General features: G+C 72.4%; 96 protein-coding genes, 1 other RNA gene, 1 pseudogene and 1 riboswitch. Of the genes and pseudogenes, 35 read left to right on the top strand and 63 right to left on the bottom strand.

From position 1 onward, the window contains the following. Together ACERUJ_RS01755 and ACERUJ_RS01750 are read left to right on the top strand one after the other, a co-directional pair. Nucleotides 1-465: alpha-E domain-containing protein (locus ACERUJ_RS01755; RefSeq protein ID WP_370246711.1), on the top strand; the 465-nt coding region annotated here is incomplete at its 5' end. After that, the gene (locus tag ACERUJ_RS01750; RefSeq protein WP_370246710.1) at nt 465-1,304 is read left to right on the top strand and encodes a transglutaminase N-terminal domain-containing protein; all 840 of its coding nucleotides are present in this window, start codon (nt 465-467) and stop codon (nt 1,302-1,304) included. The genes ACERUJ_RS01755 and ACERUJ_RS01750, both read left to right, overlap by 1 nt. Here ACERUJ_RS01750 and ACERUJ_RS01745 read toward each other — a convergent pair. Continuing rightward, nucleotides 1,288-1,737, bottom strand: coding sequence for a M48 family metallopeptidase (locus tag ACERUJ_RS01745; protein WP_300388680.1), 450 nt, complete (start codon nt 1,735-1,737; stop codon nt 1,288-1,290). The genes ACERUJ_RS01750 and ACERUJ_RS01745 overlap by 17 nt on opposite strands. 71 nt (nt 1,738-1,808) lie before the next feature. On the opposite strand from ACERUJ_RS01745, the gene rnpB reads away from it, so the two are divergent. After that, an RNA gene (gene rnpB / locus ACERUJ_RS01740) (RNase P RNA component class A) lies at nt 1,809-2,208 on the top strand. A gap of 105 nt (nt 2,209-2,313) precedes the next feature. Here rnpB and ACERUJ_RS01735 read toward each other — a convergent pair. Beyond that, the gene (locus ACERUJ_RS01735) at nt 2,314-3,741 is read right to left on the bottom strand and encodes an RNB domain-containing ribonuclease (protein ID WP_370246709.1); all 1,428 of its coding nucleotides are present in this window, start codon (nt 3,739-3,741) and stop codon (nt 2,314-2,316) included. 21 nt (nt 3,742-3,762) lie between these two features. On the opposite strand from ACERUJ_RS01735, the gene yaaA reads away from it, so the two are divergent. Further along, nucleotides 3,763-4,542: a peroxide stress protein YaaA gene (yaaA, locus tag ACERUJ_RS01730; RefSeq protein WP_370037813.1), complete on the top strand. Its 780-nt coding sequence runs from the start codon at nt 3,763-3,765 to the stop codon at nt 4,540-4,542. 33 nt (nt 4,543-4,575) lie between these two features. Here yaaA and ACERUJ_RS01725 read toward each other — a convergent pair whose 3' ends face one another. From ACERUJ_RS01725 to ACERUJ_RS01715, 3 genes are all read right to left on the bottom strand, one after another. Then, nucleotides 4,576-5,334 (bottom strand): histidine phosphatase family protein, encoded by a 759-nt coding sequence (locus ACERUJ_RS01725; protein ID WP_370246708.1) that lies wholly within the window; start codon nt 5,332-5,334, stop codon nt 4,576-4,578. A gap of 58 nt (nt 5,335-5,392) precedes the next feature. Then, on the bottom strand, nt 5,393-6,571 hold the full coding sequence (locus ACERUJ_RS01720) for an acyl-CoA dehydrogenase family protein (RefSeq protein ID WP_370246707.1): 1,179 nt from the start codon (nt 6,569-6,571) through the stop codon (nt 5,393-5,395). A gap of 144 nt (nt 6,572-6,715) precedes the next feature. Continuing rightward, nucleotides 6,716-7,303 carry a TetR/AcrR family transcriptional regulator gene (locus ACERUJ_RS01715; protein WP_370246706.1) on the bottom strand — a complete coding sequence of 196 codons (588 nt, stop codon included), beginning with the start codon at nt 7,301-7,303 and terminating at the stop codon, nt 6,716-6,718. Between the two features lie 147 nt (nt 7,304-7,450). Here ACERUJ_RS01715 and ACERUJ_RS01710 point away from each other — a divergent pair, with 147 nt between their 5' ends. Continuing rightward, nucleotides 7,451-8,017 carry a TetR/AcrR family transcriptional regulator gene (locus tag ACERUJ_RS01710; protein ID WP_370246705.1) on the top strand — a complete coding sequence of 189 codons (567 nt, stop codon included), beginning with the start codon at nt 7,451-7,453 and terminating at the stop codon, nt 8,015-8,017. 40 nt (nt 8,018-8,057) lie between these two features. Here ACERUJ_RS01710 and ACERUJ_RS01705 read toward each other — a convergent pair whose 3' ends face one another. Further along, nucleotides 8,058-8,741, bottom strand: a complete 684-nt coding sequence (locus tag ACERUJ_RS01705) for a heme oxygenase (biliverdin-producing) (protein WP_370246704.1) — start codon at nt 8,739-8,741, stop codon at nt 8,058-8,060. Between the two features lie 80 nt (nt 8,742-8,821). Here ACERUJ_RS01705 and ACERUJ_RS01700 point away from each other — a divergent pair, with 80 nt between their 5' ends. Together ACERUJ_RS01700 and ACERUJ_RS01695 are read left to right on the top strand one after the other, a co-directional pair. Then, on the top strand, nt 8,822-9,454 hold the full coding sequence (locus ACERUJ_RS01700) for a hypothetical protein (protein ID WP_370246703.1): 633 nt from the start codon (nt 8,822-8,824) through the stop codon (nt 9,452-9,454). A gap of 97 nt (nt 9,455-9,551) precedes the next feature. After that, nucleotides 9,552-10,547, top strand: a complete 996-nt coding sequence (locus ACERUJ_RS01695) for an esterase/lipase family protein (protein WP_370246702.1) — start codon at nt 9,552-9,554, stop codon at nt 10,545-10,547. 207 nt (nt 10,548-10,754) lie between these two features. Here ACERUJ_RS01695 and ACERUJ_RS01690 read toward each other — a convergent pair whose 3' ends face one another. The 6 genes from ACERUJ_RS01690 to ACERUJ_RS01665 form a co-directional block, all read right to left on the bottom strand. Further along, nucleotides 10,755-12,227, bottom strand: coding sequence for a PepSY-associated TM helix domain-containing protein (locus ACERUJ_RS01690; protein WP_370246701.1), 1,473 nt, complete (start codon nt 12,225-12,227; stop codon nt 10,755-10,757). Nucleotides 12,228-12,238: 11 nt separating this feature from the next. Beyond that, complete coding sequence (locus ACERUJ_RS01685; RefSeq protein WP_370246700.1) at nt 12,239-13,021, bottom strand: plastocyanin/azurin family copper-binding protein; 783 nt, start codon at nt 13,019-13,021, stop codon at nt 12,239-12,241. A gap of 125 nt (nt 13,022-13,146) precedes the next feature. Next, nucleotides 13,147-14,100: a plastocyanin/azurin family copper-binding protein gene (locus ACERUJ_RS01680; protein ID WP_370246699.1), complete on the bottom strand. Its 954-nt coding sequence runs from the start codon at nt 14,098-14,100 to the stop codon at nt 13,147-13,149. A 115-nt stretch (nt 14,101-14,215) separates the two neighbouring features. Next, nucleotides 14,216-15,613: a copper resistance CopC/CopD family protein gene (locus ACERUJ_RS01675; protein WP_370246698.1), complete on the bottom strand. Its 1,398-nt coding sequence runs from the start codon at nt 15,611-15,613 to the stop codon at nt 14,216-14,218. Nucleotide 15,614: 1 nt separating this feature from the next. After that, nucleotides 15,615-16,283 (bottom strand): hypothetical protein, encoded by a 669-nt coding sequence (locus ACERUJ_RS01670; RefSeq protein WP_370246697.1) that lies wholly within the window; start codon nt 16,281-16,283, stop codon nt 15,615-15,617. Between the two features lie 283 nt (nt 16,284-16,566). After that, nucleotides 16,567-18,126 (bottom strand): MFS transporter, encoded by a 1,560-nt coding sequence (locus ACERUJ_RS01665; protein WP_370246696.1) that lies wholly within the window; start codon nt 18,124-18,126, stop codon nt 16,567-16,569. Between the two features lie 314 nt (nt 18,127-18,440). Here ACERUJ_RS01665 and ACERUJ_RS01660 point away from each other — a divergent pair, with 314 nt between their 5' ends. Both ACERUJ_RS01660 and ACERUJ_RS01655 read left to right on the top strand, forming a co-directional pair. Next, nucleotides 18,441-18,788, top strand: coding sequence for a YciI family protein (locus ACERUJ_RS01660; RefSeq protein ID WP_370246695.1), 348 nt, complete (start codon nt 18,441-18,443; stop codon nt 18,786-18,788). Between the two features lie 26 nt (nt 18,789-18,814). Then, nucleotides 18,815-20,131: an RNA polymerase sigma factor gene (locus ACERUJ_RS01655; RefSeq protein ID WP_370246694.1), complete on the top strand. Its 1,317-nt coding sequence runs from the start codon at nt 18,815-18,817 to the stop codon at nt 20,129-20,131. 148 nt (nt 20,132-20,279) lie between these two features. Here ACERUJ_RS01655 and ACERUJ_RS01650 read toward each other — a convergent pair whose 3' ends face one another. Further along, entirely contained in the window at nt 20,280-21,284 is a 1,005-nt protein-coding gene (locus tag ACERUJ_RS01650) for a TauD/TfdA dioxygenase family protein (RefSeq protein ID WP_370246693.1), read from the bottom strand. A 117-nt stretch (nt 21,285-21,401) separates the two neighbouring features. Here ACERUJ_RS01650 and ACERUJ_RS01645 point away from each other — a divergent pair, with 117 nt between their 5' ends. From ACERUJ_RS01645 to ACERUJ_RS01635, 3 genes are all read left to right on the top strand, one after another. Then, the gene (locus ACERUJ_RS01645; protein ID WP_370246692.1) at nt 21,402-23,189 is read left to right on the top strand and encodes a CapA family protein; all 1,788 of its coding nucleotides are present in this window, start codon (nt 21,402-21,404) and stop codon (nt 23,187-23,189) included. 145 nt (nt 23,190-23,334) lie between these two features. Beyond that, nucleotides 23,335-23,757 carry a DoxX family protein gene (locus ACERUJ_RS01640; protein ID WP_370246691.1) on the top strand — a complete coding sequence of 141 codons (423 nt, stop codon included), beginning with the start codon at nt 23,335-23,337 and terminating at the stop codon, nt 23,755-23,757. A gap of 124 nt (nt 23,758-23,881) precedes the next feature. Continuing rightward, nucleotides 23,882-25,468, top strand: a complete 1,587-nt coding sequence (locus tag ACERUJ_RS01635; RefSeq protein WP_370246690.1) for a hypothetical protein — start codon at nt 23,882-23,884, stop codon at nt 25,466-25,468. A 40-nt stretch (nt 25,469-25,508) separates the two neighbouring features. Here ACERUJ_RS01635 and atzF read toward each other — a convergent pair whose 3' ends face one another. The 8 genes from atzF to ACERUJ_RS01595 all read right to left on the bottom strand — a co-directional run bounded on the left by atzF (nt 25,509) and on the right by ACERUJ_RS01595 (nt 34,443). Next, nucleotides 25,509-27,389 carry an allophanate hydrolase gene (atzF, locus tag ACERUJ_RS01630; protein WP_370246689.1) on the bottom strand — a complete coding sequence of 627 codons (1,881 nt, stop codon included), beginning with the start codon at nt 27,387-27,389 and terminating at the stop codon, nt 25,509-25,511. Then, nucleotides 27,386-28,105, bottom strand: a complete 720-nt coding sequence (locus ACERUJ_RS01625; protein ID WP_370246688.1) for a cysteine hydrolase family protein — start codon at nt 28,103-28,105, stop codon at nt 27,386-27,388. The genes atzF and ACERUJ_RS01625 overlap by 4 nt, the downstream gene beginning before the upstream one ends. A 44-nt stretch (nt 28,106-28,149) precedes the next feature. Further along, nucleotides 28,150-28,710, bottom strand: a complete 561-nt coding sequence (locus ACERUJ_RS01620; protein ID WP_370246687.1) for a cysteine hydrolase family protein — start codon at nt 28,708-28,710, stop codon at nt 28,150-28,152. Between the two features lie 46 nt (nt 28,711-28,756). Continuing rightward, complete coding sequence (locus ACERUJ_RS01615) at nt 28,757-29,923, bottom strand: BMP family ABC transporter substrate-binding protein (protein ID WP_370246686.1); 1,167 nt, start codon at nt 29,921-29,923, stop codon at nt 28,757-28,759. A 149-nt stretch (nt 29,924-30,072) separates the two neighbouring features. Beyond that, entirely contained in the window at nt 30,073-30,993 is a 921-nt protein-coding gene (locus ACERUJ_RS01610; protein ID WP_370246685.1) for an ABC transporter permease, read from the bottom strand. Continuing rightward, the gene (locus ACERUJ_RS01605) at nt 30,990-32,084 is read right to left on the bottom strand and encodes an ABC transporter permease (RefSeq protein ID WP_370246684.1); all 1,095 of its coding nucleotides are present in this window, start codon (nt 32,082-32,084) and stop codon (nt 30,990-30,992) included. The genes ACERUJ_RS01610 and ACERUJ_RS01605 overlap by 4 nt, the downstream gene beginning before the upstream one ends. Beyond that, nucleotides 32,081-33,697: an ABC transporter ATP-binding protein gene (locus ACERUJ_RS01600; protein ID WP_370246683.1), complete on the bottom strand. Its 1,617-nt coding sequence runs from the start codon at nt 33,695-33,697 to the stop codon at nt 32,081-32,083. The genes ACERUJ_RS01605 and ACERUJ_RS01600 overlap by 4 nt, the downstream gene beginning before the upstream one ends. Continuing rightward, nucleotides 33,694-34,443, bottom strand: a complete 750-nt coding sequence (locus ACERUJ_RS01595; protein ID WP_370246682.1) for a GntR family transcriptional regulator — start codon at nt 34,441-34,443, stop codon at nt 33,694-33,696. The genes ACERUJ_RS01600 and ACERUJ_RS01595 overlap by 4 nt, the downstream gene beginning before the upstream one ends. Before the next feature lie 170 nt (nt 34,444-34,613). On the opposite strand from ACERUJ_RS01595, the gene ACERUJ_RS01590 reads away from it, so the two are divergent. Then, a complete protein-coding gene (locus tag ACERUJ_RS01590; protein ID WP_370246681.1) occupies nt 34,614-35,300 on the top strand; it encodes an alpha/beta fold hydrolase in 687 nt (228 codons plus the stop codon). Here ACERUJ_RS01590 and ACERUJ_RS01585 read toward each other — a convergent pair. From ACERUJ_RS01585 to ACERUJ_RS01550, 8 genes are all read right to left on the bottom strand, one after another. Further along, a complete protein-coding gene (locus tag ACERUJ_RS01585) occupies nt 35,278-35,931 on the bottom strand; it encodes a hypothetical protein (RefSeq protein ID WP_370246680.1) in 654 nt (217 codons plus the stop codon). The two genes, ACERUJ_RS01590 and ACERUJ_RS01585, sit on opposite strands and share 23 nt — an antisense overlap. Before the next feature lie 74 nt (nt 35,932-36,005). Further along, a complete protein-coding gene (locus tag ACERUJ_RS01580; RefSeq protein ID WP_370246679.1) occupies nt 36,006-37,184 on the bottom strand; it encodes a DUF222 domain-containing protein in 1,179 nt (392 codons plus the stop codon). Nucleotides 37,185-37,285: 101 nt separating this feature from the next. Then, nucleotides 37,286-39,028: a DNA/RNA helicase domain-containing protein gene (locus tag ACERUJ_RS01575; protein ID WP_370246678.1), complete on the bottom strand. Its 1,743-nt coding sequence runs from the start codon at nt 39,026-39,028 to the stop codon at nt 37,286-37,288. Next, a complete protein-coding gene (locus tag ACERUJ_RS01570; protein WP_370246677.1) occupies nt 39,009-39,341 on the bottom strand; it encodes a nucleotide pyrophosphohydrolase in 333 nt (110 codons plus the stop codon). Before ACERUJ_RS01570 ends, ACERUJ_RS01575 begins: the two co-directional genes overlap by 20 nt. A 40-nt stretch (nt 39,342-39,381) precedes the next feature. After that, nucleotides 39,382-39,732 (bottom strand): ArsC/Spx/MgsR family protein, encoded by a 351-nt coding sequence (locus tag ACERUJ_RS01565; RefSeq protein WP_370246676.1) that lies wholly within the window; start codon nt 39,730-39,732, stop codon nt 39,382-39,384. Nucleotides 39,733-39,738: 6 nt separating this feature from the next. Beyond that, nucleotides 39,739-40,386: a response regulator gene (locus ACERUJ_RS01560; protein WP_370246675.1), complete on the bottom strand. Its 648-nt coding sequence runs from the start codon at nt 40,384-40,386 to the stop codon at nt 39,739-39,741. Beyond that, entirely contained in the window at nt 40,383-41,705 is a 1,323-nt protein-coding gene (locus ACERUJ_RS01555; protein WP_370246674.1) for a sensor histidine kinase, read from the bottom strand. Before ACERUJ_RS01555 ends, ACERUJ_RS01560 begins: the two co-directional genes overlap by 4 nt. Before the next feature lie 35 nt (nt 41,706-41,740). Continuing rightward, nucleotides 41,741-42,142, bottom strand: a complete 402-nt coding sequence (locus tag ACERUJ_RS01550; RefSeq protein WP_370246673.1) for a hypothetical protein — start codon at nt 42,140-42,142, stop codon at nt 41,741-41,743. 176 nt (nt 42,143-42,318) lie between these two features. Here ACERUJ_RS01550 and ACERUJ_RS01545 point away from each other — a divergent pair, with 176 nt between their 5' ends. Further along, nucleotides 42,319-43,521: a phospholipase D-like domain-containing protein gene (locus ACERUJ_RS01545; RefSeq protein ID WP_370246672.1), complete on the top strand. Its 1,203-nt coding sequence runs from the start codon at nt 42,319-42,321 to the stop codon at nt 43,519-43,521. Here the strand turns inward: ACERUJ_RS01545 and ACERUJ_RS01540 are convergent. The 6 genes from ACERUJ_RS01540 to ACERUJ_RS01515 form a co-directional block, all read right to left on the bottom strand. Next, the gene (locus ACERUJ_RS01540; RefSeq protein WP_370246671.1) at nt 43,482-43,721 is read right to left on the bottom strand and encodes a hypothetical protein; all 240 of its coding nucleotides are present in this window, start codon (nt 43,719-43,721) and stop codon (nt 43,482-43,484) included. The two genes, ACERUJ_RS01545 and ACERUJ_RS01540, sit on opposite strands and share 40 nt — an antisense overlap. 107 nt (nt 43,722-43,828) lie before the next feature. Beyond that, the gene (locus ACERUJ_RS01535) at nt 43,829-44,275 is read right to left on the bottom strand and encodes a hypothetical protein (protein WP_370246670.1); all 447 of its coding nucleotides are present in this window, start codon (nt 44,273-44,275) and stop codon (nt 43,829-43,831) included. A gap of 72 nt (nt 44,276-44,347) precedes the next feature. Continuing rightward, nucleotides 44,348-46,330: a serine/threonine-protein kinase gene (locus ACERUJ_RS01530; RefSeq protein WP_370246669.1), complete on the bottom strand. Its 1,983-nt coding sequence runs from the start codon at nt 46,328-46,330 to the stop codon at nt 44,348-44,350. Next, a complete protein-coding gene (locus tag ACERUJ_RS01525; protein WP_370246668.1) occupies nt 46,327-47,661 on the bottom strand; it encodes an ABC transporter substrate-binding protein in 1,335 nt (444 codons plus the stop codon). The genes ACERUJ_RS01530 and ACERUJ_RS01525 overlap by 4 nt, the downstream gene beginning before the upstream one ends. Then, nucleotides 47,661-50,591 carry a hypothetical protein gene (locus ACERUJ_RS01520; protein ID WP_370246667.1) on the bottom strand — a complete coding sequence of 977 codons (2,931 nt, stop codon included), beginning with the start codon at nt 50,589-50,591 and terminating at the stop codon, nt 47,661-47,663. Before ACERUJ_RS01520 ends, ACERUJ_RS01525 begins: the two co-directional genes overlap by 1 nt. Before the next feature lie 171 nt (nt 50,592-50,762). Then, on the bottom strand, nt 50,763-51,455 hold the full coding sequence (locus ACERUJ_RS01515) for a hypothetical protein (RefSeq protein WP_370246666.1): 693 nt from the start codon (nt 51,453-51,455) through the stop codon (nt 50,763-50,765). A gap of 180 nt (nt 51,456-51,635) precedes the next feature. On the opposite strand from ACERUJ_RS01515, the gene ACERUJ_RS01510 reads away from it, so the two are divergent. The 4 genes from ACERUJ_RS01510 to ACERUJ_RS01495 all read left to right on the top strand — a co-directional run bounded on the left by ACERUJ_RS01510 (nt 51,636) and on the right by ACERUJ_RS01495 (nt 56,087). Then, nucleotides 51,636-53,048 carry an amidohydrolase family protein gene (locus ACERUJ_RS01510; RefSeq protein ID WP_370246665.1) on the top strand — a complete coding sequence of 471 codons (1,413 nt, stop codon included), beginning with the start codon at nt 51,636-51,638 and terminating at the stop codon, nt 53,046-53,048. 41 nt (nt 53,049-53,089) lie between these two features. Further along, complete coding sequence (locus ACERUJ_RS01505) at nt 53,090-53,530, top strand: hypothetical protein (RefSeq protein ID WP_370246664.1); 441 nt, start codon at nt 53,090-53,092, stop codon at nt 53,528-53,530. Between the two features lie 85 nt (nt 53,531-53,615). Further along, nucleotides 53,616-55,235: an AMP-binding protein gene (locus ACERUJ_RS01500; RefSeq protein WP_370246663.1), complete on the top strand. Its 1,620-nt coding sequence runs from the start codon at nt 53,616-53,618 to the stop codon at nt 55,233-55,235. A 51-nt stretch (nt 55,236-55,286) separates the two neighbouring features. Further along, nucleotides 55,287-56,087, top strand: a complete 801-nt coding sequence (locus tag ACERUJ_RS01495; protein WP_370246662.1) for a hypothetical protein — start codon at nt 55,287-55,289, stop codon at nt 56,085-56,087. A 37-nt stretch (nt 56,088-56,124) separates the two neighbouring features. On the opposite strand, the gene ACERUJ_RS01490 is transcribed toward ACERUJ_RS01495, so the two are convergent. Beyond that, nucleotides 56,125-57,852, bottom strand: a complete 1,728-nt coding sequence (locus ACERUJ_RS01490; RefSeq protein WP_370246661.1) for a DUF3556 domain-containing protein — start codon at nt 57,850-57,852, stop codon at nt 56,125-56,127. Between the two features lie 42 nt (nt 57,853-57,894). Between ACERUJ_RS01490 and ACERUJ_RS01485 the strand changes: the two genes are divergently transcribed. Then, on the top strand, nt 57,895-58,749 hold the full coding sequence (locus ACERUJ_RS01485) for an alpha/beta fold hydrolase (protein ID WP_370246660.1): 855 nt from the start codon (nt 57,895-57,897) through the stop codon (nt 58,747-58,749). Nucleotides 58,750-58,785: 36 nt separating this feature from the next. On the opposite strand, the gene ACERUJ_RS01480 is transcribed toward ACERUJ_RS01485, so the two are convergent. The 4 genes from ACERUJ_RS01480 to ACERUJ_RS01465 form a co-directional block, all read right to left on the bottom strand. Beyond that, on the bottom strand, nt 58,786-61,263 hold the full coding sequence (locus ACERUJ_RS01480; RefSeq protein WP_370246659.1) for a methyl-accepting chemotaxis protein: 2,478 nt from the start codon (nt 61,261-61,263) through the stop codon (nt 58,786-58,788). A gap of 114 nt (nt 61,264-61,377) precedes the next feature. Then, nucleotides 61,378-62,943, bottom strand: coding sequence for a peptide chain release factor 3 (locus tag ACERUJ_RS01475; RefSeq protein ID WP_370246658.1), 1,566 nt, complete (start codon nt 62,941-62,943; stop codon nt 61,378-61,380). A gap of 65 nt (nt 62,944-63,008) precedes the next feature. Beyond that, complete coding sequence (locus tag ACERUJ_RS01470; protein ID WP_370246657.1) at nt 63,009-63,401, bottom strand: DUF2237 family protein; 393 nt, start codon at nt 63,399-63,401, stop codon at nt 63,009-63,011. Nucleotides 63,402-63,457: 56 nt separating this feature from the next. Further along, nucleotides 63,458-63,613 (bottom strand): hypothetical protein, encoded by a 156-nt coding sequence (locus ACERUJ_RS01465; RefSeq protein ID WP_370246656.1) that lies wholly within the window; start codon nt 63,611-63,613, stop codon nt 63,458-63,460. A 212-nt stretch (nt 63,614-63,825) separates the two neighbouring features. Continuing rightward, a riboswitch (cobalamin riboswitch) is annotated at nt 63,826-64,040 on the top strand. Between the two features lie 130 nt (nt 64,041-64,170). Here ACERUJ_RS01465 and ACERUJ_RS01460 point away from each other — a divergent pair. Then, nucleotides 64,171-66,657: a ribonucleoside-diphosphate reductase subunit alpha gene (locus ACERUJ_RS01460; RefSeq protein WP_370246655.1), complete on the top strand. Its 2,487-nt coding sequence runs from the start codon at nt 64,171-64,173 to the stop codon at nt 66,655-66,657. Nucleotides 66,658-66,713: 56 nt separating this feature from the next. Beyond that, nucleotides 66,714-67,745, top strand: coding sequence for a ribonucleotide-diphosphate reductase subunit beta (locus ACERUJ_RS01455; protein ID WP_370246654.1), 1,032 nt, complete (start codon nt 66,714-66,716; stop codon nt 67,743-67,745). Here the strand turns inward: ACERUJ_RS01455 and ACERUJ_RS01450 are convergent. The 3 genes from ACERUJ_RS01450 to ACERUJ_RS01440 are packed head-to-tail and all read right to left on the bottom strand — an operon-like array spanning nt 67,697 to nt 71,387. Then, nucleotides 67,697-69,292: a bifunctional 3-(3-hydroxy-phenyl)propionate/3-hydroxycinnamic acid hydroxylase gene (locus ACERUJ_RS01450; protein WP_370246653.1), complete on the bottom strand. Its 1,596-nt coding sequence runs from the start codon at nt 69,290-69,292 to the stop codon at nt 67,697-67,699. The two genes, ACERUJ_RS01455 and ACERUJ_RS01450, sit on opposite strands and share 49 nt — an antisense overlap. Continuing rightward, complete coding sequence (locus ACERUJ_RS01445; RefSeq protein ID WP_370246652.1) at nt 69,289-70,242, bottom strand: fumarylacetoacetate hydrolase family protein; 954 nt, start codon at nt 70,240-70,242, stop codon at nt 69,289-69,291. Before ACERUJ_RS01445 ends, ACERUJ_RS01450 begins: the two co-directional genes overlap by 4 nt. After that, complete coding sequence (locus tag ACERUJ_RS01440; RefSeq protein WP_370246651.1) at nt 70,239-71,387, bottom strand: VOC family protein; 1,149 nt, start codon at nt 71,385-71,387, stop codon at nt 70,239-70,241. The genes ACERUJ_RS01445 and ACERUJ_RS01440 overlap by 4 nt, the downstream gene beginning before the upstream one ends. Nucleotides 71,388-71,527: 140 nt before the next feature. Between ACERUJ_RS01440 and ACERUJ_RS01435 the strand changes: the two genes are divergently transcribed. Further along, entirely contained in the window at nt 71,528-72,232 is a 705-nt protein-coding gene (locus ACERUJ_RS01435) for a TetR/AcrR family transcriptional regulator (RefSeq protein WP_370246650.1), read from the top strand. A gap of 145 nt (nt 72,233-72,377) precedes the next feature. Here ACERUJ_RS01435 and ACERUJ_RS01430 read toward each other — a convergent pair whose 3' ends face one another. From ACERUJ_RS01430 to ACERUJ_RS01420, 3 genes are read right to left on the bottom strand one after another with little or no spacing between them, the layout of a single operon-like run. Further along, the gene (locus tag ACERUJ_RS01430) at nt 72,378-72,740 is read right to left on the bottom strand and encodes a DoxX family protein (RefSeq protein WP_370246648.1); all 363 of its coding nucleotides are present in this window, start codon (nt 72,738-72,740) and stop codon (nt 72,378-72,380) included. 45 nt (nt 72,741-72,785) lie between these two features. Beyond that, the gene (locus tag ACERUJ_RS01425) at nt 72,786-73,385 is read right to left on the bottom strand and encodes an NADPH-dependent FMN reductase (protein WP_370246647.1); all 600 of its coding nucleotides are present in this window, start codon (nt 73,383-73,385) and stop codon (nt 72,786-72,788) included. Then, nucleotides 73,382-74,179 carry a pirin family protein gene (locus ACERUJ_RS01420; protein ID WP_370246646.1) on the bottom strand — a complete coding sequence of 266 codons (798 nt, stop codon included), beginning with the start codon at nt 74,177-74,179 and terminating at the stop codon, nt 73,382-73,384. The genes ACERUJ_RS01425 and ACERUJ_RS01420 overlap by 4 nt, the downstream gene beginning before the upstream one ends. Nucleotides 74,180-74,231: 52 nt before the next feature. On the opposite strand from ACERUJ_RS01420, the gene ACERUJ_RS01415 reads away from it, so the two are divergent. Further along, complete coding sequence (locus tag ACERUJ_RS01415; RefSeq protein WP_370246645.1) at nt 74,232-74,714, top strand: MarR family winged helix-turn-helix transcriptional regulator; 483 nt, start codon at nt 74,232-74,234, stop codon at nt 74,712-74,714. 24 nt (nt 74,715-74,738) lie between these two features. Here the strand turns inward: ACERUJ_RS01415 and ACERUJ_RS01410 are convergent, their stop codons facing one another. Continuing rightward, complete coding sequence (locus ACERUJ_RS01410) at nt 74,739-75,329, bottom strand: TetR family transcriptional regulator (RefSeq protein ID WP_370246644.1); 591 nt, start codon at nt 75,327-75,329, stop codon at nt 74,739-74,741. 81 nt (nt 75,330-75,410) lie between these two features. Between ACERUJ_RS01410 and ACERUJ_RS01405 the strand changes: the two genes are divergently transcribed. Continuing rightward, the gene (locus ACERUJ_RS01405; protein ID WP_370246643.1) at nt 75,411-76,535 is read left to right on the top strand and encodes a phosphotransferase; all 1,125 of its coding nucleotides are present in this window, start codon (nt 75,411-75,413) and stop codon (nt 76,533-76,535) included. Further along, the gene (locus ACERUJ_RS01400) at nt 76,532-77,092 is read left to right on the top strand and encodes a nuclear transport factor 2 family protein (RefSeq protein ID WP_370246642.1); all 561 of its coding nucleotides are present in this window, start codon (nt 76,532-76,534) and stop codon (nt 77,090-77,092) included. The genes ACERUJ_RS01405 and ACERUJ_RS01400 overlap by 4 nt, the downstream gene beginning before the upstream one ends. 104 nt (nt 77,093-77,196) lie before the next feature. Here the strand turns inward: ACERUJ_RS01400 and ACERUJ_RS01395 are convergent, their stop codons facing one another. Further along, the gene (locus ACERUJ_RS01395; protein WP_370246641.1) at nt 77,197-77,658 is read right to left on the bottom strand and encodes a winged helix-turn-helix transcriptional regulator; all 462 of its coding nucleotides are present in this window, start codon (nt 77,656-77,658) and stop codon (nt 77,197-77,199) included. Between the two features lie 58 nt (nt 77,659-77,716). On the opposite strand from ACERUJ_RS01395, the gene ACERUJ_RS01390 reads away from it, so the two are divergent. After that, on the top strand, nt 77,717-79,186 hold the full coding sequence (locus ACERUJ_RS01390; protein ID WP_370246640.1) for an MFS transporter: 1,470 nt from the start codon (nt 77,717-77,719) through the stop codon (nt 79,184-79,186). A gap of 618 nt (nt 79,187-79,804) precedes the next feature. Here the strand turns inward: ACERUJ_RS01390 and ACERUJ_RS01385 are convergent. Beyond that, complete coding sequence (locus tag ACERUJ_RS01385) at nt 79,805-80,746, bottom strand: GlxA family transcriptional regulator (RefSeq protein WP_370246639.1); 942 nt, start codon at nt 80,744-80,746, stop codon at nt 79,805-79,807. 108 nt (nt 80,747-80,854) lie between these two features. Here ACERUJ_RS01385 and ACERUJ_RS01380 point away from each other — a divergent pair, with 108 nt between their 5' ends. Continuing rightward, entirely contained in the window at nt 80,855-81,163 is a 309-nt protein-coding gene (locus ACERUJ_RS01380; RefSeq protein ID WP_370246638.1) for a putative quinol monooxygenase, read from the top strand. A 551-nt stretch (nt 81,164-81,714) separates the two neighbouring features. Here the strand turns inward: ACERUJ_RS01380 and ACERUJ_RS01375 are convergent. Then, on the bottom strand, nt 81,715-82,890 hold the full coding sequence (locus ACERUJ_RS01375) for a serine hydrolase domain-containing protein (protein WP_370246637.1): 1,176 nt from the start codon (nt 82,888-82,890) through the stop codon (nt 81,715-81,717). A 212-nt stretch (nt 82,891-83,102) separates the two neighbouring features. Between ACERUJ_RS01375 and ACERUJ_RS01370 the strand changes: the two genes are divergently transcribed. The 3 genes from ACERUJ_RS01370 to ACERUJ_RS01360 all read left to right on the top strand — a co-directional run bounded on the left by ACERUJ_RS01370 (nt 83,103) and on the right by ACERUJ_RS01360 (nt 86,530). Then, entirely contained in the window at nt 83,103-84,074 is a 972-nt protein-coding gene (locus ACERUJ_RS01370; protein ID WP_370246636.1) for an alpha/beta hydrolase, read from the top strand. Nucleotides 84,075-84,101: 27 nt separating this feature from the next. Further along, complete coding sequence (locus tag ACERUJ_RS01365; protein ID WP_370246635.1) at nt 84,102-85,148, top strand: helix-turn-helix domain-containing protein; 1,047 nt, start codon at nt 84,102-84,104, stop codon at nt 85,146-85,148. A gap of 192 nt (nt 85,149-85,340) precedes the next feature. Continuing rightward, nucleotides 85,341-86,530, top strand: a protein-coding gene (locus ACERUJ_RS01360; RefSeq protein WP_370246634.1) for an IS3 family transposase whose coding sequence is annotated in 2 segments (ribosomal slippage) — nt 85,341-85,622 and nt 85,625-86,530 — 1,188 coding nt in all. Because the reading frame shifts where the segments join, the coding sequence is not laid out codon by codon here. Between the two features lie 67 nt (nt 86,531-86,597). Here the strand turns inward: ACERUJ_RS01360 and ACERUJ_RS01355 are convergent. The 12 genes and pseudogenes from ACERUJ_RS01355 to ACERUJ_RS01300 all read right to left on the bottom strand — a co-directional run bounded on the left by ACERUJ_RS01355 (nt 86,598) and on the right by ACERUJ_RS01300 (nt 97,865). Then, nucleotides 86,598-87,681 (bottom strand): annotated as a pseudogene (locus tag ACERUJ_RS01355) (IS110 family transposase). Continuing rightward, nucleotides 87,644-90,340, bottom strand: coding sequence for an AAA family ATPase (locus ACERUJ_RS01350; protein ID WP_370246633.1), 2,697 nt, complete (start codon nt 90,338-90,340; stop codon nt 87,644-87,646). Before ACERUJ_RS01350 ends, ACERUJ_RS01355 begins: the two are co-directional and overlap by 38 nt. 254 nt (nt 90,341-90,594) lie before the next feature. Beyond that, a complete protein-coding gene (locus ACERUJ_RS01345; RefSeq protein ID WP_370246713.1) occupies nt 90,595-90,858 on the bottom strand; it encodes an NPCBM/NEW2 domain-containing protein in 264 nt (87 codons plus the stop codon). A gap of 253 nt (nt 90,859-91,111) precedes the next feature. Next, entirely contained in the window at nt 91,112-91,264 is a 153-nt protein-coding gene (locus tag ACERUJ_RS01340; protein WP_370246632.1) for a hypothetical protein, read from the bottom strand. A gap of 1,005 nt (nt 91,265-92,269) precedes the next feature. Next, nucleotides 92,270-92,422 carry a hypothetical protein gene (locus ACERUJ_RS01335; RefSeq protein ID WP_370246631.1) on the bottom strand — a complete coding sequence of 51 codons (153 nt, stop codon included), beginning with the start codon at nt 92,420-92,422 and terminating at the stop codon, nt 92,270-92,272. A 12-nt stretch (nt 92,423-92,434) separates the two neighbouring features. After that, nucleotides 92,435-92,776, bottom strand: coding sequence for a hypothetical protein (locus ACERUJ_RS01330; RefSeq protein WP_370246630.1), 342 nt, complete (start codon nt 92,774-92,776; stop codon nt 92,435-92,437). A gap of 31 nt (nt 92,777-92,807) precedes the next feature. Continuing rightward, a complete protein-coding gene (locus tag ACERUJ_RS01325) occupies nt 92,808-93,368 on the bottom strand; it encodes a hypothetical protein (protein WP_370246629.1) in 561 nt (186 codons plus the stop codon). Nucleotides 93,369-93,540: 172 nt separating this feature from the next. Beyond that, nucleotides 93,541-94,335 (bottom strand): hypothetical protein, encoded by a 795-nt coding sequence (locus ACERUJ_RS01320; RefSeq protein WP_370246628.1) that lies wholly within the window; start codon nt 94,333-94,335, stop codon nt 93,541-93,543. Beyond that, nucleotides 94,332-94,835, bottom strand: coding sequence for a hypothetical protein (locus ACERUJ_RS01315; RefSeq protein ID WP_370246627.1), 504 nt, complete (start codon nt 94,833-94,835; stop codon nt 94,332-94,334). Before ACERUJ_RS01315 ends, ACERUJ_RS01320 begins: the two co-directional genes overlap by 4 nt. 8 nt (nt 94,836-94,843) lie before the next feature. Next, nucleotides 94,844-95,950 carry a hypothetical protein gene (locus tag ACERUJ_RS01310; protein ID WP_370246626.1) on the bottom strand — a complete coding sequence of 369 codons (1,107 nt, stop codon included), beginning with the start codon at nt 95,948-95,950 and terminating at the stop codon, nt 94,844-94,846. Nucleotides 95,951-96,360: 410 nt separating this feature from the next. Beyond that, on the bottom strand, nt 96,361-97,521 hold the full coding sequence (locus tag ACERUJ_RS01305) for a hypothetical protein (protein WP_370246625.1): 1,161 nt from the start codon (nt 97,519-97,521) through the stop codon (nt 96,361-96,363). Continuing rightward, nucleotides 97,518-97,865, bottom strand: coding sequence for a hypothetical protein (locus ACERUJ_RS01300; RefSeq protein ID WP_370246624.1), 348 nt, complete (start codon nt 97,863-97,865; stop codon nt 97,518-97,520). Before ACERUJ_RS01300 ends, ACERUJ_RS01305 begins: the two co-directional genes overlap by 4 nt. Nucleotides 97,866-98,266: 401 nt before the next feature. Between ACERUJ_RS01300 and ACERUJ_RS01295 the strand changes: the two genes are divergently transcribed. Continuing rightward, on the top strand, nt 98,267-98,788 hold the full coding sequence (locus tag ACERUJ_RS01295; protein ID WP_370246712.1) for a helix-turn-helix domain-containing protein: 522 nt from the start codon (nt 98,267-98,269) through the stop codon (nt 98,786-98,788). Between the two features lie 173 nt (nt 98,789-98,961). Here ACERUJ_RS01295 and ACERUJ_RS01290 read toward each other — a convergent pair whose 3' ends face one another. Further along, on the bottom strand, nt 98,962-100,845 hold the full coding sequence (locus ACERUJ_RS01290) for a hypothetical protein (protein ID WP_370246623.1): 1,884 nt from the start codon (nt 100,843-100,845) through the stop codon (nt 98,962-98,964). Nucleotides 100,846-102,067: 1,222 nt separating this feature from the next. Here ACERUJ_RS01290 and ACERUJ_RS01285 point away from each other — a divergent pair. The 4 genes from ACERUJ_RS01285 (at nt 102,068) to ACERUJ_RS01270 (ending at nt 105,174) form a co-directional block, all read left to right on the top strand. Beyond that, nucleotides 102,068-102,589: a hypothetical protein gene (locus tag ACERUJ_RS01285; RefSeq protein ID WP_370246622.1), complete on the top strand. Its 522-nt coding sequence runs from the start codon at nt 102,068-102,070 to the stop codon at nt 102,587-102,589. Nucleotides 102,590-102,769: 180 nt separating this feature from the next. Then, nucleotides 102,770-103,717, top strand: a complete 948-nt coding sequence (locus ACERUJ_RS01280) for a helix-turn-helix domain-containing protein (RefSeq protein ID WP_372715292.1) — start codon at nt 102,770-102,772, stop codon at nt 103,715-103,717. Then, on the top strand, nt 103,714-104,910 hold the full coding sequence (locus tag ACERUJ_RS01275) for a tyrosine-type recombinase/integrase (protein ID WP_370246621.1): 1,197 nt from the start codon (nt 103,714-103,716) through the stop codon (nt 104,908-104,910). The genes ACERUJ_RS01280 and ACERUJ_RS01275 overlap by 4 nt, the downstream gene beginning before the upstream one ends. Nucleotides 104,911-104,982: 72 nt before the next feature. Further along, a complete protein-coding gene (locus ACERUJ_RS01270; protein WP_370246620.1) occupies nt 104,983-105,174 on the top strand; it encodes a hypothetical protein in 192 nt (63 codons plus the stop codon). Nucleotides 105,175-105,434: the final 260 nt, after the last annotated feature.

Genomic DNA, 105,434 nt, shown 5'->3' with positions numbered 1-105,434 from the left:
CTGGGCCGCTGCGTCGAGCGGGCCGACATGACCTCGCGACTGGTCGCGACCGCGTCGCTCAGCGCCGGCAGCGACGCCCCGTGGACGACCACGCTGCGCGCCTGCGGTGCCCACGAGGCGTTCCTCCGCACCTACCGCGGCCTGGAGACCGAGCGGGGCGCCGCGGAGTTCCTCATGCTCGACCGGCTCTTCCCGCGCTCGGTGGTCTTCTCCCTCAACCGGGCCGAGCAGTGCCTGGTCAACCTGGAGTCCTCCGACCCGCGTGCCGGCTTCCAGAACGAGGCCCAGCGGCTGCTGGGCCGGATGCGCGCGGAGCTGGAGTACCGCTCGCTGTCGGAGCTGATGACCGACCTGCCCACCGAGATGGAGCGCCTGCAGCGCACCTGCGCGCTGGCGACCGAGGCCGTGACCCGTCGCTACTTCGCCGGGGCCGAGGCCATGAGCTGGACCGGGGTGACCCACTGATGCAGCTGCGGATCAACCACACCACCACCTTCACCTACGACGGGAAGGCCACCGCCTCCTACAACCAGGCGCGGCTGACCCCGGTCACCACGAGCGAGCAGATCGTCGTGCACAGCCGGGTCGAGGTCTCCCCCAAGCCGTGGTTCTACGAGTACCGCGACTACTTCGGCGCCGTCGTCACCGCCTTCGAGGTCGTCGACCCCCACGACGCCCTCGTCGTCGCGGCCACCTCGACGGTCCAGACGCACCGGGCTCCGCTGGCCGAGCCCACGCTCACCTGGGCCGACATGGGCACCCGCGAGGTCGCCGACCGGTGGACCGAGGACCTCGTGCTCCCCGTCCTGGTGACCCCGCCGCACGACTTCGCCACCCGGGTCAAGCAGCTGGCCGCCGACGCCGACCTGCCCGGCCAGGCCGCGCGGGCGGTCTGCGCGTTGGTCCACGACCAGGTCGAGCACCTGCCCCGCTCCGAGCACGCGCAGTCCCACGCCGCCGAGGCCTGGCAGCAGCGCGCCGGGGTCTGCCAGGACGTCGTGCACCTGGTCATCGGCGGGCTGCGCTCGATCGGCATCCCCGCGCGGTTCGTCGCGGGCTACCGCCACCCCGACGCCGACCCGGCCATCGGCACCCCCGTCCCGAGCGAGGCGCACGCCTGGGTCGAGTGGTGGGACGACGGCTGGACGGCGTACGACCCGACCTGCGACGCCGCCCCCGACGACCGCTACGTCTCGATCGGCGCCGGGCGCGACCACGACGACGTACCGCCGCTGCGCGGGATCTACTCCGGTGCCTCGACAGCAGACATGAGGGTCGAGGTCGACGTCACGCGTCTGGCGTGAGGCTGTCGTCGGGGCGCTGACCGGTCTCCACCAGCCGGCGCTCGACGCGCAGCACCGCGACCTCGTGGTCGACCTCGCCGCTCATCGCGGCGGCCAGCCGCAGGTGCGGCAGCGCCTCCTCGAGGCGGTGCTGGCGCTCCAGGCTCCGGCCGAGGGCGTGCCGCGCCCAGACGTCGTCCGGGGCGTCCTCGACGAGCACCCGCAGGTCCTCCTCGGCGCGCTGCAGCTGCGCGCGCTGGAGGAACGCCCAGGCCCGCAGCGAGCGCAGCCCGGTGTTGCCCGGGTCCTCGGTGAGCGCGGGCTCGAGCACCTCCAGCGCCTCCCGAGGGGCGCTGGAGCTCAGCAGCTGGTGGGCCGTGCGGTACGCCGACGCCGGCTGGTGCAGCGCCGGGACCGACACGGGCGGGACCCGGACGGAGTGGTGCTCGCTCATGCCCCGTCAACGTCCGGGGCACCGCCCGGATTCCCTGACGGCCGCCTCCTCGCTACCCTGCATCCTGCGGATGGGCCGGCCGGGCGACCGCGTCGCACTCCTCGTGGGTGCGCCGAGGAAGGTCCGGGCTCCACAGGGCGAGGTGGTGGGTAACACCCACCCGGGGCAACCTGCGGGACAGTGCCACAGAGAACAGACAGCCGCCCCTCTCGAGCGATCGGGAGGGACGGTGATGGTGAAACGGTGGTGTAAGAGACCACCAGCGGCCGGGGTGACCCGGTCGGCTCGGCAAACCCCACCTGGAGCAAGGTCAAGAAGTCACTTCGGTGGCGCGTGTGCGTCCGAGGGCTGCCCGCCCGAGCACACGGGTAGATCGCTGGAGGTCGTCGGCAACGGCGACCGTAGATGGATGGTCGCCCCCGGACCCGTGAGGGCGAGGGACAGAACCCGGCCTACAGGTCGGCCCATCCGCACTGCTCCCCCGGGCACCCCGCCTCGCGAGGTGTCCGGGCCGAGCGCCCACCAGGGGGGGTGAGAGGGCGCCCGACCCGGACAGGGTGAATCATGCCCGGTCGGTCACGCCGGTGTGAAACGAACGCGCCTGTCGTCGACGTCGGCCTCGACGAGCTCCACCTGGATCTCCTCGCCCAGCGGCAGCGGGGCCTCTCCCTCGATGCGCGCCTCGACCGCCGGTCCGGCCACCACGACCTGCCCGCGGTGCGGCTTCTTCTCGTCGACCTCGACGACCACGCCGGTCATCACCTCGCCGACCCGGTCGCGCAGCACGCCGGCCTCGACGAGGTCCAGGATCCCGCGCTCGTACGCCGACGCGACCCGTCCGGAGCGGCGCATCGTCGCCGGGAGCTCCGGGAGGGCCGCGCGGACCCAGTCGGGCACCGGGTCGCCGGCGCACAGGGCGACGCACACCTCGGAGGCGTAGCGGTCCACCAGGCGCCGCAGCGGCGCGGTGACGTGGGCGTACTCCGCGGCGAGCGCGGCGTGCAGGGGCTGCTCGGGCAGCTCGCCGTCGAAGGCGGTGTAGCCGCTGCCGCGCAGCAGCCGGGTGCAGGCGACGACCATCGCGGCGTGCTCGGGTCGGGTGGGGTCGAGGCTGCGCACGAAGTCGGGGTAGAGCAGCTCGGCGGGCCACTCGATGCCCAGCGCCCGGGCCGTGCGGTGCAGGCGCTGCACGTCGCGGGGGTCGGCGGGCGGCAGCGTGCGCAGCACGCCGACCCGGCCGTAGACCATCATCGCGGCCGCGGCGTAGCCGGTGAGCAGCGAGACCTGGGCGTTCCAGTCCTCCACGGGTAGCCGGGCGCGGTGCTCGAGGTGCCAGCGGCCGCCGTCCACCACGACCTCCTGCTCGGGGATCGGCAGCGAGACACCCCCGCGAGCGGCCTCGCGGGCCAGCCGGAGCGGGCCGACCTCCGCGAGGCGGGCCAGCGTCTCGGGCCCCTCGCCGGCGTCGACGCGGCGCTGGGCCTCCTCGTAGGTCAGCTGCTCGCGGCTGCGCACCAGCGCCCGCCGCACGTCGGCGTCCACCCGCTCCCCGTCGGGACCGAGCCGGATCGTCCACAGCAGCGCCGGGCGCACCCGGTCCGGCAGCAGCGACGCGGCGTCCTCGCTGATCACGGGCGGGTGCAGCGGCACCTTCCCCTCAGCACCGTAGAGCGTCTCGCCACGGCGGTTGGCCTCGACGTCGACCGGGTCCCCCGGGCTGACGAAGGCCGCGACGTCGGCGATGGCGTAGTGCACGACCCAGCCGTCGCCGTCACGGGCGACGTGCAGGGCCTGGTCGAGGTCCTGCGCCCCCTCGGGGTCGATGGTCACGAAGGGCAGGTCGGTGCGGTCCAGCTCCGGCAGCCGGGGGGCCTGCGCCGCGCGCGCCGCCGCCTCCTCGGCCTCGGCCGGGAAGGCCGGGGTCACCTCGAGCTCGGTCTGCAACCGGCGTACCTCCTCGCGCAGGAGGCTGGCCGGGACCCGCAGGACGGGGTGGGAGGTCATGCAGGCACCATAGCCAGCACCATGCTGATCCTCCTGCCGCCCAGCGAGGGCAAGACCGCACCCCGCCGGGGCAAGCCGCTCGACCTGGCCGCCCTCACCTGCCCCGAGCTCACCGACGCCAGGCGCGCGGTGATCGACGCGCTCGTCGACCTGTGCTCCGGCGACGTCGCGAAGGCCGCGGAGCTCCTCGAGGTCGGCGCCACCCAGCACGACCTGGTGGCGCTGAACGCCGCTCTCGCCGACGCCCCCACGGCGCGCGCGGACGCGGTCTACAGCGGCGTGGTCTACGACGCGCTCGACGCGCCCACGCTCTCCACCGCCGCCCGCCGCCGCGCCTCGTCCCGGCTCGCGGTGACCTCCAGCGTCTTCGGCGTGGTGCGTCCCGGCGACCGGATCCCCGCCTACCGCCTCTCGGGAGGTACGACGCTGCCGGGCCTCGGGTCGGTGGCCGGCCACTGGCGCGCCCACCTCGACCCGGCCATGACCGACCTGCTCGGCGGCGGGCTGCTGGTCGACCTGCGCTCAGCCGCCTACGCCGCCTTCTGGCGCCCGGGGCCGGAGCTGGCGTCGCGGGTGGCGACGGTCCGCGTGCTGCACGAGGTGGGCGGGAAGCGGAAGGTCGTCTCCCACTTCAACAAGGCCACCAAGGGCCGCATCACCCGCGCCCTGCTCGAGGACGGCGCCAACCCCGGCTCCCCCACCCGTCTCGCGGAGGCGCTGCGCGACCTGGGCTGGATGGTCGAGGTCGGCGAGCCGACCACCAAGGGCACGCAGCTCGACGTGGTGGTCGAGGAGCTCTGAGGCTCCTGCCTGTCGCGGGTCCTGTCGCGGGTCCTACCAGCGACCGGGGTCCAGCGTCGCGCCATTTCCGGGCGGCAGGGTGTTGTAGAGCCGCATCGAGCCACGCACCCCGCCGGGCACCTTGTCGTCGGGGTAGAACGACACGACGCTGACCGAGGCCGGCGAGAGCTCCATCCGGAAGACCGCGTCCAGCGGGGCGCCCATGGTGTGGGCCACCAGCGTCTTGATGGGCGTGACGTGGGAGACGACGACGACGGTGCGTCCGGGGTGCTGCTCGAGCACCCGGTCCAGCCCGCCGAGCACGCGCCTCTCGACCTCCCGGAAGGACTCACCGCCCGGCGGTGGCACGTCCAGCGAGCCCAGCCAGGCGTCGAGGCCCTCGGGGTCCTGCTCGGCGACCTCGGCGAACGTCAGGCCGTCCCAGTCGCCGAACTCCATCTCTGCGAACCCCGGCTCCACCTCGACCGGCAGCCCGAGCGCGTCCGCGACGACCTCCGCGGTCTCGCGGGTGCGGCGCACGGGCGAGGCGACCACGGTGTCGACGCGGTCACCGAGGCCGGCCAGCCAGTCGGCGGCCGCGCGGGCCTGTGCCAGGCCCTCCTCGCTCAGCGGCGGGTTGTCGCCGCCCAGACCGCCGGAGAACTTCTTCGCCGCTGTGTGCTTCGTGACACCGTGGCGGACCAGCACCAGCGTCGTCGGGGCGCCGGTGGGCGGCGACCAGCCGCGGTGACCGGCCTGGTCCTGCTCGCGGTCGGTGCGCGCGGCACCCGGGGACTCGATCTCCTCGATCACCGACTCCTCGTCGGCTGCCCCGTCGGCTGCCCCGTCGGCTGCACGGTCGGGGCCGTGCTCATGCGCCGTGACCGTTCAGGATCCGGCGGGTGGCCCGCTTGGCGATCGACCAGCGGTGCACCTCCGAGGGACCGTCGTAGATGCGGAAGGGCCGGATCTCGCGCGCGATCCGAGCGATGGGGTACTCGTTGGTGACGCCGAGGCCTCCGCACAGCTGGGTGGCGCGGTCGGCCACCCGGTGCAGCGCCTCGGCGGCGAAGGTCTTGGTGATCGAGGTCGACTCCGAGGCCCGCCCGCCGGCGTCGAGCTCGCGGCACGCCTCGAGCAGCAGCGCACGCGTGGCGGCGAGGTCGATCTCGTTGTCGGCGATCAGCTGCTGGGCCATCCCGAGGTCGGCGAGCCGACCGCCGAACGCCTCCCGCTCGGCGGCGTAGCGCACCGCGACCTCGTGGGCCCGGCGGGCGGCGCCGCTCCAGCGCATCACGTGGGTCATCCGGGCCGGGCCGAGCCGCACCTGGGCGTAGCGGAACCCCTCGTCGACGCCGCCGAGCACCTCGTCGTCGGCCACCTCGACGTCGGTGTAGGTCATCTCGCAGTGGCCGCCGAGCATCGAGCGGTCGGTGGTGTGCAGGTGCCGGTCGACCGTGACGCCGGGACGGTCGGCGGGCACGAGGAACATCGTGGCGCCGCCGGCCTGACCGACCTCGCCCCGGGTGCGGGCCATGGTGATGTACATCTGCGCGCCGTCGGCGCCGGTGATGAAGCGCTTGCGCCCGTTGATCCGCCAGCCGCCGTCGATCCGCGTGGCGGTGGTGGTGAGCATCGACGGGTCGGAGCCGGCGCCGGGGAAGGGTTCGGTCATCGCGAAGGCGGTGCGGATCTCACCGGCCACCAGCGGACGCAGCCAGCGCTCCCGCTGCGCCGGGGAGGCGACGTGGTCGAGCAGGTGGATGTTGCCCTCGTCGGGGGCGTTGATGTTGAGCGCCATCGGCCCGAACAGGCCGAACCCGGCGGCCTCGAACACCGGGATGCGGTCCACCATGCCGAGGCCCAGGCCGCCGAGGTCGCGCGGTCCGTGGGGCGAGAGGACGCCGGCCTCCCGGGCCGCCTGCTGGAGCTGCTCGCGCAGCGCGGCCCCGCCGGCCGCCTCGACGTCGCCGTCGAACTCGTCCTCGATGGGCAGCACCACCTCGCGCACCAGGGTGCGCGTGCGCGCCACGATCTCCTCGACGTCCATGGTCTCCTCCAACCCGACCGAGCGATCGCTCGGTTCGACCTCAGGGTGCCACCCCGGGATCGCCGGGGTCAACGCCGCAGGGGTGCCGGTGGTGCGACGGGAGACGGCGACCTGGGAACGACGACCCGGGAACGACGACCGGGGTCAGCGGCGGTCGAGGACGAGGGCCCGGGCCAGGGCGCACTGCCGGGCGATCACTGCCTCGGGCGTGCCCGGGCCGTCGGGGCGGTACCAGGTGGCGACCCCGATCGCGAGCACCGAGATGGCGCGGGCCGCCTCCTGCGGCGCCGGGGTGGCGAACAGGCCGGCGGCGACGCCGTCGGCCACGGCGGCGTCGATCATCCGCTGCACCTCGTCGCGCTGACCCACCACCTCCGCGCGGTGCTCGGGGGTGAGCGAGCGCAGCTCGCTGGAGGCGACGAACGACTCCGCGCCGTGACGCAGGTGGAAGCCGACCAGCGAGGCCACGAGGGCGTCGAACCGCGCGCCGGCGTCGGCCGGGGCGGCGTCGAGCGCCTCCTGCAGCCGCGCGGTGAGCGTGCCCATGGTCCGCACCATGAGGACCCGCAGGATCTCCTGCTTGCTCGGGTAGTGGTGGTAGACCCCGGGCACCGAGAGCCCCGCGCCGGCGGCGAGGTCGCGGATGCTCGTGCCGTGGTAGCCCTGGGCCGCGAAGGCCGTGAGGGCCGCCGCGAGCACCCGGGAGGCCGGCGTCGCGTCGTCCTCGCTCACGGGCCGCGACTCTAGCCCCCCGCACGCATCCTCCTCATGCGGTCGGGTGAGTGCGCCCGCGAGTCCTCCCGCCGTCACCGGGAGCGACGTACGATGTCGCGCACCGCCGTCGAGCACACCTGTTCACCCGCCGCCCCCGAGGATCCCGTGTCCGCTCTCCCCCAGACGCCCGAGCTGAAGCGTCGCTTCTACGACGCCGCCCTCGCCCTGCTGGCCGAGGAGGGCTACGGCGCCCTCAAGCAGCGGGCGCTCGTGGCGCGGATGGGCCTCACCACGGGGGCGTTCTTCCACTCCTTCGGCAACTGGCGCGAGTTCGTGCAGCTACTGCTGGAGTACTGGCGCGCCGACCAGACCCTGCGCATCCGCGACCTCGTGGAGAGCCTCGACTCCCCCGACTGGCAGGTCGAGACGCTGCTGCGCGCGGCCGTGGACCTGCCCCACGAGGCCGAGGGGGCGCTGCGCGCCTGGGGCGGGGCCGACCCCGACGTGCAGCGCGTGGTCACCCAGGTGGACGCCGAGCGGCTCGCCACCGTGGCCTTCGCCTTCACCGCCCTCACCCGCGACGCCGTGCTCAGCGACCGGCTCGCCCGCACCGCGATGTGGGTGCTGATCGGCTTCGAGCAGTCCCCCGCCACCCGCGATCCCGACACCCTGGAGTTCGCGCTGCGCGCCATCCAGCTGCAGCTGCTCGACGCCGCCGGTCAGACCACCTGACCGCGCCCTGACCACCGGACCCGCCCGACGCAGCAGGCCCTCAGCAGGAAGTGAGCTCACCGAGCTCGGCGAACAGGCGCTGGTTGAGCCCGAACGCCACACCGACCTCGGCCACGACCTCGGCGCGCGCGGTGTCGTGCCACGAGGCGCCGAGCGCGTCGAGCCGCGCCCGGTAGGCGTCCTTGTAGGGCTTGGGCCGCGGCACGTCGTCGAAGGCGTAGAAGGCCACGCCGCGCCCGTCGGGCAGGTCGTGCTGCCGGGCGAGCACACGGCCGATGGCCTGCCCCCCGGAGAGGTCGCCGAGGTAGCGGGTGTAGTGGTGGGCCACGAACCGCGCGCCGGCGGGCGCGGCACCGACCGGCGCGACGCTCGCCCGGATGCGCGCGGCGTAGGCCGCGGCCACCGGGGAGTGGCTGGGCGCCCCGCCGGACCCCGGTCCGGCGTCGGGGACCGCGCCCCAGTGGGCGAGGTCGGCGTCGAGCGCGGCCAGCCGCTCGACGGCGGGATCGCGCACCGCGGCCACCCCGGGCAGGTCGGCGTGGGCGGCGGCGGTGTCCTCCAGCGCCGCGTAGACGACGCGCAGCCGGCGCAGGTAGGCGACGTAGCCGGCCACCGGCAGCTCCCCGGCCACCAGGCGGGCCATGAACGGCGAGCCCTCGGCCTCGCGGTGGGCGGCGGCCGAGCCCTCCCGCATCGCGACGGACAGCGGCGCGGCAGCGGACATGCGGCTCACGCTAACCCGGACGACGCCCACCGCACCGCACGCACCCCCCGGGTGGGCGCGACGTGGGGCAGGCTGGTGCCGTGAGCGAGGAGCGGGTGGCGGATCGGCTGGCGCGGTGGCTGGGCGAGCTGGGACTGGTCGAGTACCTGGAGGAGGCGGGGCTGCTGCGCCTGATGCGCGGTCACGACGGCGCCGCCCACTGGAGCCGGCCGGCCACCGGCGAGCCGATGGGCGAGGGCGAGCTGGCCGACCTCGAGCGGCAGCTGCGCTCCCACGGCGAGGACCCCGCGCACGGCGTCCCCGTGGCCCTGCTGCAGGCGGCGCGGCTGGCCCGGGTGCGCCGCACGCTGCTCGACTCCGCGTGGTTCACCTACGACTCCCTGGCCGACGCCCGCGGCGCCACCGAGCAGGCCACCCGGTTCGCCGTCACGCGCGCGGTCAACGAGCGGCGCCTGCTCGCGGTGCCCACCGACCTGGCCACCCTCATCCCCGCCTTCCAGCTCGACGCCGCCGCCGAGCCGCGCGCCGACCTCGCCGACGTCCTCGACCCGCTGCTCGCACATCGCGCCGATCCCTGGCGGATCTGGGGCTGGCTCACCCAGCCGGCCGGGCTGCTGAGCGGGGAGATCCCGGAACAGGTGGCCGCCGACCCCGCGCGACACGGCGAGGCGGTGACCGCCGCACGACTCGTCGCAGGGCGGCTGCCCCGCTGAGCGGAAGACCGCCCCGTGGAGTGGGAGTCTTCCCGTTGAGTGAACAGTAGTGCACTATGTGGTCAGCACCACTCCCCCCACACTCTCGGAGGTCCCCGTGCCGCTGCACGCCCCCACCCCCGCACGGCCAGCTCCGGTCCGCGCCGCGCTCGCCCTCCTCACCGCACTCGCCGCCGTCGTCGCCCTGCTGGGCACCACCGGCGCGGCGCCCGCCCGGGCCGCCGACGGCGACCTCCCGGTGCCCTACGGCTTCATCCCCGCCGCGCTGCTCGCCGGCGTGCCGCCGGACCAGAACCCGCCGGGCGCCAACGACTGGAACTGCCGCCCGAGCGCCGCGCACCCCCGGCCGGTCGTGCTCGTGCACGGCATCGTGGGCAACCGCGCCACCAACTGGCCCACCTACGCCCCGCTGCTGAAGAACAACGGCTACTGCGTCTTCTCCCTCACCTACGGCCAGTACTACCCCTTCCCGCTGAACCAGTTCGGCGGCCTGGGCGACATCCGGGCCAGCGCGCAGGAGCTGAAGGTCTTCGTCGACCGCGTGCTCACCGCGACCGGCGCCAGCGAGGTCGACCTCGTCGGCCACTCCGAGGGCACGGTCATGCCCGGCTACTACCTCAAGTTCCTCGGGGGCGCGGCGGTCGTGAAGCGCCACGTCTCGATCGCCCCGCTGTGGAAGGGCACCGACACCCTCGGCGGTGCCACGCTGGCCCGCCTCGGCCAGCCCTTCGGCCTCTCGGCGCCCGTGCTCGGCCTCATCGGCGCCGGCGCGCCGTCGGTGCCGCAGCTGCTCGCGGGCAGTGAGTACTTCGCCGAGCTGCGCAGCGGCGGCAGCCCCTTCGTGCCCGGCGTGGAGTACACCAACATCGTCACGAAGTACGACGGCGTGGTGACGCCCTACACCTCGGGCATCGAGGACGGCGCCACCAACATCACGATCCAGGACCTGTGCCCGACCGACTTCAGCGACCACCTGCAGATCGTGTCCGACCCGGTCACGGCCCGCGTGGTGCTCAACGCCCTCGACCCCGCGAACGCCCAGCCGGTGCGCTGCCGCGTCGTGCTGCCGCTGGTCGGCGGCCTGCTCGGCTGAACGCGACCCCAACCACCGCACCCAGCGCACCCACCACCTCCACGACCCGAGCGGCGGGCCCCCGACCTCCGCTCGTGGGGACGGCGTCGTCCGTGCTCCGACGACGCCGCCCCCACCTGGCCGCCCTCCCCCTGTGAGCGGCCGACGGCGCTCCGCGACGGTCCACCGCCGCGGGGCGCCGTCCTCGTTCCGGCCCTGTTCCGGCCCTCAGTCCACGACGTCGAAGTAGCCGGCGAGCGCGGGGATGCGCCGCAGCACCAGCTGGTCGATCGCGAGCACCGCGATCAGGGAGATCCCGAAGAGCGGGAGCACCACCCCCAACACGACCAGACCGATGGCCAGCAGGGGGCTGGAGCGCACCGGGAGTCGCCCGCGGGGCGCCCCGAGCCGAGCCCCGCCCGAGGGCCGACGTCGCCACCACATCAGGGGACCGGTGACGCACAGGAAGATCAGCAGCAGGCACGCGGCGGCCGCGCCCCAGAACGACCACAGCCCCAGGCTGCGACCCTCGTGGAGCCCGATGCCCTGACTGACCACCTGGGCCAGCAGGGGATAGTCCGCGAAGCCGTACTCCCCGACGACCGCGCCGCTGTAGCGGTCGACGTGCACGGTGCGCTCCTGCGCGGGGTCGTGGAAGGCGTAGCCGATGACCGAGAAGACGCCGGCGTCGTCGTCCGCGAACGGCAGGGCGACCGTGAGGGGATGCGCCAGACCGGCCCGGTCGGCCACCGCGATCGCGGTGTCGAGATCCGCGACGCTCGCGCCGTCGCCGGCCCGGTGGGGCGGGGTCGAGCGGGACACCGGCGACTCCTGCTGGCCCCAGGGCACCTCGACACGGTGGGCGTGCGGGAGGGACTCGTCCAGGGTCGAGGTGGGATCGCTGATCGCGCCCGGGTCCTGGCTCCACATCGAGGAACCCTCGGCGGTGGCCAGGTGCTGCACCCGGTCACCCCACACCCCCGTCCACGGGAGTCCGGTGACCAGCAGACCGAGGAGCGCCACTCCGACCACGGCCCCGACCACGGCGTGGCGGCTGCGGGTGCCCGACCCGGGCCGCCCCTTCTCCCAGGCCCGGCGGCGTGCGGCTCGACCGCGCCAGAAGAGGTAGTACCCGGTGAGCGCCATCACGATGGCCCAGCACGCTCCGAGCTCGACCAGGTGCTCCCCCCAGCGCCCCGACATCAGGTCGCCGTGCAGGCGGATCGCCATCCCCGACACGGTCCGGGTCGGGTCGAGGTCGCCGAGCACCTCACCGCGGTAGGGATCGACGAAGACGTCGACGGCGCTCCCGTCGGGGAGCATCACCGAGAACCGGGAGGGGTCGTCGGCGTCGGTCGGCTCGGTGAAGGAGAGCAGCGTGACACCGGGGTAGGACTCCTCGACGGCGGCGGCCTGGGCCGTCGCCGGCACCACCGCCGCCTCCTCACCCGCGGCCGACGGCGCGGCGACCCGCATCAGGCCCGGGTGCAGGAGCGGCTCGAGCTGGAACCGGAACAGGTACACCAGACCGGTCGCGGCCAGGACCAGCACGATCGGCAGCACCAGCGCACTGGCGAAGAAGTGCCACCGCCAGGCGGCACGGAACAGGCCTGCGCTGCGCGTTCCCGCACGGCCCGGACGTCCCGGACGGCGTGGCGCGTCACCGGTGGCACCGCCCTGCGGCTGGAGGGTCTGACTCATCGCGCCACTCCTCAGCCCGCGACCGGCAGGTCGACCCGGGTGTCGCTGTCGTCGGGCACGGGGGCCGCGTCCTCGGGCCCGGGCCCCGGCAGCTGGGGCGCGGGAGGCGCGGCGGAGAGCAGGAGCAGGCAGAACACGACCACGGCGATCGCCATCCCCGCCACCAGCAGCAGGGGGCTCAGCGAGGGATCGAGTCCGGTCGGCGCCGCGACGACCGGCGCCGGCGTCGTCGCCGCGGCCGACGTCGCCGCAGCCTCCTCGGCGGCCCGCTGGGCGGCGCGCGCCTCCCGCGCCGCCGCGCGGGCCTCGCGCGGGCTCACCGCGGCGGGCGCCGGCGCGACCGCATCGGGCGCCGCCTGGTCCACCGGCGCCGGTGCCGGAGCCGTCTCCGGCACGGGTGCCGGGGCGGCCACAGGGGCGGCGGCGACCGAGACGGCCGCCCGCATGTCGGGGTGGATGCTGCAGAGGTAGGAGTAGTCCCCGGCGGTGTCGAAGGTGTGGCTCCAGCTGTCGCCCTTCTCCAGCATCGGGGAGGTGAAGGTCGCCGGTCCGGCCGTCACGGTGACGTCGTGCGGAGCGTCGTCGAGGTTGGTCCAGGTGACGGTGTCGCCCTGGTCGATGCGCAGGTCGGGCATCGCGTAGGCGTAGTTCTTGATGTCGACATGGTGGTGGCCCTCGCCGGAGGCCGAGGCGGGGCTGAGGCTCCAGCCCAGCAGGGCGGTGAGCGACACCAGCGTGCCGGCGACCAGACGGAGGAGCAGGCCCGAGGGCGGGCGGTGGGAACGGACGGTCATGGCGCTGCCTTTCCGGCGAAGCGGGGACGGGGGAGGATCCGAGGTGCGGGGGCCCGGTGTGAGCGGGCCCCCGCACCTGCTGGTCGGCCTGTCCGACGACGTCGTCGACCGGCCTCGGGAGGCGATCAGCAGTTGCTCTCCAGCCACGGCTCGACCATGTTCTCGACCAGGATCGTGTGGGTCAGGGTGTACTGGTCGACGTCGCTGAGCTCCTTGACCTGACCGAAAGGCGAGGTCTCGAGGTGACCGCCGTACAGGTGCACCAGGAACGTGTCGAGGCTGGTGTTGCCGGCGCCGAGGATCGGCTCGAGCATGTTCTGCACGAGGATCGTGTGGGTCTGGGTGTACTTGTCGACGTCGAGCAGCTCGCGCACCTGCTGGAACGGCGAGGTCTGCAGGTGGCCGCCCTCGACGTGGGTCATGAAGACGTCCAGCGACTCACGCACCCCCGTGCACTCCTCCGGCGTCGGCGCGCCGGCCGTGGGCTCGGTGGACGGCTCCGGCTCCGGGGCGGTCTCCGGCTCCGTGGACCCCCCGTGGCCGGAGTGCCCGGCGGGCTCCTCCGCCGGCGCGTCGGTCGGCTCCTCGGCGGGCTCGCTCGGCCCCGACGGCGCCGCGGGGGCGTCGTCGCCGACCACCGTCACCTTGGCCACCATGTCGGGGTGCACGGCGCAGTAGTACTCGTAGACGCCGGCCTGGGTGAAGGTGAAGCTGAACTCGTCGCCCTGCGCCATCGTGCCGGAGTCGAAGGACTCCGGACCCGAGGTGACGGTCACGGTGTGGGGGGCGGAGTCCTCGTTGATCCACGTGACGGTCTGTCCGACCTTCACGGTGAGGTTCGCCTTGTCGTAGGCGTAGTTCTTGATCCTGACCACGACCGGCGCGGCCTTGGCGCTGGCCACCGGGGCCGCCGGCGCCGCCGCGGGGGTCGTGAGGCCGGCCTGGGCCGAGCTGGACTGGCCGAGCTGGCTGAGGGCGAACACCGACGTCGCGGCAGCCGCGACCAGCGCGGCGCTGAGGGCGAGACGTCGCTGGGGAGGTCGGGTGGAGGTGGGTCCGGATGCGGGAGCCTGGGACATGACGGGTGATGCCTTTCGTGAGGTGCTGCACGGTTCTTCAGGTGCAGCGGGATCGCGCCGATGACGCGACGGCCCGGCGTCGTTGCCGGAGTGGACGAACAGGTGGTGACGGGGATCAGAGCCCGGGGCTGGAGGTCACCAACGTCGAGGCGGCGGCGAGGACCGCGACGGCGAGGGCGGCCTCGGCGTACACGGACACCGAGAAGGACCGCACCGCGCCGGCGCGCCCGAGGGTGACCGCCTCGTCGAGTCGGCGGTCGACCCAGCGCTTGCTCGCCATCGCGGCCGCTATGACCGCGCCGAACGCCACCAGCTTGAGGAGCAGGGTGCGGGCGTAGTCGGTGCCCCAGAAGCCGGGGATGGGCAGGGCGATCTGGTAGAGCATGATCAGACCGGAGGCCACGATCGCGAGCACCGAGACCATCGCGAGCTGCGAGTACCGGGGCACGACCGCGGCGAGCACCGGGAGGTCGCGGCGCGGCAGCAGTGCGATCGCCATGGCGAGCAGTCCCCCCAGCCACACGCTGATGCCGGCCACGTGGAGGAAGTCCGCGGTGGAGCCGAGCCACCCGATCTCGGTCTGCGGGGCGTGGGCGCGCATCCCCGTGACACGGATCATGCCGACGGCCACGACCAGGGCACCGACGCGCCAGGCCGTGCTGCGCACGGCCGTGGCGCCGTCGCGGAGCACGCCGACCAGGACCACGAGCGCCAGGGCCCAGAGCAGCACCAGCGTGGTCGAGACCCGGGCGTAGTCGCTGAGGAGGACCTGCGCGGTGGACTGGCTGTCCGGCGCGCGGGCGAGGTCGACGGCGACCGAGCCGAGGGCGGCGAGTACTCCGACCACGACCGTCGCGCCGAGGAGCAGCCGCATGCGCCGCTCCTGGGCACCGGCGGGCCACAGCAGGGCGACGAACGCGAGGCCGCCGAGGAAGCCCGCGGTCGCGAGGTACCCCGCGACCCGCGAGACCCGGGTCCAGCGGTCGAGGGCCGCGAGGTCGGCGCCCGCGTCGGAGACGGCGGCCGCCGCGGCGTCGCGCTCGTCGTCGAGGGCCGCGACGGCGGCGGGCCCGACGCCGAAGGTGACGGTCCCGGTGGTCTCGTGGCCGTCCTCGCCGTCGATGAGCATCCACATCAGCGACACCTCGCCGGCGGGATCGAGCCGGGTCGGGTCGATCTGACGCAGGTCGAGCTGCACGGTGGTCGGGTCGCCCGGCTTGATGCGCTGCGGCACGACCTCGCCGCCCTGGGTCACGGTGACCTCGCGCATCGTGACGGGCCGACCGAAGGTGAGGGCGGCGAATCGCGGCATCTCCGCCAGCGCCGACCCGTTCGCGGGCCGCGAGCCCTCAAGGTCGACGTGGGCCTGGGCGGGGGCGCTGCCCGGACCCACCGCGAGCACGGCGAGCAGCGCGAGCAGGACGCAGAGGAGCGTCGTCAGGACACGGAGGGTGCGCGTGCGGGACGTCCGCGTGCGGGGGTGGGGACGGGGCGAGCGGATCGGACCCGACATCTCAGCAGCCCCTCTCACCGACGGTGGGGCCCACGACGTCCTTCACCAGCACGGTGTGGGCTTTGACGTAGTCGTCGACGGCGAGCAGGTCGGTGACCTGCTGGAACGGCGACGTCTCGAGGTGGGCGGCGTAGAGGTGGCGCAGCAGGACGTCGAGGTCGCTGTCGAGGGCGCGCGCGATCGGGTCGAGCATCGAGTCGACCAGGGTCGTGTGGGTCAGGGTGTACTGGTCGACGTCGAGCAGCTCGCGCACCTGGTCCAGGGGCGAGGTCTGCAGGTGGCCGGCCTCGAGGTGCGTGAGCAGGCGCGAGGCGGCGATCCGCACGCCGACGCAGGTGTCGTCACGCGCCACGAGCGGCGGCATCACGACGTCCGGGGCGGACGGCGACTCGGGCTCGGGGGCGTGGTCGTGCTCGGTCGGCGCCGGCGTCGTCGGCACCGTCGGTGTCGGCGTCCGGGGGATGCCCGCCGGAGCGGAGACGACCGGGACCGGCACGGTCGCGGGAGCGACCTGCACCGGAGCGGCGGGGGCGCTGGCCACCGGGGCGGCCGGTGGGGACACTACCTGCGCGGCGACGGGCACCGAGAGCCCCCAGCCGGAGGCGTAGCCGAGCAGGACCGTCGCCGCGCCGCACAGGGCGGCGGACGTGGCGGCCTGGACCCGGGTCATCGGCGGTCGGGACGCGATGTCGGGAGGAACGGGAGCGGTCATGGTGTGGCCTTCGGAACGGGAGCGGCGGTACCGAGAACTCTGCAAGTCGGGATCCGGACCGCGATTTCCCGACCGCTACATCGCCGTCACTTTGTCCTCACGGCCTCACCACACCCCGAGGGAGAGGTCCGACATCCGGTGTTCACACAGGTGAACGCGACGACGCCCGCGTCGCCGTCGCGAGAACGCGACGGTGACGCGGGCGTGACAACCCGGCTGCGGGGACCTGGCGCGAGGGCGGTCAGACCCCGGCGCGGGCCATCTCGGCCCGGGGGCGCAGGTAGCAGAACCACGTGACCGCGAGGCACACGACGTAGAACCCGAGGAAGATCACGAAGGCCTGCCGGGTGGCGGCCACCGGATCGGTCACCCAGGGCGCGGAGAACGTGATGGGGATCAGGAACCCGCCGATCGCCCCGATGGCGCCGGCGATCCCGATGACGGCCGAGGACTCGCGGGTGGCGCGGACCTCCGCGTCGGCCCGCTCCGGCGTGCCGAGCGGCGCGACCGCCGCGGCCTTGGCGCGGAAGATCGACGGGATCATCCGGTAGGTCGACCCGTTCCCGAGGCCGCTGGCGGCGAAGACGATGAGGAACGCCGCGAGGAACCAGGGGAAGACGTGCTCGTTGGCGGCCACGGCGTCCCGGACGGCGTCGGGGTAGGTGAAGGTCGCCGGGTCCGGAGGTGCGGCCCCCGGCGCCGGCCGCGGGACCGGGGTCAGCGCGGACAGCGAGACCAGGACCAGGACGACCCCCAGGATCATCCCCAGGAACGAGGCCAACGTGACGACGGCACCGCCGAGCCGGTCGGCGACCATCCCGCCCAACGGACGCACCAGCGAACCGACCAGAGCTCCGAGGAAGCCGTAGAAGGCGAAGTTGATGCCGATGCCCGGGATCGAGGGCACCGGCTGATTGAAGAAGTTGATCTTGATCAGCAACGGCATCGCGGCCGAGAAGCCGATGAAGGAGCCGAAGGTGCCGATGTAGAGGAACGACATCACCCAGGTGTGCCCGTGGCGCAGCGCCGACAGCTGCTGGCGGGGGCGGCTCGAGGCGACCGCCAGGTTGTCCATGAACAACCACGCGCACACCGCAGCGGCGACCGCCAGCGCGGCGTAGAGGAATCCGGCGCGCGGCAGCATCAGGCCGGCCTCGCTCGCCTTGACCAGGCCGAACGCTCCGGTGCCGCCGACGATGATCGGGAAGAAGAACTGGATCACCGCGACCCCGAGGTTGCCCCCGGCGGCGTTGAGCCCGAGCGCAGTGCCCTTGAGGTGGGCGGGGTAGAAGAAGTTGATGCTCGCCATCGACGAGGCGAAGTTGCCGCCCCCGACGCCCGCGGTGGCCGCGATCAGCAGGAACATCCAGTAGGGCGTGGTCGGGTCCTGCACGGCCCAGGCGAACAGCAGGGTCGGCACCACCAGCAGCCCCGCGCTGAGGACCGCCCAGTTGCGCCCCCCGAAGCGGGGGACGGCGAAGGTGTACGGGAGCCGCAGCAGGGAGCCTACGAGGTTGGGCAGCGCCACCAGCCAGAACAGCTGCTGGGGCGTGAACGCGAAGCCGACCTTGGACAGCGTGGCGGCCGCGGCGCTCCACATCAGCCACACCGAGAACCCGAGGTGCTCCCCGAGGATCGAGAACACCAAGTTGCGGCGGGCCACCTGCTTGCCGCCGGCGGCCCAGTAGGCCGGGTTCTCCGGGTCCCAGTCGTCGATCCAGCGCCCGGTGCGTCGCCCCGAACGGCGTGCGCCACGCGGGGGGACGGTCTCGGGATCGATGATCCTCACTTCGATGGCCATGGCGCCCTGCCTGCTGCTCCGGCGGTCGACACGTCGTGACCGCGATGGCTGGCGACGCTAGGCAGCGGGTGTTGCCGCCACCGGCGCCGCCGGGTTCGGCGTCGGTAACCGCTCCCTCACGACCTCACGGGGTGCTCCGCCGCGGGGCGCCGTCCTCGTTCCGGGCCCCGGCCCTCACCCCGGCCCTCACCCCGGTCTAGACCGGAAGGGTGAACTGTCGACCGATTCGGGGGCCTGATGTCCTCCCCCGACATCCGGCGTCGTCATCATCACGAGGACGCCCACCGGGGCGGCCCGGAACCCAGGAGAACGACATGACCATGTACGCCGCCATCATCTACTCCGCCGACGTCGACTACAGCGCTCCCGAGCACGCCGAGGAGATGGCCGAGTACGGCGCCTTCAGCATGGCCGCCGCCCACGCCATCCGCGGCGGCGCCGCCCTGTTCCCGACGGCCACCGCGACCACGGTGCGCGCCTCGGGCAAGGGCGGGGAGATCGTCACCAGCGACGGGCCCTACGCCGAGACCAAGGAGGCCCTCACCGGCTTCTTCCTGCTCGAGGCCGACGACCTCGACGCCGCGATCGCGCTCGCCGCGCAGATCCCGGCGGCGTGGAACGGCGCGGTCGAGGTGCGGCCCGTCGTCCCGATGATGGGCTGACCGGACCGCACGAGGACCCCCTCCGCATGTCGCACGACGCCGCCGCACCGGGGCCCGAGGAGACCCTCGTGGCCCTGGTGCGCGACGCCGGTCGCGACGTGCTGGCGAGCCTGGCGCGCGAGGTCGGCGACCTCGCGCTGGCCGAGGACGCCGTGCAGGACGCCGTCCTGCGCGCGCTCGACCGCTGGCCCGTCGACGGCGTGCCCGACCGACCCGCGGCGTGGCTGCGGGTGGTGGCGCGCAACCGTGCCCGCGACCTGGTGCGGGCGGAGTCCCGCCGGGAGGCGCGGGAGGAGCGGGCCCACCGCGAGGACCTCGTGACGGGCCGGCACTCCGCGGCACCGGCCCACGACCAGGAGGACCCGATGTCCTCGTCGTACCCGGGCCACTTCCCCGAGGGCCCCGACGAGATCCCGCCCGAGGTGCTGCACGACGACCTGCTGCGGCTGCTGTTCACCTGCTGCCACCCGAGCCTCGCGCCGGCGAGCCAGGTCGCGTTGGCCCTGCGTACCCTGTGCGGCCTGAGCGAGGAGGAGATCGCCCGGGCGCTGCTCAGCACCCCCGACGCCGTGGCGAAGCGGCTGGTGCGCACCCGGCAGAAGATCCGCGCCGCCGGCATCCCGTACAAGGTGCCCTCGGAGGCCGAGCTGCCCCAGCGCTGGGCGGCCGTGCTCACCACCGTCTACCTGCTGCTCAACGAGGGCTACAGCGCCACCGCCGGCCCCGACCTGGTGCGGCCCGCCCTGCTGGAGCAGGCCCTGCGACTGGCGGGACTGCTCCACGCCCTGCGCCCCGACGACGTCGGCGCATGCGCGCTGCTGGCCCTGGGCCTGCTGCAGGACTCGCGCCGGGCCGAGCGGCTGGACGACGACGGCGTCCCGAAGCTGCTGGCCGACCAGGACCGCAGCCGCTGGGACCGGGCCGCGATCCGCGCCGGCAGCGAGCTGGTGACCGCCGGCCTGCGGCTGAGCACCGCCGGCGCCCCGGTGGACCGCTACCTCGCCCAGGCCGCGATCGCCGCCTGCCACGCGCTGGCGCCGGACTACGCCGCCACCGACTGGGACGCGATCGTGTCGTGGTACGACGCGCTGCTGGTCACCGACCCCTCACCGGTGGTGGCCCTGAACCGGGCCGTCGCCCTCGCCGAGCGCGACGGCGCCGAGGCGGGGCTGACGGCGGTGCTCGCCGTGCCCGGCCTGGAGCGCTACCCGCTGTGGCACGCCACCCAGGCCGTCCTGCTGCGCCGGCTGGGCCGGGAGGAGGAGGCCGCACGCGCCGACGCCCGCGCCGCCGCGCTCCCCCTCCCCGAGCCCACGCGCCGCCTCCTCGACCCGGCCGGCTGAACGGCCTGCGGACCGGGCGGGTCACCGGCCGACGTCGCACCAAGCATCCGGCAGGCCGTTCCCGGCGTGTCGGGCTGCCGTCCGCTTGGTACGACGTCCCTGCGCCACCCCGCTATCAGTGAGTCGGGGGGATCAGGAGGTGGGCGGGTCAGCTGATGAGCGAGGCGAGCCGGGTGTAGACCGAGGAGTCGCCGCGCAGGACCCGGCTGCGGCGCCCGTCCAGCGCCACGGGGACGTCGCCGACCAGCGTCACTCGCCGCACCTCGCGCGGGTGGTGGTCGAAGTCGGCGACGGCGTAGTGCTGGGTGGCGCGGTTGTCCCAGATCGCGACGTCGCCCGGCGCCCAGGTCCAGCGCACGGTGTTCTCCAGCCGGGTGATCCGGGCCTGGAGCAGGCCGAAGATCGCGTGCGACTCGGCGGTGTTGAGGCCGCGGAAGCGCTGCACGAAGTGCCCCAGCAGCAGCGCGCGCTCGCCGGTCTCGGGGTGCACGTGCACCACCGGGTGCTCGGTCTCGTAGGGCACCGAGCGGAACTGGTCGCGGTCCAGCGCGTCACCTTGGGGGTCCTCGGCGTCCTCGGCGGTAGCGGCGTAGTCGTAGCGGTTGGTGTGCACCGCCCACAGGTCGTCCACGAGCGCCTGCAACGACGCCGGCAGGGCGGCGTAGGCGGCCGCCGTGTCGGCCCAGACCGTCGTGCCGCCGTAGGGCGGGATCGTGACGCCGCGCAGGATGCTGATGCTGGGCACACGGTCCACGAACGTGACGTCGGTGTGCCAGCTGTTGGCAGCCATCCCCTGGGTCGCGTGCAGGCTCAGCACGTGGGCGCTGCCGGTGTTCACGGTCGGGTGCGCGGTGGTGAGGTGCCCCAGGCGCTGGGCGAAGGCGACGTGGCCGTCGTCGTCGAGGTGCTCCTGGCCGCGCAGGAAGACGACCTTGTGGGTCAGCAGGGCCGCGCGCAGCTGCGCGACCACGTCGTCGGCGAGGTCGCCGCCCAGCCGGACGCCGTCGACGCGGGCGCCGATGCGACCGCCCAGCCGGACCACCACCGGCTCGGCGGGGGAGGCGGTGTGCCGCCCGATGGAGGGGCCGGTCGACGTGGTGCTGGTCGACGCGGTGCTGGTCGACGTGGTGCGGGACGAGGGGGCGAGCGTCATGGATCCTCCCGAGATCGAATATGAGTGACTCGATCGACTTTAACCCACCGAGGCGCCGCCACCCCGAAGGGTTTGACCGGTCGGGTGCACTGGAGGCACCACGGATCGGAGGACAGCGTGCTCGGACGCCTGCATCACGATCGCGCCCGCCGGCCCCTCGCGGGCGCCGTCGCGGCCGTCGCGCTCACCGGCTGCACCACGGCGGTCGACGACCGTCCCGCCACGACGCCCGACGAACGGCCGCTGCGCGCGGTGGCGGCGGCCGCCGCGCCACCGCCGGCGGCCGGCACCGTCCGCCTGGCGTTCGGCGGCGACGTGCACTTCGAGGGGCTGCTCGCCGACGACGCCCGCAGCCCGCGCGCCGACCTGGGCCCCTTCAGCGCCCAGCTGCGCGCCGCCGACCTGGCGGTCGTCAACCTCGAGACCGCCGTGCTCGCGCCCGGACGCCCCGGCGCGCCGGCCGCCAAGGAGCTGGAGGATCCCGGAGACCGCTACTGGTTCCGCACCGGCCCCGGAGCCCTCGACGTGCTGGCCCGTTCGGGCGTCGACGTCGCCTCCGTGGCCAACAACCACGGCGCCGACGCCGGACCGGCCGGCCTGCGCGGCACCCTCGACCTGCGGGAGGACTCCCCCGTCGCCCTGATCGGCGCGGGCACCGACCACCGCGACGCCTTCGCCCCGTACCGCACGACGATCCGCGGCCTCGACGTCGCCGTGCTCGCCGCCGACGCCTCCCCGCGCGAGAGCGCCGCACCGGTCTGGGCCGCGGTCCCCGGGTCCGGACCGGGCCTCGCGGCGGCCCGCGTGCCGCAGGCGCCCCAGCTGGTCGCCGCGGTGCGGACGGCCGCGGCCCGCGACGACGTCGTCGTGGTGTACCTGCACTGGGGCGAGGAGGGGGCCACCTGCCCCACCGGCGACCAGGAGCGGCTGGCCGCGACGCTCGCCGACGCCGGGGCCGACGTCGTCGTGGGGGCGCACGCGCACCGCATCCAGGGGTCGGGCCTGCTCGGGGAGGGTGCGGGCTCCACGTACATCCACTACGGCCTGGGCAACTTCGCCTGGTACCACGGGCTCGTGCCCGAGACCGGGCTGCTGCAGCTCGACGTCACCGCCGAGGGCGTCGTGCGCGAGCGGTGGCTGCCCGGCCGCACCCCGCTCGAGGGCGGCACGGCGCAGCCCCTGACCGGGGCGGAGCGGGCGGCCGCGCTCGCCGACACCCGTGCCCGCCGTGACTGCACCGACCTGCGCCCGGTGCCGACGCCCCCGCGGGAGCGGAGCGTCGCGCCGGACCGGCCCGCCGCACCCGCCCGGCCCGACTTCCGCGCGACGATCAGCCCGATGACGGCCACCTGGCGGGCCCGGATGGGCGCCAGCCACGACGAGGGGCGGTGCCCTGTCGGCTGGGACGACCTGCGGGCCGTCACCGTCTCCTACGTCGATTTCGCGGGGCAGGTGCGCCGCGGGCCGTTGGTGGTGAACCGCGACGTGGTCGAGGACGTCGTGAGCGTCTTCCGCACGCTCTACCGCGCCCGGTTCCCGATCGCCCGGATCCGGCTGGTGGACGCCTACGGCGCCGACGACGACGCCTCGATGGCGGCCAACAGCACCTCGGCCTACAACTGCCGCCGGGTGGCGGGCACCGACCTGTGGTCCTCCCACGCCTACGGCCGGGCGATCGACCTGAACCCGGTGCAGAACCCCTACGTGCTGCGCACCGCCGAGGGCGTGCGCGTGCTGCCGCGGGCGGGCGCGCGGTTCCTCGACCTGGACCGCAGCCGCCGCGACCTGCCGCCGGGGGTGATCGGCACCGACGGCGTCGTCGTGCGGGCCTTCGCCCGCATCGGCTGGGAGTGGGGCGGCGACTACGCCGACCCCGACTACCAGCACGTCGCCCTCGACCGCTGACCCTCCCGCCGCGACCGGGGGCCATCGGGGGCGCCGACACCCGCCGTGGTGCTGGCGCCGGCGGCCCGGAGGGGCCAGAGTGTTGACGAGCCACACTTCCCCGCGCCAAAGTGGTTGAACACTCAACTAGTAGCGAGGACCCCACATGGACTTCTTCGAGCTCGTCCAGTTCATCGGACGCGTCATGTTCGCCTTCCTCTTCGTCGGCTCCGCGATCGGCCACCTGACCCAGACCCAGGCGATGGCCGGCTACGCCGCCTCGCGCGGGGTCAAGAACGCGCCGCTGATGGTCCAGATCAGCGGCGTCGCGATGCTGGCCGGCGCCGTCTCGATCGTGCTCGGCATCTTCGCCGACATGGGCGCGCTCGGCCTGGCGATCCTGCTCATCGTCACCGCGGTGATGATGCACGCGTTCTGGAAGGAGACCGACCCGCAGGCCAAGCAGATGGAGATGATCGCCTTCAACAAGGACATCGCCCTGGCCGGCGCTGCGCTGTTCATGTGGTACGTGTTCCACTACGGCGGTTCGTGGACGATCACCGACCCGCTGTTCGGTCCCTCGTTCTGACCCACGTGGTCTCTCCGACGGGGCCGGTGCCGCGATGCGGCGCCGGCCCCGTCGGCGTCTCCGCCCCCGGAAGAGGGCCCGCGGAACACGTGACGTGCCGAGGTGCATGTGAGACCTTGCCGGGATGACGCAGCCGCCCCCACCCCCCGGCCCCTCCCAGCCGCCCCCGCCGCCCGGCGGGTACGCGCCGCCGCCCCCGCCCGGTCCGCCCGGGCCCACGGCCCCGCCGGCGGCCGGCGTCGACCTGGGCGCCCTCACCCCGCACCTGCGACGCCTCGTGGCCGGCGACTGGCTCGGGGCCGCTGTCGTGGCCGTCGCCCTGCTGGCCGTCGTCGGTGCCGGCTCGCTCGGCCTGGCGGTGCTGGTGCAGGACCTCGGGTTCGGGCAGACGCTCACCCTCGCGGTCACGCTGACCGCCGCCGCGTTCGGCGTCAACGGCACCACCCACCTCACCGGCGAGCTCGACGGCGCCTCCGGGGAGGCCGACGCCTCCCTCCACGCCTCGCCGCTCCTGCTGCTCACCCTCGGGGCGATCGTGGCGGTGCTGCTGTTCCGGCGCCTGGCCCGGCGTCGCGCCACGTTCGGCGAGGTCGTGGCCGACGCCGTGCGGACCGGCCTGCTCACGACCGTGGTCGTGTTCGTGGCCGCGCTGGTCGTCCGCAGCGGCTTCACGACCGAGCAGGTGGGGCTGCTCGACCTCGGCGTCGACGACTCCGCCCTCGACGCCGACTTCGGGGCCGGCCGGCTCGCCTCCCTCGTCCAGCCGTGGCTGGTGGTGACGCTGATCCTCGTGCTGGCCGGTCTGCTGGTGCGCCGCGACCTGCTCGACGGCCGCACCGCCCGCGCCCACGACGTGCTGCGCGGGCCGGTGATCGGCGCCGCCGCCCTGGTCCTGCTGCTGCCGGCGGCCGGCACCGCGTTCTGGCTGATGCTCAAGGTGGCCGGCGACTCCGTGGACCGCGACGGCCTCACCGTGGCCAGCTTCGCCGCGCTCGTGATCGCCTCGCTGTCCAACCTCGGCTACACCACCCTCGGCATCGGTGTGCTGTCCCCCGTGGGCGCCAGCAGCTCGGGTCGCGCCGCCGGCACCGGGCCGGTGGGCGAGGAGGAGTTCCTGCGCCTGGGCACCCTCACCGACACCCAACCCGGCCTGTGGGCCTCGCCGCTCGTCGCCCTGCTGGTGCTCGCCGCCGTGGCCGTCGTCGTCGTGCGCACCGCTCCGGCCGGGGAACGGCGCCGCGCCGGACTGACCTGGCTGGCCTCCCTCGTGGTGGTCCTGCCGGTCCTGACCTGGTGGACCTCCGCCCACGGCTCCGGCAGCGCCGCGGCGACCTTCGACGGCGAGGCCTTCCGCGGCGAGGGGACGGTCTACGCCGGCCTCGACGGCGTGCCGGGCACCCTGCTGCTGCTCGTGGCCGCCGCCGTGGTCGGGCTGGTCGTGATGCTCGTGACCGGCGCGCTCACCGGCGGCGACCTGCGCCGGGCCGGCGACTCGCTGCGCACGGCGGCGGCCACCGTCGCCCCGGCCCCGGCCCCGGCGTCGGCGCCGCCGGCCCCGACCGGGTGGGGTGCGCCTCCCGCGGCTGCCCCGGGCCCGCCCCCACCGCCGGCCCCTCCGGCGTTCCCGCCCCCGGCCGGACCCCCGGCGGGCGGGCCCCCGTCACCCCCCACCCCGCCCGGCATCGACCTCGGCAAGCCCGGACCCGGCTGACCGGACCCGGCTCATCGGGACGGCTCATCGGGACGGGCGGTCAGCGGGCCGCGAGGTAGGCGCGCCAGCCGCCGAACCCGGTGATGTCCTCGGCGTCGGCCAGGGCCCAGGGCTCGCACACGAACCCGTGCACGCGGACGCCGTCCTCCAGCTCGACCTGGCCGATCGCCAGGGGCGCGACGACGGTGGCGAGGAACCCGCCGACCTCCGCCCACGGCAGCCGGTACACCTCGACCTCGATGGCCGTCCCGGTGCGGTCCCCCGCCGCCACCCGGCGCAGGCCGGGCTTGGGGGGCACCGTGCCGGGCAGCGCGTAGAACCGGTACACCGGCGCGGTGCGGGTCCGCCGCCGCAGCCGGGCGCCGCGGCCCAGGAGGTCGGCGTGCAACGGCATGCCCTCCAGGTGGGCACCGACCACCGCGACGTCGAGCCCGGGCGGCAACGGCGGCTCGACCGGCGTCGGGGCCCCGCCGCGCAGGACCGCCTCGAGGGTGGCCGCGACGCCGGCGAGGGCGCCGTCCGACCCCGCCGGCGCCTGCACCGTGACGCCGAAGGGCAGCGGACCCCCGGATCCCCCGGGCGCTCCGGGCACTCCGGGAACGGCGATCGCGGCGAGGTCGAGCAGGTTGGTGAACGTGGTCCAGCGGCCCAGCCGGGCGTTCAGGGCCACCGGGTCGGCCTGCAGCTCGGCCACGGTGAAGGTCTCGGTGACGGTCGGGGTCAGCAGCGCGTCGACGTCGGCCAGGAGGGCGCGCACCCGTCGCCGCCGCTGCGCCATCGCGTCCAGGCCGGCGAACACCTCGACGCCGGTGACGGCCGTGGCGCCGTCGAGGATCCCGGCCACCGCGGGCCACACGGCGTCGCGGTGCGCAGTGAGGAAGTCGGTGAGCCCGGCGGCGCGCTCGGCGAGCCAGGGACCGGTGTAGAGCTGGTCGCCGGCGGCGTGGAGGTCGTCGACCACGTCGGCCGGGAGCGGCACCAGCGTGACGCCGGCGCCGCGCAGCCGCTCCAGCGTCGCCTCCCACGCCGCCTGCTCCCCGCGCGCGCCCCAGCCGCGGACCGCGGCGGGCACGGCCAGTCGCAGCCGGCCGGGCTCGACCGGCTGCGGCGTTGCGGCCGGCACGTCGAGCGGGCGCGACCAGGGGTCGTCCGGGTCGTGCCCGGCCAGGACGTGGAGCACCGCGGCGGCGTCGGCGACGTCCTGGGTGAAGACCGACACGCAGTCGAGCGACCGGCAGGCCGGCAGCAGGCCGCGGGTGCTGACCAGGCCGATGGAGGGCTTGAGGCCGACGACGCCCTGCAGCGCGGCCGGCACGCGCCCGGAGCCGGCGGTGTCGGTGCCGAGGCTGAACGGCACCTGGCCCGCGGCGACGGCGACCGCCGATCCCGAGCTCGACCCGCCCGGCACGAGGGCGGGGTCGTGCACGTGCCGCGGGACGCCGTAGGGGCTGCGGGTGCCGTTGAGACCTGTCGCGAACTGGTCGAGGTTGGTCTTGCCGATCAGCAGCGCGCCCGCGGCCTCGAGCCGGGCGACCGCGACCGCGGTCTCCTCGGGCTCGTAGGCGAAGCCGGGGCAGGCGGCGGTGGTCGGCAGGCCCCGGGTGTCGAGGTTGTCCTTCACCGCGAACGGCACGCCCCACAGCGGCAGCCGGCTGCGGTCGGCGGGGTCGAGGCGGGCCACGGCCCGCGCCACGTCGGTCGGCGGCACCAGGCTGATCCAGGTGCCGTCCTCGCCCCGGGCCGCGATCCGGGCGTGCACCTGCGCCACGACGTCGGCCACCTCGGCGCACGGGTCGTCGCTGGCGACGTAGCGGGCGCGCAGCCCGGCCACGGTGAACGGGGTCGCGGACGACGTCGCGGACGACGTCGCGGTCCGGGTGCCGGCGGCCGGGGCGGGGAGGTCGACGGGCGTGCCGGTCATGCGACCGGTGCGGCCAGGCTCGCCAGCAGCGCCTCGGAGGTCGCGATGGCGCCGAAGACGCCGCCCTGCATCGTGATCATCTTCAGGGCCGCGGCGTAGTTGCCGGGATCGGTGGCGCCCGTGCAGTCGGTGAGCAGCAGGCACTCGTAGCCCCGGTCGTTGGCGTCGCGCATCGTGGTGTGCACGCACACGTCGGTGGTGATGCCGGTGAAGATCAGGTGAGTGATGCCGCGGGTGCGCAGCAGCAGGTCGAGGTCGGTGGCGTAGAAGGAGCCCTTGCCGGGCTTGTCGATCACCAGCTCGCCCTCGATCGGGGCGACCTCGGGCACGATCTCCCAGCCGGGCTCGCCGCGGGTCAGGATGCGTCCGCACGGGCCGTCGGAGCCGATGCCGGCACCGATCTGCTGGCTGCGCCACAGCTTGTTGGGCGGGCAGTCCGACAAGTCGGGCCGGTGCCCCTCGCGGGTGTGCACCACGAACAGCCCGGCCTCGCGGGCCGCCGCCAGCACCCGCTGGGTCGCGGGCAGGCCGGCGCGGGTGAGGCTGAGGTCGTAGCCCATGCGGTCGACGTAGCCGCCGGGGCCGCAGAAGTCGACCTGCCAGTCGATGTTGATCAACGCGGTGCGCTCGGGGGCGAACCCGCCGTCGAAGGGCCAGGCGTAGGGCTCGGCGGGCAGGGCCGGGAAGCGGGTGGGGCTGGTCGTGGGGCTGGTCATCGCGGGGTCCTCTCGCGGGAGTTCGGAGGGTTCGTGGGGGCGGGTCAGGGACGGCCGAGGGCGGCCAGGACGGCGTCGGTCTCGCCGACGGCGCCGAAGATGCCGCCGGACATCTCGATCTGCGAGCGCGAGGCGGCGCGCAGGTCGGGGTCGAAGGGCACGCAGCCGTCGAGCACCAGCAGGCACTCGTAGCCGCGGTCGTTGGCCGAGCGCATCGTGGAGTGCACCGAGGTCTCCAGCCAGCCGCCCACCAGCAGCAGCCGGTCGCGCCCGGTGCGTCGCAGCAGCGCGTCCAGAGGGCTGCCGTGGAAGCCGTCCAGGCCGGCGGCGACCACCGTCTCGTCGATCGGATGATCCGACTCGACGACGGTCGCCGCCGGCCCCATGGGGGTGGACCGGTCGTCGGGGGCCGACCGGCGGGGCGGGGCGGTGGTCACGGCGACCACCGCCCCGCCGAGATCGTGCAGCCGCTGCGCGAGCGGCGCGACCGTGGCGGGCAGGGCCGGGGCGTCGGCCCCCCGCACCACCAGGAGCGCGGTCCGAGCCGGGGCGAGATCCCCGTCGTAGGGCCAGGCGTAGGGCGTGGAGCCCGCCACGGTCGTCATCGTCGTCCCTCTGTCCCCTGGTGTCGTCGTCCTGGTGCCGTGGGTCCTACTGGGCCAGGTCGCCGACCACGCCCTGGACGAAGAAGTCCATGGCGTCGTTCTCGGCGTAGGTCGGGACCACGCCCTCCTCGATGGCGAGCGTGCCGTCCTGGTCGTAGACGGGGCCCACGAACGGCGAGCCGTCCTCGGTGCCGAGGAACTCCTGGGCGGCGGTGATCTCCGACATGGTCTCCTCGCTCACCAGCGGGCCGTAGGGCGCGAGGACGAAGGGGTTGGTGCCGGTCTTGTAGCCCACGCGGAAGTTGTCGTTGTACTCGCTGCCGACGAAGTCGCCGTCGACGACGGTCTGCACGATGTCGGTGTAGAGCGGGCCCCAGTCCCACACGGCGCCGGTGAGCCAGCCCTCGGGGGCGAGGCTGGAGGCGTCGGCGTGGTAGCCGACCGTCATGGCGCCGGCCTTCTCGGCCGCCTGGATGACCGTGGCGGTGCAGTCCTGGTGCTGCGTCAGCACGTCGACGCCCTGGGAGAGCAGGCTGTCGGCGGCGGCCTGCTGCTTGCCCGGGTCACACCACGAGGAGGTGGACACGGTGATCGTCTCGGCGTCGGGGTTCACCGACTGCGCGCCGCGCTCGAAGGCGTTGATGTTCGCGATCGTCTGCGGGATCGGGAAGGCGTAGACGTAGCCGAGCTTGTCGGACTTCGTCGACGCGCCCGCGGCGATGCCGGCCAGGTACATCGGCTCGTACACGGTGCCGAAGTAGGTGCCGGAGTTCTCCGGGATGTCCTCGGTGATCGTGTTGCCCTGCTGCACCACGACGACGTCGGGGTTCTCCTCGGCCACCTTCAGCGCGGCGTCGAGGTGACCGTAGCTGGTGGCGAAGATCAGCTTGGCGCCCTTGTCGATCATCTGCTGCATGGTCGTGGCCGCGGTGTCGTCCTCGGGCACGTTCTCGGCGGTGAGGACCTCGAGGTCGGGGAACTCCTCGGCGATGACCTGGCTGCCCTCGTAGACGGCCTGGTTGTAGCCGAAGTCGTCCTTGGGGCCGACCATGATGAAGCCGACGGCGGTGGTGCCCTCGCCGGGAGCGCCGTCGCCCTCCTCGGCGGTGGTCGACTCGGTGGCCGAGGAACAGGCGGCGAGGAGCGCGAGGGACGCAGCGGCCGCCGCAGCGGCCGAGAGCCGGGAGCGCCGGATACGGTGGGGCAGGGACATGCGGATCTTCCTTCTGTGGTGTCTCACCACCGCGTCGGCCTCGGAGTGGCAGCTCCGCCGGCGCGGTGTTCCCGTTTCCGGGGTGAGGGAGGGGGTGGGGACTCGCAGGGGCAGGGGGACTCGCGGAGTGCGGGACCGGAGCGGCCCGATCACCCGGGACTGGGTGCGTTCTCGAACACCCGCTTGAGCTCGGCCGGGGCGGACGACAGTGTCCGGCGGCCGAGGATCGTGAGCACGACGAGGGTGAGCACGAAGGGCACCGCGTCGAGCAGGAACTGGTTGATGCCGTAGCCGCGGGCCTGCAGGGCCGGGCCGAGGGCGATCGCGCAGCCGAAGAGGTAGGCCCCGCCGAGCACGCGCCAGGGGCTCCAGACCGCGAAGATCACCAGGGCGACGGCGATGAAACCACGCCCCGAGACCATGTTCTCGAACCAGGCGTTGGCGTAGGCCGTGGAGAGGTGGGCCCCGCCCAGACCGGCCAGCACGCCGCCGGCGACGACGGCGCCGGTGCGCACCAGCCGCACGTCGTAGCCGTGCACGACCAGGGAGTCGGCCCGCTCGCCGGCGGTGCGCACGAGCAGCCCGAGGCGGGTGCGGAACAGCACCGCCCAGGTGAGCGGCACGAGCACGTAGCTGAGGTAGAGCAGCGGGTCGTGGCGGAACAGCACCTCGCCCACCACCGGGATGTCGGAGAGGCCGGGCACCTCCCAGGTGTCGAAGCCGACGACGGCCTGCCCGACGTAGGAGGCGCCGAACAACGAGGTGAGGCCGAGGGCGAGGAAGAGCAGGCTGAGCCCGACCGCCATCTGCGAGGCGGAGCGGTAGACCACGAGCAGCGCGTGCAGCAGCCCCATCGCACCGCCGGCCACGGCGCCCGCGAGCGCGCCGGTCCAGGGGCTGCCCGACTCCACGCCCACGGCGTAAGCGGTGAGGGCACCGACGAGCATGGCGCCCTCGACCCCGAGGTTGATGACGCCCGAACGCTCGCTCACGGTCTCGCCGAGGGCGGCGTACATGATGGAGGTGCCGCCGGCGACGCCGCCGGCCAGCACGTCGACGACCAGGCTCATGCGGACACCTTCTTCTTGCTCGCGGTGAAGCCGAGGACGGCCACCAGGATCAGGGCGGTGAGGACGTTGACCGACGCCGCCGGCAGGCCGGCGTCGAGCTGGAGGGAGTCGGCCGCCACCGAGAGGGAGGCGAACACGAACGCCGCGACGACGATCGGGCCGGGGCGGTGCCGGGCCAGCCAGCAGGCGAGGAAGGCGGTGTAGCCGAGCTGGGCACCGAAGCCGGGCCGCAGCTTGTACTCGACCCCCGCGAACTGGATCATCCCGGCGAGGCCGGCCAGCGCGCCGCCCACCATGAGCGCGGAGAGCACGAGCAGCCACACCTTCAGGCCGGCCCGGCGGGCCGCCTCGCCGTTGCCGCCGGCCACCGAGATCCGGAAGCCCCAGCGGGTGCGGCTCATCAGGTAGCCGACCACCACCACGGCCACCAGCGCGATGACGATGCCGGTGTTGATGCGGGTGCCGCTGACGACCGGCAGCTTCACGGCGTCGGCGAGCTCCTCGGTGGTGGGCTGGCCGACCGGGTTCTCCCGCCAGGGCTGGTAGATGAGGAAGAGCAGCACGTCGAGGGCCACGAAGTTGAGCAACAGGGTGCTGATCGCCTCGTTCACCCCGGCCAGCAGTCGCATCAGGGCGGCGAGACCGGCCCACAGCGCTCCCGCCGCGCCCGCGGCCACCAGCATGAGCAGCAGCACGAGGCCGGGGCCGAGGCGGTCGCCGAGCAGCAGGAAGGTGCCGCAGGCCGCGACGCCGCCCATGATGATCTGGCCCTCGCCGCCGACGTTGGTGAGGCCGGCCCGCGCGGGCACCGCCACCGCGAGCGCGCCGAGGATCAGCGGCGTCATCTGGATGACGATCTCCTCCAGCGACCGGCGCCGCTGGAAGGTGGACTCCCACATGCCCTGGTAGGTGGCCAGCGGGTCGGCGCCCTTGATGGCCAGCACGAGGCTGAAGGCCGCGAACGCACCGGCCAGGGCGAGGGTCCAGCGCAGGGCGACCTGCCAGGTGGGCAGACGCAGCGCGAGACGCCGCGGCGCGGGCTCCGGGGCGCCGGGGGCGCCGGCGTCGGGCGGGGTCAGGGTCGCGGTCATGCCGCACCTCCGATCATGAGCCGGCCGATGGCGTGGCGGTCGAAGTCGGCGAGCGCGACCTCGCCGGCGAGGTGCCCGTCGTGCATCACGACGATGCGGTCGGCGATGCTCATCAGCTCGTCGAGGTCCTCACTGACCATCAGCACCCCCGCGCCGGCGTCGCGACGGGCCAGCAGCAGCTCCTGGGTGCGCCGCACGTTGGCGATGTCGAGGCCGCGGCTGGGGTAGGCGGCCACCACGAGGGTGGACTCCAGGCCGAGCTCGCGGGTGAGGACGACGCGCTGGATGTTGCCGCCGGAGAGCTCGCTCACCGTGCGGTGCTGCGGCGCGAGCCGCAGGCCCAGGGCCGCGTCGCGCTCGGTGGTGCGGCGCCGCACGCCGCGCCAGTCGATGCCCAGGCGCCGCTTCGGGAAGGGTCGCCCGTCGAGCACCATGTGCTGGGTGACGTCGAGCCGGGTGACGACGGCGTCGGCCACCGGGTCCTCGGGGATGCTCACCGCCCCTGCTGCCAGGGCGCCAGCGGGGCCGCGCACCTGGTCGCCGCAGATGTGCACGGTGCCGCGCAGCGGGCGCCGCAGGCCCAGGGCCACCTCGCACAGCTCGCGCTGCCCGCTGCCGGCCACGCCCGCGATGCCCACGAGCTCGCCGGGGCGCACCACGAGGTCGATGTCGGTGAGCGCCTGGTGGCCGCGGTCGCCCAGGCAGCTGACCCCGGCCAGGCGCAGGGCGGGCACGGCGTCGTCGTCGCGGGGCGGGGGCGCGGGGCGGGTGAGGTCGGCGACGCTGCGCCCGACCATCGCCTCGATCAGCTCGGCGTCGGTGAAGTCGCCCGGCACGACGTCGGAGAGCACGGTCCGGCCGCCGCGCAGCACGGTGGCGCGGTCGGCGATGGCGCGGACCTCGTCGAGCTTGTGGGTCACGATCACCACGCCGAAGCCCTGGCTGCGCAGGTGGGAGACCACCGCGAACAGCGACTCCACCTCCTGGGGCGCCAGCACGCTGGTGGGCTCGTCGAGGATCACCAGCCGGGCGCCGGTCATGAGCACCTTGAGGATCTCCACCCGCTGCCGCTCGCCGATCGAGAGGGTGCCGACCCGCGCGCGGGGGTTCACCGCCAGCCCGAACTCGGTGCTGGCGCGCTCGATGCGGGCGGCGAGCGACCGCAGCTTCAGGGTGGGGCCCTCGGGCAGGGCGAGGGCGACGTTCTCGGCGACGGTGAGGGCCGGCACCAGCCGCAGGTCCTGGAACACCATCCCGATGCCGTGACGCCGGGCGTCGGCGGGGCTGTCGATCACGGCCTCGCGCCCGTCGACCATGAGCTGGCCGGCGTCGGGGGCGTAGACGCCGTAGATCATCTTCAGCAGCGTCGACTTGCCGGCGCCGTTCTCGCCCACGAGGGCGTGCACCTCGCCCGGCAGCACCGAGAGCCGCACGTCGTCGTTGGCCTGCACCTCGCCGAACCGCTTGCTCAGGCCGAGCACGTCGAGCAGCGGTTCGGCACGGCGGTGCCGACCGGTCGCGGCGCCGGTCTCGCCGGCCTGGGTGGGGTCCTCCTCCGGGGTGGGGGCGGTGGTCGGGGCGGACACGGACAGGTCGGTGGAGTGCTCGGTCATCGGTCGGCCTCTCGGGAGCGGCGGCTGCGCAGCGCGCGTTGGCGGATGGCGTCGGCGGCGCGCTGCTCGACGACGTCGAGGGAGGCGCCGATGTGGTCGCGCAGACGGTGGGCGGCCAGGTCGATCTCGCCGTCCAGCAGGGCCTCGAGGATCCCGAGGTGCTCCTCGATGCTGGAGATGATGCGGTCCTCGGTGAGGAAGTCGTAGGTGCGCACGGGACGGATCCGGGCGTTGACCGTCTCGAGCATCTCGACCATCGCGAGGTTGCCGGAGGCGCTCAGGAGTCCGACGTGGAACTCCTCGTCGAGCTCGATGAACGAGCCGTCGGCGGCGGGCGGGTCGAGCCGGATGCCCTCCCACACCTCGTGCAGACGACGCAGCGCCGTGCGGTCGTGGTCGATGCCGTCCTCGTGGGCGCGGGTGATGCCGCGCAACTCGAGGGCGAGGCGCAGCTCGTAGAGGTCGCGCAGGTCGAGCAGCTCGATCTCGGCGACGTAGTACCCGCCGTCGCGGCGCACGAGCAGCCGGTCGGCGTGCAGGCGCACGAACGCCTCGCGCACCGGGGTGCGGGAGACCTCGAGCAGGTCGGCGATCGACTCCTCGGTGAGCCGCTGCCCGGTGGGCACCTCGCCCAGCATCACCATGCGCCGCAGCTGCGTGTAGGCGCGCTCGCGCAGCAGGCGGGCGGCGTCGGCGCGCTTGGGCTGCGGGGCCCGCGGAGCGGGCGTCGGCGGCGTGGGCGTCACGGCGGACTCCTGGGGAGAGTCGGGGCAAGGACGACACGGAGGGTGCCTGGAGGGGAGAGGGTCGGCTGTATACAACGATGTATGCGTCGTGTTTCGCGGGCCGACGCCGTCGTGTTGCGATCGCGTGAACCCTGGGGTCCCGACGCACTCCGGGCGTTACGGTCGCCGCTGTGACTCCCCCACCTCCCGCCGGCCCACCCTCCCCTGACCCCGGCCCCGCGCCGATCGTGCTGGTGCACGGCACGGCCACCACCCCGGCGATCTGGACCGACGTCGCGGCCCTGCTCCGCACCGCCGGACACGAGGTGTCCACCCCCGAACGCCCCCGCAGCGGCGATCTCGCCACCGAGCTGGCGTGGCTGCAGGACCAGGCGCGCGACGCCTGGCTGGTGGGCGTGAGCGGCGGGGCCACGCTCGGCCTCGCCGCGGCCGGCGCCGGGCTGCGCCTGCGGGGCGCGGTGCTGCACGAGCCCGCCGTCGGGTCCCTCGTGCCCGACCTGCTGGCGCCGGTGGCGGCCGCGTTCGCCGACGGCGGCACGGTGGCGCTCGGCGCCGCGCTCTACGGTCCCGCCTGGGACTGCGAGCCGGGACCGGCCTCCGACGACGTCGTCACCGCGCGCGAGCTGGCGATGTTCCGCGGCTTCGAACCCGTCCCGCTGCCCGCCACGGTGGGCCCGGTGCTGGTGACGGTCGGCGGGGACTCACCCCCGGTGCGTCACGCGGCAGCCGCCGCGGCAGCGGGGCTCGGCGCGACCACACGGGTCCTGCCCGGCGTCGCCCACCACGTCGCACGGACGCACCCGGCGCAGTTCGCCGCAGTCGTGGCGGACTGGGTCAGCGGGCGCAGCCGCGGGTGAACCGGCCGGTGATCTCGGCGGGCGCCTCGACCGTGACCGGCGTGGCGCTGTCCGTCGGGGTGTAGGTGACCCGCACCCCGCCGTAGGAGAAGGGGCGGCGCACGGCGTAGTCGAGGCGCAGCAGGAACACCCCGGAGCGGTCGGCGGCGAGCTCGGCGCCCTGCGCCGGGACCGCCGCCGCGAAGTCGAGCCGGCGCGCAGCGGCCAGCGCCCCCAGGTCGGCTCCCTCCGCCGGGAGCTGACCGGAGTCGATCACCGGAGCGTCCGGCGTGCGACTCGGCACGATCTGCGGCCCCTCACCCAGCTCCACCCCGACGGGATCGATGAGCTCGATCTCGTTGACCACGACCGGGGCCGTGGTGCGCCACGAGGTGTCGAAGTCGAGGTAGCGCCCGCTCACCGGATCACCCGACGCGGTGACGGAACGCAGGCAGCCGGTGCTGCGCAGCGTCGAGCTGACGACGGACAGTGCGGCGTCCGCGGGAGCGTCCGTCGCCGTGGTCGTCGTCTCCGTGGTCGTCGCCTCGGCGGGGGTCGCACCGGGGCTGGGCGACTCCTCGCCCGAGCAACCGGACAGCAGCAGGGCGACGCCCACCGTCGGGACGGCGAGCAGCAGGGGGAGGCGACGCATCGGGGAACTCCTGGGAGCGAGAGGGTAAGGCTCACCGGGCCTACCCGGTCCGGTCCCGGACGAATCGTGGCGGTTCAGGCGCACAGCGGATCCTCGCCGTCACGGTCCTGAGGCCGATGTCGTGCGCGGTGGTGGCGGGGACATCGTGGTTGGCCGGTGAGGTCGGTGCCTCCGCCTGATTCCCAGGGTGGGTCGTGGTCGATCTCGCAATGACTCGCGGAGACGTCGCAGCCGGGGTGGACGCACGTGCGGTGCAGGGTGGCGATCGCCATCCGCTGCGCCCTGGTGTGGAACCTCCGGGTGCGGCCCCAGTCCAGCACCATGCCGGCGCCGTCGAGGACGGCCGGGATGATCCCGCCCTTCGCGGCGAGCCTGCGGGCGGCGGTCGCGCTGATCTTCTCGCCGGTGTCCAGGAGCCCGGCCTGCTCCAGTTGCTGGGTGAGGTTCTCGATGGTCATCGTGACGACGACGGTCGCGCCGCAGCCGGCCCGGTCGGGGAGGTCCTTGTCCTCGATGCGTTCGAGCAGGTCGCAGAACGCCTGGCCCCACCGCGCCGGAGTCCTCAGCGTGGGGTCGTAGGACCCGGCACCCTCCGCCGCCCGCTTCGCCTTCGGGGCACCGATCGCGGTGAGCATCTTGCGCAGCATCGCGCCGTGCAGCACGGGGATGCGGAACCAGCCCTCGACCGTGCCGTCGTCGTGCTCGACCATCGAGAACCGGACCCGCTGCGCGGCCCGGGCCTCCTGCCGCTCCAACGCGGCGGACTCCCGGGCGTCCGCGGCCACCGGGTCGAGGACCTCCCAGATCCGCCGCCCGAGGACCCGCAGGTCCTTTGCGTGGTGTGTCTCGGCCTTCTCCAGCAGATACGTCGACGCCCGATCGCGGTCCTCCTCTGGCACCTCGGCGACCGCGTCCACGATCACCTTCGCCTGCGCGGGGTTGATCGCGGCGCTCGCGAGCGCCGACGCGACGTCAGGCCGGCCGTCCAGCGCCACCGCCTCCCGCATCGCCGCGCGCCCCTGCGCGACCGTCGTCCGGGTCGTCCGGGCGTGCCACACCGCCACCGACTCCGCTCCCGACTCCTGGTGCGCCCCGATCTCCTCGGCATGCACCAGCACCCGCGCCTTCAACGCCGCCGTGACGGCCTCCAGCTCAGCCAACTCCTGCAGCACCGTCAGGCTCTCGGCCGCCCCGAGACGCCACACCTCCCCACCCGCCGCCGCGCCCAGCGCGGTGCGGGCAGCGTGCGTCAACGCCGCAACGCTCGCATCCGGGGTGGCCATCTCCATGTGATGAGTCAACACGGGACCACCGACAGTTCCGAGGCCTCCGCCGGACCCTGTGGAAGGTCCCCTTACGTCGCCAGGGTGTGGGCGAATCGGCGCCTCAAGCCGGGATCACAGACGTAGACATAGGTCCCGAGGATTCCTCGCGTCAGAAGCACCGCGTAGATGTTGCGGACGTAGGCGAGCAGATCCTCGTCGGTGTAGGTGATGCCCAACGTCGGATTGTTCTCCCGCCCCTTCTTGTCGAAGTAGTGCTCGCGCTGGAACCGGACTCGCTGCGCACTGTCGTCCCATGCCAGGTCGCGGCCGATGATCACCCCGGCGTAGTTGAGGTCGTACCCCTGGACGGTGTGGATGGAGCCCACCTCGTCGACAGCACGGGCCGAGTGGACCCAATCGACGGCCGTCGAGTTCCACTGCAGGCCGACGCCGTCGAGCTCGATGTCCACGGCGGTCGGGTCGTTCTTGCTGGCCCAGGCCCAGGCGTAGCCGGCAACGAGCCGCGCGAGGCCGGACTCGGCCTCTCTCCGGGCGAGTTCGGCCCGCATCACCGACAGGTCGTCGAACAGTCGAAGGTCGTAGCCGGGGAAAGCACGGGGGGCGACTGGTTCGTCACCGAGGAGTGACCGCACGAATCCCAGGTAGTCGTCGCCGGCCGCCACCCGGAGCTGCGAGCGCAGGGTGTGGAGCCTGCCCTGTGAGCGCGCCTCGGCCACCAACGGCACCACTACGCGAGCCGGGAGATCAGCAGGGCGCACGGTCTGGAGCGGATCGAGCATCAGGATCTGGTGGTCGCTGCGGTCCTGGATCCAGTCGAGTTGGGTCAGCTCGGCCGCATCCTCGCCGAAGAGCCGACGGTTGATGTCGGCGAACTTGCGGTTCAGCACCCCGGAAGGCTGATTGGCGCGCTGCGACAGACGATGGGCCTCGTCGACCACCAGCAGCCCGAAACGCTGCTCGCTGGCGCCGACGTCGAAGGGCGAGAGCACCATGTCTGCCGAGAGGCCAGGGGTCCTGGCGAAGACCTGACGCACCGACGCCCGCAGTGACTGCTGCGGGACAACGAAACCCACGCGGAGTCCCGCCACGCGTTCGGGATGGTCCGGGGTGAAGAAGTCGGCGAACCGCGAGTCACCGTCGACGGGTTCCTCGGGGTCGGCGTCCCGGATGTCCATCAGCAGCTTGAGCAGGTAGATGGCCAGGACCGTCTTGCCGGTGCCGGGCTCACCCTGGACGACCGTCCGGCTGGGGACCTGCTGTGCCCGGTCCTCGAAGAAGCCCTCGAGGATCGACTCCACCGCGGCTTCCTGGTCGTTGGTGAGAGCCTTGAACGGAGACAGCTTGAACAGGTCGCTGTTCTCGATGTCCCGCACCGGACGCGTGAAGAGGCCTTGCTGCAGCAGGTCGTCGAAGATCCGGTCGAAGGTCGCCTGGTAGCGCGCCCGGTCGAAGTAGTCGGAGTCGACGACGCCGTCGTTGCGGTTCAGCACGATGCGCTCGCCGTCACCGGAGAGCAGCCGGATCAGGTACGACTCCAGATCCAGGCAGGCGGACTTGTTGAAGGTGTCGTCGAGGATGACCCGCGCCCGGACGAGGTGGCCCCGCTCCCGGGAGTCCAAGTGCTGTCGCAACCGGGTGGCGACGTGGCGCGACTCGCCCACGTACACCTCACGGCCGCCCTCCAGCGTGTAAACGACCGGCCAGTTCATCAGTCGGCGATCGGCCCGTGCGCGGAAGGCGATCTCCTCGGCCGTCAGACGCAGCGACTCGATGCGCACGGGGCCGGAGCCGTCACTCGGGGAGCCGGTCATGCTTCTCGCTCCGTCCCCGAGCCCGCTCGACCGGGTACTTGGCGCGGGTGAGCTCGAGTTTGGTCAGCACCAGCTCCTCGGGGGTGCGCCCGAGCCGGTCGGCGAGCAGGTAGGCGTAGGTGAGCACGTCCGCCAGCTCGTCGCAGACCCGTTCAGCCTCCGCGTCGGCGTTCCACTGGAAGCACTCCAGCAGTTCCCCCGCTTCGATCGCGATGCTCTTCGCGAGGTTCTCCGGGGTGTGGAACCGAGCCCAGTCACGCTCGGCCACGAACGCGGCCAGGGCCGCGCGCACCGGATTCTCAGCCGTCGACATGGCGGAACCGTAACGCGGCGCGCGCCCCGGTCCGACGACCTCAGCCGATCGCCCGTGCCACCGTCTCCGGATCCCGGGCGACGACGGCGGTGCCGTCGTCGGCGGTGAGGATCGGCCGTTGGAGGAGGACGGGGTGCGCGGCGAGGGCGGCGATCCAGTCGGACCGGGCCTCGGGGGTGCGCGGCAGGTCGCGGACGGCGACGGCGTCGGGCTCGCCGGTCCGCGTGATGTCCCAGGGCTCCAGGCCGAGCCGGTCGAGGACGGCGACCAGCTCGGCCGGCGTCGGAGGGTCGTCGAGGTAGCGGCGCACGGTGTAGGCGATCCCGGCCTCGTCGAGCGCGGCGGTGGCGGCGCGGCACTTGGAGCAGGCGGGGTTGATCCAGATCTCCACGGCGGGTCAGTCTCCCAGCCCGTGACGCTCGGCCCAGACCGCGGCCTGGGTGCGGTCCTGCACCCCGATACCGGCGAACACCGAGGTGAGGTGGGCCTTCACGGTGCGCTCGGTGATGCCCAGCTCGCGGGCGATCTGCTTGTTCACCAGCCCGCGGCGCACGAGCACGAGCACCTCCCGTTCCCGCGGGCTGAGGGCGGCCGCGGGATCGGTCGCGGCGGGGCGGGCGGTGAGCAGCTGCCGGGCGGCGCGCGGGTGGATCGGCGACTCGCCGCGCCGCACCTGGCGCACGCCCTGCACGACCTCGTCGGGTTCGGCGTCCTTGAGCAGGTAGCCCACCGCACCGGCGTCGAGGGCGGCCACGATCCGGTCGGCGTCGGAGAAGGAGGTGAGGATCAGGACGTCGGTGCCGCCGCGGGCCACGATCGCGCGGGTGGCGGCGACGCCGTCCATGCCCGGCATCTGCAGGTCCATCAGCACGACGTCGGGCGCTAGGCGCTCCACGAGCGCGACCGCCACGGCGCCGTCGCCGGCGGTGCCGACCACCTCGAGGTCGGGGACGCCGGCGAGGTAGCCCGCCAGCGCACCGCGCAGGACGGCGTGGTCGTCGGCCAGCACCACCCGGATGGGGGTCGGGGACGTCTGCTCGCTCATGCGGGCACCTCCAGGGTGACGGTCGTGCCGGCGCCGGGCGTGGAGCGCACCCGCCGCCGCCCGCCGCCGTCGGTGGCGAGGCTGCGCAGTCCGCGCAACCCGAGTCGGTCGCCGCTCCCCGCGTCGGGAGCGGTGGCGGCGGGGTCGAAGCCGACACCGTCGTCGGTGACGTCGAGGCGCAGCACGCCGTCCTCGCGCCGCACGGTCACGGCGATGCCGGTGGCGCCGGCGTGGCGCAGCGCGTTGCGCACCGCCTCCTGCGCCACCCGCCACACCAGGGCCAGCGACGCCTCGGGCACCCCGGCGACGTCGTCCACGCTCGCGCGCGCGACGACGCCGGCCGCCTCCGCGGGGGCCAGCAGGTCCTGCAGGCGCGCGGCGAGCGTGCCGGCGGTGAGGTCGGGCGGGTGGATCTCCACCAGCAGCGAGCGCAGGGACCGCATGCTGGTGCGCAGCGACCCGGCGATGCCCAGCAGCGCCTCGCGCCGTTCGGGGGGCTCGTCGCGCGCCAGGGTGGAGGTGGCGAACGCCGACGCCGCGAGGTCCTGCACCACGCCGTCGTGCAGGTCGCGGGCGATCCGACGTCGCTCGGCCTCGGAGGCGGTGACGGCGTTGCGCAGCAGCCGCTCGCGCTCGGCGGCGGCGCGGGCCTCCCGGCGCCGCATCGCGGCCAGCATGACCGTGGCCACGGCGACGACCAGGCCGAGCGAGACCAGGGTGATCTGCCGGAACGGGGCCAGCACCTCGGCCTGCCGGGCGTCGATGCCGTCGGCCGCGAAGTAGGTCTCGAACAGCAGCGGCTCGCCCTCGGGGCTGCGGATGCGGGTGTAGACCTCGACGAGCCCCTCCCCTCGGGGCTCATAGCGGTTCTCCGGTCGCGTGAGGTCGCTGACCTCGGCCTCCGAGCCGCCCTCGCGCAGGATCTCCCGCTCCTCGGCACCGAGGTCGTACCGCTCGCCGATCTGGCGGGGATCGTCGGAGTAGACGATCGTGCCGTCCTCGCGCCACAGCTTGATCCGTCGCACGCCGTCGACCCGCAGCCGCTCGAGGGCGACCCGGTCGAAGCGGTCGACGGCGCTGATCGCGCCGTCCTGCAGTCCCCGCGGCACGGCCGGCTCGGCCACCGAGAGCGCGAGCACCTGCGTGGTGGCGCGGGCGTCGCTGAGCGCCTCCTCCCGGGCCGCGCGGGCGGCGAAGGACTGGCTGATCAGCAGGGTCGCGCCGACGGCGAGCACCGCGAGGACCAGGTAGACGGTGACGGGGCTGCGCCACCAGGCGCTGCGCCCCGTCCCCCGTCCGCCCGTCCTCCGTCCCCCCATGCCGGGAAGTATGACCGCCCGACGCCGTGCGGGACTCAGAGCGTCACGGAGGCGACGCACACCTCACCCGAGCGCGGGTTGACGGCGCGGAAGACGAACGAGTCGCTGCCGGGACCGTCGACGAGGCGGCGCTCGACGGAGAACGAGCCGCTGGGGCCCCGGGTCACCGACGTGCCGTTCGCCGAGGCGCCGCCGTCGTGGCGCAGGGTCCAGGTCCAGCGCTGGCCGGTGCGGTTGCTGTCGATCTCGGCCTCGACCTCCACGCGGCCGTCGTCGGGCTTGGCCTTGATCTTCCAGTCGGTGCTGCCGCTGCAGCTGCCGGTGCGCTGCACGCGGCCGTCGCTACCGCTGGCCTGGGCGGGGGCGGTGCCGAGCACGAGGCCGGCGGTGAGGCCGGCGGCGAGGGCGGCGGTCGGGACGAGCACGAGGCGGTTCATGGGGTTCTCCTTCGGGTCGGTGACGGCGGCGGGTCCCGGGCCGGGACCGTCGCGTCGATGGGCACCAGCCTGGTCGCGCCGCGGTGCGAGTCGCCATCGGACGGGGGTACTAGTACCTGCGGCCACGCCGGGGGCCGCGCGGGCGCTCGCGCACGAGCGGCGGTTACCGTCACCGCATGCCCATGTCCTCGGGGACCCCGACCACCCGACCCCGCCGACGGTCACGCGCCGTCCGGGCGGCGTCCCTGCTCCTCCTCGTTCCCCTGCTCGCCTCCCTGCTCGCCGGCTGCGACGACGACCCGCGGGCCTCCCAGGACCGTCCCGCGCCCGACCCGGCCTTCCGGATCGTGCCCGGGGTCACCCTCCAGCCCCCTGGACCCGGCACCGAGACCTGCCACGCCACGAACCTGCTGCTCGACGCGATCGACAACACCCCGGCCGGCGCCACCATCCGGCTCGTGCTGTTCGTGCTCACGCGCGAGGACGTCGCCGACGCCCTGGTCGCCGCCCATCGCCGCGGGGTGAGGGTGCAGGTGCTGATCGAGGACAAGTTCCACGACGACCGCGAGGCCGACGACATCCTCGAGGCCGAGATCGGCGACGACCTGTCCGCCGACTCCTTCCTGGCCAGGATCGACGCCACCGCCCGCGGCGCCGGGAAGCGCGGGTACACCCACCAGAAGACCTGGCTGTTCTCGCAGACCGGCGCCTCGCGCTGGGTGAGCATCGTGGGCTCGGCCAACGTCGACTACGCCTGCCAGGACGAGTACAACGACGTGTACGCGTTCGTCGGGCGCCGCGACGTCTTCGACACCGTCAGCACGATGTTCCGCCAGCAGGTCCGCGACCGGCCGGTGCCCGACCCGGCGCGCACCTTCGACCTCGGCGACGTCCGGCTGTTCTTCTCCCCCGGGTTCACCCTGGCCGACGAGCCGATCGGTCGCCTCCTCGACCGCCTGCCGGCCGCGCCCACCACCACCGTCGAGATCGCCCAGCTCTCGCTCTACGGCGAGCGCGCCGCGAGCATCGTGCCGCGACTCGCCCGGTTGGTCGCGGGTGGCGCGCAGGTGCGCGTGGTGGTGCGGAACGTCGCCGAGGTCGTCGTGGCACGACTGCGCGAGGCCGGCGTCGAGTTCGGCACCGGCGACTTCGGCGAGGAGTACGTGCACCACAAGCTGACGCTCGTCAGCTGGATCGACGCCGACGGCACGCGGCGGCGGATCATCTCCACCGGCTCGGACAACCTCTCCCTGCCCTCGCTGGACCGCGACGAGGTGATCGCCCAGATCGACGCCGACGCCGGTCCGGCCCGCCGCTCCTGGCGGGTCTACCAGCGCGGCTACGACGACCTGTTCGCCCGCGCGACACGGGCGGACTGACGCCGCCGGCCGGTCAGCACGCTGATCCCGAACCAGCCGGCCACGAGCACCAGCCCCCACACCCAGCCCTCGACGGCTCCGAGCACGAACGCGCCCGCCACGACGATCGGGGAGGCCGCGAGCATCGGACCCACCGACCGTGCCCACGCCAGGCTGGCGGCGGCGTCGATCTCGGTGGGCAGGCGGTCGGTGGGGTCCACCCGGCCAGGGTGCGCCCCGACGCACCACAGCGTCAGGAGCGGCCCGGCCACCGGCGGGTGAACACCCGGTGGCCCCGGGCCCGATCCGTCGTCGTGCCTGCCCGGCGTCAGACCTGGGAGGGGTCGGCCTCGTGCCCGGCGCGGCCCTCGGTGCGGCGCTCGCGCTTGAGGCCGGCCTCGAAGAGGTGCCGGTGGCCGTTCACGAGCCCCAGCGACTCCTCGTCGAAGCCGCGGAAGGTGGCGTAGTAGCCGTCGTCGTACTCCTCCACGATCTGGAAGGTCCAGCGGCCGGCGAGCACGTTGAGGCCGATGAGCTCGCGGTCGAGGCGGTCGGCGAGGTCGGCGTGCCCCGCCTCGCGCAGCTCCTCCACCGCCTCGCCGGCCAGCAGGTCGGCCCGTCCGGAGAGCCGGTGGAACTGGTAGAGGTGCCCGCGGGCGGCCTCCACCGTCTCGAAGGCCTCGGAGAGCTTGCCGACGGCGGCGACGGTCTGCTCGCTCAGGCCCTCGCGGGTCAGGACGTCGGGGTCGAGTCGGGGGTCGGGTGAGGAGGTCATCCCTCCACCCTGTCCCCGCCGCCCGACGCCGAACCCACCCGGACAGGGGAGGGTGCCCCGGGCCCGTGCGGGTCAGCGCAGCACGTCGAGGGTGCCGGTGCCCGCGAGCCCCTCGCGGCCCAGGCTCACCGTCACCTCGCAGGACCCGGTCGACTCCGCGGCCACCCGCGTGCGCACCACCCGCGCGCTCGAGCAGCCCCCGGTGTTGAGCACCACGGCGTCGCGGCCACGGCTGACGTCGTCGATGACGGGCCGCTGCTCCACCGGCGAGCTGGTGTAGAGCACCACGGCGTCGGCGCAGCCCCGGCCCCAGTCGGGATGCAGCACCACCTCGGCGGTGTCGCCGGTGCGCACGGGGTCGGGGCTGAACTCCACGCACAGGCCCTGCAGGCGTTGGGCGGCGAAGTCGGTGTCGGCGTCAGCCAGCCCGTCGAGGGCCTCGGTGGTCTCGGCGCGCACGTCGGACACCCAGTCCGCCAGCCGGGTGGCGGCTTGGGCGGCGTCCCAGTCGGGGGTGAACCGCACCGACACCTCGGTGCGGTCCTCGGGGTCGAGGTCGAGGTCCACGACGCCGGCGCAGCGCGCGGTCGTGCGGGTCTCCCCGGGCACCTGCAGGGCGACGTCGTCGCTGCGGAACCACGAGGTGCACGAGGCCTGCGTGGGCAGCGGCAGCGCGAGCAGCACCCGGCCGGCCAACGGCTCCCGGCCGGCGCTGAGGGTGGCGGTGTAGGTGACCTCGCCGTCGTCGAGGCGGGCGGCGTGTCCGATCACCAGGCCCGTGGCGAGGCGGGGGTCATCGTCGGGTCCGACCGAGGCGGTGTCGGCCCCGGCACCGTCGCGGCCGAGCGCGCCACCGACGAGCACCGCCGCCACGACGACGCCCGCCACCGCGGCCGCGGCCGCCGCCAGCACGCCCGCGCGGGAACGTCGCACCGGCGCCGGGGGCGCCGACATCGGGGGCGGCGGCCCCCACGCACCGCTCGGCATCCCGCTGGGCACGCCGCCGCTCGGCACACCCCCGCTCGGCACACCGCCGGTCGACACCCCGGCACCGCGCACGACCGTCCGGCCGCCGCCCGGGGGGCCGACGGGCGGGGGCCCGGGCCAGGAGCCGGGCCAGGAGCCGCCCGGCGGCATCGAGTCAGGGGAGGGGGCCCACGACACCGGCTCCGGCTGGCGCGGCACCGCCGGGTCCTCCCCGATCCCGGCTCGCAGGTCGCGCAGCATCCCGGCCGCGGCCGCGGCCGAGCCGCGCTGGGCCGGGTCCTTGGCCAGCATCCGCGCCACCTGCGCCCACAGCGCCGGGGCCACGGGCAGCGGCGGCGGCGCGGAGGTGATGTGACGGAAGCCCACGGTGTGGGCGGTGCCCTGGCCGGCGAACGGGGTGCGTCCGCCCAGCAGCTCGTAGAGCATGATCCCGCAGGCGTAGACGTCGGAGGCCGGGCCGAACCGGCCCTCCGCGAACAGCTCCGGCGGCATGTAGCCCGGGGTGCCGAGCAGCCCGGTGGCCTGCACCGAGGAGTCCTGGGCCAGCCGGGCGATGCCGAAGTCGGTGAGGCGCACCCGCTGCGCCAGCGACCCGCCCTCGGGGGCCAGCAGCACGTTGTCGGGCTTCACGTCGCGGTGCAGGCAGCCGCCCGCGTGGGCGGCCGCGAGGGCGTCGAGCACGGCACACACGACGTCGACGGCCTCGGCCGGACGCATCGTGCCGGCCGTGCGGAGGTGACGACGCAGGTCGCCGCCCTCCACCAGGTCCATCACGATGGCGAGGCGCTCGCCCTCCACGACCAGGTCGTGCACGCGCACGATCGCGGGGTGGCTCAGGCTCAGCAGGATCGCGCGCTCCTGCACGAACCGGCCGACGAGGTCGGGGTCGTGGGTCAGCTCGGGGCGCAGCAGCTTGGCCGCGACGAACCCGCCGCCGAGGCGGTCCTGGGTGCGCCAGACGGTGCCCATCGCCCCCGAGCCCAGCTGCTCGACCAGCCGGTACCGGCTGCCGAGGGCGTGCGAGGGCGCGGGGTCGTCCTCGTGCGCGTCGCGATCCCCCACGCTCACCCCCGGGAGTCGGGCTGGGGGATCCAGTAGAGGAGCACCGGTGCCGCACCGCCGTCGGCGCTCACGGGGACCGGGCGCACCCCGGGCGACTGCACCGTGGGGCTGAGCATCCGCACCGCGTCGTCGGGCAGCGCCCGGGCGTCGCCGAAGTCGAGGGCGGGGCCGGCGAGGCCGTTGCCGGCGTCGAGGGTGGCGCCCTTCAGCGCGGCGCCGACGTCGGCGGGATCGGCGCTGCCGGCCCGCTCGGCGGCGGTGACCAGCGCGACGACGGCGTCGTGGCTCGCGATGTCGGCGCCGTAGCCGAAGGAGGCGAAGTCGCCCAGCACGTCGTCGGCGACACCTCCGGACGCCGCCAGGCGCTGCCCCGCGAAGAAGGCGGCCGCGGCGTCGCCCGCGGCGCCGGCGGTGAGCGTGGTGGCGTCGGTGGCGTCGACCCCCACCGCGGACAGCGGGCCCGCGGCGGTGCCGCGGCCGTCGGGACCGATCAGGGCCTCGGCGAACGCCGGGGTGGTGGCGGCCGGACCGAGCAGGACCGGCAGCGAGGACAGCTCGCCCTGCACCGCGGCGACGACGTCGGCGAGCGTGGGCGCGCCGCCGGTGGCGATCACACCGTCGATGCGGCCGGCCTCGGCGAGCCGCGCCAGGCGTCGGACCGCCGCGTCCGGGTCGCGCTCGCCGGCGCCCACGGGCAGGCTCACCGCGGCGTCGGGGATCTCGGGCTCCTCGCCCTCCCAGAGCACCGCGGGTCGTCGCACGCCCTGGTCGGCGGCGGCCGTGGCGAGCGCGGCGGCGACCTGGTCGCGGGAGGGCCCGGTCTCCCAGACGCCCTCGGGCAGGGTGGGAGCCGGCGTGCCGCCGTAGGGCAGCACGACCGGGAGGCCGGCCCCGGTGGTCGCGGCCCGGGCGTCGGCGAGGTGGGCGCCGCCGGAGGCGACGACGATCCCCGCGACGTCGGCGTCGGCGAAGTCGCGCACTGCGCGCACGGCATCCGAGGAGCGACCGCGATCGTCGCGCACGACGAGGTCGACGGTCCGTCCGCCGAGGCCGTAGCGGAACGCGGCCACCCAGGCGCCGCCCGCCGCGGCGCTGCCGCGCGTGGCGTAGTCGGCGCCCTCGCCGGAGGCCGAGGTGAGCGAGACCAGCACGCCCAGCCGGACGGGCTCCTCCTCGCCGAGACCGCCCGCCGAGCCGTCGGCGCCCTCGGCGCTGCCCGTCAGGGGCACCGGCGACGGCGGCCGGGGCGTGCCGACCTGCTCGTCGTCGTCACTGCAGGCGGCGAGTCCGCCGCAGACCAGCAGCAGAGCCGCCGTGGCCGCGATCCGACGGCGCATCAGCGGTCGCCGTCCGGGCCGAGGGAGAAGGTGTAGACCACGCGCGTGGTGCTGCCGGCCGGTGCGGTGATGCCGAACAGGCCCAGTTCGTCGACCAGCTCGCGGGAGAGTCGGTCGGCCTCCCGCTGCTGGGCCAGGCCGAGCAGGCTCTGCTCCCGCACCGAGCCGAAGCGACCCGCCCGTGCGCCCGCGTCGGCGAGGTCGGCGGCCGCGACGCCGGTGGAGTCGACCTGGTCGGCGACGGTGTCGAGCAGCCCGGTGCCACCGCCCTGCGGGTCGCCGATGGCACGCAGCACGCCGCTGAGGCTGGTCACCAGCCGCGCCTGGGTGTCGGCGATGTCGCCGGTGGAGGCCGAGATGCGGGTGTCGATGAGCGAGATCGAGGAGGCCACGGCGTCGTCGATCCCGGCGGTCGCGCCCTGGCGCACCGAGGTGCCGTCGGCCTCGGTGACGACCCGGGGGCACTGGCGCTGCACGGCGCCGGCGCCGGTGGTGTCGGCGGGATCGCCGAGCGCGTCGCGCTGCCGCTCGATCTGGGCGCCGAGCCGGCACACGAGGACCTCGCGCCGGGTGCGCTCCAGGGAGCCGAACAGGTCGGCGAACACCGCGCGGGTGCGGCCGTCGAGCTCGGTGTCGAGGGCGCCGAGCGCGTCGCGGGGCTGGTCGAGCTGGGCGGTGGCGGCGCGCAGCTCGGTGGTGGAGGCCGTCAGGCCGTCCTCCAGCGTGGCGTCGATCAGCTGCTGGCGGCACAGCAGCAGCCGGGCGTCGCGCTCGAGGACGTCGATCGCGGCGGTGCCGGAGCCGCCTCCGGACAGCACGCACTCGCCGTCCACCACCGTGGCGGTGAGCGGGGTGCCCGTCGGGTCGTCCACCACGGCGACGGCGTCGACGGCGTCGCGCAGGGTGTCGAGCTCGTCACCGAGCCCGCTCAGGGCCGTGTCGAGCCTGCCCTTGGTGGAGTCGAGCCGGGTGCGCACCCCGCTGGCCACCGTGAACGCGCCCTGCAGGGCCTTGCGGATGATCCGCAGCGGGTCGGGCGCGGGCTGCGGGTCGTCGATGCGGTCGGCGATGCCGGTGAGGAGCTCGGAGGCGGCCGTGATGCCGGCGCTCACCGGGGCGGGTCCGCCGCTCACCGCGGTGCCGGCGCAGTCCTCGCCGATCAGCCGGGCGACGACGGCGTCGCGGTCGGTGGCCGCGCTGGCGACGGCGGGGTCGAGCGGCAGCGCGCACAGCGCCTCGGCCGCGGCCGCGAGGTCGGCCTGCACGCTGCCGGGCCCCACCAGGGCCTGCGCGCCGGCCACGGCGTCGGCGCGCACGCCGGCCAGGCCGGAGTCGAGGTCGCTGCCCGACCCGGTGAGGTCGAGCAGGCTCTGCAGGTCGCCGAGGAGGTCGCCGAGCTCACCGACGGCGTCGTCGAGGTCGGCCTTGGAGGTGCGGGGCAGGCGGCGGGTGAGGACGTCGGTGGCGCGGGCGATCTCGTCACCGCGGGCCACCAGCTGGTCCAGGCTCGACTCCAGCCCACCCGCCAGGCGGGTGCGCACGGCGTCGGCGAGCGGGGTGCTGAGGCCCTGCACGTCGTCGAGGGTGCGGCCGAGCAGGTCCTGGGCGTCGCCGATGCGCTCCTGGGCGCGGGTCAGGCCGGTGCTGATGACCTCCTGGATGCGGTCGCGGCAGGCGCCTGCGCCGTCGCGCACGGCCTGAAGACCGTCGGCGATGGCCAGCATCTGGGCGTAGATCGGGGCGCGCGGGTCGATGGTCGGCACCGCGACCTCGCACCCGTCGTCGGCCCGCGGCGCGCGGCGGTCGATCCGCTCGGCGCTGCGGCGGGCGCGCCACTGGGCGAGCAGGGTGTCGGGGTCGCCGAGGAAGGCCAGCACCCGGTCGAGGGAGTCGTCGACCTGGCCCGTGACGGCGGTGCCGGTGGCGTCGAGCTCGGAGGTCGCGCCGTCGCGGACGTCGCTCAGGTCGGTGATGAGGCCGCCGAGCTCGGTGCGCAGCAGGTCCTGGCCCGAGACCAGGGAGTCGATGGTGCGGGTGCCGAGGTCGTCGCCGGCCGTGGCGAGCGCGCGCTGCACGTCGGTGAGGTTGGTGGCGGCCTCGGCGAGGGTCGCGTCGATCTGACCGACCAGCGCCAGGGTGTCGGTGTCGAGCTGGGCGACGCTGCCCGGGCCGTCGCCGAAGACGGTGTCGAGCAGGCCGAGCACGGAGGGGTCGGTGACCAGGCCGGGCTGCACGCTGAGGTCGATCGTGGGCGGCTCGAAGTCCTCGGCCTGCACCGCCAGCCGGAACGTGGCGGTGCCGGCGAGCCGCGGCGGCGCCAGGAAGGTGGACCACTGCACCCGGGTGTCCTCGCCGGCGCGGCTGACGACGCCGTTGGTGACGGCGGCGTCGGCGTCACCCTCGGCGCCCCCGGGGGCCGTCGTGACCACGCGCGCGAGGTCGTCGCCGTCGAGGGTCACCCCGCCGACGACGGTGAGGGGAGCCCCCACGAGCGCGGGCGCCTCCACCTGGCGGGCGGCGGTCTCGGCCCGCACCCACCGGGTGGTCGCGGTGGTGTTCTGCACCGTGACGTCGATGACCACCAGGCCGTCCTCGCCCTCGAGGTCGGCGAGGTCGGTGCCGACCCGGCCGTCCTCGGTGCGGTAGGAGGTGAGCACCCGCACCGGCAGCCGGTCGGCGTACTCGGAGGGGTCGAAGGCGACCTCGTCGGAGTCGGGGTCGTCGGTGCTGTCGGCCGCAGCGCGCAGCACCACGCTGCTGATCCCGGTCACCGCGCCCGCGGTGTCGAGGCGCACGTCGACGTTCTGCAGCACGCGTTCGGCCGCGGCCTGGGCCGGCGGGCCCGGCAGCGAGGTCAGGCCGAGGGCGGCCACGACCATCAGGACGGGGCGGACGCGGGGACGGCGGGGCCGCGCCACGTGGGCACTCACGATGTCGATCCTCCGAGATGCGATGACGCCGCCGGCCGGAGCCGACGACCCGAGACGGTCAAGCACCACGATCAACGATCGTGCGCCGGTGGGGTTACCCCCGCCGGACCATGGTCACACCTCGCCGCGCCGACGTCACCCCGACGGCGTCGCCGGGGCCGGCCCGTCGGCTCACCAGGTGAGGCGCCACCCCGCCACGTCGATGACGAACAGCGCCAGCACGAGCGCGCCGAGGTAGAAGGTCGAGACCGCGAGGGCGGCGGCGGCCCGGGGCGCCCAGGCACGCTCGCGAACGGCGGCGAAGGCCACCGCGGTGGCCCAGCCGAGCGCGGCCTCGGCCGGCACGACGTAGACGGCGACGCCGGCCAGGCGGGTCGTGTCGCCGGTCGGCTCCCAGAGGTCGAGCACCGGGGCGAGCACCTCGGCGCCGGCGAAGATCAGGGCGGCGAACAGCGCCGCGCGGGCGGGGCGGCCACCGGCGAGGGCGACGGCGGCGAACAGCGGCGCCACCCACATCGCGGCCATGGCCAGCGGGATGACGTCGTCGACGCGCGGCCCGCCGGTGTCGGGGAAGGCGAGGCTGCCCACGAGGTCGGCCAGCACCCAGTCGGGCAGCACCTGGAAGACCGAGACCAGGGCGAGGAACCCGGCCAGCGACGCCAGGTCGGGACGGCCGACGCGCCGGCACACCACGACCAACGCCACGACGTAGGCGACCACGGTGAGGAACACGCCCCACCCCTGCGCGGGGGCGTCGAGCGCGAGCGCCACGCCACCGCCCACGAACAGCCCGGCGTGCACCGCGGCGATCGGGCCCAGGCCGTGGCGGGAGTCGAGGTCGGGGGCGGCGGTGGTCGTCGTCACACGCCGCAACCTAGTGCCCCGGCAAGGTCGGCGACCTCACCGTTCGGCGTGCGCCGCCGATCCGATCGTTTCACCGGCGTAACGGCTCGTAACGGTCGTTCGCAGGCCCTCCCGCCCGCCCCGCGGCGTGGATACGTTGCCAGCGCCGGCCGATCCCCGGGCCGGCGGAGGAGGCTGTCCATGGGCGCGCTGCTGCTCACCGGCGCACGACTGATCACGGTCGACGCCGCCACCCTCGACGCCTCGGGCGGCACCGACCTGGGCTACGTCGAACGCGGCTGGCTGCTGGCCCGCGACGGCGTGATCGCCGGCCTCGGTGCGGGCGACGCGCCCCCGGACGTCACCGCCGGCCTCACCGGCCCCGAGGACGTCGTGCGCGACGTGGCCGGGGCGTTCGTGGCACCGGGGTTCCTGTCCACCCACAGCCACCTGTTCACCTCCGCCAGCCGCGGCCTGGGGGTGGGCGAGACGCTCTACGGCTGGTGCGACTCGATGCTCGGGCTGATCCGCCACGCCACCGCCGAGACGGTGTACTGGACGACCCTGCACGGGTCGCTGGACTTCCTCGCCAACGGCGTCACCACGGCCTACGACTTCACCGACCCACGCATCCCCTGGGAGCCGATGGTCGACGGCGTGCGGCGCACCACCGGCGCGCTGCGCGACGTCGACTACCAGCTGCGCCAGCTCGGGGCCAAGGCCGACGCCGGGCTGCGGTTCGTGAACTCCACCCCGCTCGACGACGCCGTCGGCGACACCGAGGAGGTGCTGGCCCGGTTCGGCGAGGTGGTGGCCCACACCGCCACGCTCGATCCGCGGCTGGCCCTGCGCACCGCGGTGTCGGGCAGCGTGCAGTGGTCCAACCGGCCCGACGCCGCCGAGATCGAGGTCGAGGCGATGCGGCGCTACGGCGCGATCAACCAGGCCCACTTCCTCGAGACCCGCGAGGCGGTGGAGGTGCAGCAGGCCAAGTTCGCGCTCTACCGCGACGCGGGCGCGCTGGGGCCCGGGATGATCTTCGGCCACTTCATCCAGACCACCCCGGCGATCATCGAGGCCGCCGCGGCCTCCGGGAGCGGCATGTCCTGGCAACCGGCCTCCAACGGCCGGCTGGCCTCGGGGGTGGCCGAGGTCCCGGCGATGCTCGCCGCCGGGATGACGGTGGGGATGGGGCTGGACGACCAGGCCTGCACCGACCTCGCCGACCCCTGGGCCAACATGCGCCTGGGCATGTTCCTCGTGCGCGCGCAGACCGGCCGGCCGCTCGACATGATGCCGGAGACGGTGCTGGCGCTGCACACGCTCGGCGGCGCCCGGCTGCTCGGCGTCGACGACCGCGTGGGCAGCCTGGAGGTGGGCAAGTACGCCGACCTGCTCGTGGTCGACCCCACCGAGCCCGACGTCGGCCCGCTGTGGCACCCGGTGCGCTCCTACGTCCTGGCCTGCGGGCTGCGCAACCTCACCGAGGTCTACGTCGGCGGCACGCCGGTGGCCCGCGACGGCCGCTCGCTGCACCCGCTGGCCGGCGAGGCGCGTGCCAAGGTGCGCGAGCACCTCGAGCCGCTCGCCCGCGCCCACGGCTGGCCGCGCTGATCCACCGTCCCGACCGGGTCACGGGCGGCTACGGTGCCGCCATGCCGCGTCAGCTCCCCCGCCTGCTCGGCGCCGTCGTCGTCCTGACCGCGAGCGCCGCGCTGGTCGCCTGCTCCTCCTCCGACGACGACGCCCCGGCGAGCGCACCGACGCCGCCGCCCACGCTGAGCTGCGACGACGTCACCCCGCCGCCCTCCCCCGAGCCGGACGGCGAGCTGGTCCTCGGCGTGCAGGTCGACCCGCTCACCGCGGTGTGCGCGCAGGCCGCCGCGGTGGCCGGGATCCGGGAGCGGACGGGCGCCTACCCCGCCGACCTCGCCGCCGCCACGGCCTCACCGACCGAGGGCCTGTTCCCCGCACCCCAGGGCTACACCCACGACCCCGCCACCGACACCTTCACCGTGTGCGTGGGCGATGAGGCCGGCTCGGCCACCTACGACTCCGCGGTCGACGCCGTCACCCTCGCCGCGACTCCCTGCTGACCGGCGCCACCGGCACCGGCCTAGTGTGGTCCGCGCCACATCAGGTCGGGGCGGCGCGCCCCGCGAGCGCAAGGGAGACCGTGCCGTGACCCTCGCCCACGCCGTCGGGGAGACGACGCCGCCGCTGCTGGACACCACGATCGGGGCGGACCTGGAGGCCACCGTCGCCGCCCACCCCGACCGGGAGGCGCTGGTGGAGGTCGCCACCGGCCGACGCTGGACGTGGGCCGATTTCGACGCCGACGTGGACGCGGTCGCCCGCGGCCTGCTGGCCGCCGGCATCGCGGCCGGGGACCGGGTGGGGATGTGGGCGCCGAACTGCGCGGAGTGGACCCTGGTGCAGTACGCCACCGCGAAGATCGGGGCGGTGCTGGTGAACGTCAACCCGGCCTACCGCACCCATGAGCTCATCTACGCGCTGCAGCGCTCGGGGCTGCGGCTGCTGGTGGCGACGTCGTCGTTCCGCACCAGCGACTACGCCGCGATGATCGCGCAGGCCCGGCCCGAGTGCCCGGACCTGGAGCGGGTCGTGCTGGTGGACACCGAGGACTGGGCGGAGCTGCTGCGGGCCGGCGAGCCGTTGCCGGCCGACGCCGTCGCGACCCGGATGGCGACGCTGTCGCCCGACGACCCGATCAACATCCAGTACACCTCCGGCACCACCGGGTTCCCCAAGGGCGCGACCCTGAGCCACCGCAACATCCTCAACAACGGCTACCTGGTCACCGAGACGATCCGCCTCACCGAGCACGACCGGCTCTGCATCCCGGTGCCCTTCTACCACTGCTTCGGGATGGTGATGGGCAACCTCGGCTGCACCAGCCACGGCGCCACGATGGTGATCCCCGCCCCCGCCTTCGACCCCGAGACCACCCTGCGCACGATCCAGGACGAGCGCTGCACCGCGGTGTACGGCGTGCCGACGATGTTCATCGCGATGCAGCACCACCCGCGCTTCACCGACTACGACCTGTCCACGCTGCGCACCGGGATCATGGCCGGCTCGGTGTGCCCCGTGGAGGTCATGAAGCGCTGCGTGGACGACATGGGCATGGCCGAGGTGTCCATCGCCTACGGCATGACCGAGACCTCCCCGGTCTCCTGCCAGACCCGCAGCGACGACGACCTCGACCGCCGCACCGCCACCATCGGCCGCGTGCACCCGCACCTGGAGATCAAGGTCGTCGACCCCGTCACCGGTGAGACCGTGCAGCGCGGCGAGCCCGGGGAGTTCTGCACCCGCGGGTACTCGGTGATGCTCGGCTACTGGGAGGACCCCGAGCGCACCGCCGAGGCCGTCGACGCCGAGGGCTGGATGCACACCGGCGACCTCGCCGTCATGCGCGAGGACGGCTACTGCGAGATCGTCGGGCGCATCAAGGACATGGTCATCCGCGGCGGGGAGAACATCTACCCGCGCGAGATCGAGGAGTTCCTCCACACCCACCCCGACGTCGAGGACGTGCAGGTGGTCGGCGTCCCCGACGCCCGCTACGGGGAGGAGCTGTGCGCCTGGCTGCGCGTGCGCCCCGGCGCCCCCACTCTCGACGCCGCCGCCGTCCGCGCCTTCTGCGAGGGCCGCCTGGCCCACTTCAAGATCCCCCGCTACGTGATGGTCGTCGAGGAGTTCCCCATGACCGTCACCGGCAAGGTGCGCAAGGTCGAGATGCGCGAGGAGTCGGTGCGGGCCCTCGGGCTGGGCTGACGCGGGGCGGATCCAGGGTCGGATCGGCGGGGCCCGGCTAGGGTCGGGGCCATGAGGCTGCTGCTCCCCGCCGTGTCCGGCGTCGCCCTGCTCGCCCTCACCGCCGCGGGCTGCTCGGCCTCGGTGGAGGTCGGCGCAGAGGACGATGCCACGACGACCACGGACGCCGTCGCGGGCTCCTACGCCGACTTCTTCACCGCCACGGCCGGGCCGGCGCTGGAGGCGATCCGGTCGACCGGCGCGGAGTCCTCCGACCCCGAGGTGCTCAACGCCGCGGTCACCTTCGACACCGACCGCTACGCCTTCGCCGCACCCTCCACCGACGACGGCGCGTGGTGCGTGGAGTCGCTCGAGGGCGACCCGGTGCGGTCGATGACCGCGGCCTCGGAGGGCGATCGGTTCGGCCTGTTCTTCAACGACGTCGCGTGCGGCGACGTCGTGCCGGAGGACTCCCCCGTGGCGCTGGAGATCTCCGACGGCGACGCCCTCGTGCTGACCCTGCTCAAGGGCGAGGACGACGACCTCCAGGCGGCCGCCGACGCCTTCTCCGCCCAGACCAACGAGGCCCTCGGCCTGGACGAGGGCCAGACCGGCACCGAGACCGGCGTCGAGGAGGGCGCCGAGACGGTGGCCAACGCGATGGAGACCTACGCCGCCGACATCGGCGCCTACCCCGCCGACCAGGCGGAGGCCGACTCCGCCCTGGAGGCGTACGGCATCGACATCGCGGCGCTCTACACCTACGACGCCGACACCGACACCTACGTCGTGTGCGTCGACGACGGCGCGCAGTTCGCGATCTACGACTCCGCCGCCGGCGCGATCACCGCGGCCGACGCCGGCACCTGCTGATTCGAGGGCACAGCGGCGACGCCGCCGCCGTCAGCCCTCAGCCCCCGACGTGCACCGGGACCGTGTGGTCCCACGGCTGACGGTCGACCATGTCGGCGACCCGCACGTGGCCGCGCTCGAACTCGCCGGTGGCGGCGTCGACGAGGCGGTACTGCTGGGTCTGGCGGTGGATCGGCTGGGCGTCGAGCAGCACGACGCGCACCTCGCCGGGCTCGAAGCCGCAGCGCTCCTGCAGCGCCGCGATCAGCTGCTCGTTGTGGAGGTGCCCGTCACCGAAGTTCCAGCCCAGCGCGGTGCTGCAGATCCGCTCGCCGTCCAGGAGCAGGTAGTCGGCCTCGTCGCCGTCGGCCATCGCGCGGTGGGCGAGGGTGAACATCGCGCGCCCGTGGGTGTTGAAGCACCGGAAGGCGTAGCCCATGTAGAGCATCAGCTGGGCGTTCTCGGGGCTGCCGTAGTACCGCACCATCTGCGACTGGGGCATGCTCGCGATCGACACGACGTTGGCCTCGATCTTCGCCGACGCCGACGGCTTGACGCACCACAGCCCGGTGTCCCAGTTGCCGGCGTAGTAGCGCATGCCGGGCAGGAAGGAGACCTTGCGCGGGGCGAGGTTGCCGACCACCACGGTGCCGGTCACAACCGCCCACAGCAGCACCGGCCACGGGCTGGTGAGGTCGTCCAGGCCCAGCTCGCGGTGCCCGACGAACAGCGCCAGCACGCTGAACATCATGAAGACGTTCCACTCCAGCGGCACGCCCATGGGGATGGCGGACAGGATCGCGCCGTGGAAGAGGAGCATGACGATCGCGGCCACCCGCACGACGTCGCTGTCGGTGGCGAAGAACAGCACCAGCGGCACCAGGCCCTCCACCGCGGTGGAGGTGTGGGCGACGACGGTGGAGAGCCGGCCCGGGCGCAGGTCCTCGGGGAAGTCCCGGAAGAACGCCCGCTTCCACGGCTTGGGGCGCAGCACCGGGTTGTTGCTCATCATCGTGGAGATCACGAACGGGAAGTGGCGGGTCAGCTTCGAGGTGGCCGCCCCCATCCAGATCGTCAGGCACACCAGCGAGCACGCCAGCACCAGGTCGACCCCCGACGCCTCGGCGAACAGGAACGCCACCGTCAGGGAGCCGTACACCTCACCGCGGGCGGCCAGGAAGATCGTCTTGTCGCGCAGCCCCAGGACGGAGAGCAGGCCGAGGATCACCGCGATCTGCCAGGTCGGCAACACGCCCACGGTGGAGCCGAGCTCGGGCATCGGGCCGGTGCCGCCCGAGCACAACGCGACCACCAGCGCCACCAGCAGCGCGCCGTAGAGCACGGCGTCCACGGGGGTACGGGCGTCGCCGCGGGTGAGCGGCACGCGGGTGGGCCAGGGAGGAAGCCGGATGGTGCCGGGGCGCAGCCAGTAGAGCACCGAGCCCATCGGCGGGAAGAAGCGGTTGTTCAGCGGCCCGAAGCCGCACCCGAGGCCCACCACCTCGAAGAGCATGGTGAACAGCACGACCTTCTGGAACACGATCGGCTCGGCGTACCAGTCGGCGACGTCGGTGAACCCGTCGATGCCCGGTGTCGCGACCGCGATGCCCCACGCGGCGAGCACGTAGAGGGCGATCTTGACGACGTAGAACAGGTGGATCACCACCGGCGCCCCGAACCCCACCTCGGCCCAGTGCCGGGCCATCGGCTTGATCTTCTCCGAGCGCGACCCGGCGCTCCACGCCGCGAAGTCGACGACCGGCGCGTCCTGCTTCAGGAATCCCACGGACGATGACTACCAGAACACGTTCTAGTTTTGAAGAGCGTTGTGGGAGCTCGGACCGCTGTGGCCCTGGGCAGACCAGCGCCGGAGCACTACGGTCGGAGCCTCAACCTCTCGGCAGAGGAGGTGCGCCGATGGCATCGGTGCCCGACCCGTCGCACCCACCCGTCACGACCGCGGTGCTGGTGCCCTGCTTCAGCGGCGCCCCCTGGGACGTCGACGCCGTGGCCGGTCCGCTCGCCGGGCTGCGCCTGGTCGCGCCCCGCCTCCCGGGAAGGCCTCTCCTCCATGGAGGACTACGCCGACGCCCTCGCCGAGGTGACCGAGGGCCTGCAGGACCACGTCGTCGTCGGCGACAGCTTCGGGGCCGCGATCGCGCTGGCCCACGCGGTGCGACGGCCCCCGGGGCTGCGGGCGCTGGTGATCTCCGGGGGCTTCGCCAGCGATCCCCTCCATCGCCTGCTGCCCCGGCTCGGTGCGGTGCGCGGTCTGCAGCGTGGACCGGTCTACACCCGCGTCACGCTGCCGGTGCACGCGCAACTGCTGGCCTCGCGGCACGACGCCGCTGCCACCGCCGAGCGGCCCTGGACCCGCCGCGACACCGTCGCGATGTTCCGTGCCGCGACGCCGCCCAGCACCTACGTGGCGCGGGTGCGCGCCGCGCGCTCGGTGGACCTGCTCGGGCGGTTGCCGCAGGTGCAGGTGCCCACCCTGGCGCTGACCCCCGCGGAGGACCGGCTGATCGATCCGCGGGCCACCGCGCGGATGATCGCGGCACTCCCGGACGTGGAGGAGGTCGTCCTCCCCGAGACCGGGCACATGTTCCGCTTCGCCCATCCCCGGCGCTACGCCGGGGCGATCGCCGACTTCCTCGGGCGACGCGGCCTGCTCGCCGTCTGATCGACACCGCCTGACCGGGGCCGGAGGAGCCCGGTCTCAGTACCGGTAGCGGGCGAGCAGGCCCCGCAGCTCCTCGGAGGTGCCGGCCAGCGCCGTCGCGGCCTCAAGCGAGACCCGGGCGTCGGAGCGCGTGGAGTCGGCGGCCCGCGCCACCTCGGCGATGTCGCGGGTGATCTCGGCGGCGCCGCCGGCGGCCTCGGTCACGTGGCGCGCCATCGCGTTGGTGGTGGCGGTCTGCTCCTCCACAGCGTCGGCGATGCCGCCCTGGATGCTGTTGATCTCGGCGATGATCCCGGTGATCCGCTCGATCGCACCCACCGCGTCCTGGGTGCCGGACTGGATGGCCTCCACGAGTCCGGCGATCTCGGTGGTGGAGCGGGCGGTCTCGCGCGCCAGCGCCTTGACCTCGTTGGCGACGACGGCGAAGCCCTGACCCGCCTCGCCCGCCCGGGAGGCCTCGATCGAGGCGTTGAGGGCGAGCAGGTTGGTCTGGGTGGCGATCGAGCTGATCACCTTCACGACCGCGCCGATCTCGGCGCTGGAGCCGCCGAGGCCGGCGACGACCCCGGTCGCGCCCTGGGCGGCGTCCACCGCGCGCTGGGCGACGTCGGCCGCGGCGGTGGCGCGGCGGGCGATCTCGCCGATGCTGGCCGAGAGCTCCTCGGCTCCGGCGGCGACGGCACCGATCGTGGCCGAGACCTGGCTCGAGGCCGAGGAGGCGTTCTCGGCCCGCGCGGAGGTCTGCTCGGCGCTGGCGCCCATCCCCTGGCTGCGCGAGGTCAGCTCGTCGGCGGCCGTGCCGAGCAGCACCGCGGTGCGGCCGATCTCGGCGATGTTGGCGCGCATGGTGGCCAGCAGGCTGCCGACGCCGGAGGCGAGCTGCCCCACGGCGTCGTCGCCGCTGACCGTGACCGAGCGGGTGAGGTCGCCCTCGACCGCCGCCGAGACGACGCCGAGCAGGTCCTCGACCTTGCCGGCGAGCACGGCGGCCTCGCGGTCGCGCTCCTCGGCGAAGCGCCGCTCCCGCTCGACCCGCTCGTTCGCTGCCTGCTGCTCCCGCTGGAGCCGCTCGGCGGCGGCGCGCTGCTCGCGCTCGGCCTCCTCCCGCGCGGCCTCGGCCTGGCGCGCGGCCTCGGCGGCCTGCGTGCGCCGCTCCGCCTCGGCGCGCTCGAGCGCGGCGACCCGGTCGCGCTCGGCGGCATCGAGGGCCTGGGCCTGGGCCTCCGCGGCCTGCCGCTCGCGCTCCTGCTGGGAGCGGGCGAGCTTCTCCTCGGCCTCGCCGAGGGTGTGCGCGGCCCGGGCGACGGCACGGCCGATGTCGCCGAACTCGTCGCGGCCCTCGGGCACCTGCAGGCCGCTCACCTGGCCGCGGGCGAGCGCCTCGACGGCCACGATCGTGCGACCGGCGTCCTCGCGGGTGGAGCGGATCACGCCGAGGGTGACCATCGCCGCCAGCAACAGGCAGGTGACGCCGATCAGCATGACCAGCCGCTGCTGGCCGACGAAGCCGTCCACGCGCGTCTGCAGCAGGGCGTCCAGGGCGTCGGTGGCCGAGGGGATCGCCGCCGTCGCTGCCGCAGCGACCGCGGAGCCGTCGGCCGCGGCGGGGGCACGCAGGGTGTCCGTCAGGTGCTCGTGGAGGGCGTCGACCGGCTCCGGCACGGCGGCCAGGGGGCTCAGCTGCTCGCGCAGTCCCAGCGCCGAGGTGGCCTCGACGGCGGCGTTGACGTCGGCGGTGATGGCGGCATCGGCGCGGGCCAACGCGCCGGCCAGCAGGGCCTGGTCGGCCACGGCCTGGTCCGCCGGGGTCCGGGTGGCGCCCGGCGTCGACCGGACCGGGGCCGAGGCCGTGCCCGGGCCGCCCTGGCCGGCGGGACGGGCCGGGGCGGCGGAGCCCGTGGCCGCCGCCGGGACGACCGGGCCGTTCCCCGCCTGGCCTGGGGCCTGACCTGCGGCGACCGGCGTCGTCGTCGTGGCAGGTCCGACGGCGGCCTGGGTGGTGGCGGTCAACGCGGCGGGCAGCTGCACGACCAGGGCGTCCATGACGAAGAAGGAGTCGAGGTCGGGGTCGAGGATCAGCGAGGAGCTGCTGCCGGCGGCGGCGATGAGGTCGCTGAGCGCGGTGGCCAGCCGGGCGCGGTCGGCGGGGGTCGCGGCGTCGCCGATCTCGGTCACCGAGGCGAAGGAGGCGTCGAGCTCGAGCGCCGGGTTCGCGGTGACGGCCTGGCGCAGCGGACCGAGGTCCACCGGGTCGCCGGCGGCGGTCGCGGCCAGGGCCTCGAGCGCGGGGCGCAGCACCTCGACCCCGGACTGCTCGTCGTGGGCGAACGCGATCTGACCGTTGGTGGTGCTCAGGAACGCCTGGGCGAGGACGCCGGTGGGCACCAGCAGCATCACCGCCAGCACCACCAGTCGCAGGGTGAGTCGCATCCGCCGCACCACGGCCACGGCCGGGGCGAGCAGGAGGGTGAGCACACGGCTCAGGGCATGCGAGACGGGGGCAGGAGCGTGCATCCGATCGTCCTTCGGTCTTCCAGGTCCGAGCGGCGTTGGAGGCCGCCGCTCGCACCAGGACCATCGGCAGGCGCTCCTCACCCCTGAGTGGTCCCGAGGGACCGGACGGTCGGGTCAGCCACCGCCGGCGGGCAGCGCCTCGAGCAGGACGTCGGGGTGGTCGCGGGCGGTGGCGGTGGCCCGCCACTGGTCGACGAACAGCGCGAGGTGCGTGCCGTCGCTGCGCTGCAGCACCTCCACGCCGCGCAGACCCGCCAGAGCGGCCGCGCCCTCGGCGTCGGTGCGGCGCGCCACCTGGTAGTCCAGCCGGGAGAAGCGGATCGGGGAGTTGAACTCGTTGACCATCCGGTCCTCGACCACCTCGAACTGCATCGGGCCGACGGCGGCGAGCACCGGGTTCTGGTCGCCGCGGCGGTCCGAGCGCAGCACCTGCACCACGCCCTCCTGGTCCAGCTGCTCGATGCCCTTGCGGAACTGCTTGTAGCGCCCGATGTCGCCGGCGCTGGCGGTCATGAAGTGCTCGGGGGCGAACGTCGGCACCGGCGGGTACTCGATCGGCTCGCCGACGTAGACGGTGTCGCCCACGCGCAGGGCGTTGGCGTTGACCAGGCCGATGATGTCGCCGGGCTCGGCGGTCTCCACCGAGGTGGTCTCGCGCCCGAACACGGCCTGGGCGAACTTCGTGGCGAACGGGCGTCCCGTGGCGGCGTGGGTGACCACCATCCCGCGCTCGAAGGTGCCCGAGACGACCCGGGCGTAGGCGAGGCGGTCGCGGTGCGCGGAGTTCATGCCCGACTGCACCTTGAACACGAACGCGCTGAACTCGTCGGCCGGCTCCCGCACCGACCCGTCCACCCCGGGCGTGGGACCCGGGGCCGGTGCCAGCTCGAGCAGCAGCTCCAGCAGCTGGGCCACGCCGAAGTTCTGTAGCGCCGAGGCGAACATCACCGGCGTCGTGGCCCCGGCGAGGAACCGCTCCTGGTCGTGGTCGGCGCCGTCGAGCTCGAGCAGCTCGTGCTCCTCCACCGCGTCCGCCCACACCTGCGCATCGGCCTCCTCGACCTCGCCGGGCGTCATCCGCCGCTCGGGGGCGCGGGTGGCGCCACCGGCGGTGCGGGTGTACTTCACGAACTCGCCGGTGCGCCGGTCCAGCACCCCGCGGAAGTCGCCCGCCTCGCCCACCGGCCAGGTCAGCGGCGTCGGGCGCAGGCCGATCTTGGCCTGGATCAGGTCCATCAGCTCCAGCGCCGAGAGGCCCGGACGGTCCCACTTGTTGATGACGGTGATCACCGGGATGCCGCGCAGGGCGCACACCCGGAACAGCTTCAGCGTCTGCGGCTCCAGCCCCTTGCCGGCGTCGACCAGCATCACCGCGGAGTCCACCGCCGAGAGCACCCTGTAGGTGTCCTCGGAGAAGTCGGAGTGGCCCGGGGTGTCGACGAGGTTCACCACGTGGTCGCGGTAGGCGAACTGCAGCGCCGCTGAGGTGATCGAGATGCCGCGGGCCTTCTCCATCGCCATCCAGTCCGACACCGTGCCGCGCCGGTCGCCCTTGCCGTGCACCGCACCGGCCTCGTTGATCGCGCGGGCGTGCAGCGCCAGCGCCTCGGTGAGCGTCGACTTGCCGGCGTCGGGGTGGCTGATGACGGCGAAGGTACGGCGTGGGCGGGAATCGGGCACCGGACGACGCTACCGGCCCGGCCGCCCCGGATCCGAACCGTGAGGGACCGGGCGGCGGCGATGCCTCAGAGGTCGAGGCCGCTGAGGTCTCCCGGCACGTCGACGGCGTGCTCGCGCAGCACCTCCAACGGGATCATCCGCAGCACCGAGGCGTTGGTGGCGGCCAGCCGCACGGGGGCGGCGGCGCCGTCGTGGTGGGCGCGCAGCCAGTTGTGGGCGGTGACGCACCAGGGATCGCCGGGGCGCAGGCCGGGGAAGCCGTACTCCGGACGCGGCGTGGACAGGTCGTTGCCGATGGCCGCTTGGTGGGCCAGGAAGGTCTCGGTGACGACGGCGCACACGGTGTGCATCACCCGGTCGTCGCCGCGGGTGCTGCAGCAGCCGTCGCGGTGGAAGCCGGTCATCGGCTCGGTGCCGCACTCCTCCAACTCGCCGCCCAGGACGTTGCGCTCGCTCACCGCCCCATGGTGACGCACCCGGCCGGCGCCGGGCTCCCCCGCGGGGCCGGATCGGCTCACAGCAGGCCCACAGCCTGCACGAACGTGGCCGGATCACCAGCGCCGCCAGCGATGTCATCGACAAGGTGAGCGCCGAAGTCGGCGTCCGGGAGGACGACCTCGCGCTCGCCCGGCTCGTCATGGCCGCGATCGTGCCGCGCAAGCAGGGGCACAACGGGATCCCTACGACCGCCTCATCCTCGCTGCGGCCATCGCCAACCACGCCCGGCTGGTCGCCAAGGACGCCGGGCTCCGCAGCGCCTTCCCCGCGCTCACGGTCTGGGACGGAACCGACTGACCCGGGGCTCCGGGATCGGACGTCGCAACCCTCCGCACGACACCAGGCACTAGATATTGGGTAGTTACATCCATGTCATTCCCAGATATAGTGGTTGATGCAGCTGGTTCCTCCGCTCCCTCGGGCGCGGAGGAGGCAAGAGGGAACCCGGTGGGAATCCGGGACTGCCCCGCAGCGGTGAGTGGGAACGACCGCCGTCAACCAAGCACTGGACCCCCGGGTCCGGGAAGCGACGGCCAGTAGGCGCCTGGCGACAGGCACGCCCACGAGTCCGAAGACCTGCCAGCGCACCGCACCCGCCGGGTGCGGTGGTCCGAGGCCTCGTGGGAGGGCCGACGGCCGGCAGGTGCGCATCGGCGACGACGCGCATGTCCTGCCGTCCCCTCCTCCGCGGCACCGGGCCCTTCCGGACCAGCTCGCGAGGAGAGAGCTTTGTCGGTCCTCGACACCACCCTGCCCACCACCCCGACCCCCAGCACCGGGACCGCCGAACCGGCGCGACGCACCACCATGCAGGTGCGCAAGCGCAACGGCGACACCGAGGACGTCGACGTCAACAAGATCGTGCGCGCCGTCGAGCGCGTCGCCGACGACCTCATCGACGTCGACCCGTTGCGCGTCGCGACCCGCACCATCTCCGGGCTCTACGACGGCGCCACCACCGCCGAGCTCGACCGGCTGTCGATCCAGACCGCCGCGGAGATGATCGGCGAGGAGCCGCAGTACTCCCGGCTGGCCGCGCGCCTGCTCTCGGCCTACATCGAGAAGGAGGTGCGCCACCAGGGCATCGCCTCGTTCAGCCAGTCCGTCGCCCTCGGCCACGCCGAGGGCCTGATCGGCGACGAGACGGCGGCGTTCGTGAAGGACAACGCCCGCAAGCTCGACTTCGCGATCGAGGAGTCGGCCGACCGACGCTTCGAGTACTTCGGCCTGCGCACGGTCTACGACCGCTACCTGCTGCGCCACCCCTCGAACCGCCGGGTCGTGGAGACGCCGCAGTACTTCCTGTTGCGGGTGGCCTGCGGCCTGGCCACCGGCCCGCACGAGGCGATCGAGTTCTACCGGCTGATGTCCAGCCTGGCCTACCTGCCCAGCAGCCCGACGCTGTTCAACTCCGGCACCCGCCACACCCAGATGTCCTCGTGCTACCTGGTGGACTCCCCGACCGATCGGCTGGACTCGATCTACGACCGCTACCACCAGGTCGCGAGGCTCTCGAAGTTCGCCGGCGGCATCGGCATCGGCTTCTCGCGGGTCCGGGGCCGCGGCGCGCTGATCCGCGGCACGAACGGCCAGTCCAACGGCATCGTGCCGTTCCTGCGCACCCTGGACGCCTCGGTCGCCGCCGTGAACCAGGGCGGACGACGCAAGGGCGCGGCGTGCGTGTACCTCGAGCCGTGGCACCCCGACATCGAGGAGTTCCTCGAGCTGCGCGACAACACCGGCGAGGAGGCCCGCCGCACCCACCACCTCAACCTCGCCAACTGGATCCCCGACGAGTTCATGCGCCGGGTCGAGGCCGACGCGACCTGGTCGCTGATGGACCCCGACCAGGTGCCCGAGCTGCCCGACCTCTGGGGACCCGCGTTCGACGCCGCCTACGCCCGCGCCGAGCAGGAGGGCCGCTACGTCCGCCAGGTCCGGGCCCGCGAGCTCTACGGCAAGATGATGCGGACCCTGGCGCAGACCGGCAACGGCTGGATGACCTTCAAGGACGCCGCCAACCGCACCTGCAACCAGACCTCCGACGACCAGGCCGTCGGCAAGCCCGTCGTCCATCTGTCGAACCTGTGCACTGAGATCATCGAGGTCTCCTCCGACACCGAGACGGCCGTGTGCAACCTCGGCTCGGTGAACCTCGCCCAGCACCTGCGCCGCACCGCGGACGGCCCCGACGGATCTGCCGGCGTCGAGCTCGACTGGGAGGCGCTGCGTGCGACCGTGCGCACCGCGGTGCCCTTCCTCGACCGCGTCATCGACATCAACTACTACCCCAGCGAGCAGGCGGCGGCGTCGAACCCGCGCTGGCGTCCGGTCGGGCTCGGCGTGATGGGGCTGCAGGACGTCTTCTTCGCCCTCGGCCTGCCCTTCGACTCCGAGGCGGCCCGCGACCTGTCGACGCGGATCTCGGAGGAGATCTACCTGACCGCCCTCGAGGTCTCCGCCGGCCTGTCCGCCGTGCACGGCCCGCACCCCGCGTTCGGTGAGACCAGGGCCGCGGCCGGGGTCCTGCAGCCCGACCTGTGGGACGCCACCGGCACCCAGACCGAGCGCTGGGCGGCCGTGCGCGCGCAGATCGCCGCCCACGGTCTGCGCAACTCCCTGCTCGTCGCGATCGCCCCGACGGCCACCATCGCCTCGATCGCCGGGTGCTACGAGTGCATCGAGCCGCAGGTCTCGAACCTGTTCAAGCGCGAGACGCTGTCCGGGGAGTTCCTCCAGGTCAACTCCGCGCTGGTGCGCGAGCTGAAGGACCGCGGCCTGTGGACACCGGAGATCCGCGAGCAGATCAAGCGCGCCGAGGGCTCGGTGCAGGGCATCGACGCGCTCCCCGCCGACGTGCGCGCGGTCTACCGCACCGCTTGGGAGCTGCCGCAGAAGGCGCTCATCGACCTGGCCGCGGCCCGCTCGCCCTTCATCGACCAGAGCCAGTCGCTCAACCTGTTCATCGCCGGCCCGACGATCGGGAAGCTCTCCTCGATGTACCTCTACGCCTGGAAGAGCGGGCTGAAGACGACCTACTACCTGCGCTCGCGGCCCGCGACGCGGATCCAGCAGGCCACCGTCGCCGGCGCCAGCACCGCGACGGCCGCAGTCCCAGTCGCCACGGCCGCGCCGGTCGAGGGGCCGGGCGTCTCGGACGAGGAGGCCCTGGCCTGCTCGCTGGAGAACCCCGAGTCCTGCGAGGCCTGCCAGTGAGCCTCGACGTCTCCCACCCCACCGCCCCCGCGACCACCGACCCGAGGACCGACACCATGACCACCCCCACCGCACCCGAACCCGCCCGACAGTTGCTGCTCGACCCCGGCCTGGACCTCACCCTGCGGCCGATGCGCTACCCGCACTTCTTCGAGCGCTTCAAGGACGCCATCAAGAACACCTGGACCGTCGAGGAGGTCGACCTGCACTCCGACCTCGCGGACCTCCAGCGGCTGACCGACGCCGAGCGCCACCTGGTCTCGCGGCTCGTGGCGTTCTTCGCCACCGGCGACACCATCGTGGCCAACAACCTCGTGCTCAACCTCTACCAGCACGTCAACTCCCCGGAGGGCCGCCTCTACCTCTCCCGGCAGCTGTTCGAGGAGGCGGTGCACGTGCAGTTCTACCTGAACCTGCTCGACACCTACGTGCCCGACGAGACCGAGCGTTTCGCCGCCTTCGCCGCGGTCGACAACATCCCCTCGATCAAGGCCAAGGCCGACTTCTGCTTCACCTGGATCGACTCGCTCGGCGACCTCACCGAGCTGCGCACCCAGGCCGACCGCCGCGCCTTCCTGCTCAACGTCATCTGCTTCGCCGCGGTGATCGAGGGCCTGTTCTTCTACGGCGCCTTCGCCTACGTCTACTTCCTGCGCTCCCGCGGCCTGCTCAACGGGCTCGCGTCGGGCACCAACTGGGTCTTCCGCGACGAGTCGATGCACATGGCCTTCGCCTTCGACGTCGTCGACACCGCCCGGGCCGAGGAGCCCGACCTCTGGGACGACGACCTCGCCGAGCAGGTGCGCCGGATGCTCATCGAGGGCGTCGACTGCGAGGCCCAGTTCGCCGAGGACCTGCTCGGCGGCGGTGTCGCCGGACTCTCGACCGCCGACATGCGCTCCTACCTGGAGTACGTGGCCGACCGGCGCATGGAGCGGCTGGGCCTGCCCCCGATCTACGGCTCGAGGAACCCCCTGGCCTTCATGGAGCTGCAGGACGTGCAGGAGCTCTCGAACTTCTTCGAGCGCCGCGTCTCGGCCTACCAGGTCGGCGTCACCGGGTCGGTGGACTTCGACGAGGACTTCTGAGCCGGACGACGGCGCATCACGCTCACCCGGCTCCGGGTGACGACCTGCCGGGGACGCCACGTCGGCGTCCCCGGCAACAGCCGCACCACACGGTCACGGCCGCCCTGCGCCATGACGACGGCGTCGGGACGCACCAGGACGGCATCGGCACGGCCGAGCCAGGAAGCCAGCTCCCCGGACGTCGCGGCGTCGATCTCGACAAGACCGCCGCGGTCCGCCGCCGCGACGGACTCCTGCACGGCCCCGCGGCGGATCAGCAGGAAGCACCCGGGTGCGACGGAATCCAGCCGTCGACCGTCGGCGAGGACGACGTTCGGACAGAGGCCACCCGCGAGTCCCCGTCGCAGCAGGCCGCGCCGGACCATCGAGGAGGGGGACAGCGCCGGTGTCGCGCTGTCGAGCACGCTGCGGCGCAGGCCGGGGATCCGGACGAGGTGGGGCACGACGACGCGGCGGAGCCGATCGCCCGCCGATCCACCGCCGGTCATCACGGTGCCCACGATGACCGCGAGCCGGATCATGGCCCGGGCGTGGGGCGCGCGCTCGGCCTCGTAGCTGTCGAGGGCCGCGGGAGGGAGGGTGTCGTCGAGCACCCCGGCGATCTTCCAGGCCAGGTTCGCGGCATCGCGGAGGCCGGCCCCCATGCCCTGCCCGATGAAGGGGGGCGTGAGGTGGGCGGCGTCCCCGAGGAGGAAGACCCCGCCCTCGCGCCACCGGTCGGCGATCTGCGCGCGGAAGGTGTACTCGGCGACACGGAGGAGTTCGAAGTCGTCGATGATCTCGTCCCAGGGCGCGAGCAGCGGTGCGAGCGCCTCCAGGGACCCGAAGTCGGCCGCCGACTCCTCGGGCAGGAGCTCGAACTCCCATCGATGGCGGGTGGGTCCGATCTGCATGTAGGTGGCGGCGCGGCGGCTGTCGCACACCTGGTGCACGCCCTCCCAGTGCCCGAGGCGCCGCGGCGTCGCGACGTCGACGACCAGCCAGCGCTGCTCACCGAAACCGAGGGTCCGCATCGTGGCGCCGATCGCCCCGCGGGTGAGGCTGTTCGCCCCGTCGCAGCCGAGCACGAACCGCGGGCGGAGCGTGTGCGCTCGCCCCGTGGCCGTGTCGGTGTACTCGACGACGGGCGCGTCCCCTCCCTGCACGGCGGTCACCTCGACCTCGCCGCGGAAGTCCACGTCGGTCTGCGCCAGCCGCTCCCTCAGGATCCGCTCGAGGTCCGGCTGGTCGAACATGGTGGCCTGCGGGAAGCCGTTGGACGTGCTGCGCTCGGTGCGGTCGAACTGCGCGAGCGTGCGGTGCTCGGGCGAGAGCAGCCTCAGACCCGCTCCCGGGATCGTCATCTCCGCGAAGCGATCCGCCACCCCGATCCGGGCCAGGATGCGGTGGACCTCGTCGTCGAGGTGGACCGCGCGGGGCTGTGGGAAGACCTCGGACCAACGGTCGAGCACCACGGTCGAGACCCCGGCCCGGGCGAGGAGGAGAGCCGCGGTGACGCCGGTGGGGCCCGCTCCGATGACCACCACCTCGGGCTGGGTCGTGGTCATCGCGGCTCGTCCGCGGCGTACCGGACGACGGTGCGCTGACGCCCGAGGTCGAGGGCGCCGTCGTCGGTGCCGACATGGAGCTCGACGACGTCGCCGTCGGCCAGGTAGAGCGGGTTCTTGGCCTGGGCCTTGAAGAACGCACGCCACTTGGTGGCCGGGGGCAGCAGCGCGCCGATGATCTCGACGGGCTTGGGCGGTGCCGTGAGGGCGGTGCCACCGGGGGTGCCGGTGAGCAGCAGGTCGCCGGGGGCGAGGGGCTGGAATCGGGTGAGACCGCGCAGCGCCTGCAGCGGGCGGTAGAGCATGTCGTCCCCGACCACGGCGTCCTGCCGCAGCTCGCCGTTCACCCACAGCCGCAGCCGCAGGTCCGCGAACCGCGCCCACTCGCCGGGCTCCAGCACGACGAGCCTGGGACCCGTCGGCGTGAACCCGGGGTAGGACTTCGACTCGAAGAACTGGGTCTTGGGCAGCTGCAGGTCGCGAGCGGAGACGTCGTTGGTGATCACGAGTGCGGCGACGTGGTCGGCGACGTCGGTCTCGGTCAGGTGCGTGCCGACGGGCAGGTCGCGCCCCATCACGAGACCGATCTCGACCTCGTAGTCGAGGAAGCGCACGTGAGCGGGCTTGACGATGTCGGCGTCGGCGGCGCTGAGGGAGTGCGAGGTCTTGCGGAAGAAGGTCAGCGGCACGGTCTCGGGGTTGAAGCCGGAGTCCTTGATGTGGCTGACGAAGTTGGTCATCTGCGCCACGACCCGGCAGGGGGCGGTCACCGGCGAGGCGAGGTCACCGGCGGGCAACGGGGCCTCCGCTGCCGCGACTGCGGCGGCGATGGCGTCGCGGTCGGCGAGGAGGTCGGCCGTGGTGCGCGCGGACGTGGCGATCACCGTGCCGGTGGTCGGCGACTTCTGCACGACCCACTGATCGGCGAGACGGAGGATGTCGGTACTCATGAGCGGGCCACCTTCAGCAGCCCGCGCAGGCGGGCCAGGTCGAATTCGTTGTCGGAGTGCCGCAGCGCGGCGAGGAGGGAACGGGCCTCGGCCAGCGACTCCCGGCCGGGAGCGAGGCCGAGGAAGTCGGCGGAGGCGGGCGGCCCCCACTGGGCCAGCCCGGAAGACGTCATCGGCGCCCAGCCCGGCGCGAGCGTGTGGTCGAACAGGTCGCCGTCGGTGAAGTGCTCGACCAGGAAGCCGTGGTCGTCACGCCAGTAGTCGAAGATCTGGCTGCCCTGGATGTGGCGCCCGATCCCCCAGGACCGCCGGTACCCGGCGTCGGCGAGGAACTCACCGCCCGCTGCGAGAGCGTCGAGATCGCTCACCTGGAAGGCGGAGTGCACGTAGCGGGTCCGCGGCCCCAGCGTCATCGCCAGGGTGTGGTGATCGGTCGGCTCGCTCCCCCGGTCGCAGCGGATGAACGACATCGTCGGCCCGCGCTCGCGCTGTCCCTCGTAGTAGAGGAAGTCGCTCACGATCATGCCGAGCGTCTCCAGGTACCAGTCCAGCGCCTGTCGGTAGCGGACCGACTGCAGCACGACGTGACCCAGGCGCTCGACCCGCGCGGGCTCGCGGCGAGGTCGCTGCGTGGCGTTGCTGCGACGCACCTCGCCACCGACGTTCAGGACGTGGGGCTCTTGGCCCTCCAGCGCTGGCAGCTCGTGGCAGCCGGACACCACCCGCACCCGGGCACCGGAGGGATCGAGTGCGTCGACCGTGAGTCCTCCGAGCAGCTCGGGCAACGGCTGCACCCGCACACCGAGGTGGTCCGCCAGACGCACCAGGTCCCCGCCGGCGGCAGCGTGGAAGGCCGGGCCGGTGAAGCGGGATCGCGCACCTTTCCGCACGATCACCGCGGGCGTGCCGGCGCGGGTGCCCCGCAGGTGGAGCTGCTGGTCGTCGCGGAAGCTGGTCGTGAAGCCGAAGGCGTGGGCGAAGGCCTCCGCCCCGGCGAGGTCGGGCTTCTCGAACTCCAGCCAGGCGAGGTCGCGGACCTTGATCACGGGATCGACCGCGCGGCCGGGATGCTCTCCCGGACGGGCGCCGTCGTCACTGTGCAGGTCGCGGTGGTCGTTGTGCCCCCGGTCGATCTCGGTCGTCATCTCCACCTCGCAGTCGTCATTGACGAAATAGTCATTGACGATCGCGGGCAGCGTCAAGCGTTATTGACGAAATCGTCATTGACGGTCCGGCATCGCGCCGACGTTCGCTACGCTCGCCCCTGACGAAGGGGAGTCGGACGATGTCGGAAGCCGTGGCGGCCGCTGCCAAGCGGCGGGGCGAGCGCCAGCGCGCACAGACCCGCGCCGCACTGATCAAGGCGGCCCAGCGACTGCTGGCCGAGGACCGCACGAGCGTGCCGGTCCTGGAGATCACCGAGCTGGCCGGCGTCGGCATCGGGTCGTTCTACAACCACTTCGCCACCAAGGAGGACCTGTTCCAGGCCGCCGTCGACGACGCGCTCGAGCTCCAGGGCGCACTCCTCGACGCCTGGGGGGACGACCTGGAGGACCCGGCCGAGGTGTTCGCACGCAGCTTCCGGCTCGTGGGTCGCCTCCACCGACTCGAGCCCCGGTACAGCCGCGTCATCCTCTCCCAGGGACTCGGGATGCTCTCCTCGGACCGGGGCCTGGCCCCCCGGGCGCGGCGCGACATCGAACGCGCCTGCGCCGCCGGCCGCTTCACCAGCCCTGACACCGGGACCGCCCTGCTCATCGTCGGCGGCGCCGCCATGGCAGTCGGACAGACCATCCACGACCACCCCGAGCTCGACGATGCCGCCCTGACCGACGACGCCGCGCGCCACCTGTTGCGCATGCTCGGCCTGTCGCCCTCCGACGCCGACGACGTGTGCTCGCGTCCACTTCCGACCACGGTCGAGCTGTGGGAGCTCGTCGCGGCCGCAGCCCCCGCCGCGACGACGTCGGCGGCGACCGCCAGACCCTGATCGGCGCTGAGGGCTCACTCCGACAGCGGACCGGGAGCCACCACCTCGCCCCGCCGAGGTCGCCTTCCACCTGACAGGCCGAACGCCCGGTCCGACCTGCGCACGACAGGACAGCGGACCGGGCGTTCGAGCGGGCCGATGCGGCTCAGAGTCGGGCGAAGCCGATGACCGCACTCGCCAAGGTCAGCACCGCGATCACGGCCGGGGGTGCCGCCGGCTCCTGACGACGCACGTGCACCAGGATCGCGCCCAGCATGGTGAGGAGCAGCCCGACGGCAGCGAGCGGCGTCAGGACAGGCGCGACGTCGAGCGCCCTCGGCAGGATGAGCCCGACGGCGCCGAGCACCTCGGCGGCGCCGACGAACCGGACGAGACCGGGGGACACGTCGTCCACCCAGCCCATGCCGGCCTCCTTCAGATCGGCCGGCGACCGGAGCAGCTTCAGGGCTCCTGCGCCGAGGAAGGCCGCGGCGAGCAGGGAGTTGAGGATCCAGAGGGTCAGGGACATGGGTCTTCCTTCGTGGGGTGGCGGGCAGGGTGGCGACCGAGCGCGTCAGCCGAGAGCCGAGCCGCGCGGCGGGTCGAGTCGGACGCCGGCGAGGGCCTCGGTCCAGGCGAGCACCTGGTCGACCATCACCTCGGCACTGATCCGGCTGAAGGGGCCGGGGGCGAGCTCGGTGAAGTCGCGGAAGTCGCCGGCGAGCGTCAGCGTGACGGCGGACCGGACATCGGCCATCTGGAGTTCGCCCGCGATCGCTCGGACGTGCTCCGAGGCACGGGCGCCGCCCATGCCGCCGTAGGAGACGATGCCGACGGCCTTGTTGGCCCACTCCCGCGCGAGGTAGTCGAAGGCGTTCTTCAGCACCCCGGGGATCGAGTGGTTGTACTCGGGCGTGACGACGATGAACCCGTCGAAGGAGGCGATCGCCTCCGCCCATGCTCGCGTGTGGGCGTGCTCGTAGCGACCCGCCATGGCGGGGGCACTCTCGTCGAGGTGCGGAAGCGGATGGTCCAGCAGGTCGACGAGGTCGAACGTCGTCGCCGGTTCACGGCCGGCCGTGTGCTCCTGCGCGACCTGCTGCACCCAGCGGGCCACCTCCGCCGCCTTGCGCTGGGGTCGGGTGCTCCCGACGATGATGCCGATCCTGGTCATGACGACGCCTCTCTGCTGATGAAGGGGGTTGGTGCGGAAGGAACGGTGAGGACCAGGAGCTCTGAGGTCTCCCGGGCCACGAGGCGGGTGCCTGCGGCGCCACTCACGTCGAGTGCGTCGCCGTCGCGGAGGACGGTCGAGGTCGCGCGCGGAGCGTCGGTGCCGGAGTCACGGGATCCGCTGGGGCCGAGGGTCATCGCCCCTCCGAGCACGAGGGCGACGCAGGCTCGGTCGGGGGTGGCGTCGAGCTCCACGCGCGCGTGAGCGGAGAGCCGGATGCGCCGGATCACCAGGCCGCCGGCCGACCATGCCGGAGCCTCGCCGCCGAGGACGTGCACGACATCCACCCCCTGCTCGGGTGATCGGGTCGGCATGGCCTCGAGGCGGTGGTCGGCGTAGGTCGGCGTCGCAGCGGCGAGGGCGGGGCCCGGATCGACCATCAGCTGGAGGACCCGAGCGGCATCGACGACCCGCTCGGCGTGCTGGAGCCCCGTACCGGCTCGCATGACCTGGAGATCGCCGGCGGCGAGATCGGCCCAGCGACCGGTCCCGGTGTCGTAGTGCTGGGACCGGCCGTCCAGCACGATCGTGATCGTCTCGAGCCCCTCGTGGCGGTGGAGCGGAAGCGCGAAGGCGCTCCCGAACCGGGTGTCCGACCAGTACAGCAGCGAGCCGGTGGCCGAGGTGCCCCCGACGGTCCGCGCTCGGTCCACGACGACGGTCGAGACCGCATCGGGAGCGAACGCACCGATCCGGGGCCGCAGGGCGAGGCGTACCGGCCTCTTTGTTGACATGCCAACAACGTATCAGATTGATGATGTGTCAACAAACAGTAGGATTGGAGGCATGACGACCCGGTGGCTCAACGCCGACGAGGAGCGGGCGTGGCGCGGCTTCCACCGCCTGCGGGGCGACCTCACGGCGCGCCTGAACGCCGAGCTCGCCGCCGACTCGGGCCTCACGGAGGCCGACTTCGCGGTGCTCGTCTATCTCTCCGAGGCCCCCGGCGGCGTGATGAGGGCACGCGAGCTGCAGCGCGAGCTGGCCTGGGACCGCAGCCGCCTCTCCCACCAGCTCACGCGCATGGAGCGCCGCGGCACGGTGGAGCGTCGCGCCTGCGCCACCGATGCGCGCGGCCTCGACATCTCGATCACCGCCGCTGGCCGCGCGGCCATCACCGCCGCCGCACCGGCCCACGTCGCCGTGGTCCGCCACTGCTTCGTGAACCTGCTCACCCCCGAGCAGCTCGCCACCCTCGCCGACATCGCCGACATCGTGGCCGATCACCTCGAGGAGGCCCACGGGCGTCGCGCCACCGGCGACGAGTGAGCGACAGGACGTCCGCCGGGCAGGTCAGCGCCCCAGGCAGCCGACGATCATCTCCACGACCGCGTCCTCGGCCTCGGCCCGCTGCTGCGGACCGGCGGCGGGCTCGCGCTCGAGGTCGGCGAGCAGTGCCAGCACCACGCTGGCCAGCCCCCGGACCCGCACCGCGCGTGCGGTCGGCGACACCCCCTGGACACCGGTGAGCGCCGCCAACCGCCGCATCAGCAACGAGGTCGCCGGCCAGTCGGCCCGCTCGGTGAACACGACCTCGGGAAGGTCGCGGACCTTCTCCATGAACCGGGCATGGTGACCCGGGCCCTCACGACGCTGATGCTCGAACGCCGGTTCCACCAGCACCCGCACCAGACCGGCGACCGTCACCTCTCCCGCGGCCTCCGCCTCATCGAGGAGCACCAGGCGCCGGGGCTCGAAGACCGCCTGACGCTGCGCGATCACCGCTGCGATCAGATCCTCCCGGGACCCGAAGTGGTAGCGGATCGCCGCACTGTTGCGCTGACCGGCGGCGACCACGATCTGGCGCAACGACACCGCGGGCCCCTGCTCGGCGATCAGGCGCTCGGCCGCGTCGATCAGCTCGATCCGCCCGCTGCGCTCCACGGTCGGATCCTAACCCGTCCCCATTGCATCGCTAATACGTTTGGGTTAACGTCGCGCTCCACCACTCCGAGAGGCGACCCGATGACGACGCTGGGCGCAATCCCGACCGATCCGCAGGCCTTCACCCCCGACCTGCTCGAACGCCTGCTGCACACCCTGAACCCCGGCGTCGGGGTGCGGGACGTGTCGGTGCGGCGGGTCTGGGAGTGGGGTCAGGGCGAGGCCGTGTCGACCTCGGGCCGCCTGGACCTGGACCTCGCTTACGACACCGAGCACGACCTCCCCCGGTCGGTGGTGCTCAAGATCGCCCGTCCCGCTCTCCCGGCGTTCCCTCTCTATCGCAACGAGGTCGACGTCTACACCAGCATCCGCCCCTGGGAGTTCCTGCCCACGCCACGCTGCCTCGGTGCCTGGTTCGATCCCGCCTCGGGCAGCTTCGGCCTGGCCCTGGAGGACCTGCGGCCCCACGGCGCACGGTTCGCCTCCGCGGTCGACGCACCACCCCTCGCCTCGATCGAGAGCGCGATCCGCGAGCTCGCCCGCCTCCACGCCCGCTTCTGGGATCCCGCGGACGCCGACCCGAGCAGTGCCCCGGGCGGGGATCCGCGACTCGCGTGGGCCCAGACCCACGTCGCCGGCGAGCTGCACGAGCTGTTCGACCACCCCGACCTCGTGCCACGGATGATCCGCGAGGAGGTCGTCACCACCCAGCACAAGCGCGAACTGCTCCAGTCGGTGGGGCAGGACCCCGACTCCCTCCACGCCCAGGTGCGCCGCGTGCAGCAGCACCAGGCGACGCTCCCCCGCACCCTCGTGCACGGCGACTGCCACGTCGGCAACACCTACGTCCTGCCCGGCGGCGAGACGGGGTTCGTGGACTGGCAGCTGAGCGTGCGCGGCCACTTCATGCACGACCTGTCCTACCTGCTCGTGACCGGACTCGACGTCGCCACCCGGCGCGCCGACGAACGCCGCCTCATCGGCCTGCACCTGGACGAGCTCGCCCGACACGGGGTGGACGCCCCGCCCTCCCTCGAGGAAGCGTTCGAGGAGTACCGCCGCGCCCAGGCCTGGAACACCTACATCGGCTGGCTCACCTGCCCGGTCGCCAACTACGGCTGGGAGATCAACGTCGCCAACCACGTCCGGCTGCTCACCGCCTACCGCGACCTCGACACCGCGGCCGCGATCGGGGACCTGCCATGACCCGCGATGCCGTCCCGGTCGTCGCCGACCCCCGGCTGCAGCACCTGCTGGACAAGCATGAGATCCACGAGCTCGTCCTGCTCTACTGCCGCGGCGTCGACCGTCAGGACCCCGAGCTCCTCCGGAGCCTCTACACCCCCGACGCCACCGACCACCACGGGCCGGTCTACCAGGGCGACGCCGAGGGCTACGTCCGGTTCCTCGAGGACTCCTTCCCCGTCATCACCATCGGCGCCCACTACGTCACCAACCACCTCGTCGAGCTCGACCTCGACGACCCCGACCGGGCCCAGGGCGAGGTCTACGCCCTCGGCTACCACCACCTCCCCGCCCACGACGGCCACCACGTCGACTCCCTCGTCGGCGTCCGCTACCTGGACCACTACCGACGCCACCGCGGCGCGTGGCGCTTCGCCTCCCGCGACGTCGTCTTCGACCTCGACCGCTCCTGGACCCTCCCCGACTCACCGGGAGCGGCCGTGCACGCACCCCATCCCACGGACGACGCCTCCTACCGAGTGCTGACCGCCGACCTCTTCCGCCGACGCACCAGCTGACCCAGGAGCCCCCGAGGCGCACTGGATGACGTCCACCCGTGCTCCCGGCGCGGGTTCCGACTCCCTGAGGTCGCACGGGCGAGACGATCCCTCGCCCCCGGGGCTCAGGCGTGGATGTACAGGTCGTCCTGGCTGACGTGGTGCCCCTGGGCGCAGCAGAAGGTCACGCTCACCTCGGCCCCGCAGTCCTCGTGGTGCGGCACGGGGCCGGTGCGGGGAGCGACGTGCTCGCGGCCCCACTGCGCCAGGGCGAGCAGCACCGGCAACAGGTCCCGGCCGGCGTCGGTGAGCACGTACTCGTGGCGGGTGCGCTGACCCTCCACGCGGTACGGCGTGCGGGTGAGCAACCCGTGGTCGAGCAGCTCCTTGAGCCGCTTGGCCGCGACCGCCTCGCTGAGCCCCGTGAGACGCACGAGGTCGTCGAAGCGGGTGGTGCCGTAGAAGACCTCGCGCAGCAGCAGGAACGCCGACCGGTTGCCGACGACCCGCAGGGTGCGGTCGATGGGACACCGGTCGCCGGGGGCGGCGGTGCGGCGGGCGAGGCGCCCGGTCAAGCGGAGGGCCATGCATCCACCCTAGGACCTGGCTTGCCGAAGGCATAGTCAGAGCCCTACGGTGCTGGCTATGTCATCGCAGAGTCAGGACTCCGGCGTGCTCGCGCCGCGCGACGTCGCCGCGCGGGCGGTCCTGCTCGTCACGGTCGGCGCGGCGTTCCTCTCCAGCCTCGACCTCTTCGTCGTCAACGTCGCCTTCGAGGCCATCGGCCGCGACCTCGACGTCGGCACCCCCGGCGGCCCGACGGCGGGCGACCTGAGCTGGGTGCTCAACGCCTACGCGGTGGTGTTCGCCGCGCTGCTGATCCCCTTCGGACGGCTGGCCGACCGCTACGGCCGCAAGCGGATGTTCATCCTCGGAGTCGCGCTGTTCACCCTGGCCAGCGCCGCCTGCGCCGCGGCCGGCGACGTGTGGCTCCTGGTCGGCTTCCGCGCACTCCAGGCGGTGGGCGCGGCGGCGATGACGCCCACCAGCCTCGGCATCCTGCTGGCCACGCTGCCCGCCGAGCGGCGACTGGTCGCCGTGCGGATCTGGGCCGCGGTCGGCGCCGTGGCCGCCGCCATCGGCCCCACCGTCGGCGGCGTCCTGACCGAGCTGTCCTGGCGCTGGGTGTTCCTGATCAACGTGCCCGTCGGCGTCGCGATCATCGTCGCCGCGCTGCGCGTGGTGCGCGACGAACCCGTCGACGCCGACGCCCGCACCCCCGACCTCCTCGGCGCCGGCCTCATCGCCGCCGCCGCCGGACTCCTCGCCCTCGGCCTGGTCCGCAGCGAGGACTGGGGCTGGGCCGACGCCCGCACCGCCGCGGCGCTGGCCGCCTCCGCCCTCGCCGGGGCCCTGTTCGCGCGTCGCTCCGCCCACCACCCCGCCCCCGTGGTGGACCCCGCCCTGATGCGGGTACGCACCTACCGCTGGGCGCTCGCCTCGATGTTCCTGTTCAACGTCAGCTTCGCCATCAACCTGCTGGTCGGCGTGCTCTGGCTCCAGCAGGTCTGGGGCTACGGCGTGATGCGCACCGGCCTCGCCGTCGCCGTCGGCCCGATGCTCGTCCCCATCACCGCCGCCCTGGCCCAGCGCTTCCTGACGTCGGTCTCACCGAGCCGGCTGGTGACCACCGGCTCGATCGTGGTCGGGCTCAGCTGCACCCTGGCGGCCCTGCGGATGGGCACCGACCCCGCCTACGCGACCGACTACCTCCCCGCCTGGGTGCTCGGCGGCATCGGCGTCGGCTTCGCCCTGCCCAACCTCATGGCCGGCGCCACCCACGACCTGCCGCCCACCATGGCCGCCACCGGCAGCGGCGTCGTCACCATGGCCCGCCAACTCGGCTTCGTCGTCGGCGTCAGCATCCTGTTCGCCCTGCTCGGCGACGCCGTCGGCACCGCCGCCCTCACCGACTTCCGCACCGCCTGGTGGGTCGCGGCCGCCGTCCTGCTCACCGCGTCAGTCACCGCGACGGGGATGCGTGCCCGCACCACGGCGCCCGCGACGACGACCGGTCCGGCCACGGGCGTACCGGGCAACCCTGCGCAGACCTAGGCCTCCTCGATCCTGTCTGGCCGAGCAGAGGTCGGCCGAACAGCGGTCGAACCTCTGTCGAGTTCGCACCACCAGCCACCGAAACCGAACAGCCCCCGCCCTGCGTTCCGCAGGCCAGGGGCTGTTCGTCGAAGCCGCCGCCTCGGTTTCGAACCGACGACCTCATCACTGCAGGTGGCGGCACCATCTAGCGCGCCGCGACCGGCATGAGGGCGCTGACCGGCACAGATGCCGGATTCGGGTCACGCAGGATCACCGCCGATCACTCGGATCTGTGACGTGTCCCATGAGATCCAGACGAATATCGGTTGGGTCGTCGCGCCGAAGCAGTGCCAACCCAGCAGCGGTCACGACTCTCGCCGGTCCTCCCTCGGGTCGGTTCTTCGGCATGATGCACCTGCGCCGAACTCCAACGACACAGATCACGTGTTACCGATCAGCGCAGCAGACCCGACCCACGACGGGACAACTCGGACTGCTGGAGGCCTGGTTCGCGCACTATCGCCAATCAGCCCAGCAGTCCCAACGGAGCCTGACCGCCGCAGGTGCGTCGACGCGACGTGCTGAGAGTTGGTTGCAAGCAAGCACCAAGACACAGGCCGTCCTCATCGCACTCGGTCAAGTACGGCGTGGCTCCCTGCGCAGGAGGGAGCGGAGGGTCTCGGCGTTCGCATAGCCGACCCGGAGCGCGATCTCGGCGGAGGTGAGGTCCGTGGTCGCCGAGAGGTGCCGGGCCCGTTCGATGCGAAGACGTTGGACGAAGCCGAGCGGGGTGAGGTTGAGCGCCGAACGGACGCGTCGTTCGAGGGTGCGCCGGCTGGTGCCCAGCGCCTGCGCGACCGACGCGACGTTGAACGATTCGTCCAGGCGGGCGCGCACGAAGCGTTCGAACTCGACGACGATCGGGTCATCGTGCCGGAGATGTTCGTAGGCGACGAAGGCCGCCTGCGACGGGCGCTCGTCGATGAGGAGGAGCTTGGCGACATGCTGGGCCAGGTCGGGGCTGATCGATCGCACGAGCGAGAGTGCGAGGTCGATGTGGGCGAAGGCGGCGCCGGCAGTGACGAGATTCCCGTCGACCACGACCATCGTGTCGAGATCGAGGGCGACCGTCGGATAGCGCTTCAGGAACTCCGGCCCCAGGAACCAGCTGGTCGTCGCCCGCCGATGATGCATCCGACCTGTCTCGGCGACGGCGAACACGCCGGTGCACGCCGCAGCGATCCGGGTGGTCGCGTCGTCGAGGCGCCCGAGCGAGGCGACGACCGCACGAGCATCCCGGCTCTGCAGGGCGTCGTCGGTGGCGGCGGCCGTGAGGGTTCCCAGCGCAGGGACGACGACCACGTCGAACTCGCCAGGCTCCGGCAGCGGGTGGTCCACCGACAGGGTCATCGATGCCGTCGTGGTCACTCGCCGTCTCGGCCCGACGATGGCGAGCTCGATCGGGTCGATCCGCGGGTCCACATCGCCACGGGCTCCGTCGGCCACCCGCACGATGTCGATGACCGACGCGACCGCCGAACCGAAGCAGCCGTCGAGCGCGATCAGTCCGATACGCATGACGTGAACAATAGCAATCCTGCCGTATACGCCACTCCCCACCGGCCCTCACGCGTCCTACGCTGGCCGAGCCCCATGAAGAAACCCCGGATTCGAGGAGAAGCTCAGATGCCCACACCCGCACTTCCCTACGCCTTCGTCGCCAAGATCGTCGCCGCCGACGGCCAGCAGGACGCGCTCGCCGATCTGCTCGCCGGCGCTGTCGCCCTCGCCAACGAAGAAGAAGGGACGATCGTCTGGTTCGCGGTCAGGACCCACGCCGACACCTTCTGGATCTTCGATGCATTCCCCGACCAGGCCGCTCGCGACGCCCACGCCAGCGGCGCCATCGTGGAAGCCCTGATGGCCAACCAGCACCTCCTCGGCGCAGCGCCCGAGATCCTGCCGGCCGACGTCCTCGCCTCCAAGCTCCCGTAGTCCGTCGACCGGGACGATCGCACCCAGGCCGTCGGCGGCAAGCTCGCGGCCGACGCGACGGCGGCGCGAGCCGAGTTTCGGTTGAGTTTCGGTTGAGTCGGCCCCGCTAGCCACCGAAGCCGAACAGCCCCCGCCCTGCGTTCCCGCAGGTCAGGGGCTGTTCGTCGGAGCCGCCTGTCGGAATCGAACCGACGACCTCATCACCGCAGGTGGCGGCGTCACTCGGCTTGGCGCACCGCGCGACCGGCCGCTGACCTGCGCAGACCTTCCCTGCCGATCACGCTGGATCACCGGCATGTGCGAAACGGACGCACCAAGCCCGCTGCCCTCTGGTCGAATTGGGGTTGACCATCCCCTTCCCCAGCCGGCGCTAGCTTGAGTCGCCCGGGCTGGTCGAGGCCTTCAGGTGTCCCGGATTCGACGGCGGCCGACTACGTCCACTCCATGATCGAGAGCTTCTGGGTCTTCGGGCCGCTGGCGCTCGCGATCACCGGCAGACCGGCGGCTTTCAGATCTGCCGTGGCGCGAGCCCCGAGGCGCACTGAGGTGATTCAGAGCGCCGCGTACAACGCCTGCTCGAACTCCATGTAGGTCTTCCACGCGTCCTCATGGGTGATGAAGGGCAGGGAGTTGGTGTAGATGCTGGCGCAGATGCCGGTTGTGCGGTCGATGAAGAAGTGGGTGTTGAAGAGGCCTGCCCAGGCGCCGGTGCCGGCGCGTCGACCGCCGGGTACGTCCTCGGTGTTCAGCAGCAGTCCGTAACCCCACTTCCAGCCCGGGCCGGCGTGCATCGTGTCGGTGATGGGCGGGTCCGCGGTCGGGATCTCGGCGGGGAAGTCCAGGTCACCGATCTGATTGGTGAACGCCGCGTCCACCGTCTCCTCGGACAGGATGCGGACACTGTCGAGCTCACCGCCGCGAAGCAGCGCGCGCTCGAAGCGGATGTAGTCCCGCGGGGTCGAGTACAGACCGTGACCACCGGCGTACCACTCGGGGTCCTGGTTGAGGATCTCGCCGGCCGAGGTCCATGCGCCGTCCTCACCCTTCACGTGGACGGTCACGGCGTTGGCGTAGCGGGCCTCGTCGAGGATGAACGCGGTATCGTCCATGCCGAGCGGATCGGTGATGTTCTCTCTGATGACAGCATCGAGTTTCTTGCCGGCGACGGCCTCGACGACGCGACCGAGCCAATCGGTGTTGATGCCGTACACGTACTCCGTGCCGGGGTCGGCCACCAACGGCGCCTTGAACGCGTCCATGGTGCCGGGCACGACGTTGGGGATGCCGGTCGCGGCCTCGTACTTGACGAGCTGGTCGTTCCAGAACCAGTAGCCGAGTCCCGAGGTGTGGGTGATGAGCTGGTGGACCGTGGCCTTGCTGGCCGGCTCGCGCAGGATAGGCGTGCCGTTGTCGAAGCCGTCGAGGACCTTTACATCGACGAACTCAGGCACGTACTGCTCGACGGGGGCATCGAGGTCCAGTTCACCCCGCTCGACCTGCTGCAGCGCTGCCACCGTGCAGACCATCTTCGTCATCGACATGATGCGGAACTGTGTGGAGGTGGTGACCGGGTCATCGGACTCGCCCGCGACGCGGACGCCCGCTCCACCTTCGTAGAAGATCCCGTCTGCATCGGCGGCGATGGCGGCGACGTGCGGCACCGCGCCTCTCCTCACCGCTGCGTCGAGCACCTGGTCGATGCCGGTCCCGTCGATGGTCCTGCTCATGGTGACCTCCTGATCGTGGGCCCGCTGCCGTGCGAACCGTGTCCCACGTCACACTGGTCGTACGCTCAGATCCACGAAACCGTCGAAACGACGACGTTCGGAGAATGCGTCCCGCCATCCGGCGGGTAGCGCACCAGCAGTCCGCCGCTCCCATGGTCACCGCACGCGAGCAGAGGTAGCCTCCGATCACGCCTGACGCGGAAGGAGTGCTTGTGACCACGCTGCCAACGCCGCCGCGCCCCGCGTTCGACGCCGAACTGAGGGCCGGGCTGGCTGTCGTCGGTGGCATGTTCCCGCCGACCATCACGCCCGACCTCATCGACTTCATGCGCGTGTCCTACGCGTCCCCGCCCCTGGACGACGCCTTCCTCGAGCGGCGGATCACCAGACAGGACCACACCATCGCGAGCCACGACGGCTTCCCTACGCTCGTCTCGGTCCTGCGGCACGCCGACGCGAGCGGTGTCGTTCCAGCCGTACTCTACGCCCACTCCGGCGGCCTGATGTTCGGCGACCGCTTCAGCGGCATCGATCTGGTGCTCGACTGGGTCGACCAGCTCGGTGCCGCGCTCGTGACGGTGGAGTACCGGCTCGCGCCGGAGTATCCCGACCCCCATGCTCGAGAGGACATGTATGCCGCTCTGCTGTGGCTGGCAGAGCACGCCGACGCCCTGAACGTCCGAGCCGACCGCATCCTCGTGGCTGGCGCCAGCGCCGGCGGAGGACTCGCGGCGGGCGTGGCTCTCGCCGCACGTGACCGCAACGGGCCCGCCCTGTGCGGGCAGGTTCTCGACTACCCCATGCTCGACGACCGATGTGCGACTCCCTCGACCTCGCAGTTCGACGGGGTCGGGGTCTGGGACCGGGTCAGCAATGTGACCGGATGGGACGCCCTGCTCGGTGCTGCGCGCGGCACGGCCCACGTCTCGCCCTACGCGGCGCCGTCACGCGCCACCGACCTCGCGAACCTGCCGCCCGCCTTCGTCGACGTCGGCGCGGCCGAGATCTTCCGCGACGAGGCCATCGACTACGCCCGAGCCATCTGGACCGCAGGCGGCGACGCCGAGCTCCACGTCTGGTCCGGCGCGTTCCACGCGTGCGACATCTTCGCGCCCCACACGGCAGTCAGCCGCAGCATGATCGCCGCACGAAACGCCTGGGTGGAGAAGACCCTTGCCGACTGACACTGCGACCAGGGCAGGAGAGCGCTGATGCAGGAACTTCTCGGCCGCATCGCGCGCCTCGACCCGAGCGCCAGCCTCGGGCTGCGTGTCATCGCCTGCTTCGACGAGTTGGTCATCGGACGAGTGAACACGCGAGCACTGCTCGCCTCGGCCGCGTCGCTCGCAGCATGTACCGCCGGGTTCGAACAACGCTCTCCCGCTCGAGTGGTCCGCATCGCACCCGATGGACACCGCGATGAAACCCACGCACCCTCGCGCCGTCCGGAGATGACGGCCCACGCCACCGACGACCTGCAGGTCTGGCTCGAACGCGACGGGCCCCAGCAGCCCAACGACGCCATCATCCTCGAACGGCTGGCCCTGGCCGTCCGCATCAGGCACGGCCACGGGCGCCGGGAGTTCGACAACCGACGCCACTTCGGCCTCCTGGTCGACGAGACCGTCGACGAGGAGCAGCGCTGCATCTCAGCCACCGCTCTCGGACTCATGGCGGGCCGCGACTACCGAGTAGCCGTAGCCCCACTGTTCGCCGTCTGGAGCACACATCCCTCCGGCCCCGAGGACGTCGTGCCCACGCAGTTCGGCCCCGTGCACGCCGTCGTCATACCAGCTGACCAAGAAGATCTCGATGCCACGCCGTGCGGCATCGGCTCCCCTACCCAGGTCAGCGAACTCCACCGCTCATTTCGTACTGCCATGGTCGCACTGCGCCTGTGCGACCCTCCCTCAGCGCCGCTGGTGCGCGCCGACGACCTCGGCGGAATCGTTGGTCTCCTCGCCGACTCCGCGGGCGTCAGCCGCCACCCCGACGTCGAACAGCTCGCGACACTGTTGGAGCACCCTTGGGGAGCCGCCACGATTGCCGCCGTCGTCCGCACCGGCACCGTCCGCCAGGCCGCCCGCGAGGTCGGCATCCACCACAGCACGATGCAGGACAGGGTCGAGACGATCGAACGCGTCCTCGGCTTCGACCCTCTGGACGGGTTCGGCCGCACCCGCCTCGGTACAGCACATGTCCTATGGCGCCTCGAGAACTCCCGCGTCCTTGAACTGCCGCCGCCTGGGACATCCTAGCGTTTGGGAGCGGGCATTGAGGTGTCAGCAATGTCAGACAAGCCACTACCCATCCATGAGGTCGTAGAGACCCCGGCCGGCGCCTGTCGCTTACGACGACGCCAGCCCGCCACGCAAGCAGTGGGGTCTGCTGCACGGATAGGTGACATCTGATCTGCGTCGATGTGTGTCGGCGCTGGAAGGATGTGCACCATGCCGAAGGCGTTCCCCAAGGAGTTCCGCGAGGACGTGATCCGGGTCTTCCGGGAGTCTGATTCCTCCATCGCCCAGGTCGCGAAGGACTTCGGTATCTCGCCGTCGTGCCTCAAGCGCTGGCTGACGATCGATGAGCGGTCCTCGTCACCGTCGGGCACCGCCAAGAGTGGTGGCGAGTCCGATGCGTTGCGTGAGGCGAACAAGCGCATCAAGTTGCTCGAGCAGGAGAACGAGGTGCTGCGCCGTGCAGCCGCGTACCTCTCGCAGGCGCATCTGCCGGGGAAATGATGTACCCGCTCGTCCGCGAGCTGGCCGCCGACGGGATCCCCGTGGCGGTGACGTGCCGGGTGCTCAAGATCGCCCGCCAGCCCTACTATCACTGGCTGGCCTGCCCAGTCACCGACGCCGACCTGAGGGCGGCCTACCGCGCCAACGCGCTGTTCGACGCGCACCGCGACGACCCGGAGTTCGGCTACCGGTTCCTGGTCGACGAGGCCCGCGACGCCGGTGAGCCGATGGCGGAACGGACCGCGTGGAAGATCTGCTCCCAGCGGGGCTGGTGGTCGGCGTTCGGGAAGAAGCGCGGCAAGAACGGCAAGAAGGCCGGGCCGCCCGTCCACGACGACCTGTGCGCCGTGGTCGACAAGCACGGCGTGGTCCGGCACGAGTTCGCCGCCGGCGCCCCGAACGAGCTGTGGCTGGCCGACATCACCGAGCACTGGACCGGTGAGGGCAAGCTCTATCTCTGCGCGATCAAGGACGTCTACTCCAACCGGATCGTCGGCTACTCCATCGACTCACGGATGAAGTCGCGGCTCGCGGTCGAGGCCCTCAACAGCGCTGTTGCTCGGCGCGGCGATGTGGCCGGCTGCGTCCTGCACACCGACCGCGGGTCGCAGTTTCGGAGCCGGAAATTCGTTCGCGCACTCAACCACCACGACATGGTCGGCTCCATGGGCCGCGTCGGTGCCGCGGGCGACAACGCCGCCATGGAGTCGTTCTTCTCGCTGCTGCAGAAGAACGTCCTCGACCGCCGCGTCTGGAAGTCCCGCGACGAACTGCGGATCGCCATCGTCCGGTGGATCGAGCGGACCTACCACCGACGCCGACGACAAGCCGCCCTCGGCCGTTTGACCCCGGTCGAATACGAACTGATCATGACCACGACCGCTACCCAAGCGGCGTAACCGAACCTGTCACCCCTTCGTGCAGCAGACCCCTGCTCCACGAAACCCGGGATACTTCTATGTAGCGTCAAGCTGCGGCGAGAAGTGTGTCGGTGCGTTGGTGGGTGTCGACCAGGGTGCGGAAGATCTGCCTGGTGACGTAGCGCTTGAGGCAGCGCCGGATCTCCTTGGTGGTCTTGCCCTCGGCCAGTCGTCGCTGGACGAAGGTCCGGGTGTTGGGATCGGTGCGCATGCGGGTCAGCACGATGGTGTTCATCGCTCGGTTCAGCTGACGGTCACCGCCGCGGTTGGGCGGTGTCGCACGGTGTTTCCGGGCGAGGCCGGGATGGGTGCGGTGCCGGCGATTGCGGCGAAGGCTGCTTCGCTGCGGATGCGCCCGGGGTGGGACCACACGGTGAGCACGAAGGCTGCGGTGACGGCGCCCTCGCCGCGCAGCTCGAGCAGTTCGGGCGCCTCGTCGGTGACGATCTCGGTGAGCCGCTCGCGGTTCTCGGTCAACTCCTCATCGAGTACCAGCACGCGCTTGGCCAAGCGGACGGCTTCTGTGCGCGCCGTCGCGGTTCCCAACGGCTCCGCGCGGCGCCGCCAGCCGGCGATCGCGGTGATCTGGTGGGCGGTGAGGGACTTGCGGCATCGATGCCCAGGTCGTGGCTGCGGAGCAGTGAGGTCAGTGCGTTGATGCACCGGGTCCGCTCGATGTTGAGGTGCTCTCGTGCGACGGTGAGGACCCGCAGCGCGGTGTGCGCTTGACCGGCTCGGCGGTCTAGCAGCCTGGCGATCGGCATCACCAAGGTGGCGCGGGCAGCGAGGGCTGCGTCGAGCGCATCGGTCTTCCCGCGACCCCTCTCACGCTGCGGGGTCGGGGCTTCGACCACGCGGTAGCCCGCCCCGGCCAGCGCGTCACTGAGGACTGCGCCGTAGGAGCCCGTGCCTTCAGCGGCGCCCAGCACGCCGTCGAGGTCGCCCTCGGTGCGGCGACTGATCTAGTCCCGAGCACGGCGCAGGCCAGCGGGAGTTGTCGGGAAGGTTGCTTGGTCCAGCAGCGCCCCGCGGTCATCGACGATGGGGTAACTGTGGGTCGCGGCGTGGGTGTCGACCCCGACGACATTGCGGTCACTTGCGGCGTACGGGTACGAGGCTCCTGCGAGCAGACAGTAGCGCAACGTCCTTCTTCGTGTCCGTGGCGTGGAGCCGGCTGACCACTGCTTGCTGGGTCTCGGGCGACCAGTAGATGCGCAACTGCTGGCGGGCCCGGGTGATGGCCGTGTAGAAGATGTTGTGGGTGATGTCGTCTTCGTTGGCGCTAGTGATGACGATCTTTACCATGTCGTACTCAAGCCCCTGTGCCTTATGGATGCCTACCGCATAGGCGACCTGGAAGGGCACCGTTGTCGTGTCAAGATCGTCATCCTCATCGCTGATGTCGATGTCGTAGACCGAGAACCGCACCGTCGAATCGGCCACCCAATGGAGGTCGAAGTAGCCGTCCACGTCCAGCTCGGTGACAGGCCGATCCAGCCGCACGTCGAACTGGATGCTGCCGTCGTGAGCCTCCACATCGACGATGGTGCCCTTGAGGTTGTTGTAGATCAGCGGCTTGAAGCGATTGGTGTCAGCGAACAGCACGGGATCGCCGACCTTGAAGACGGCCGGGCCCCAAGGCACCGCGGGGTTGGGGTTGCTGGCCTGGAGGAATCGGTTGATGTTGTTGATCCCATACAGGCCGTCATAGTTGAGGGCAAGGATGATGTCGTCATCGGAGTGCTTGGCGAACAGTGTCGCGTCCAGGGGCGTGGAGTACCCGTTCCGCGCGATGACCTCCGTGATGGCCTCATCAAGAGTGCGTACCTTGGTCCAGAGGTCAACCAATGCGTCATTGCTTGTGCGGTAGGGAGTCTTCAGCTCGAAGACGGACGCTGCCGGGAGGTAGGACCGGATGACGTTGAACCAGTTGCCGAAGCGGATGGACTCGATCTGAAAGACGTCGCCCACGAGGACGAGCAACTTGAAGTTGGTCGTCTCCAAGATGGCCAGCAGGTCCGAGTTGCTCACGGTTGAGCACTCGTCGATGACAAGCACGTCGTACTCGCCGCTCGGGGTGCGCTTGTGACTGGCGACGGTCCGGAAAGTCGCATTCGGCGCAGTCACGCGCCGGCGCAGGTTCTCAACCGCAGGATGGGTGTTGGCGAGTAGCAGCTTAGGATTGCCAGCGAAGTAGTTGGCGATGTGGTCCACCATACGGGTCTTCCCCGTGCCTGCCGCTCCATAGACCAGAACGACTCGAGACTGGGCGAAGAGCGTTGTGAGTGCCTCCCGCTTCGCGGGGTCGTCTACGACGTGCGCGGTGGTTCCAAGCCACTGCTCCACCGCCGCCGTGTAGCCGCTCACGCCCCCAGCCGCGTGTGCCTGCAGTTTGGTCACGATGTCGTAGGTGTTGTCCTCGTATCCCTGGATGAAAACGTGACCCTTGTCGAGGACGAGGTCCCGGGCCGGGCGATGCGTGTAGTACAGCTTCCCGTTGTAGGTGTCAATGAGGTCGTTGACGTCGCCGAGGTCCTCAAGTTCGGCGACCGGCGTGTAGAGGATTCCCCTGTCCTCTACATTGCGCTGAACCCGGCGGGCCAAGAACTCGTGGGTCCGGCCGTCGGGGTCGAGGCTGTTGATGAGGTCCCAGAAGCGGGGGTTGTGCGCCCGTGGCGCCGTACAGAAGGGCATGTCGTCGAAGGGAATGCAGCCGTAACCCAAGTTTAGGTTCGATAGGCGGGTGTTGGGCTCCCAGTAGTACTGCGCCTTGAGGATCTCGTTGCGCATCCGTAGGAGCAGGTAGCGGAGAGCGTTGTGCCCACGCCGCTTGCCCTGGATGATGCGGCGCGCCTCGTCCATCGCGGGGAAGATCTGCGGGTTCTTCGTGCTGGCAGTTCCCCGCGTCTTGAGGTCGTCGTAGCGCTCGGGCGTGGCGTCGATGAGGTCGAGAAGTGTCGAGCCCGCGGTGAGGCCGCCCATCAAGAACTTGTACTCGGCGGAGTCGGTACGCACCTTCTTGACGTCTTGACCGACGATGCGTGCGAAGTGCTCAAGCTCGCAGGGGCGAATGGAGACGTCCCAGTTTCTGATGATGGTGACGGGCATCTCTTGGCCGAACACCTCGATGGTGGCCGCTTGGAGCCCAAGGTTGGCGGAGTAGTTGTCCGCGATGTCGATGCTAGTGAAGCCGATGATGCGGTCGGCCTTGCTGACCCGGTTGACCGCCTTGTAGAAGGTGACCTCGTAGTAGACGCGACCGTCCGTGACGAAGGGGCGGGTCTTGTGGATGTAGTAGCGATCCCGGCGATCGGAGGTCGCTCGTCCCGGCTTGTCGACCTCGACGGCGATCTTCTCGTGGTACTCGGCAAGCGCCGAGTCCTGGTCCAAAGGGAAGGCTTCGAGGTTGCCGAGGATGTCCACGCCGGCCTGATCACCCAGCAGGTCGCGCAGCCGCAGCATGTACTCGTAATAGCGGAGCATGAGCCGCTCCGACGTGTCGCCATCGAAGGTGTAGTGGGAGGCGGAGGGCTGGAGGAGCGCGTGGAACTTGGTGACGAAGCTGAGACGCCCGTTCGCCTTCACCCAGGCCAGTGCGGCCTCGATGGCGTCATAGTCGTGCTCGGTGTCTCCGCTCGCCGTGTGGAGGCGGACCGCGGCGGCCTCGACCAGGTTCCGCAAGTGGCTGAGCACGTTCTGTGACAGGAGGTCACGCTGGCTCGTCAGCGAGGTGATGTTCGTGCAGATGGCAGAGTCGGTGGCCGCGATGTGCTGGGCGACGGTGGCCAATGGAGTCCCTCCCGCGCGGCGGTGACCTGTGAAACGGCTGGACGACGAACCTAGCGACGAACCGACTGTGCCGCCCAAGGATTCTCGGACATGCCCGTGGGTCGTGACCGAAGCGCTGACCCCATGTGGCTCGCCTGATGCCGAGTGGCGTTGGTTGGGGGTACTTGCGGTATTAACCGCAGTGAAGCCTCGGCGGCCCGCGGACAGCGTCATGCCGCCGCGTATGCGCACGGACCTCCGACCAGGCGTGTCCATTACAAGCCGGTGCAACGCAACGCCGGGTCGCCGATCGCCGGGTAAGCCTCCACTTCGTCGTGTCCCTCAGTGCCGCCGGGCGAGGTGTCGCTCAGCTGGATGCCGAGTCGGTAGGGCTTGGCGATGGGAACGGAGACGGGCAGCGACATCCCTGGCGTGAGCGCCGACGAGTGATACACCCTGGTGTCGTCGACGGTGATCACGATCGCCCCAGATGAACCGTCGTCAGAGTCGTCGTCGAGACCAACGACACCCGAGAAGATCCATGGTGAGCCCCTTCGACGTGACGCTGTTCATCCTTCATCACGGGTCCGACCTTTCGGCATCGGCCGACACAACTTCCGCTGGTCGAACCGAGGCGAGGCCTACCGGTACACGGAGACGAAGCCGACGGTGGTCGGCCGGCGGGTGATGTGGGCGTCGGGATCGGGGCGGCGTCGCTGTCGAGGCGAGCGATGGATTCAGCAGAGCTGACTGCCGCGGTGACGACGTGTGTGGGCGGCTGGCTGCGTGGGCTCATGCGTCGGGTTCGTCGGTCAGTTCGGCAATCAGGGTGCCGCGGTCGAAGCCGAACATCGCCAGGGCGGTGTCGTGGTCGGTGCGCTTGCCGGAGTCGGTGATGAGGCGAGCGAGGAGTTCGGCAATCAACTCGGGGTCGGGCTCGGTCACGTGGGCTTCCATTTAGCGGCCGGGGTGATCGATCAGCCATGGCGACCAGTTGAGGCCGCGGGGTCGTGGGATGCGGTGCGCGTCGGCGGGGTCGAAGACGAGGCCGCAGCAGCCGTCGCAGTAGGTATGGGCCCAGGGCGCGGGTTCGTCGACGCCGATGACGCGCCCACACAGGCGAAGGAGCACGTCGTCGATGTCGGAGATCTCCGGACACGCCGGGGCAGTTCAAAGTTTGGTGGACCCTGAGACCGAAACCTCAGAGGTCGGGTGTCGACTCAGGTGGAGGCAGTCCCTGATGACCCGACCGGAAAGACGGGGGTGTAAACGCCCCAAACGCCCGCCCCGAGAAACGGCCCTCGCAGCACCCCCATCTACGGGCATAGATGGGGGTGCAACCTCCACGCGTCGTCTGTGGTCACCGTTGTGTTCCCATGCGAGGGTGTGTGGGTGGCGTGGTGTCCGTTTCGTTCGCCCGTCGTCGGCACTTCGGGCGCTCCTACGGGCTCTCTTCTCGGACACGGTCGGTGGTCACCGACGAGCGTACAGTGGCGCCATTCCACGAGTGGTCGCTGACGACAGCGGGCATGGTGCTCCAACTTGGTGTGATTCCCGCACCGATTTCCGCGAGGCGCCACGCGCGTTGTGGTTGCGATCCGTCGCCGTGTCGGTAGCCGCGTTGCGTACCGAAGCGGTGACGAGTCAGGGCTCGTACCGAAGCGGTGTGTCGTCCCCAACGCATGCGACACGGATCATCTCGCTGCGCACACAAAGGTCGCCGCGTCGACGCATCGTTGACACCTCGCACGTCCGGGTCGTGTCGCAACGCCACGCTGCGTTGCCGAGCGAAGCGAGGCCTATCGGTACACGGAGAGGAGGCCGGCAGTGGTCGGCCGGTGGGTGATGTGGGCGTCGGGGGGTGGGCGGCGTCGCTGTCAAGGCGAAGGGTGGATTCAGCAGAGCTGACTGCCGCGATGACGGGGTACGGGTGCAGTTGGCCGCATGCGCTCATGCGTCGGGTTCGTCGGTCAGTTCGGCGATCAGGGTGGCGCGGTCGAAGCCGAACATCGCGAGGGCGGTGTCGAGGTCGGTGCGCTTGCCGGTGTCGGTGATGAGGCGGGCGAGGAGTTCGGCGATCAACTCGGGGTCGGGCTCGGTCACGTGGGCTTCCTTTCAGCGGCCGGGGTGGTCGATCAGCCAGGGCGACCAGTTGAGGCCGCGGGGTCGTGGGATGCGGTGCGCGTCGGCGGGGTCGAAGACAAGGCCGCAGCAGCCGTCGCAGTAGGTGTGGGCCCAGGGCGCGGGTTCGTCGACGCCGATGACGCGTCCACGCAGGCGGAACAGCACGTCGTCGATGTCGGGGTGGACGATGCGGTGTGGGCAGGTACGACCCAAACGGTTGGGTGGGTACAGGACGAGTTCCGCGCCCGCGAGTGCGTGGTCGGATGGCGCGTGGAGGGGGCACGCGAAACGCAGCGAGCGGCACTGGCGGGCGGGGTGCACGTTGGTGAGCACCGTGCCGCAGCCGAGGACCCATACTTCGCGATCACCGTGCATGGCGTTCGGGGTGCTCTGTCGGATCCGGCGGGGTGGCGTCGGCGTGAGTGCGTGGTGTCCAGGACAGCAGCCGGTCGACGTGGTGAGGTTGCAGGCCCTCGGCGGGATCGGTCCGGAGCAGCAGGACGTCGCTGCACGGCGTCGTCGATGGTGGACGCGTGTCATCGGGTGCTGGTGCGAGCAGGGCGTCGGCATCGCGTTGGTCGATGTCGTCGTCGATCCAGGCGAGTGGCGCGCCATTGGCCCAGGCGCGGACGTGGGGTGTCTTCGCGCTGACGTCGGCGTCCACGTGGTGGGCGGCCGGTGTCGGTGGAAGCGGAACGGCGTGGCGTAGTGGTGTGAGTCCGAGGAGTGGTGCGATTCGTTGGTCGGCGACGCGCCACCAGGTGGTGCACCACGCGAGTCGGTAGTGCTGGCGCAGGCTGGTGAGCCAGTCACCGTGTCGGGGGTCGAGGACGAGGCGGTAGGCGCGATCGTCGAAGGGGCCGAGGACGTCGTGGGGCTGCCACCCGGCGAGCAGTTTGTCGACGGTCGGTGCGACGTTGAGCACGCCGTCGACGTCGAGCAGCAGCCAGGGCCGGGTGGCGGGCTGGACCGGTGACGCGTGCCGGGGTGGTGTGGTCATGTGGGCTCCCGGTATCGGTTCACCGTTGTCGGCCGGGGACCGGGTGCGCTAGCGCGAAGACACCACGCGTTGCGGTCAGCGACCGGTGCGGGAGTTGTCATTCGGGCGTCGCAGTGGTGGTGGCGGTGGTTGAGCCGGGTGGTGTCGGGAGGAGTCGCAACAGTCCGAGCAGTGCTGCGGCGGCGCTGGTCGAGCTCCAGGAGAGCGGTGGCTGGTCCGGGGCGGTCGCGATCCAGCAGTTCTCGTGGTCTGACCAGGTGACGGTGAACGTGGTCGGTGGCGGGGCATCGGCTGGTGGGTGGGCAGCGTGTTCGTGGCGTCGGCGGATGTCGGCGGCACGTGCTCGGACGGCGGCTTCGTCGATCCCGAGACGTGCGCACAGGTCGGTCAGGCTCATCCGTGGCATCTCCCGCGCGGCGCCTGCGATGAAGCGGCTGAGGACAGCGAGTTGGGCGTCGGCCACCGGCATGTCACCGGCGGCGACGGCGGTCGCGAGGCTCTCCAGGTCCACGACCACGGTGTCGGCGGGAGCGGCCCCGTCAGCGGCTCCGTCAGCGGCTCCGTCAGCCGCATCGTCAGCGGCGCCGGGAGCGGCGTCGTTCATTGAGTCAGTGGGCGGGGTGCGCGGTGTCCCCTGCTGGTCCTCGGCATACCGAGGTGTTCGACGCAAGGGGATGGTCTTCACCGTGACGTAGTCCCGTGTCCCGTCCGCGATGTCGGGACTGGCTCGCGGTGTGGTGCGGGCGTCATCGCGCAGGGCGGCGGCGTCGGCGTGCGCGGCGGCGAGTCCGGCGGGGGTGTTCTCGTACAGCGCGACGAGGTCGCCGCATTCGAACAGGGCCACCACTTCCGGCGCGGCGGGGTGGTCCTCGGATGGTGCGGGCGAGGTCATCGTGGCTCCTGGGGAGTGCGGGTGGGCACCGGGAGGTGCAGGGGCAGGTCGAGGTCGGTCGACATGTGCCGTAGCAGCTCGTCATTGAGGGAGCCGTCGGCGATGCGGCGGGCGAGGTCGTCAACCATCGCGGTGTGAGCGCGTTGTTCGAGTGCGGCGAGGTCGGTGGCGCTGCCGATGGCGTGGTGGGTGATCGCGATGACCGGGGAGGTGATGAGGTTGGGGCCGATGAGGAGCCGGGCTGGTCGGCCGAGGCGGACCGGGAGGTCGGGCTCGCGGTGGACGTGGCTGCCGCGGTACTCCTGCCATTGGCCGGGGTACCAGCCGTACCAGGACAGTCGGATCGCCTTGGCACGACCCTCGGGCGGGATCACGATCACGTACCGGGTGCCTGAGCGGGTGGTCAGCGTCCAGACACCGGTGGTGGCGGTGCCGGTGCTGGGCAGGGAGCCCACAGGACGCGGCCGGGTGCCCTGGGAGCCCCCGGGAGGTCCGGCCATGTCGCCACTCACTGGTCCCCGTCATCCGGCTCGCCGGTCGCCTTACGGCTCGTTGCACCGTGGGGTTCACGGTGGGGTTCGCCGTGGGCCTGGTCGATGGTGACGAGCCGGCTGCGGAGGCGGCAGTAGCTGTCCATCGGGGGGAGCCAGGTGGCGGTGTGGTCGAAGTGCATGGTGAGGGGCCAGCCCCGTGTCATGCGGGCTGCTGGCCCGGAGAGCCAGTGGCGCACGAGTCGGTGTTGGTCGTCGATGTGTCCGTAGCAGCGGCGCCGTAGCCGGAGCCAGCGCACGGCGGCAGCGACTGCGTCGAGCAGATCACCGGCGGGGTCGCAGGTCTCGTTGGTGAGGTCGACGATCTGGTTGAGGTCGTAGGCGGCGTAGAGATCGATGAGGCGCCGGTGGAGTCGGTCGGGGTCGCGGAACGCGAAGGCCAGGAGCGCGGCGGGGACGTCGTCGAGACCGTGACCCACTGGCGCCAGGATCGGTCCGTCGCCGAAGACCGCGCGTAGGTCGGCGGGATAGCGGTCGCGCCACCTCAGGGGCATCAGGTCGGTGAAGTCGGTGAACGAACCGAAGGGCCGGCCGGTGGGGGTGCGGGCGCCCGTGAGGCGCGGATCGGCGTCCGGTCCGCAGGTGAGGGTGCGAGCCCAGGGGAACCCCGGTACGGCACGCTGCGCCGTGATGGCGGCGACGGGCTCGCTTCCCGGGTCGTCTTCGACGGCGGCGTCCGGGCGCTGTTCCGCCCCGCCGTGTCCGGTGTGCCCGTTGTTCCCGGTGTCTCGTGGGCGTGGCGTGCCGTCAGGGCGCGCCGGTGGCGCAGACGGGCCGAACAGGATTTGGCGGTAGTTGAGCGTCCCACTGATCTCGTTCCACGGGTCGTCGGGGGGCAGCACTCGGGTGGTGTCGACCAGGATCCCGGCGAGGTAGGCGGCAGCCCAGGAGGTGTGGGTGCGCACGATGCGACCCATGTCCTCGCGGAGCTGATAGCGCTGGTCGTCGGAGAACAGCGGATCACCCAGCGCGAGGGCCCACAGTTCCGGTGTCGAGTCGGTGTCGCTGGGCTGGACCGGTGGCTCGGGCGGTCCGAGTGGGGGCTCGTTCGGGGGTTGAGACATGAGGGTCGTGATCCGATCTGATGGGAGGTGGTCGCTGTCGGGGGCGTACGGAACCGGGACGCCCTGGCATGGAGGGACGGCGGCATCACCGGCGGCATCACTGGCCTGCCGCCGGGGGTAGCTGGGGTGCTCGGCTCAGGGCTGGTCCGCTCTCTTGCGGTGGTGGCTGGTCGGGGATCGGTCGAGCGGGATGAGGAGGATTTGGCGCAGGGCGTGCCCGCATCCGTGGTGTTCTGGCGGGTCCGGCTCGGGTGCGCGGGCGCGCTCGGGCATGGCCGCACACGGGTAGGCGGGTGCTCTGCTTCGTGGACGGTCAGTGTGGGCTGCGCTGCGCACCTGTGGCGGGTGCAGCGGGGCGAGTCGAGGTGGCCGTCGGGGAAGGCGCCCGTCGGTGTGGCCTCAGGTCGGGGTCACAAGCGCGGGGCGCTCGGGTGCTGCGGCCTCATGTACGAGGTCGTGTACCCACCGCTCGACGCGCTCCACGCCGGCGAGGGGTCGAACGAGTAGAGGATCGGCTGGCCTCGCACGAGGTGGTCCGCTGCCGCGAGCCAGAAGTGGGTGACGTCGTCGAGCAGGGAGATACAGGTGTAGATCTGGCTGCGTGCGGTGAGCCAGCCGATCACCGCCTCGACCGACGTGAGCAGCAGCTGAACTGGTTCCTCCGCTGCCAGGCGGTGGGATTCGACATCGCCTGAGGCCCAGTTGTGAGTCGGGGGCGTCGACGATGCTGCGGTGGTCGTGGTGCGCACCGGGGTGCCGGGGTCGGCGGTGGGCGTGCCCCAGAGGTCGGGGACCGCGCGGGGTCGGGGGGACACCGTGTGGCGGTAGGCGGTGGCCAAGGTGGACCTGAAGTTGTCGGGGTCGTGTGCTGCGAAGGCGAGCAGCGCCGTGGCGACGTCGTGCCAGGGACCGCTGGTGTCGCCGACGATGGGGCCGATCGAGGCGCTCACCCGGGTCCCGAACCGGATGTCCTCGGGCCGGTCGAGACCCTCGGGGTCGATGAAGTCCGCCCACTCCGGGGACTGAGCGACTGCGGAGATCCGGGGTGCCACCAGTGGCCGTCCATCGGCCCACACCGCGCCGGTGACCTCGCGGTTCGGGTGATGGCCTGCGACGAGCACACCGGGCTGCAGACCCTGCGTGTCACCGAGGCGGCCAGCGCCGGGGACCCTGCCGACTCCGTGGCTCATCGGCCCGCCAGCCGCACCTGACCCCACCCGGCGGCCGCTGGTTCTCGCGGAAAGGTCGGACAACACCAGGGTGCCACTCAGCCCGGTCCACGGATCGTCGTCGTCGAGCAGACCCGACAGCTCGGCGACCACCCCTGCGAGGAAGGCCACCGTGTAGACCGGGTACTGCCGGAAGAAGGCGACCATGCCGCGGTGGCAGCGCTCGCGTTCGGAGGCAGGGCGGTACTCGTCCGCGAGCGCAGCGGCCCAATCGCGGGGCGCCGGCTGGCGCATCCAGGGCCCCTGGTGGCGCCGGTTGCGGTCGTGGTGGTTCATCTGAGCGAGGGCGTTCGCGAGAAGCCGGTCATACCCCGCGGGGACGTTGTCGTTCGAAGTGCTCATGACGTCTCCTCGTCAACGCGGGTCGACTGCTGGCAGCCAGTGACAGGTGGCCGGGCGAGGCCCGTGGGCGGCGTGATGGGGTGCTCGTCGAGGAGCTCAACAGCCACGACGGGGCTGGTCTGCCGGAACGTGACGACGACGCTGGCGGGCGCCGCGACCTCGCTGAGAACGAACATCGCGTTCACACCAAGTCGCACCTGCTCGAGGTCATGCAAAGGCAGGACCTCACCATCACGTCGTAGCCGGTTGTCGTCCTGGGTACGCAACTCCTCAGGCGCGTCAGCGACCCGGATGCGCATCACAGCGCGCTCGTCGAGGTCCACCACATAAGCGGAGCCGGACATGGTGCGGATCAGCCACCGGCCACCACACTCCCGGCACAGCAACACCCCCTCGGGATGCGCCTCCGATGCGCCGCACCGCCCGAAGCCACGCGGCCCTTCGTGCGGGCTTCCGACAGGCGTAGTCATCCCGACCACCCAACGGCAAGCCTGTGACCGACGAACGGTGCAGCAGGAACCACCTCTACCTCCCGAATCCAGCATCCTCGAATGTCTAATCAGAGATTAGAGGTTTATCTCATGTGTGTCTACCCCTGTCTGATCCGTTGTGTCTCCGCCGGGCGATCACGAGTCACACCAACGGGAATCGGTAGCGTTGGCGTCTACAGAGCGCTGGACGCTGGCACGCACTTCTTTGGAGGGTCGTAGACGTGACTGGAGTCCCTGAACCCTGGGCCGCCCGAATGACCGCCCGCGGGTTCACTGACGGTCGCAGCCCCACGAGCGTCCAGCCGAGTTATCGACGGCTTGCTGACGCGATTGGCATCCACCAATCGACCTTGAAGGACAACATCACCGGGAAGCGCCGCCCAAGCCCCGCGACCATCGACAAACTCGTCGATGCTCTTGGAGAGGACGTCGTTAACTGGCTCGCGGTGTCGCGGCCATCAGTTTGGGTCCCGCCGGAAGAGGCCGCACTGCTCACCGCTCGCCAACGGCGGGCACTCGACGAGTTGATCAGAGCCATGGTGGGCGTGACCCATCGAGGGGAAGTCCGCGGGGACGAACGTGACCTTTCCGCCGAGGCAAGCCCGATCCAAAGCCGGGGCACGGCAAACCTCCGCACGCGATCCGACCCAGACCAACTCGACGACGCCGACTACCGCGACGATGAGCATCGCGAGGGCATGTCACCGCTGCACCGCAACTCCCCGGGGGACGATGATCGTCAGGTCATTGACGAGGCGGCGCAACTCCGCACCTGAGATGCGCCGGAGGCGAATGCGGTAGGTCCGACAGCTACGACCCACTGCCGACGAGCGAGTCGGGAGGCGCGGGATCGGACGCTTCGCCACGAGCACCTTCGCGACGGTCCGCGCCCGGTCCTGGAGCAAGCGGAACATCGGGAATGACTGATCAACGGCGAGGGACTCCCTCATCACGGCCCGCAATCGGGGAACCGCATTCGACTCGGTACTGCTGGGCGGGCGGCGGGTTGTGGGAGTTCGGGCCGGCGGGCCATCCGACGGCGGGATGTGTTGCGGGCGTGTAGATGCGGCAAGGCGTCGATGTAGTTGAGGGACAGGTAGGTGCCGGCGGTCCACGGCGATGTCGGATCCCCGCGAAGGAGGTGCGGCGTCGCTCCGAGCAGGCCGGCGTTGCATTCGGCTCGGAGCGCCCGGAGCTCGATGTCGAAGCTGACCGGCGCGGCCACTCGGGGCGCGAACGCGACATCGACCCACTGCCCTGCTCGGCGTGTGGTCGCCCGCAACTCGCTGAACGCCCACGGATCCACTTCGACTGCTGACCGGGGGAACCAGGTGCTCCAGCGGACGACGCCGACATAGGCCAAAAGGTTCGCTGTCAGGGCATCCTTCTCGAGCCTCACGATCTCCCTCTTCACCTCCGCCATCAGCGCGTCCTCCTCAGCCCAGGGCGTCATCGCCGTCGCCGGCTGCGAGGGTCGCGGACAGACGACGAAGATGACGGCGGGGCTACCCTGGCGACCTCCATCGCGGGCGTGTCCGTCCGCTCTGAGGAGCGCCACGTACTGCTCGAGATGACGGCGAACGCCCGACATCGTGGCTGTGATCTCGATAGCGACCGGCCCGGTGCGCCAGGGAACGATCAGACCATCGGCGACGCCTGCTCCCGGCAGAGGGCGCGTTGTGCCGAGCGCACGGTCGATCCGCATCGCCTGGTGCTGGGCGAAGGACTGACCGAACACTGCCGCGGGCCCGGCGATCTCGGTGTACCTGAGCAGGATCTCCAACGCCAGCAGATCGTGACGGCGTGACCCTGATGCAGCTCCGCGCCACGGTTGTCCACCGGTGACCGCGACTCTCTCAGCCCTGGTCAACATGCGCAGGTCGGGATCCTCGGTGAACTTGTGGGCGCCGACGTAGACGACACCGAGCTGGGAGTGCGGCCACCCGCTCCGGGTCACCAAGCCGACCTCCCACATGAGGTCGATGATCCGAACAAGATGGCTCCTCGGAACCGACGACGGCAGAAGCCGCTGCAACTGCCCAAGGCTCACATGACGGTAGGCATGCACCGCACCCGCGACCTGGAGGAACTCATCCCCATGAGCCAGCAGCCGCCCCCACAGCGACAACCGCGCATGCTTCGGCAGGACCGGGGTCACCAACTGCCGGGAACGACTCGGAGCCGCTCGGTTCGCATCCCAGGTCAACATGCCGACCGTCTCGGGGGCGTAGAAGAAGTCCGTCGAGCGCGGGTCGACCTCACCAAGGTCTGCCCGATAGACCAGATCGGTGCGATCCCAAGACCGACGCCACCCGCGTTGCTCGAGCGACACAGATTCGGTCGGCTCCACTGCGGCACCGCCGACGGCGGGAGGCTCGAAGTCGAACGGGCTGAACGTCCACACCTCGCCCGTTTGAGTCCGGAGGTCCGGGTCGGCCAGTGCTTCAAGGAGCGCGAAGAAGCGGCTCCACCTCGTTCGGCCATCCAGCAGCCACCCGACATCGAGCGAGGCGAGGCGGCGGTTGCCCACCTCCGCGTCGGGCCCCTCGAGCACGACGAGCATGCGTCGCAGAATCGCGAGCGACTGCCCGCGCGAGAACCCCATCGTCTGCACGACGAGGAGCAATCGGGTCGAGTGATGTGCGGCCGCGTCTGGGCCGCACACGAGCACGAGCCAGTTCCGCAGAGCGCCCGTCCCGCCCGCGAGCACGTCGAGCGCTTTGGCGCGCTCCTCCTGGTAGCGCTGGAGGTGCTCACGGGCTCGAGCAGCAGTCTGGGCGGTGCCGACGATCCTGTTCGGGCTGGGGCTGGGCGAGTGCTCTTCGAAGTCCACACCAATTCCCATGCGCAGGATTTGGCGCACGACTGCGGTCGCGGCAGGTCTGCGGCGGTCACCGGCAGGCGGGAACGCCGAACAGAGCCGCCGCTGAGCGAGTTTCCCGGGTTTGTCCCGTAGTCCCCCGGCCCTCAACTAGGCGAAAAGTCACCGCTGACAGGACCCTGTTCTGGACCCAATTCCCGTAGGGAACAGGTCATCGCCGTGCCCCCTCGTACGTGCCGATCTCCGTGATGGGAACGGCTCGTCGGCCCTCAGAACTGGGGTGGTCGCTCCTGGTGTGGCATTTGGGGTCACGTCTTGAGGCGTCGCGCCGCCGCGTTGGCGTCCACTACACACCCCGGCATCGGCACTGGCGATGGCCTCAGCGCACTGAGACTTCTGCAGCCTAGGCATCGCGTGGCGAGCCGTCGTCCGAGTTCCTCGGGGAGCCCGCCCACCATCCCCCGTCGGCGCCGTGGCGCGCTGTCATCCGTTGGCTACGTGTCGTCATCGGGTCGCCGTCCCGGTCGTCATCGCGACGCTGCACGACCCAGGCGCGGTCCGTGAACCGACATCGTCATCGACAACGTCGACCCTGCAACGTCCATCGGGTGCGCAGCGTTGTCGTACCGCTGCCCGATCGTGATTGCTGGTGGTCCCTGGTGATCGCTGGCGGTCATGGTCGCACCGAGCCGAACCGCCGTCGCTGTGATGACGTGACGTGGTTCGTGCCGACGACGTGATGCACCGCGTCGATCACGCATCGCCAGCGTTGCGGACCGTCGCTCACCTACCGACGCAGACGTTCTGGCCGCCGCCGTCGCCGTCGATACGCACCCGCAACGCTCCGGTGCCGAGCGAAGCGAGGCCTACCGGCACAGGTGACCACCCTGGGTCGCGCGGGCCGAAGCCCGCCCCCGAACCCCCGCGCGCCCGACGCTGCGCCCCGCTCGCCACCACGCCGGCCAGAAGATTCGCGTCGCCGCGGGCTCGGTGGAGGCACAGGTCAGGTGTGCTCACCACCCAGGAGTCACCTCACACGCACGACCAACACACGCCGAGACGCGCGGTCGTTGCACGTCGTCCCAGCCATGTTCGCCCCACCGAACCAGCAGGAGCCGAAGAGTCCACTTCATCACAGCACCCCGTGCCGTGAGCGGCGGCACAGAGGGAGGGAGCGCGCGACCGCGCGTCTCGCTGACCTCACCCGCCCTTCTGGGCAGAGCAGGAGCATCACATGTACTTCCAGACCGATGACGGCGCCCACATCGAGCGGCTCGAGGACGGCTTCCACCGCGCCGTACACGACCTCATCGACCACCTGCTCCAGCAGCGCGGGATCGCCGCCGCCCACCATGCGCCCATCGGCCTGGTGGAGGCCGTCGCTCTCACGGCCACCGCCATCTATTGCGCCGCCGACGTCAGCCTCTGCGTCGGCGACTCCTTCCTCGTCGAGGTCACCGAGTTCATCGGCTACGCCTACGAGATCAGCGACCGCTGCCCGCGCTGCGGCCCGATGTCTCGCATCGCTCAGTCCCTGATCGACGACTTCCTGGACCAAGAGGAGTGGCTCACCGAGACGACCCACTGGTTCCTGGGCACCAGTTACGACGGCACCTTCTGGCTCGGTGTCCGCTACCTCCTCCAGCCCGATATCCCGTCGGAGGAGATCACCGACCTGCTCAGCATCAAGCGCCGCTCGCAGTGGGCCGAAGGCCCGACCGGCACCGACCCGTTCTCCGGCATCGATGGCTCCTGAGCCTGCTCCACGCCTTCGACACCCCAGCGCACGAACCCCCACGTTCCTGCAGCCCCGGAGCAGCGATGGGGCGGCGATGCCGGCACACCCGATCAACGTGCCGGCGTCGCCGCTGCGCACCACTGCCATCGACCCTGGCCCCGGGTGTCGATCCGGGCCGCGCCACACGGCGCGGCGCTCATGTCAGCCGTCGACGATCCAGCGGCACAGCACCAGCATGACCGTCACTCACGCATCCACCACCGTCCGCCCTGCGCCCGCCAAGGCAGGCACACGATGAGCAGCCGACGCCGCGCCACGCGGCACGCCACTCCCGTCATCGAGCACCCCGCCGAGACCCGCGCCCGCGCCCGCCGCGAACAAGCCCGGATCAAGGCAAGCGCGATCACCGACACCACCATGCCCGCAACCGCCACCGCAGCACCGCAGCGGCAGCAGCGCCCGCACAGCGCTGACCCACCGGGCACCCACCCGGCAGCGCCAACGACCACGCCCACACCCGCCAGAACCGAAGCGCCCAGGACTGCACGTACCGGCACCACACCTCCCCGGACCGCCGCACAGCCGACCACGACAGCGCCACCCAGCAACGCTGAGGCCGCGGACCACGCGACCAGTTCTCCCCCGGACAGCCACCCCCGGGCCAGCAGCGACACCGGCGCCCTCGACGCCAACGCACTCGAGTCAGAGTCGACCGGCCGGGCCACCGCGGGCCTGTCGCCCCGGTCACCTCTGCCGATTCCCTCGACCTCACCCACTAACGACGAGACCGACCACCGCACGATGCCACCCCCACCCCCGCCAACCCCTGAGGCGTCATCAGCGACCTCCGCCGACACTCCACTCGGTCCCGTCGGCCTTGTCGCTCCAGCTGGGTTCGACGTCGTCACCGACCGCGCCGCGACCGGGCCGCTGCTCCCGCCCGAGGAGTACCTCACGCCCGCCGAACTGGTCGTCGAACTCCGCGGCGCGGTGACCGAGGCGACGCTGCGGAACTGGCGTTACCGCGGCACTGGACCCGCGGCACTCACCATCGGCCGGCAGGTGTTCTACCGACGTGCCGTCGTCCGTGCGTGGCTCGAGTCCCTCGAGACCAAGTCCCAGCGCGACCACGGATGGCCGGCATGAAGCGCGGCCGCCCCAGCCTCGGCCTCAACGAGACCGGACAGATGTGGGTCGTCCGCAACGACAACGGCACCTGGACCGCCAAGCAATGGCTGCGCGGCACCGACGGCCGACGCCGCCAGGTCACCGCCAGCGGACGCACCCGACGCGAGGCCACCGACAAGCTCACCGCCAAACTCGCCATCCGCCCCACCGCGAACGCCCGCGGCATCCAACCCGACTGGACCATCACCGAACTCGGCGCCTACTGGCTGGACCGCAAAGCCCGCGTCGAGCGCACCAAGACCGGCGCCCCCATCAAGCCCCAGACCCTCGGCTACTACGACTCCTACCTGCGCAACGTCGTCATCCCCCACCTCGGGCAGGTACGACTCCACGAGATCGACCCACCACTGCTCGAGACGATCCTCGCCCAAATGAGCGACTTCGGGATCGCCACCGACGGCCCCCGCACGATCCTGAACCAGATGCTCAAGCTCGCCGTCCGTGACGGCGCCATCGCCACCAACCCCCTCGACCAGGTCCCCGACCAGCCCCGCGCCGCACCACCGGTCGACGCCCTCACCCCCGACCAGGCGCGCGACCTCCTCGCCCGACTCCACCCCGACGCCCGCCGCAAGCCCGGACGCCGCGGCCCCACCCACAACCTCTCCGACATCGCCACCATGACCATGGCCACCGGCGCCCGCATCGGCGAGGTCCTCGCCCTCACCTGGAACAAGATCGACCTCACCAGCCCGGACCCCACCGTCCGCATCGACGGCACCCTGATCGAACCCCGCAAGGATTACGTCACCCACCTCCACCGGCAGGAGTCCACCAAGACCGACGACATCCGGGTCCTCCACCTCCCCGACCCCGTCGTCGACATCCTCCACCGACGCCGCGCCACCAGCCGCTACACCGACCCCCTCGACCCCGTCCTCGGAAGCAAGAACGGCACCTGGATCTGGCCCGCCAACCTCCGCGACGACCTCCGCACCGCCCTCGAACCCACCCCCTACAACCACGTCACCCCCCACACCCTGCGACGCACCGTCGCCACCCACCTCGCCCACCACGCCAGCGTCGAAGCAGCCCAACTCCAACTCGGCCACAAACTCGGCACCGGCACCATCACCCGCTACATCGCCCCCACCGAACACCGCCCCGACCAACGCCACCTCCTCACCCAACTCCTCCCCACAACCCGATGAGGTCACATGGCCAGAGACACCGGGAGCGGCGCAGTACCTTGGACCCGATCACGGCACACCGGAGGTGACCCGATGGCTCCCAAGACACATCCCACGGCTGCCGACTCACCCCGCGCTCGCGACGAACTCCTGCAGGCCGTCGACGACGCCGACCCCGACCCCGACGTGGTGCTCGCCGTCGCCCGCCCGATCGCCACCCGGGGCCGCACCCGCACCACCACCCGACGCCTCCACACACTCGCCGCGACCGTCGACGCCAGCTGAAGTGCCCCCGATTTCCCGGACGGTCAGGGTTGGGTGGGTGTGATCATGCTGCGTTCTCGCTGGGCGGTCCAGCAGACCCGGTCTGGGCCCATTGGGTCTCGTAGTCGGCGGGGCTGAGGTTGAACCGTCACGGGTTTGATGCCGCTTCCTTGTGAGTCAAGGAGGATGAGCACATGCCCAAGAAGGTGGACCCGGCCCTGAAGGATCGGGCGCTTCGGATGGTCGCTGAGCACCGAGCCGACTACGGCTCGACCACGGCG

The sequence above is a fragment of the Nocardioides sp. genome (assembly GCF_964228225.1).
Taxonomy (GTDB): domain Bacteria; phylum Actinomycetota; class Actinomycetes; order Propionibacteriales; family Nocardioidaceae; genus Nocardioides.
This window is presented reverse-complemented; position numbering and strand designations above follow the sequence as displayed.

Excerpts from the sequence above, each read along its gene's own strand:
- ACERUJ_RS01750 (WP_370246710.1), top strand. The coding sequence starts at position 465 with ATGCAGCTGCGGATCAACCACACCACCACCTTCACCTACGACGGGAAG.
- ACERUJ_RS01745 (WP_300388680.1), bottom strand. The coding sequence starts at position 1,737 with ATGAGCGAGCACCACTCCGTCCGGGTCCCGCCCGTGTCGGTCCCGGCG.
- ACERUJ_RS01735 (WP_370246709.1), bottom strand. The coding sequence starts at position 3,741 with ATGACCTCCCACCCCGTCCTGCGGGTCCCGGCCAGCCTCCTGCGCGAG.
- yaaA (WP_370037813.1), top strand. The coding sequence starts at position 3,763 with ATGCTGATCCTCCTGCCGCCCAGCGAGGGCAAGACCGCACCCCGCCGG.
- ACERUJ_RS01720 (WP_370246707.1), bottom strand. The coding sequence starts at position 6,571 with ATGGACGTCGAGGAGATCGTGGCGCGCACGCGCACCCTGGTGCGCGAG.
- ACERUJ_RS01705 (WP_370246704.1), bottom strand. The coding sequence starts at position 8,741 with ATGTCCGCTGCCGCGCCGCTGTCCGTCGCGATGCGGGAGGGCTCGGCC.
- ACERUJ_RS01690 (WP_370246701.1), bottom strand. The coding sequence starts at position 12,227 with ATGAGTCAGACCCTCCAGCCGCAGGGCGGTGCCACCGGTGACGCGCCA.
- ACERUJ_RS01685 (WP_370246700.1), bottom strand. The coding sequence starts at position 13,021 with ATGACCGTCCGTTCCCACCGCCCGCCCTCGGGCCTGCTCCTCCGTCTG.
- ACERUJ_RS01680 (WP_370246699.1), bottom strand. The coding sequence starts at position 14,100 with ATGTCCCAGGCTCCCGCATCCGGACCCACCTCCACCCGACCTCCCCAG.
- ACERUJ_RS01675 (WP_370246698.1), bottom strand. The coding sequence starts at position 15,613 with ATGTCGGGTCCGATCCGCTCGCCCCGTCCCCACCCCCGCACGCGGACG.
- ACERUJ_RS01670 (WP_370246697.1), bottom strand. The coding sequence starts at position 16,283 with ATGACCCGGGTCCAGGCCGCCACGTCCGCCGCCCTGTGCGGCGCGGCG.
- ACERUJ_RS01665 (WP_370246696.1), bottom strand. The coding sequence starts at position 18,126 with ATGGCCATCGAAGTGAGGATCATCGATCCCGAGACCGTCCCCCCGCGT.
- ACERUJ_RS01660 (WP_370246695.1), top strand. The coding sequence starts at position 18,441 with ATGACCATGTACGCCGCCATCATCTACTCCGCCGACGTCGACTACAGC.
- ACERUJ_RS01655 (WP_370246694.1), top strand. The coding sequence starts at position 18,815 with ATGTCGCACGACGCCGCCGCACCGGGGCCCGAGGAGACCCTCGTGGCC.
- ACERUJ_RS01650 (WP_370246693.1), bottom strand. The coding sequence starts at position 21,284 with ATGACGCTCGCCCCCTCGTCCCGCACCACGTCGACCAGCACCGCGTCG.
- ACERUJ_RS01640 (WP_370246691.1), top strand. The coding sequence starts at position 23,335 with ATGGACTTCTTCGAGCTCGTCCAGTTCATCGGACGCGTCATGTTCGCC.
- ACERUJ_RS01635 (WP_370246690.1), top strand. The coding sequence starts at position 23,882 with ATGACGCAGCCGCCCCCACCCCCCGGCCCCTCCCAGCCGCCCCCGCCG.
- atzF (WP_370246689.1), bottom strand. The coding sequence starts at position 27,389 with ATGACCGGCACGCCCGTCGACCTCCCCGCCCCGGCCGCCGGCACCCGG.
- ACERUJ_RS01625 (WP_370246688.1), bottom strand. The coding sequence starts at position 28,105 with ATGACCAGCCCCACGACCAGCCCCACCCGCTTCCCGGCCCTGCCCGCC.
- ACERUJ_RS01620 (WP_370246687.1), bottom strand. The coding sequence starts at position 28,710 with ATGACGACCGTGGCGGGCTCCACGCCCTACGCCTGGCCCTACGACGGG.
- ACERUJ_RS01615 (WP_370246686.1), bottom strand. The coding sequence starts at position 29,923 with ATGTCCCTGCCCCACCGTATCCGGCGCTCCCGGCTCTCGGCCGCTGCG.
- ACERUJ_RS01610 (WP_370246685.1), bottom strand. The coding sequence starts at position 30,993 with ATGAGCCTGGTCGTCGACGTGCTGGCCGGCGGCGTCGCCGGCGGCACC.
- ACERUJ_RS01605 (WP_370246684.1), bottom strand. The coding sequence starts at position 32,084 with ATGACCGCGACCCTGACCCCGCCCGACGCCGGCGCCCCCGGCGCCCCG.
- ACERUJ_RS01600 (WP_370246683.1), bottom strand. The coding sequence starts at position 33,697 with ATGACCGAGCACTCCACCGACCTGTCCGTGTCCGCCCCGACCACCGCC.
- ACERUJ_RS01585 (WP_370246680.1), bottom strand. The coding sequence starts at position 35,931 with ATGCGTCGCCTCCCCCTGCTGCTCGCCGTCCCGACGGTGGGCGTCGCC.
- ACERUJ_RS01575 (WP_370246678.1), bottom strand. The coding sequence starts at position 39,028 with ATGACCGGCTCCCCGAGTGACGGCTCCGGCCCCGTGCGCATCGAGTCG.
- ACERUJ_RS01570 (WP_370246677.1), bottom strand. The coding sequence starts at position 39,341 with ATGTCGACGGCTGAGAATCCGGTGCGCGCGGCCCTGGCCGCGTTCGTG.
- ACERUJ_RS01560 (WP_370246675.1), bottom strand. The coding sequence starts at position 40,386 with ATGAGCGAGCAGACGTCCCCGACCCCCATCCGGGTGGTGCTGGCCGAC.
- ACERUJ_RS01555 (WP_370246674.1), bottom strand. The coding sequence starts at position 41,705 with ATGGGGGGACGGAGGACGGGCGGACGGGGGACGGGGCGCAGCGCCTGG.
- ACERUJ_RS01550 (WP_370246673.1), bottom strand. The coding sequence starts at position 42,142 with ATGAACCGCCTCGTGCTCGTCCCGACCGCCGCCCTCGCCGCCGGCCTC.
- ACERUJ_RS01545 (WP_370246672.1), top strand. The coding sequence starts at position 42,319 with ATGCCCATGTCCTCGGGGACCCCGACCACCCGACCCCGCCGACGGTCA.
- ACERUJ_RS01535 (WP_370246670.1), bottom strand. The coding sequence starts at position 44,275 with ATGACCTCCTCACCCGACCCCCGACTCGACCCCGACGTCCTGACCCGC.
- ACERUJ_RS01525 (WP_370246668.1), bottom strand. The coding sequence starts at position 47,661 with ATGCGCCGTCGGATCGCGGCCACGGCGGCTCTGCTGCTGGTCTGCGGC.
- ACERUJ_RS01510 (WP_370246665.1), top strand. The coding sequence starts at position 51,636 with ATGGGCGCGCTGCTGCTCACCGGCGCACGACTGATCACGGTCGACGCC.
- ACERUJ_RS01505 (WP_370246664.1), top strand. The coding sequence starts at position 53,090 with ATGCCGCGTCAGCTCCCCCGCCTGCTCGGCGCCGTCGTCGTCCTGACC.
- ACERUJ_RS01495 (WP_370246662.1), top strand. The coding sequence starts at position 55,287 with ATGAGGCTGCTGCTCCCCGCCGTGTCCGGCGTCGCCCTGCTCGCCCTC.
- ACERUJ_RS01480 (WP_370246659.1), bottom strand. The coding sequence starts at position 61,263 with ATGCACGCTCCTGCCCCCGTCTCGCATGCCCTGAGCCGTGTGCTCACC.
- ACERUJ_RS01455 (WP_370246654.1), top strand. The coding sequence starts at position 66,714 with ATGACCACCCCCACCGCACCCGAACCCGCCCGACAGTTGCTGCTCGAC.
- ACERUJ_RS01450 (WP_370246653.1), bottom strand. The coding sequence starts at position 69,292 with ATGACCACGACCCAGCCCGAGGTGGTGGTCATCGGAGCGGGCCCCACC.
- ACERUJ_RS01445 (WP_370246652.1), bottom strand. The coding sequence starts at position 70,242 with ATGAGTACCGACATCCTCCGTCTCGCCGATCAGTGGGTCGTGCAGAAG.
- ACERUJ_RS01440 (WP_370246651.1), bottom strand. The coding sequence starts at position 71,387 with ATGACGACCGAGATCGACCGGGGGCACAACGACCACCGCGACCTGCAC.
- ACERUJ_RS01435 (WP_370246650.1), top strand. The coding sequence starts at position 71,528 with ATGTCGGAAGCCGTGGCGGCCGCTGCCAAGCGGCGGGGCGAGCGCCAG.
- ACERUJ_RS01430 (WP_370246648.1), bottom strand. The coding sequence starts at position 72,740 with ATGTCCCTGACCCTCTGGATCCTCAACTCCCTGCTCGCCGCGGCCTTC.
- ACERUJ_RS01425 (WP_370246647.1), bottom strand. The coding sequence starts at position 73,385 with ATGACCAGGATCGGCATCATCGTCGGGAGCACCCGACCCCAGCGCAAG.
- ACERUJ_RS01420 (WP_370246646.1), bottom strand. The coding sequence starts at position 74,179 with ATGTCAACAAAGAGGCCGGTACGCCTCGCCCTGCGGCCCCGGATCGGT.
- ACERUJ_RS01415 (WP_370246645.1), top strand. The coding sequence starts at position 74,232 with ATGACGACCCGGTGGCTCAACGCCGACGAGGAGCGGGCGTGGCGCGGC.
- ACERUJ_RS01405 (WP_370246643.1), top strand. The coding sequence starts at position 75,411 with ATGACGACGCTGGGCGCAATCCCGACCGATCCGCAGGCCTTCACCCCC.
- ACERUJ_RS01400 (WP_370246642.1), top strand. The coding sequence starts at position 76,532 with ATGACCCGCGATGCCGTCCCGGTCGTCGCCGACCCCCGGCTGCAGCAC.
- ACERUJ_RS01395 (WP_370246641.1), bottom strand. The coding sequence starts at position 77,658 with ATGGCCCTCCGCTTGACCGGGCGCCTCGCCCGCCGCACCGCCGCCCCC.
- ACERUJ_RS01390 (WP_370246640.1), top strand. The coding sequence starts at position 77,717 with ATGTCATCGCAGAGTCAGGACTCCGGCGTGCTCGCGCCGCGCGACGTC.
- ACERUJ_RS01385 (WP_370246639.1), bottom strand. The coding sequence starts at position 80,746 with ATGCGTATCGGACTGATCGCGCTCGACGGCTGCTTCGGTTCGGCGGTC.
- ACERUJ_RS01380 (WP_370246638.1), top strand. The coding sequence starts at position 80,855 with ATGCCCACACCCGCACTTCCCTACGCCTTCGTCGCCAAGATCGTCGCC.
- ACERUJ_RS01375 (WP_370246637.1), bottom strand. The coding sequence starts at position 82,890 with ATGAGCAGGACCATCGACGGGACCGGCATCGACCAGGTGCTCGACGCA.
- ACERUJ_RS01365 (WP_370246635.1), top strand. The coding sequence starts at position 84,102 with ATGCAGGAACTTCTCGGCCGCATCGCGCGCCTCGACCCGAGCGCCAGC.
- ACERUJ_RS01320 (WP_370246628.1), bottom strand. The coding sequence starts at position 94,335 with ATGACCTCGCCCGCACCATCCGAGGACCACCCCGCCGCGCCGGAAGTG.
- ACERUJ_RS01315 (WP_370246627.1), bottom strand. The coding sequence starts at position 94,835 with ATGGCCGGACCTCCCGGGGGCTCCCAGGGCACCCGGCCGCGTCCTGTG.
- ACERUJ_RS01310 (WP_370246626.1), bottom strand. The coding sequence starts at position 95,950 with ATGTCTCAACCCCCGAACGAGCCCCCACTCGGACCGCCCGAGCCACCG.
- ACERUJ_RS01305 (WP_370246625.1), bottom strand. The coding sequence starts at position 97,521 with ATGAGCACTTCGAACGACAACGTCCCCGCGGGGTATGACCGGCTTCTC.
- ACERUJ_RS01300 (WP_370246624.1), bottom strand. The coding sequence starts at position 97,865 with ATGTCCGGCTCCGCTTATGTGGTGGACCTCGACGAGCGCGCTGTGATG.
- ACERUJ_RS01295 (WP_370246712.1), top strand. The coding sequence starts at position 98,267 with ATGACCGCCCGCGGGTTCACTGACGGTCGCAGCCCCACGAGCGTCCAG.
- ACERUJ_RS01285 (WP_370246622.1), top strand. The coding sequence starts at position 102,068 with ATGTACTTCCAGACCGATGACGGCGCCCACATCGAGCGGCTCGAGGAC.
- ACERUJ_RS01280 (WP_372715292.1), top strand. The coding sequence starts at position 102,770 with ATGTCAGCCGTCGACGATCCAGCGGCACAGCACCAGCATGACCGTCAC.
- ACERUJ_RS01275 (WP_370246621.1), top strand. The coding sequence starts at position 103,714 with ATGAAGCGCGGCCGCCCCAGCCTCGGCCTCAACGAGACCGGACAGATG.
- ACERUJ_RS01270 (WP_370246620.1), top strand. The coding sequence starts at position 104,983 with ATGGCTCCCAAGACACATCCCACGGCTGCCGACTCACCCCGCGCTCGC.